111 protein-coding genes, 2 tRNA genes and 1 pseudogene (2 of these 114 running past the window's edge) are annotated in these 113300 nt (G+C 69.2%); 69 read left to right on the top strand and 45 right to left on the bottom strand.

Annotated features, from left to right (window positions below):
• Nucleotides 1-763, bottom strand: the 5' portion of a protein-coding gene (locus ABT294_RS20970) for a potassium/proton antiporter (RefSeq protein WP_350807729.1). The gene continues 743 nt to the left of window position 1, outside the view; 763 of the gene's 1506 nt are visible here — the first part of the coding sequence; the start codon lies at nucleotides 761-763; the stop codon falls past the left edge of the window.
• 23 nt (nucleotides 764-786) lie between these two features.
• Nucleotides 787-1356 carry a 5-formyltetrahydrofolate cyclo-ligase gene (locus ABT294_RS20965; RefSeq protein ID WP_350807728.1) on the bottom strand — a complete coding sequence of 190 codons (570 nt, stop codon included), beginning with the start codon at nucleotides 1354-1356 and terminating at the stop codon, nucleotides 787-789.
• A gap of 24 nt (nucleotides 1357-1380) precedes the next feature.
• On the opposite strand from ABT294_RS20965, the gene galU reads away from it, so the two are divergent.
• The 12 genes from galU (at nucleotide 1381) to ABT294_RS20905 (ending at nucleotide 11018) form a co-directional block, all read left to right on the top strand.
• Complete coding sequence (galU, locus tag ABT294_RS20960) at nucleotides 1381-2283, top strand: UTP--glucose-1-phosphate uridylyltransferase GalU (RefSeq protein ID WP_350807726.1); 903 nt, start codon at nucleotides 1381-1383, stop codon at nucleotides 2281-2283.
• The gene (gene glp / locus ABT294_RS20955; RefSeq protein ID WP_350807725.1) at nucleotides 2270-3457 is read left to right on the top strand and encodes a molybdotransferase-like divisome protein Glp; all 1188 of its coding nucleotides are present in this window, start codon (nucleotides 2270-2272) and stop codon (nucleotides 3455-3457) included. Before galU ends, glp begins: the two co-directional genes overlap by 14 nt.
• Nucleotides 3454-3927, top strand: a complete 474-nt coding sequence (moaC, locus tag ABT294_RS20950) for a cyclic pyranopterin monophosphate synthase MoaC (RefSeq protein ID WP_350807724.1) — start codon at nucleotides 3454-3456, stop codon at nucleotides 3925-3927. The genes glp and moaC overlap by 4 nt, the downstream gene beginning before the upstream one ends.
• Nucleotides 3928-3954: 27 nt before the next feature.
• Nucleotides 3955-4431, top strand: coding sequence for a MogA/MoaB family molybdenum cofactor biosynthesis protein (locus tag ABT294_RS20945; RefSeq protein ID WP_350807723.1), 477 nt, complete (start codon nucleotides 3955-3957; stop codon nucleotides 4429-4431).
• 48 nt (nucleotides 4432-4479) lie between these two features.
• Nucleotides 4480-5133, top strand: a complete 654-nt coding sequence (locus ABT294_RS20940) for a GNAT family N-acetyltransferase (protein WP_350807807.1) — start codon at nucleotides 4480-4482, stop codon at nucleotides 5131-5133.
• A gap of 124 nt (nucleotides 5134-5257) precedes the next feature.
• On the top strand, nucleotides 5258-5866 hold the full coding sequence (gene sepX, locus ABT294_RS20935) for a divisome protein SepX/GlpR (protein ID WP_350807722.1): 609 nt from the start codon (nucleotides 5258-5260) through the stop codon (nucleotides 5864-5866).
• Nucleotides 5867-5915: 49 nt separating this feature from the next.
• Nucleotides 5916-5989, top strand: a tRNA-Ala gene (locus tag ABT294_RS20930).
• Nucleotides 5990-6620: 631 nt separating this feature from the next.
• The gene (locus ABT294_RS20925; protein ID WP_350807721.1) at nucleotides 6621-7160 is read left to right on the top strand and encodes an RNA polymerase sigma factor; all 540 of its coding nucleotides are present in this window, start codon (nucleotides 6621-6623) and stop codon (nucleotides 7158-7160) included.
• A complete protein-coding gene (locus tag ABT294_RS20920; RefSeq protein ID WP_350807720.1) occupies nucleotides 7157-8254 on the top strand; it encodes a CU044_5270 family protein in 1098 nt (365 codons plus the stop codon). Before ABT294_RS20925 ends, ABT294_RS20920 begins: the two co-directional genes overlap by 4 nt.
• A gap of 371 nt (nucleotides 8255-8625) precedes the next feature.
• The gene (locus ABT294_RS20915) at nucleotides 8626-9132 is read left to right on the top strand and encodes an RNA polymerase sigma factor (protein ID WP_350807718.1); all 507 of its coding nucleotides are present in this window, start codon (nucleotides 8626-8628) and stop codon (nucleotides 9130-9132) included.
• Complete coding sequence (locus tag ABT294_RS20910) at nucleotides 9129-10094, top strand: CU044_5270 family protein (protein ID WP_350807717.1); 966 nt, start codon at nucleotides 9129-9131, stop codon at nucleotides 10092-10094. Before ABT294_RS20915 ends, ABT294_RS20910 begins: the two co-directional genes overlap by 4 nt.
• A gap of 339 nt (nucleotides 10095-10433) precedes the next feature.
• Nucleotides 10434-11018 (top strand): recombinase family protein, encoded by a 585-nt coding sequence (locus ABT294_RS20905; protein ID WP_350807716.1) that lies wholly within the window; start codon nucleotides 10434-10436, stop codon nucleotides 11016-11018.
• A 104-nt stretch (nucleotides 11019-11122) separates the two neighbouring features.
• Here the strand turns inward: ABT294_RS20905 and ABT294_RS20900 are convergent, their stop codons facing one another.
• Nucleotides 11123-12166: a hypothetical protein gene (locus ABT294_RS20900; RefSeq protein WP_350807715.1), complete on the bottom strand. Its 1044-nt coding sequence runs from the start codon at nucleotides 12164-12166 to the stop codon at nucleotides 11123-11125.
• A gap of 769 nt (nucleotides 12167-12935) precedes the next feature.
• Between ABT294_RS20900 and ABT294_RS20895 the strand changes: the two genes are divergently transcribed.
• Nucleotides 12936-13205 carry a hypothetical protein gene (locus ABT294_RS20895; protein WP_350807713.1) on the top strand — a complete coding sequence of 90 codons (270 nt, stop codon included), beginning with the start codon at nucleotides 12936-12938 and terminating at the stop codon, nucleotides 13203-13205.
• Between the two features lie 136 nt (nucleotides 13206-13341).
• Here ABT294_RS20895 and ABT294_RS20890 read toward each other — a convergent pair whose 3' ends face one another.
• From ABT294_RS20890 to ABT294_RS20880, 3 genes are all read right to left on the bottom strand, one after another.
• Nucleotides 13342-14364 (bottom strand): hypothetical protein, encoded by a 1023-nt coding sequence (locus ABT294_RS20890; protein ID WP_350807711.1) that lies wholly within the window; start codon nucleotides 14362-14364, stop codon nucleotides 13342-13344.
• A gap of 27 nt (nucleotides 14365-14391) precedes the next feature.
• A complete protein-coding gene (locus ABT294_RS20885; protein WP_350807709.1) occupies nucleotides 14392-15045 on the bottom strand; it encodes a hypothetical protein in 654 nt (217 codons plus the stop codon).
• Nucleotides 15046-15539: 494 nt separating this feature from the next.
• Complete coding sequence (locus ABT294_RS20880; protein WP_350807708.1) at nucleotides 15540-15791, bottom strand: hypothetical protein; 252 nt, start codon at nucleotides 15789-15791, stop codon at nucleotides 15540-15542.
• Here ABT294_RS20880 and ABT294_RS20875 point away from each other — a divergent pair.
• Nucleotides 15772-16089 (top strand): hypothetical protein, encoded by a 318-nt coding sequence (locus ABT294_RS20875; RefSeq protein WP_350807707.1) that lies wholly within the window; start codon nucleotides 15772-15774, stop codon nucleotides 16087-16089. The genes ABT294_RS20880 and ABT294_RS20875 overlap by 20 nt on opposite strands.
• A gap of 734 nt (nucleotides 16090-16823) precedes the next feature.
• Nucleotides 16824-17741 carry an alpha/beta fold hydrolase gene (locus tag ABT294_RS20870; protein ID WP_350807706.1) on the top strand — a complete coding sequence of 306 codons (918 nt, stop codon included), beginning with the start codon at nucleotides 16824-16826 and terminating at the stop codon, nucleotides 17739-17741.
• Nucleotides 17742-17802: 61 nt separating this feature from the next.
• On the opposite strand, the gene ABT294_RS20865 is transcribed toward ABT294_RS20870, so the two are convergent.
• A complete protein-coding gene (locus tag ABT294_RS20865; protein ID WP_350807704.1) occupies nucleotides 17803-18495 on the bottom strand; it encodes a hypothetical protein in 693 nt (230 codons plus the stop codon).
• Nucleotides 18496-18720: 225 nt separating this feature from the next.
• Nucleotides 18721-20355, bottom strand: a complete 1635-nt coding sequence (locus tag ABT294_RS20860) for a carboxylesterase/lipase family protein (RefSeq protein WP_350807703.1) — start codon at nucleotides 20353-20355, stop codon at nucleotides 18721-18723.
• A gap of 180 nt (nucleotides 20356-20535) precedes the next feature.
• On the opposite strand from ABT294_RS20860, the pseudogene ABT294_RS20855 reads away from it, so the two are divergent.
• The 3 genes and pseudogenes from ABT294_RS20855 to ABT294_RS20845 form a co-directional block, all read left to right on the top strand.
• Nucleotides 20536-20730, top strand: a pseudogene (locus ABT294_RS20855) (transposase); the annotation flags it as partial.
• A gap of 319 nt (nucleotides 20731-21049) precedes the next feature.
• Entirely contained in the window at nucleotides 21050-21556 is a 507-nt protein-coding gene (locus ABT294_RS20850; protein WP_350807701.1) for a VOC family protein, read from the top strand.
• A gap of 38 nt (nucleotides 21557-21594) precedes the next feature.
• Nucleotides 21595-22413 carry a MerR family transcriptional regulator gene (locus tag ABT294_RS20845; RefSeq protein ID WP_350807699.1) on the top strand — a complete coding sequence of 273 codons (819 nt, stop codon included), beginning with the start codon at nucleotides 21595-21597 and terminating at the stop codon, nucleotides 22411-22413.
• 166 nt (nucleotides 22414-22579) lie between these two features.
• On the opposite strand, the gene ABT294_RS20840 is transcribed toward ABT294_RS20845, so the two are convergent.
• On the bottom strand, nucleotides 22580-23008 hold the full coding sequence (locus ABT294_RS20840) for a non-structural maintenance of chromosomes element 1 family protein (RefSeq protein WP_350807698.1): 429 nt from the start codon (nucleotides 23006-23008) through the stop codon (nucleotides 22580-22582).
• A 266-nt stretch (nucleotides 23009-23274) separates the two neighbouring features.
• Nucleotides 23275-23682: a MerR family transcriptional regulator gene (locus ABT294_RS20835; protein ID WP_350807697.1), complete on the bottom strand. Its 408-nt coding sequence runs from the start codon at nucleotides 23680-23682 to the stop codon at nucleotides 23275-23277.
• Between the two features lie 49 nt (nucleotides 23683-23731).
• On the opposite strand from ABT294_RS20835, the gene ABT294_RS20830 reads away from it, so the two are divergent.
• Nucleotides 23732-24616 (top strand): NAD(P)-dependent oxidoreductase, encoded by an 885-nt coding sequence (locus ABT294_RS20830; RefSeq protein WP_350807696.1) that lies wholly within the window; start codon nucleotides 23732-23734, stop codon nucleotides 24614-24616.
• Nucleotides 24617-25183: 567 nt separating this feature from the next.
• On the opposite strand, the gene ABT294_RS20825 is transcribed toward ABT294_RS20830, so the two are convergent.
• The 3 genes from ABT294_RS20825 to ABT294_RS20815 form a co-directional block, all read right to left on the bottom strand.
• Nucleotides 25184-26590 (bottom strand): polysaccharide lyase 6 family protein, encoded by a 1407-nt coding sequence (locus ABT294_RS20825; RefSeq protein ID WP_350807695.1) that lies wholly within the window; start codon nucleotides 26588-26590, stop codon nucleotides 25184-25186.
• 67 nt (nucleotides 26591-26657) lie between these two features.
• Complete coding sequence (locus tag ABT294_RS20820; RefSeq protein WP_350807694.1) at nucleotides 26658-27470, bottom strand: helix-turn-helix transcriptional regulator; 813 nt, start codon at nucleotides 27468-27470, stop codon at nucleotides 26658-26660.
• A 4-nt stretch (nucleotides 27471-27474) separates the two neighbouring features.
• Nucleotides 27475-28455: a hydroxyacid dehydrogenase gene (locus tag ABT294_RS20815; protein ID WP_350807692.1), complete on the bottom strand. Its 981-nt coding sequence runs from the start codon at nucleotides 28453-28455 to the stop codon at nucleotides 27475-27477.
• 154 nt (nucleotides 28456-28609) lie between these two features.
• On the opposite strand from ABT294_RS20815, the gene ABT294_RS20810 reads away from it, so the two are divergent.
• The 10 genes from ABT294_RS20810 to ABT294_RS20765 all read left to right on the top strand — a co-directional run bounded on the left by ABT294_RS20810 (nucleotide 28610) and on the right by ABT294_RS20765 (nucleotide 38028).
• The gene (locus ABT294_RS20810) at nucleotides 28610-29944 is read left to right on the top strand and encodes a sugar ABC transporter substrate-binding protein (RefSeq protein ID WP_350807691.1); all 1335 of its coding nucleotides are present in this window, start codon (nucleotides 28610-28612) and stop codon (nucleotides 29942-29944) included.
• Complete coding sequence (locus ABT294_RS20805; RefSeq protein ID WP_350807690.1) at nucleotides 29941-30876, top strand: carbohydrate ABC transporter permease; 936 nt, start codon at nucleotides 29941-29943, stop codon at nucleotides 30874-30876. The genes ABT294_RS20810 and ABT294_RS20805 overlap by 4 nt, the downstream gene beginning before the upstream one ends.
• Nucleotides 30873-31739, top strand: a complete 867-nt coding sequence (locus ABT294_RS20800) for a carbohydrate ABC transporter permease (RefSeq protein ID WP_350807689.1) — start codon at nucleotides 30873-30875, stop codon at nucleotides 31737-31739. The genes ABT294_RS20805 and ABT294_RS20800 overlap by 4 nt, the downstream gene beginning before the upstream one ends.
• 6 nt (nucleotides 31740-31745) lie before the next feature.
• Nucleotides 31746-32990, top strand: a complete 1245-nt coding sequence (locus ABT294_RS20795; RefSeq protein WP_350807688.1) for an alpha-L-fucosidase — start codon at nucleotides 31746-31748, stop codon at nucleotides 32988-32990.
• A gap of 230 nt (nucleotides 32991-33220) precedes the next feature.
• The gene (locus ABT294_RS20790; RefSeq protein WP_350807687.1) at nucleotides 33221-34393 is read left to right on the top strand and encodes a sensor histidine kinase; all 1173 of its coding nucleotides are present in this window, start codon (nucleotides 33221-33223) and stop codon (nucleotides 34391-34393) included.
• Entirely contained in the window at nucleotides 34390-35085 is a 696-nt protein-coding gene (locus ABT294_RS20785) for a response regulator (RefSeq protein ID WP_350807686.1), read from the top strand. Before ABT294_RS20790 ends, ABT294_RS20785 begins: the two co-directional genes overlap by 4 nt.
• 42 nt (nucleotides 35086-35127) lie before the next feature.
• Complete coding sequence (locus ABT294_RS20780; RefSeq protein ID WP_350807685.1) at nucleotides 35128-35838, top strand: FkbM family methyltransferase; 711 nt, start codon at nucleotides 35128-35130, stop codon at nucleotides 35836-35838.
• Between the two features lie 776 nt (nucleotides 35839-36614).
• Nucleotides 36615-36872, top strand: a complete 258-nt coding sequence (locus ABT294_RS20775) for a GntR family transcriptional regulator (protein WP_350807684.1) — start codon at nucleotides 36615-36617, stop codon at nucleotides 36870-36872.
• Nucleotides 36873-37148: 276 nt separating this feature from the next.
• Complete coding sequence (locus tag ABT294_RS20770) at nucleotides 37149-37553, top strand: hypothetical protein (protein WP_350807683.1); 405 nt, start codon at nucleotides 37149-37151, stop codon at nucleotides 37551-37553.
• Between the two features lie 25 nt (nucleotides 37554-37578).
• The gene (locus ABT294_RS20765) at nucleotides 37579-38028 is read left to right on the top strand and encodes a hypothetical protein (protein WP_350807682.1); all 450 of its coding nucleotides are present in this window, start codon (nucleotides 37579-37581) and stop codon (nucleotides 38026-38028) included.
• Between the two features lie 268 nt (nucleotides 38029-38296).
• Here ABT294_RS20765 and ABT294_RS20760 read toward each other — a convergent pair whose 3' ends face one another.
• Nucleotides 38297-39382, bottom strand: a complete 1086-nt coding sequence (locus ABT294_RS20760) for an aminoglycoside phosphotransferase family protein (protein WP_350807681.1) — start codon at nucleotides 39380-39382, stop codon at nucleotides 38297-38299.
• A gap of 169 nt (nucleotides 39383-39551) precedes the next feature.
• Entirely contained in the window at nucleotides 39552-40496 is a 945-nt protein-coding gene (locus tag ABT294_RS20755) for an aminoglycoside phosphotransferase family protein (protein ID WP_350807680.1), read from the bottom strand.
• Between the two features lie 248 nt (nucleotides 40497-40744).
• Between ABT294_RS20755 and ABT294_RS20750 the strand changes: the two genes are divergently transcribed.
• Nucleotides 40745-42250, top strand: a complete 1506-nt coding sequence (locus tag ABT294_RS20750) for a serine/threonine-protein kinase (protein ID WP_350807679.1) — start codon at nucleotides 40745-40747, stop codon at nucleotides 42248-42250.
• A 109-nt stretch (nucleotides 42251-42359) separates the two neighbouring features.
• Nucleotides 42360-43562, top strand: coding sequence for an SMI1/KNR4 family protein (locus ABT294_RS20745; RefSeq protein WP_350807678.1), 1203 nt, complete (start codon nucleotides 42360-42362; stop codon nucleotides 43560-43562).
• Nucleotides 43563-43681: 119 nt separating this feature from the next.
• Here ABT294_RS20745 and ABT294_RS20740 read toward each other — a convergent pair whose 3' ends face one another.
• Nucleotides 43682-45031, bottom strand: a complete 1350-nt coding sequence (locus tag ABT294_RS20740) for an erythromycin esterase family protein (RefSeq protein WP_350807676.1) — start codon at nucleotides 45029-45031, stop codon at nucleotides 43682-43684.
• Nucleotides 45032-45332: 301 nt separating this feature from the next.
• Between ABT294_RS20740 and ABT294_RS20735 the strand changes: the two genes are divergently transcribed.
• From ABT294_RS20735 to ABT294_RS20725, 3 genes are all read left to right on the top strand, one after another.
• Nucleotides 45333-45908, top strand: a complete 576-nt coding sequence (locus ABT294_RS20735) for a TetR/AcrR family transcriptional regulator (RefSeq protein ID WP_350807675.1) — start codon at nucleotides 45333-45335, stop codon at nucleotides 45906-45908.
• Between the two features lie 39 nt (nucleotides 45909-45947).
• The gene (locus ABT294_RS20730; RefSeq protein WP_350807674.1) at nucleotides 45948-46415 is read left to right on the top strand and encodes a hypothetical protein; all 468 of its coding nucleotides are present in this window, start codon (nucleotides 45948-45950) and stop codon (nucleotides 46413-46415) included.
• Between the two features lie 89 nt (nucleotides 46416-46504).
• Nucleotides 46505-46918, top strand: a complete 414-nt coding sequence (locus tag ABT294_RS20725) for a hypothetical protein (RefSeq protein WP_350807672.1) — start codon at nucleotides 46505-46507, stop codon at nucleotides 46916-46918.
• Here ABT294_RS20725 and ABT294_RS20720 read toward each other — a convergent pair.
• The gene (locus ABT294_RS20720) at nucleotides 46884-47747 is read right to left on the bottom strand and encodes a pentapeptide repeat-containing protein (RefSeq protein WP_350807671.1); all 864 of its coding nucleotides are present in this window, start codon (nucleotides 47745-47747) and stop codon (nucleotides 46884-46886) included. The two genes, ABT294_RS20725 and ABT294_RS20720, sit on opposite strands and share 35 nt — an antisense overlap.
• 120 nt (nucleotides 47748-47867) lie before the next feature.
• Between ABT294_RS20720 and ABT294_RS20715 the strand changes: the two genes are divergently transcribed.
• A complete protein-coding gene (locus tag ABT294_RS20715) occupies nucleotides 47868-48392 on the top strand; it encodes an ATP-binding protein (protein ID WP_350807670.1) in 525 nt (174 codons plus the stop codon).
• A 157-nt stretch (nucleotides 48393-48549) separates the two neighbouring features.
• Here the strand turns inward: ABT294_RS20715 and ABT294_RS20710 are convergent, their stop codons facing one another.
• From ABT294_RS20710 to ABT294_RS20685, 6 genes are all read right to left on the bottom strand, one after another.
• Nucleotides 48550-49605, bottom strand: a complete 1056-nt coding sequence (locus tag ABT294_RS20710) for a TolB-like translocation protein (RefSeq protein WP_350807669.1) — start codon at nucleotides 49603-49605, stop codon at nucleotides 48550-48552.
• A 95-nt stretch (nucleotides 49606-49700) separates the two neighbouring features.
• Nucleotides 49701-50291, bottom strand: a complete 591-nt coding sequence (locus ABT294_RS20705) for a DinB family protein (protein WP_350807668.1) — start codon at nucleotides 50289-50291, stop codon at nucleotides 49701-49703.
• A gap of 108 nt (nucleotides 50292-50399) precedes the next feature.
• Nucleotides 50400-50807, bottom strand: a complete 408-nt coding sequence (locus ABT294_RS20700) for an Imm7 family immunity protein (protein WP_350807666.1) — start codon at nucleotides 50805-50807, stop codon at nucleotides 50400-50402.
• Nucleotides 50808-50813: 6 nt separating this feature from the next.
• A complete protein-coding gene (locus tag ABT294_RS20695) occupies nucleotides 50814-51236 on the bottom strand; it encodes a hypothetical protein (protein ID WP_350807665.1) in 423 nt (140 codons plus the stop codon).
• A gap of 78 nt (nucleotides 51237-51314) precedes the next feature.
• Nucleotides 51315-51938, bottom strand: a complete 624-nt coding sequence (locus ABT294_RS20690) for a TetR/AcrR family transcriptional regulator (RefSeq protein WP_350807664.1) — start codon at nucleotides 51936-51938, stop codon at nucleotides 51315-51317.
• A complete protein-coding gene (locus tag ABT294_RS20685) occupies nucleotides 51935-52996 on the bottom strand; it encodes a saccharopine dehydrogenase family protein (protein ID WP_350807662.1) in 1062 nt (353 codons plus the stop codon). The genes ABT294_RS20690 and ABT294_RS20685 overlap by 4 nt, the downstream gene beginning before the upstream one ends.
• Before the next feature lie 151 nt (nucleotides 52997-53147).
• Here ABT294_RS20685 and ABT294_RS20680 point away from each other — a divergent pair, with 151 nt between their 5' ends.
• From ABT294_RS20680 to ABT294_RS20665, 4 genes are all read left to right on the top strand, one after another.
• The gene (locus tag ABT294_RS20680) at nucleotides 53148-53474 is read left to right on the top strand and encodes a hypothetical protein (protein WP_350807660.1); all 327 of its coding nucleotides are present in this window, start codon (nucleotides 53148-53150) and stop codon (nucleotides 53472-53474) included.
• On the top strand, nucleotides 53465-54289 hold the full coding sequence (locus tag ABT294_RS20675) for a hypothetical protein (RefSeq protein ID WP_350807659.1): 825 nt from the start codon (nucleotides 53465-53467) through the stop codon (nucleotides 54287-54289). The genes ABT294_RS20680 and ABT294_RS20675 overlap by 10 nt, the downstream gene beginning before the upstream one ends.
• Nucleotides 54290-54463: 174 nt before the next feature.
• Nucleotides 54464-54913 (top strand): group II truncated hemoglobin, encoded by a 450-nt coding sequence (locus ABT294_RS20670; RefSeq protein ID WP_350807658.1) that lies wholly within the window; start codon nucleotides 54464-54466, stop codon nucleotides 54911-54913.
• 62 nt (nucleotides 54914-54975) lie between these two features.
• Entirely contained in the window at nucleotides 54976-55701 is a 726-nt protein-coding gene (locus ABT294_RS20665) for an SGNH/GDSL hydrolase family protein (protein ID WP_350807656.1), read from the top strand.
• Between the two features lie 9 nt (nucleotides 55702-55710).
• Here ABT294_RS20665 and ABT294_RS20660 read toward each other — a convergent pair whose 3' ends face one another.
• Nucleotides 55711-56502, bottom strand: a complete 792-nt coding sequence (locus ABT294_RS20660; RefSeq protein WP_350807655.1) for an MBL fold metallo-hydrolase — start codon at nucleotides 56500-56502, stop codon at nucleotides 55711-55713.
• Between the two features lie 48 nt (nucleotides 56503-56550).
• Between ABT294_RS20660 and ABT294_RS20655 the strand changes: the two genes are divergently transcribed.
• Entirely contained in the window at nucleotides 56551-56940 is a 390-nt protein-coding gene (locus ABT294_RS20655; protein WP_350807653.1) for a MerR family transcriptional regulator, read from the top strand.
• Between the two features lie 72 nt (nucleotides 56941-57012).
• Here ABT294_RS20655 and ABT294_RS20650 read toward each other — a convergent pair whose 3' ends face one another.
• A complete protein-coding gene (locus ABT294_RS20650; protein ID WP_350807651.1) occupies nucleotides 57013-58197 on the bottom strand; it encodes a hypothetical protein in 1185 nt (394 codons plus the stop codon).
• Between the two features lie 111 nt (nucleotides 58198-58308).
• Nucleotides 58309-59943 carry a dolichyl-phosphate-mannose--protein mannosyltransferase gene (locus ABT294_RS20645; protein ID WP_350807649.1) on the bottom strand — a complete coding sequence of 545 codons (1635 nt, stop codon included), beginning with the start codon at nucleotides 59941-59943 and terminating at the stop codon, nucleotides 58309-58311.
• A gap of 56 nt (nucleotides 59944-59999) precedes the next feature.
• On the opposite strand from ABT294_RS20645, the gene rsmI reads away from it, so the two are divergent.
• A complete protein-coding gene (gene rsmI, locus ABT294_RS20640; RefSeq protein WP_502912086.1) occupies nucleotides 60000-60869 on the top strand; it encodes a 16S rRNA (cytidine(1402)-2'-O)-methyltransferase in 870 nt (289 codons plus the stop codon).
• A 52-nt stretch (nucleotides 60870-60921) separates the two neighbouring features.
• Nucleotides 60922-62466 (top strand): dolichyl-phosphate-mannose--protein mannosyltransferase, encoded by a 1545-nt coding sequence (locus ABT294_RS20635; RefSeq protein ID WP_350807647.1) that lies wholly within the window; start codon nucleotides 60922-60924, stop codon nucleotides 62464-62466.
• On the opposite strand, the gene ABT294_RS20630 is transcribed toward ABT294_RS20635, so the two are convergent.
• Complete coding sequence (locus ABT294_RS20630; RefSeq protein WP_350807645.1) at nucleotides 62402-63946, bottom strand: hypothetical protein; 1545 nt, start codon at nucleotides 63944-63946, stop codon at nucleotides 62402-62404. The two genes, ABT294_RS20635 and ABT294_RS20630, sit on opposite strands and share 65 nt — an antisense overlap.
• Nucleotides 63947-64045: 99 nt before the next feature.
• Here ABT294_RS20630 and ABT294_RS20625 point away from each other — a divergent pair, with 99 nt between their 5' ends.
• The 3 genes from ABT294_RS20625 to ABT294_RS20615 all read left to right on the top strand — a co-directional run bounded on the left by ABT294_RS20625 (nucleotide 64046) and on the right by ABT294_RS20615 (nucleotide 67995).
• Nucleotides 64046-65281, top strand: coding sequence for a glycosyltransferase family 2 protein (locus ABT294_RS20625; protein ID WP_350807643.1), 1236 nt, complete (start codon nucleotides 64046-64048; stop codon nucleotides 65279-65281).
• A 72-nt stretch (nucleotides 65282-65353) separates the two neighbouring features.
• Nucleotides 65354-67135 carry a methionine--tRNA ligase gene (gene metG, locus ABT294_RS20620; RefSeq protein ID WP_350807642.1) on the top strand — a complete coding sequence of 594 codons (1782 nt, stop codon included), beginning with the start codon at nucleotides 65354-65356 and terminating at the stop codon, nucleotides 67133-67135.
• Between the two features lie 5 nt (nucleotides 67136-67140).
• Entirely contained in the window at nucleotides 67141-67995 is an 855-nt protein-coding gene (locus ABT294_RS20615; RefSeq protein ID WP_350807641.1) for a TatD family hydrolase, read from the top strand.
• Between the two features lie 40 nt (nucleotides 67996-68035).
• Here ABT294_RS20615 and ABT294_RS20610 read toward each other — a convergent pair whose 3' ends face one another.
• Nucleotides 68036-69238: a hypothetical protein gene (locus tag ABT294_RS20610; protein WP_350807640.1), complete on the bottom strand. Its 1203-nt coding sequence runs from the start codon at nucleotides 69236-69238 to the stop codon at nucleotides 68036-68038.
• Nucleotides 69235-70908 (bottom strand): serine/threonine-protein kinase, encoded by a 1674-nt coding sequence (locus ABT294_RS20605; protein ID WP_502912085.1) that lies wholly within the window; start codon nucleotides 70906-70908, stop codon nucleotides 69235-69237. Before ABT294_RS20605 ends, ABT294_RS20610 begins: the two co-directional genes overlap by 4 nt.
• A 67-nt stretch (nucleotides 70909-70975) precedes the next feature.
• Between ABT294_RS20605 and rsmA the strand changes: the two genes are divergently transcribed.
• Complete coding sequence (gene rsmA, locus ABT294_RS20600; protein ID WP_350807804.1) at nucleotides 70976-71815, top strand: 16S rRNA (adenine(1518)-N(6)/adenine(1519)-N(6))-dimethyltransferase RsmA; 840 nt, start codon at nucleotides 70976-70978, stop codon at nucleotides 71813-71815.
• A gap of 3 nt (nucleotides 71816-71818) precedes the next feature.
• Here the strand turns inward: rsmA and ABT294_RS20595 are convergent, their stop codons facing one another.
• On the bottom strand, nucleotides 71819-73018 hold the full coding sequence (locus tag ABT294_RS20595) for an amidohydrolase family protein (RefSeq protein ID WP_350807638.1): 1200 nt from the start codon (nucleotides 73016-73018) through the stop codon (nucleotides 71819-71821).
• A gap of 981 nt (nucleotides 73019-73999) precedes the next feature.
• Between ABT294_RS20595 and ABT294_RS20590 the strand changes: the two genes are divergently transcribed.
• On the top strand, nucleotides 74000-74398 hold the full coding sequence (locus tag ABT294_RS20590) for an NlpC/P60 family protein (protein WP_350807636.1): 399 nt from the start codon (nucleotides 74000-74002) through the stop codon (nucleotides 74396-74398).
• A 297-nt stretch (nucleotides 74399-74695) separates the two neighbouring features.
• Here ABT294_RS20590 and ABT294_RS20585 read toward each other — a convergent pair whose 3' ends face one another.
• The gene (locus ABT294_RS20585) at nucleotides 74696-75493 is read right to left on the bottom strand and encodes an arginase family protein (protein ID WP_350807635.1); all 798 of its coding nucleotides are present in this window, start codon (nucleotides 75491-75493) and stop codon (nucleotides 74696-74698) included.
• A 604-nt stretch (nucleotides 75494-76097) separates the two neighbouring features.
• On the opposite strand from ABT294_RS20585, the gene ABT294_RS20580 reads away from it, so the two are divergent.
• Together ABT294_RS20580 and ABT294_RS20575 are read left to right on the top strand one after the other, a co-directional pair.
• Nucleotides 76098-77000 carry a 4-(cytidine 5'-diphospho)-2-C-methyl-D-erythritol kinase gene (locus ABT294_RS20580; protein ID WP_350807634.1) on the top strand — a complete coding sequence of 301 codons (903 nt, stop codon included), beginning with the start codon at nucleotides 76098-76100 and terminating at the stop codon, nucleotides 76998-77000.
• 513 nt (nucleotides 77001-77513) lie between these two features.
• Entirely contained in the window at nucleotides 77514-79322 is a 1809-nt protein-coding gene (locus ABT294_RS20575) for an ABC-F family ATP-binding cassette domain-containing protein (protein ID WP_350807633.1), read from the top strand.
• Between the two features lie 347 nt (nucleotides 79323-79669).
• Here ABT294_RS20575 and ABT294_RS20570 read toward each other — a convergent pair whose 3' ends face one another.
• Complete coding sequence (locus ABT294_RS20570) at nucleotides 79670-80170, bottom strand: MarR family winged helix-turn-helix transcriptional regulator (protein ID WP_350807632.1); 501 nt, start codon at nucleotides 80168-80170, stop codon at nucleotides 79670-79672.
• 56 nt (nucleotides 80171-80226) lie between these two features.
• On the opposite strand from ABT294_RS20570, the gene ABT294_RS20565 reads away from it, so the two are divergent.
• From ABT294_RS20565 to ABT294_RS20550, 4 genes are read left to right on the top strand one after another with little or no spacing between them, the layout of a single operon-like run.
• Nucleotides 80227-81015 (top strand): trans-aconitate 2-methyltransferase, encoded by a 789-nt coding sequence (locus ABT294_RS20565; protein ID WP_350807631.1) that lies wholly within the window; start codon nucleotides 80227-80229, stop codon nucleotides 81013-81015.
• Nucleotides 81016-81032: 17 nt separating this feature from the next.
• Nucleotides 81033-81380 carry a VOC family protein gene (locus ABT294_RS20560; protein ID WP_350807629.1) on the top strand — a complete coding sequence of 116 codons (348 nt, stop codon included), beginning with the start codon at nucleotides 81033-81035 and terminating at the stop codon, nucleotides 81378-81380.
• 54 nt (nucleotides 81381-81434) lie between these two features.
• Nucleotides 81435-82910, top strand: a complete 1476-nt coding sequence (locus tag ABT294_RS20555; RefSeq protein ID WP_350807628.1) for a CYTH and CHAD domain-containing protein — start codon at nucleotides 81435-81437, stop codon at nucleotides 82908-82910.
• On the top strand, nucleotides 82907-84097 hold the full coding sequence (locus ABT294_RS20550) for a cytochrome P450 (protein WP_350807626.1): 1191 nt from the start codon (nucleotides 82907-82909) through the stop codon (nucleotides 84095-84097). The genes ABT294_RS20555 and ABT294_RS20550 overlap by 4 nt, the downstream gene beginning before the upstream one ends.
• On the opposite strand, the gene ABT294_RS20545 is transcribed toward ABT294_RS20550, so the two are convergent.
• The 4 genes from ABT294_RS20545 to ABT294_RS20530 form a co-directional block, all read right to left on the bottom strand.
• A complete protein-coding gene (locus tag ABT294_RS20545) occupies nucleotides 84072-84902 on the bottom strand; it encodes an NUDIX hydrolase (protein ID WP_350807625.1) in 831 nt (276 codons plus the stop codon). The genes ABT294_RS20550 and ABT294_RS20545 overlap by 26 nt on opposite strands.
• A complete protein-coding gene (locus ABT294_RS20540) occupies nucleotides 84895-86955 on the bottom strand; it encodes an RNA degradosome polyphosphate kinase (protein ID WP_350807623.1) in 2061 nt (686 codons plus the stop codon). The genes ABT294_RS20545 and ABT294_RS20540 overlap by 8 nt, the downstream gene beginning before the upstream one ends.
• A 137-nt stretch (nucleotides 86956-87092) precedes the next feature.
• On the bottom strand, nucleotides 87093-87959 hold the full coding sequence (locus ABT294_RS20535; protein ID WP_350807622.1) for a TetR/AcrR family transcriptional regulator: 867 nt from the start codon (nucleotides 87957-87959) through the stop codon (nucleotides 87093-87095).
• Between the two features lie 79 nt (nucleotides 87960-88038).
• Nucleotides 88039-88977 (bottom strand): acyl-CoA desaturase, encoded by a 939-nt coding sequence (locus ABT294_RS20530; RefSeq protein WP_350807621.1) that lies wholly within the window; start codon nucleotides 88975-88977, stop codon nucleotides 88039-88041.
• 232 nt (nucleotides 88978-89209) lie between these two features.
• On the opposite strand from ABT294_RS20530, the gene ABT294_RS20525 reads away from it, so the two are divergent.
• The 13 genes from ABT294_RS20525 to ABT294_RS20465 all read left to right on the top strand — a co-directional run bounded on the left by ABT294_RS20525 (nucleotide 89210) and on the right by ABT294_RS20465 (nucleotide 101460).
• Nucleotides 89210-89281: transfer RNA gene (locus ABT294_RS20525), tRNA-Gln, on the top strand.
• A gap of 121 nt (nucleotides 89282-89402) precedes the next feature.
• A complete protein-coding gene (glmU, locus tag ABT294_RS20520) occupies nucleotides 89403-90854 on the top strand; it encodes a bifunctional UDP-N-acetylglucosamine diphosphorylase/glucosamine-1-phosphate N-acetyltransferase GlmU (protein WP_350807620.1) in 1452 nt (483 codons plus the stop codon).
• Nucleotides 90851-91828, top strand: a complete 978-nt coding sequence (locus ABT294_RS20515; protein WP_350807619.1) for a ribose-phosphate diphosphokinase — start codon at nucleotides 90851-90853, stop codon at nucleotides 91826-91828. Before glmU ends, ABT294_RS20515 begins: the two co-directional genes overlap by 4 nt.
• A gap of 210 nt (nucleotides 91829-92038) precedes the next feature.
• Complete coding sequence (locus ABT294_RS20510; protein WP_350807618.1) at nucleotides 92039-92659, top strand: 50S ribosomal protein L25/general stress protein Ctc; 621 nt, start codon at nucleotides 92039-92041, stop codon at nucleotides 92657-92659.
• 61 nt (nucleotides 92660-92720) lie between these two features.
• A complete protein-coding gene (gene pth, locus ABT294_RS20505; protein WP_350807617.1) occupies nucleotides 92721-93305 on the top strand; it encodes an aminoacyl-tRNA hydrolase in 585 nt (194 codons plus the stop codon).
• 162 nt (nucleotides 93306-93467) lie between these two features.
• Entirely contained in the window at nucleotides 93468-94856 is a 1389-nt protein-coding gene (locus ABT294_RS20500; RefSeq protein ID WP_350807615.1) for a sugar transferase, read from the top strand.
• Entirely contained in the window at nucleotides 94856-95620 is a 765-nt protein-coding gene (locus ABT294_RS20495; protein ID WP_350807613.1) for a 3'(2'),5'-bisphosphate nucleotidase CysQ, read from the top strand. Before ABT294_RS20500 ends, ABT294_RS20495 begins: the two co-directional genes overlap by 1 nt.
• 19 nt (nucleotides 95621-95639) lie before the next feature.
• Complete coding sequence (gene cysD, locus ABT294_RS20490) at nucleotides 95640-96554, top strand: sulfate adenylyltransferase subunit CysD (protein WP_350807611.1); 915 nt, start codon at nucleotides 95640-95642, stop codon at nucleotides 96552-96554.
• A gap of 2 nt (nucleotides 96555-96556) precedes the next feature.
• Nucleotides 96557-97819, top strand: a complete 1263-nt coding sequence (gene cysN, locus ABT294_RS20485; RefSeq protein WP_350807610.1) for a sulfate adenylyltransferase subunit CysN — start codon at nucleotides 96557-96559, stop codon at nucleotides 97817-97819.
• Between the two features lie 83 nt (nucleotides 97820-97902).
• The gene (locus tag ABT294_RS20480) at nucleotides 97903-98790 is read left to right on the top strand and encodes a sulfotransferase (RefSeq protein WP_350807609.1); all 888 of its coding nucleotides are present in this window, start codon (nucleotides 97903-97905) and stop codon (nucleotides 98788-98790) included.
• Nucleotides 98787-99713: a glycosyltransferase family 2 protein gene (locus ABT294_RS20475; RefSeq protein WP_350807608.1), complete on the top strand. Its 927-nt coding sequence runs from the start codon at nucleotides 98787-98789 to the stop codon at nucleotides 99711-99713. Before ABT294_RS20480 ends, ABT294_RS20475 begins: the two co-directional genes overlap by 4 nt.
• A gap of 176 nt (nucleotides 99714-99889) precedes the next feature.
• Nucleotides 99890-100663: a WecB/TagA/CpsF family glycosyltransferase gene (locus ABT294_RS20470; protein WP_350807607.1), complete on the top strand. Its 774-nt coding sequence runs from the start codon at nucleotides 99890-99892 to the stop codon at nucleotides 100661-100663.
• 137 nt (nucleotides 100664-100800) lie between these two features.
• Nucleotides 100801-101460 (top strand): hypothetical protein, encoded by a 660-nt coding sequence (locus ABT294_RS20465; protein ID WP_350807606.1) that lies wholly within the window; start codon nucleotides 100801-100803, stop codon nucleotides 101458-101460.
• Here the strand turns inward: ABT294_RS20465 and ABT294_RS20460 are convergent.
• Genes ABT294_RS20460 through ABT294_RS20435 form a run of 6 tightly spaced genes read right to left on the bottom strand, consistent with a single transcriptional unit; the run spans nucleotide 101405 to nucleotide 108113 of the window.
• Nucleotides 101405-102301, bottom strand: a complete 897-nt coding sequence (locus ABT294_RS20460) for a sulfotransferase (RefSeq protein WP_350807604.1) — start codon at nucleotides 102299-102301, stop codon at nucleotides 101405-101407. The genes ABT294_RS20465 and ABT294_RS20460 overlap by 56 nt on opposite strands.
• Nucleotides 102298-103635, bottom strand: coding sequence for a lipopolysaccharide biosynthesis protein (locus tag ABT294_RS20455; protein WP_350807603.1), 1338 nt, complete (start codon nucleotides 103633-103635; stop codon nucleotides 102298-102300). Before ABT294_RS20455 ends, ABT294_RS20460 begins: the two co-directional genes overlap by 4 nt.
• Nucleotides 103636-103688: 53 nt before the next feature.
• Nucleotides 103689-104543 carry a sulfotransferase family protein gene (locus ABT294_RS20450; protein ID WP_350807602.1) on the bottom strand — a complete coding sequence of 285 codons (855 nt, stop codon included), beginning with the start codon at nucleotides 104541-104543 and terminating at the stop codon, nucleotides 103689-103691.
• Nucleotides 104540-105487 carry a hypothetical protein gene (locus ABT294_RS20445; protein ID WP_350807601.1) on the bottom strand — a complete coding sequence of 316 codons (948 nt, stop codon included), beginning with the start codon at nucleotides 105485-105487 and terminating at the stop codon, nucleotides 104540-104542. Before ABT294_RS20445 ends, ABT294_RS20450 begins: the two co-directional genes overlap by 4 nt.
• Nucleotides 105484-106800 carry a hypothetical protein gene (locus tag ABT294_RS20440; RefSeq protein ID WP_350807600.1) on the bottom strand — a complete coding sequence of 439 codons (1317 nt, stop codon included), beginning with the start codon at nucleotides 106798-106800 and terminating at the stop codon, nucleotides 105484-105486. The genes ABT294_RS20445 and ABT294_RS20440 overlap by 4 nt, the downstream gene beginning before the upstream one ends.
• Nucleotides 106797-108113 (bottom strand): Wzz/FepE/Etk N-terminal domain-containing protein, encoded by a 1317-nt coding sequence (locus tag ABT294_RS20435; RefSeq protein WP_350807599.1) that lies wholly within the window; start codon nucleotides 108111-108113, stop codon nucleotides 106797-106799. The genes ABT294_RS20440 and ABT294_RS20435 overlap by 4 nt, the downstream gene beginning before the upstream one ends.
• Nucleotides 108114-108434: 321 nt before the next feature.
• Here ABT294_RS20435 and ABT294_RS20430 point away from each other — a divergent pair, with 321 nt between their 5' ends.
• Nucleotides 108435-109490, top strand: coding sequence for a glycoside hydrolase family 26 protein (locus tag ABT294_RS20430; RefSeq protein WP_350807598.1), 1056 nt, complete (start codon nucleotides 108435-108437; stop codon nucleotides 109488-109490).
• Here ABT294_RS20430 and ABT294_RS20425 read toward each other — a convergent pair.
• The 3 genes from ABT294_RS20425 to ABT294_RS20415 all read right to left on the bottom strand — a co-directional run bounded on the left by ABT294_RS20425 (nucleotide 109435) and on the right by ABT294_RS20415 (nucleotide 112354).
• Entirely contained in the window at nucleotides 109435-110358 is a 924-nt protein-coding gene (locus ABT294_RS20425) for a sulfite exporter TauE/SafE family protein (protein ID WP_350807597.1), read from the bottom strand. The two genes, ABT294_RS20430 and ABT294_RS20425, sit on opposite strands and share 56 nt — an antisense overlap.
• On the bottom strand, nucleotides 110355-111569 hold the full coding sequence (cysC, locus tag ABT294_RS20420; RefSeq protein ID WP_350807596.1) for an adenylyl-sulfate kinase: 1215 nt from the start codon (nucleotides 111567-111569) through the stop codon (nucleotides 110355-110357). The genes ABT294_RS20425 and cysC overlap by 4 nt, the downstream gene beginning before the upstream one ends.
• A gap of 68 nt (nucleotides 111570-111637) precedes the next feature.
• Entirely contained in the window at nucleotides 111638-112354 is a 717-nt protein-coding gene (locus tag ABT294_RS20415; RefSeq protein WP_350807595.1) for a class I SAM-dependent methyltransferase, read from the bottom strand.
• A gap of 62 nt (nucleotides 112355-112416) precedes the next feature.
• On the opposite strand from ABT294_RS20415, the gene ABT294_RS20410 reads away from it, so the two are divergent.
• Nucleotides 112417-112785, top strand: a complete 369-nt coding sequence (locus tag ABT294_RS20410; RefSeq protein ID WP_350807594.1) for a cupin domain-containing protein — start codon at nucleotides 112417-112419, stop codon at nucleotides 112783-112785.
• Between the two features lie 136 nt (nucleotides 112786-112921).
• Nucleotides 112922-113300, top strand: the start of a protein-coding gene (gene mfd / locus ABT294_RS20405) for a transcription-repair coupling factor (protein ID WP_350807593.1). 3110 nt of this gene lie beyond the right edge of the window; the window shows 379 of its 3489 coding nt (coding positions 1-379); its start codon is at nucleotides 112922-112924; its stop codon lies off the right edge, out of view.

The following is a 113300-nucleotide window of genomic DNA, read 5'->3' as shown; positions in this document are numbered from 1 at the left end:
GCGAGTTGCCCAGGATCAACGCCGTCAGGTAGACGGCCAGGAAGCCGGATCCGTGCAGCCACACCGCTCCGCCGTACGAGACGAACGTCAGCGCGAGCACCGCGATCGGGTACAGACCGGACGCGGGCAGGGCCACGCGGCGCAGCGCGTACGCCCCGGCGGGGCCGATGGCCAGGCCGACCGCGGCGCCGATGATCAGCTCTTTCCCGGTGCGCAGGAAGAACGTGCCAAGATCGGGCGTCATCTGGGAGAAGCCGCTGAGCAGCACCACCGCGATGACCGTCGGCGCGTCGTTGAAGCCCGACTCCGCCTCCAGGATGCCCGCCAGGCGCGGTGGCAGCGGCAGCCGTCTGAGTACCGAGAAGACCGCGGCGGCGTCCGTGGAGGCGAGGACCGCTCCAAGGATCAGCGCGGAGTTCCGGTCGATGCCCAGCAGCCCCTCGACGGCCAGCGCCGTCACCAGGATGCTCACCGCCACACCGACGGTGGCGAGGATCGCCGCCAGGGGCACGGAGCCGCGCACGTGGTTCCAGTTGGTCGTCAGACCGCCCTCGGCCAGGATCAGGGCCAGCGCGGTCAGCCCGATCTGGTGAGCCAGGTCCGGGTTGCCGAACGGGATGCCGAGCCCGGACTCGCCCAGCACCAGACCGAAACCGAGGAACAGCAGGAGGCTGGGCAGGCCACTGCGGTGCGCGACCCGCACGCACGCGATCGCCACGATGACGATCGCGGCACCAATAAGAAGCCAGACATCAAGTGGCATCTGGCTCCCTCCTGCACGATAGTTCACATAAGCCTAGTGAGTCCCGCAGGGGTAACGGCAAAACGGACGTGTCGGTCGTGCGGTTCCGAGGGGACGTCGTCCCGAAGCTCCCCTTCGTGAAGCAGCGCGACCGTGGGGACGTTCGGCCCGACCCTGTCCAGCGCGCGGTCGTAGGAGCCGCCGCCGCGGCCGAGCCGCACGCCCGTCCGCCTGTCGACGGCGAGAGCCGGGACGATCACCAGCGCGGCGGTGCGGACGGCGTCGACGCCGCGCCGCGCGTCGATCGGCTCCATGATCCCGAACCGCCCGGGAGCCAGCGTGTCGGGACCGTCGTACACCGCCCAGTCCAGGTCGTTGTCGGCCTGCAGGACGGGCAGGATCACGGTCGCGCCGTGCTTCCACAGCGCGAACACCAGCCCGTGCGTCTCCGGCTCCGTGCCCACCGACCAGTAGCAGGCCACCAGTCCGGCCATCTGCACCCACGGCTGGTCCAGCAGCGTCTCCCTGACCTTGGTGGCGTTCGCGCGCAGCTGCTCCGGGGTGAGGGAGGCACGCGCGGCGTTCAGCTCGCGACGCAGGTTCGACTTGTCCACAGGTACCTCCACTAGGGTCTACTCATGGCTGACTTCGACCCTGTGACGAAAGCCGTGGTGCCCGCCGCGGGTCTGGGCACCCGGTTCCTTCCGGCGACCAAGGCGACACCCAAAGAGATGCTGCCCATCGTCGATAAGCCCGCGATCCAGTATGTCGTCGAGGAGGCGGCCTCCGCCGGGCTGCTCGACGTCCTCATGGTCACGGGCAAGAACAAGCGGTCGATCGAGGACCATTTCGACCGCGCGTTCGAGCTGGAGGAGGTGCTCGAAGCCAAGGGTGACGAGCATCGGCTGTCCCAGGTTCGCGAGCCCGCCTCGCTCGCCACGCTGCACTACGTGCGGCAGGGCGAGCCGAAGGGGCTCGGGCACGCCGTTCTCTGCGCCAAGCAGCACGTGGGCGACAACCCGTTCGCCTGCCTGCTCGGCGACGACCTCATCGACCACCGCGACGCGCTGCTCAAGCGCATGATCGAGGTCCGCGACCAGTTCGGGGGCAGCGTCATCGCGCTGATGGAGGTGCCCAAGGAGCAGGTCTCGCTGTACGGCGTGGCCACGATCGAGGGCACCGCCGAGGACGACGTGGTGCGGGTGACCGACCTGGTGGAGAAGCCGCCGGTCGACGAGGCGCCGTCCAACTGGGCGATCATCGGGCGCTACGTGATCGACCCGGCCGTGTTCGAGGTGCTGGAGAACACCCCGCCGGGGCGCGGCGGCGAGATCCAGCTCACCGACGCGCTGCGCACGCTGGCCGGACGCGGGTCCGAGCAGGGCGGCCCGGTGCACGGCGTGCTCTTCCGCGGACGCCGCTACGACACCGGCGACAAGCTCGACTACCTGCGCACCGTGGTGAGGTTCGCGGTCGACCGGCCCGACCTGGCGCCGGAGTTCGTGCCGTGGCTACGACGGTTCCTCGATGAAATCGGTTGACGCGCACCTGGCCGAGATCCTGGCCACGGTGCGCCCGCTGGCCCCGCTGGAGCTGGAGCTTGAGCAGGCGCTGGGCACGACGCTGGCCGAGGAGGTCTCCTCGCCGGTCCCCCTGCCGCCCTTCGACAACTCCGCCATGGACGGATATGCCGTACGGGCTGCCGACATCTCGGACGTGCCGGTCACGTTGCCGGTGATCGACGACGTGGCCGCCGGGTCCGACGAGCTGCGTGCCGTCGGGCCCGGGCACGCCGTCCGGATCATGACCGGTGCCCCCCTGCCTGCCGGCGCCGACACCGTCGTGCCCGTGGAGTGGACCGACGGCGGCACCGTCTCCGTCACGATCAACCGGTCCGCCGGCGAGGGCAACGCGATCCGGCGGGCGGGCGAGGACGTCAAGTTGGGGCAGACCGTCCTCGAACCGGGCACGGTGATCCGTCCCGCCCAGCTCGGGATCATCGCCGGAGTGGGCCGCCGCCGCGTCTGGGTGCGTCCGCGCCCCCGGATCCTGGTCCTGTCCACCGGCGCGGAGCTGGTCGAGCCGGGGCTCCCGCTGGGGCCGGGCCAGATCTGGGACTCCAACAGCTTCACGCTCACCGCCGCCGTCCGCGAGGCGGGCGGTGAGGGGTTCCGGGCCGGCACGGTGGGCGACGATCCGGCCGTCTTCCTCGAACAGCTCGACTCCCACCTGGTGCGCGCCGACGCGATCATCACCAGCGGCGGCGTCTCGATGGGCGCGTACGAGCCGGTCAAGGAGGCGCTCACGCCGCTCGGCACCGTCCGGTTCGACAAGGTCGCGATGCAGCCGGGCATGCCGCAGGGGTTCGGGGTCGTGGGCGAGGATCAGGTGCCGATCTTCGCGTTGCCCGGCAACCCGGTCTCGTCGTTCGTGTCGTTCATGCTCTTCGTCCGTCCCGCGCTCGACAAGATGCGCGGGCTGCCCGCCGGGCCTCCCGCGACGGAGACCGCGCACGTCACCACGCCCGTGCGCTCGCCCGCGGGGCGGCGCTCGTACCTGCGCGGGATGCTCGCCGCCGACGGCACGGTCGCGCCCGTACGGGGGCAGGGCTCCCACCAACTGGCCGCCCTGGCCTCGGCGAACGCGCTGGTCACGGTGCCGGAGGACGTCACGGAGCTGCCCGCAGGGAGCGCTGTGGAGGTGATCAGACTGTGAGCGAGTTCACCCATCTGGACGAGACCGGCGCCGCACGCATGGTGGACGTCTCGGCCAAGGAGGTCGGCGTCCGCACGGCCGTCGCCACCGGGCGGGTGCTGCTGTCGTCCGAGGTGGTGTCGCTGCTGCGGTCCGGCGAGGTGCCCAAGGGGGACGCGCTCGGAGTGGCGCGGATCGCCGGGATCATGGGGGCGAAACGGACTCCCGACCTGATTCCGCTCTGCCATCCGATCGCCTTGCACGGGGTGAAGGTGACCCTGGAGGTGGCCGACTGGGGGGTCGGGATCACGTGCAGGGTGAAGACCGCCGATCGCACGGGCGTCGAGATGGAGGCGTTGACGGCGGTCTCGGTGGCCGGGCTGGCCCTGATCGACATGGTCAAGGCGGTCGATCCGGCGGCGGTGATCACCGATGTGCGGGTGGAGGAGAAGACGGGTGGCAAGACCGGGGTGTGGACTCGTCCGTCGTAGGTTTCGTACGCCGTGGGAGGTCGGCTGGTGATCCGTGCGCTTGTGGTGACCGTGTCGAACCGGGCTTCTACCGGGGTTTATGCCGACAAGTCGGGGCCGCTCCTCGCGTCGCTGCTGGGTGAGGCCGGGTGCGTCGTGGAGGGGCCCGTGGTGGTGCCCGACGGGGAGGCGGTCGAGGTGGCGCTGCGCGACGGGGTCGCCGGCGGATACGACCTGATCGTCACGACCGGCGGGACGGGGCTGACACCGACCGACCGGACCCCGGAGATGACCGCCCGGGTGCTCTCTCGCGAGATCCCCGGCATCGCGGAGGCGATCAGGCAGGCGAACCGGGAGAAAGTGCCCACCTCGATCCTGTCCCGTGGGCTCGCAGGCCAGGCCGGGAACACGCTGATCGTGAACCTGCCCGGGTCCAGCGGAGGCGTCCGCGACGGTATGGCCGTCCTGGCGCCCGTACTGCGGCATGCGGTGGACCAGGTCCGCGGCGGCGACCACCCGCGCTGACAGGTCCCCGGAGCGATCCGTGGCGACATCCCGCCCGATAGGGGGATGATGAGAGGCGTGGATCGACTTCGTGGCTGGCCCGCGACCCTGAGCGAAGGTCCGGTAGGCCTGCGGCCGCTGCGGCTGGGCGACGTGCGGGTGTGGCGCGACACCAGGGTGCGCAACGCCGACTGGCTGCGTCCCTGGGAACCGAGCAACCCCGAGACGCCGCTGTTCCGCACCGGGCTCGGGCCGTACGTCTCCATGGTCGCGACGCTGCGGCGCGAAGCCCGGCAGGGGCTCGCGCTGCCGTGGGTGATCACTTACGGTGGTCGCTTCGCCGGGCAACTGACCATCGGCGCCATCGTCTGGGGCTCGGCCCGCACGGCCCAGGTGGGCTACTGGATCGACGGCGCCCTCGCCGGACGCGGCATCACCCCCACCGCCCTCGCCATGGCCGTCGACCACTGCTTCTTCACCACCGGGCTGCACCGGCTCGAAGCGAACATCCGTCCCGAGAATCAGGCCAGCCGCAGGGTGGTTGAGAAGCTCGGATTCAGGGAAGAAGGCATTCGGCGTCGTCAACTTCACATCGATGGAGCCTGGCGCGACCACCTCTGCTACGCACTGACCGTCGAGGACGTCCCCGGCGGGCTGCTCGTGCAGTGGCGTCGCGCTCGTGAGTCGGCCGCTCACGGTGGGTCTCCAGTAGAAGAGGTTTGACGATCTCGCGACACACCGCACCGAATGCTCGTCAATTAGTGACACGCGGTCTTACGGTGCGTGACGTGAGCACATCGAAGACGCCAAGAGCACCTCGGCGTTTTTGTGCTGCCCGGAGGTGGTCGTGAGCAGCGTCCTCCTCTATCTGGCCATCGTCGTCATGTGGCTCTGCGTCCTCATCCCGATGTGGTTGCGGCGCGACAAGAGCACCTTGATCGAACTGCACGAGCTCGAGGAACACTACACCGGCGAGCACCAGCTCCCCGACCTCGACCAGGTGCCCGTCGAGCTCTCCGACTCCGACGAGACCCTCGACGAGGAGGGCGTGCCTTCGCTCGCGGAGGTCGAGAAGGTCGACGTCCGGCAGTTCCGGGTCAGGCGCCGCGCCATCATCGTGGCCCGCCGCCGGCGCCTGCTGTTCTTCACCGGCCTGCTCGTCCTCGCCTCGGTGATCACCGCCGCGGTGGAGATGATCCCGTGGTGGGGGGTCGCGCCGTCGGTCGTCATCATGGCCGCCTACCTGGCGTTTCTCCGCATCGCCGTCCAGGTCGACCGGGAACGCCGCCAGCGCGCCGCCCAGGCCCGCGCTGCCAGACGCCACCACGAACAGCGGCGGGCGGCCCAGCTCGCGGCCGAACAGGCACAGGCGGAGATCATCGAACTCGCGTCCAGGCAGGGGGACGTCCTGTTCGATCAGTACGCCGATCCACCGAAGCGCGCGGTCGGCGACTGATCGGTGGCGCGAGAACCCCCAGGAGTTTGCTAACCTAGTCGAGGTCCTTGGGGATGTAGCGCAGTCCGGTAGCGCACTTCGTTCGCATCGAAGGGGTCAGGGGTTCGAATCCCCTCATCTCCACAAGGGGCCGTTCTTGAAACGGCTGGACTGAAGTTGACGGGATCCCGTCTGATCATCGAGATCAGGCGGGATCTTGTCGTTTCAGGAGTTTCCGAATTGGGTTCGTCCTGGTTTGGTAGCAGCGGAGTAGGTGTCCGGGGAGGCCCGGGTGGTGGCCTGCTCCGGCCCGCGAGCGGCGTGCGGTCGATGTGCCCTGCGGGGATGTCGGGGATGTCGTCGTTCCTCGACTGCGGCCAGTTGCGCCCGCAAGTCCTCGGCCTGCCGTAGCGCGGCCGTCTCGGCCTGGGGCGCGCGTTCCCACAGTGACGTCACCATCGCCTCCCATAGGAGAAGCAGCCGTACCCGCCTGCCGCATTCACGCCATGCAGCCCAACAGCTCCACAATGTAAACGGCGAAACACTGGCAGTCACTACGCGGTTGAAGATCCTTTCAGGCCACGCATCTCAATGGTGGAACAGTCGAAGGCCGGTGCGGGCGAGCGTGATCTGGTGCCCCCGGCAGGCGTCGTGCACCTCCGCGGACCGGCTCGAACCACCCGGCTCGCAGAAGGGCGAAATTGAGATGTAAGAAAGCCTTCGTCCGGACCACATGCTCCATGGACAACGTGCCTCCCCGACCGAAGGAACCGGCTTGCCCAACCCCCACGAGCGCTTCACCACGCTCTACAACACCTACCAAGCGCGGGTGTACGGCTATGCGGTGAGTCGAGCCGGACATCAACTCGCGGAGGAAGTGGTCAGCGAGACCTTCCTCGTCGCCTGGCGACGACTCGACGACATCCCCGACCACGCGCAGTTGCAATGGCTCTTCCGCGTCGCCCGGAACATCCTTCGTGACAACTTCCGGCAGGCCGCCCGTCGTGAATCTCTGGAGGCCGACCTGCGCACGTGGATGGAGCAGGCCGTCACCGACGTGGGCGAACACACCACCGAACGACTCACCGTACTTCGCGCCCTGGCCACCCTTTCCGAAGACGACAAAGAGATCTTGACTCTCACCACGTGGCACGGCCTGTCCGCTGCGGAAGCGGCCGAGGTGCTGAGCTGTACGAAGGCCACCTTCTTCGTCCGGCTGCATCGCGCACGCCGTCGGCTGCAATCGGCGATCGACACCGCAGGTACCGCCCCGTCTCCCAAGCCCGTGATCATCCCCGGAGGGAAACTTCGATGAGCGGTAAGCCCGACACCATGCGACTACTCGCCATGGCTCGTCCGGACTCGTTGGATCGCGGATCCCGCCTTTCCGCCGACGACCTGTTGATCAAGGCCGGCGACGAGCCACACCAAAGACCAGCCGGTAGGCCGTCACGGCCGAGATCGAACATCATGACCGCCATTCGCATCGCCGCCGTCGCGATGGCCGTCACGGTCGCGACAGTTGTACAGGTACGGAGCACAGGCACTGGGTCCTCAACGTCATATCCCATATCCGCCCGTACCGTCCTGCTTGCCGCCGCGGATCGGATCGAGACCACCAGCGCGGCGACCGGCCGCTACTGGCACAGCGCCGGCCAGAGCGTGGCAACGGGACAGGAAGGACGCGCACCCACCGGCATGACACCCAAGATGCTCAGCTATCAGGTGAGATGCACTCATGAAACCTGGATGGCCAAGTCGGAGCGGGAGCCGAGCTGGCTCTTGGTCACCGCTCAGTCAGGCAAACCGCTTGCCCAGGCCGATGAGGCGATCTGGCGCCAACAGGGAGCGTACCGGCTCGGCGCCTGCGAAGGACCCGGCGTTCCTGGCATCGGGGGCGTGGTGCCGCCGCCGCCGTTCGCCCTGCGACTCGACGACCAGCACAATCGCGAAGTTTCCTATCCCCAGGTCGGACCCATACACGTCACGACAAAACAAGTCATGGCCTTGCCGGCGGACCCGATGCGGCTCAAGGAAATTCTCCAGGAATGGGCCCGGCGAGGTGGTTACCCGGCCGATGAGGAGTTTCTGTACACCCAGGCCACCAGCCTGCTCTCCCAACTGCCGACCACTCCTCAAGTACGCGCCGCGCTCTACCGCATGCTCGCGAGTTTCCCGAGCGTCAAGGACATCGGGGCCATCACTGATCCCCTAGGACGGGTCGGAAGAGGGATCGAACTCTCTGGGGCAAGGCAGCTCATCATCCAGGAATCCTCAGGCCAGCTGCTGGCCGTGCAAGAACAATCCTCCGACCGTACGGGAACACTGACCTCGTGGACCGCTGTGACCGCATCCGGCTGGACGGACGCAAGCCCGAGGCTGCCCAGCACGATCGTGCCCGGCAACTGATGTGAGCGGCGGGTCTCTGCGACGTTCGGCGTGACGTCATCGTGGAGGCTGGAAGTCGAACCGGTAGACGCCCTCGGCTGGGAAACGATCACGTCGATCTCGGGAAGCGATCTTCTTCGTCCCTCTTCCGTTCGAGGCCGAGCCCATTCGTGAACACTCCTGGCCATGGTGGCGGGTCTTGGCGTGGGCGCCTTTGGTCTTCACCCAAGCCTTCCGGGCGGTCGGCAGCGTCTCGTGAACTCAATTCCTGACTCGTGTGAAAGACAGGCGACACTCCTTCCTCGAAAAGGCCCACCCACATGCCGTTCAGTACGACCCTGTCTGACGCCGACCTAATCGAACGGTCGTGGCGAGATCCCGAGGATTTCGCCTTGCTGTTCGACAGGCACGCAGGACACATCCACCGCTATGTGGCCCGCCGGCTCGGCGACGACACGGCCGACGACATCGTCTCCGAGACGTTCCTCGCCGCGTTCAGGCAGCGCCACGACTACGACACCGCCCGTCCGCAGGCCCTGCCCTGGTTGTACGGCTTCGCGACCAACTTCATCCGCCGGCATCAGCGCGCCGAGACACACCGCTACAAGGCGTACTCGAAAGTGGGCGTGCTTCCCGGAACCGACGACGCCGCGGAACAAGCTCTCGAGCGGGCGAGCGCGCATGCCGTACGCCGCCCTCTCGCCCAGGCGCTCGCCTCGCTGAAGGGCCGTGACCGTGACGTTCTCTTACTCGTGGCCTGGGCCGACCTCACCTACGAGGAGGTCGCCAACGCCCTGTCCATCCCGATCGGGACAGTCCGTTCCCGCCTCAACCGTGCGCGGGCCATCGTCCGCGACGCCCTCGGCAGCACCGACCCCACGACGGAGCAGACCTCATGAACGAGCCGACTGACCTGACCGATCTGAACGCGCTGCGCGACCTGTTCGCCGACAAGGCGCACCCCACGGCGGACCGCCTCGCCCCCGCCCGTACCGCCCTCCTGGCCGAAGCCCGCACGAAGCGCCGGCCCCGGGCCCGGGTGGCCGGCCTGCGGCGCCTGATGCTGGCAGGCGGCCTGGTCGCGGCGATGACCGCAGGAGTGATCGCCGTCCAGACGTTCAAGCCTGCCGCGCCCGCGAGCGCCGCCGAGGTGCTGAGGCTGGCGGCCGAGGCCGCGATCGCCACCCCGTGGCCGGAACCCCGCGACGACCAGTACCTCCACTACGAGCAGATCGCGGAGTCGCGCCCCGAGAAGGGGGTTCCCGATCCCGGTCCACGCCGCATCACGGGCGAGTTCTGGGATTCCGTCGACGGCTCCCGCCCAAGACTTAGCTGGGGCAAGCCGTCGAAGTCCCGCCCCCATCGCGGCCGCGGCGAGTACAAGGAACTCGGGCCCTGGTGCCCCGGCCACGGCCGCCCCACCTACGCCGACCTGCGTGGGTGGCCGACCGACCAGGAGCAGCTCCGGCACAAACTGGCCGAATACGGCAAGGAGATGGTCCTCAAAAAGGACACCGCGACCCAGATCTGGCGCGCCCTCGGCGTCCTCGCCCACCCGATGCCGCCCAAGCTGCAGGCGGCCATCTTCCAGATCGCCGCGACCCTGCCGGGCATCGAAACGGAAGAGCTCAAGGACGCCACCGGCAAAACGGGCATCGCCGTGACCCGGGTGGACAACCTGGGCCCCGGGGGCGCCATCTCCCGCGAATCCTTCATCTTCGACAAGACCTCCTACGTCTTCCTGGGCGGCCAGGAGCTCGTGCCGGGACAAGGGCGTGAAGTCTGGTCCGTCACCCGTCCGCAGATCACCGATGAACTTCCGGCCTGGTCCAAGTCCGTAAAGCGGAGAGGCTGCGTCTGAGCCTGCTTCCCCCGGACGACAGGCGGGTCGCGCCGGCCGCTTGGCTGCCTGCCAAAATCCAACAACCGAGCGGCTGGCGCCACGTCCCAGCACCACCCCCGAGTCGAACGCCTCGTGCAAGATCAGCGACAGAATCGGCACCATGGCCCTGTGTCCGCTGATGCAAAGGCACCGCTCGGGTATCTCCAGGCCGACGGCCGCATGATCGTGGTGATGTTCCTTTAGGGGATCCCCCACCGGAACACCAGCCGCCCGGGCAACCGCCCAGGTCAGATTGTTCCGTATAGGTGTTCCGCAAACTGTTCCGGTGGAGGCCCCCTATCCGGAACACTTGAGCGCGTGAACGGAACCCGCGTCGGCTACGCCCGCTGCTCCACCGACGAACAAGACGTCGTGATCCAGACCGAGCAACTCCTGACCCTCGGCGTCCCCGAAGACCGCATCTACATCGACCGCGGCTTCTCCGGCACCACCCGCCGCAACCGGAACGGGCTCGACCAGGCCCTCGCCGCCGTCTGGAACGGGTCGGTGTTCACCGTCACCAAGTTCGACCGGTTCGCCCGTAACATGGCCGAGGCCAACGAGATCCTCACCGACCTGTCCGGCCGCGGCGTCCTGTTCGCCCTGGGCGGCTCGGTCTACGACTGGAACGACCCGTTCGGGCGGCTGTTCTTGCAGACCCTCGCCATGGTCGCCGAGTTCGAGGCCAACCTCGGGAACCTGCGCACCCGCGAGGGCATGGCACTGGCCAAGAAGAACGGCAAGCTCAAGGGCAAGCAACCCAAACTGCCCGAACCCGCCCGACGCTCCATCCGCCGCCGCTACGCCGAAGGCGAGGTGTCCCTGGCCGACCTGGCCACCGAGTACAGCGTCGGACGCTCCACCATCCACCGCATCATCCACGGGCCAGACATCGCCAGGTAAACAGATCACACACCGAAGCCGGATGTCACGTTTCGTCCAAGATCATTCTCGGCGCCAACGGCTGTTCCTGGGTTCCTCACCCCCGTGATCGGCGCGTGGGCGGCTCATTGCATGGTGAAGCGCAGCGGATGGTCGAACGAGTCAGGACAGATGAACACATAAAGCGCGTAGCCGCGACTGATGACGATCTCCGTGGGCATGTTCGGTTTAGCCAGGGACTCGAACTCGCCGCTGGGGTAGTCCGGCTCCTCGACGGGCCGCCAGTACGGGCTCTCCCATTCGCAGGTGTCGATCGTGAGCAGCGGCTTCATGTCTCGGCCACACTCGCAGATCATCGGTTGCGGGCCGGAGAGGCTCCAGGAGGCGAAACCGCCGACTCTCCACCCGGTGGTGAGCGACAATTCTTTCTGGTAGTCATGCCCGGCGGCCTGCTCCCAGTCTTCGATCCGCTTTCGCAGATCCTGGGGGAGCAGTTCAACATCTTGATATTCGGTGACCACTTCGGGATGGAGCATGCACGGCTCCGGTACGTAATCGTCGTACTCCACGACCGCCGGCTCTGGCTGGTCGGCCAGGACGGCGGTCACGTCGGACGCGCGGCGCCAGCGCAGGTGCACGGCGGGCAAGTACAGATCGTGTTCGTCGTGATCGTGAGGACACCACAGGACCTGCAACAGGTCCATCCGCTCCGGACAGGTCAGCCCTGGGACGTCGCGAGCGTACAGCTGTGCCAGCGCCATCAATGGCATGGGATTGGCCTTCGCGTCATCCTCGTCCGTCGGCGTGGCGTCGGCGCGTTCCAGATCGGCTTGTTCCTGCTCGCTGAGTACCAGGCTCTCACCCCGTCTGGTACGGCCCCAGGCCTGCGCGAGGATGCGGCGCCTCAGCCGGACACCTTCGGTCGTCACCTCCCCTTTGTGAAACGTCTCGCAGGTCGGCCAGGGCTCATCTGCCGGCCACAGCAGCGGCCCGCCCACCGAACTGTCCCCAGGCCCCGGGTCCCCTGGCCGTGGATGCAGGCGCGTCGCCGTACGACGGTAGGCGGCCAGCTCTGGGAACGCCGCGGCGATGTCGACGGGCCGGGGTGGTGTGGTCCGGGAGGGCGTCATCCAGACAACATACTGATGGCAGGTGACCCAGTTCTGCACCGCCTGAGCGTCCGGACTGGGACTACCCGCCCCGACACGGGCGGGAAACGATCACTTGTCATACGGGAAAGCGATCTTCCACGTCCCTGGTTCGCCCAGGTCACACACACTCGTGAACCCCCACAAGGTCAAAAGGCTCGGTTCCGACACTGGAATCGGGCCTTTTTGCTGGTCAGGGCACGTGCGACCGGCTGGTGATCCTAGTTGATCAGTGGGGTGTCCGTTGGCGATTCCGAGGCCGGAGTCAGCGAAATGTCAGCGAACACCGCGCGCACTCCGCCGTTGCGGTCACGTTAGGCGTGTGTGGCGGTGAATGTGGTCGAGATCTGCTCATGGCCGATCGGGTGCGGCGACGTAGTTCAGTTGCAGACCACTCGCACGCCGTAGCGGTAGATGCCGATCCGGCAACGATGATCTGCACCGCCCGAACAACATCGGCATCCGACACGTCTCTTCTCGAAGCCCATGCCAACAGAGGGAGAGGCCTGATGCCGCCATTGATCGAACGGTGCAACCAGTGAGAACGCGTACAGAGCGATGCCCGATTTGGCAGAGCCTCGCCTTCCTCATGCTGGCTACGGCGACTGGGTGTATCCCTACCAGCCCGGCTCCCGGAGGAGCGACCGGGATTACGGTCAACGCCCAGGGAAGACTGACCGTAGTTGCCGCTTGGTGCCAACAGCCCCCCGATGGTGTGGTCATCTATCGGAGGGCCAACGATCAGCTCGTGCACCAGGCCGACATTAGAGCGCCGACGTTGACTGGGCCGATGGCCTCGCTGGACCTGGAGAAGATCTCCTCCGGATGGTCTCTGGCCAAGGGCGATCTCAACCTCCGGGAAGGGCAGAAGTACGTTGCCGGCGCGTACAACGCCAAGACGCACGTGAGAATGGCCGATGTCACCTTTACGAAGGAGTCCACGAAGCAGATAACGACGGGTCGCATACTCGTGCAGGATTACGACGGACAACGACCGGATGGCGTCGATGTCCTGCTCTCCGCAACGGAGTTCAGCGCTAGGGCGCAGCGTTACTGCTGACACTCTTCCGCGCTGCGGACCGTCGAGATACCCCGGCGGGTTCGCAGTGCACCAACGTCCTGAGACCCACGAGATCACGGCCCGGTTCTGGAGCCGGGCCGTGTTGCTGGTGGAGCTACGTGCGGGGGGTTAGCGTCTACGAGAACGGATCCATGTACGGGCGGTCTTTCACCGAGTCATAGATGCGGCGCAACCACGGCTGCCGAACCGCCGCCAGCCGCTCCAGCGTGCTGATGAACACTCGTCCATCGGGACGGAAAAGAGTGTGCGGCAGCAGCGGGGGCGGATCATCACGGCGAACGACGGCAGGCATCCCGTACGCCGCCGGCATGAGCCGGCGATCATCGTTGAAGGCCATGTACGTCCACACGTCCGCAGCCAGCGGCACCACCGTTCCTGCGTCACACGGCCATACCTCACCGGTCTGCGGATGCCTCGGCGCCAGTGCGATGTCCGTGATCGCGGCGGACAGGCCGGGCCCGGCCAGGGCGAGGTGTCGTTCCGGTGGCCCCGGAGGGAGCAGACTGTCGATCGTCCGGCGCAACGCCTGTGCGACAGGCCCCTCAGGGAGGGACACCCGCCTACCACCCGAAACCGCCAGCAGGTGCGCCAGTGCCACCGCGACCGCGGCCTCCCACACTGGGCTCCAGAAACCACGCGGATCAACGGGCGACGTGCTCGGCAGCTCCGCCCAGTCAATCACCCGCTGGACGGGGCCATCGACGGCGACAGGACGCACGGCGTCCGGCTCCAGCCACACCACCTGCCAGAACCCGCAGTCGTCGACGCGGGTCGCCACCGGACAGCCGCACCCCGCGCACGCCAGGTTGGGACCATACTGGCCGTCCCAGCCACAACAGCAGCCGCCCAACCGCTCCGGGATGATGACGGTTCCGCGGACGTCGCCCGGCGCGATCCCGATCCTGTTCGGGGGTCCCGAGATGCAGTACGTCTGGAGTCGGACGCCATGCTCTTCCGGCTCGGGCTTCAATGGTTCCCAAGGCCGGCCGTTTCCAGGGTCCACCACGTACGTTCCTGGCTCCAGAAGACCGGGGAGCAGGCCATGGCCGTCCTTCTGGCCAGAGTGGTCGGGAAGCGCCACCCGCGCCACCCTCGCGGTCATCACGGCGCCGCACCCCGCACAGGAGAAAACGACCAAGCAGCCTCCTTCGTCGTAACGAGGCGATCATGGTGGCACAACATCCCGCCTCGTGTGGAAGCGTTCAGAATCACCACGATGAAAGGCCTCAGTGATCATGAAGTATTGGTCGAGGGCTGAGATGAGCCGGTCGGCCAGCCCTGGGGTAGTGATCGCCGCCCATTGCTGGGCGAGGTCGAGGAACCCGGAGAAATGCTGTTGGGCTGTGGTGAGCAGGCTGGAGAGTTCGCGGCGAGTAATCTCGATGGACGGAGAGTCCTCATCGTTCTGCCGGAGCTGGATGACGTGACCCACATGTGTGATGTGTGGCGTGGGGTCGTGCCCGAGCCAAGATTCTTGCCCGCGAGCCACGTCCCGCCAGTCCCGCCAGTTCTCCAAGCCGAAACAGCAACCGGGCGAGACGTTGACGTTGGTGGTGGTGTCGCGGAAGCGCAGACCGCCCGGAGCGATCAGGCCTTCCGTTTCGGCGAGATGTTGTTGCAGATGCGCCTCGGTCAGGTCGGCGGCGTGCGTGACGGGGATGTTGTTGTAGCTGAAGATGACGGCCATGGCCGTCCCGACGTCGGCGGGAGACATCCGGTCGGACAGGGCGAGAAGGCGGTCGTTCGACGGCTCCGCGATCGGCCAGGCCGTGAAGTCCACCGCGTCGTAGGTCTCCAGGACGACTTCGACGATGACCATAGCTGGCAGTATCCAGGCATTGCGCGTGCGTGTAGTCACTGGAGGTGCGAGGAGGGCTCGCCGGAAGGTTGGAAGGTCGAGGGAGTCAGCGAAAAGTCAGCGGACTTGCTGACACGGGAGCGCAGCCGAGATCAACGGATGCCATCCTCTCGGCACTTGACGGCACCGGATGGCATTCGGTGAGCAGGCACGGTACGTCCCACCGGGGTTCGCATCGAAGGGGTCAGGGGTTCGAATCCCCTCATCTCCACCAGGAGCCGTTCTTGAGACGGCTGGACTGAAGTTGACGGGATCCCGTCCGATCATCTGAATCGGACGGGATTTCGCGTTTTCCGAGGTCTTCGGATCGTTGAACGGGTCGGTTCCGGCCCGTATGGCGTTCGAGGCGAGGGGCGCTGGTGGTGTTGAGCCGCTGGAAGCGCGTGGAGGGCTGGCGGCCGGGCCTGCGGGACCGGTCGGTCGGGGTAGTGCTGTCTGATTTTCAACCCAGCGAATCAAGCGCCCGGTGGTGGCCTGCCAGATGCTGTCGGCGGGTCCAGATCTGGATCTTGTGCAGCGGATGCGTAGGTGTCCTCGGGCGGAGGCTCGCGGTGCTCGTGGGCTTGCCGCCAGGCGAGCAGGATGAGTTCGTTGGCGACGGCGACCATGAGCGCGGCGAGCAGGGTCTGGGCGACGCGGCCGTGGGCGAGGCGGTTCTTGGGGTCGCCGAGGTCGATGTGGTGGCCCTTGAGGCGGCCGTTCGGCACCCGCGGGCAGCGGATCGACGGGCGCTTCACCCTGATCCCGACCGCGCCGCTCGCCTACAACGCCGAGTGGCAGGGCTTGGTGGCCACCTTGGAGAACGCGCTCCGCCTGCATGCACACCGCCCCGGCACCCTCACTTCCCTGGACCGCTACCTGCACCAGCGCACCGGCGGCATGATCGGTTCGCTGTCCCACCTGATTCGCGGCGCGGCCCTGGACGCGCTCCTGACCGGCAACGAGAAGATCACAAAGAAGAGCCTGGAGGCGATCCCGCTCGACCACAGCTCCGAATCCAACTGACCCGCCAGCTCTCGGAAAGGCTCCGGCATGCCGCCTGGCAGCCCGGACGACCACCGCCTACCGCCCGTCAACGTCCGCCCCCGCCAGGGGGAGACCGTCGTCTCCTACGTAAAGCGTCTGGCCGGTGCCAACCACCTTGCACCGAATCTCCTGCGCTCGCATCTGCAGGGATCGTCCGATTTCCGAGGACGCCCGCGGCTGGACCGACTCGCGGCCGCAAGCGGCCGCACTCAGGACGTGCTGCGGCGCACCCTTGCCGGATTCCTCTGCGAGAGATGCTCCGCCCCGCTCCGCCTTGGAGCTCAGGGAGCCGCTCGCTGGTGTTCGGCCACTTGCCGCCAGATGGCATACCGCCAGCGCCATCTCGAACCTTTCCGGCCAGTGCCTCAACCGCCGGTCGTGAACTCATGCGAGTCATGCGGAACTTCCTTCACCTCGCCTGCTCCGTCCCGCTGGTGCTCTCGCGATTGCCGTCGAGCCGGCCAGCCGCCGCGCCGACGATGCGGTCGATGCGATGCTGTGCTGCCTCGTGATGACCCTCGTGGTTTGCCTCGGCTCTGGTGCTCGGACGCATGCCGAGTATGGGCTTATCGAGAACGTCGGAAGCAACGCCAGAAGGCAGCTGAGAGCACAGCGGCCGTGCCTGATTCTGCCGATGAGCACGGGAGCCAGATGTCGGCGAGAATGAGTTTTGACGCCGGTACCCGGACCCCGGCTGTCTTACGCTCATGTCCATGACCGCGGCCATGATCGAGTTGGATGACGGTACGCAGGTACGCACTTGGACCACGGGCTCCGTGATCCCGCAGAGATTTCCCGTGGTCATGGTGCACGGCGGTCCAGGAGTCCCCGACTATCTCGCCCCAGTCGCCGGCATCATCGACGACCTGTGCCTGGTCCACCGCTACGACCAGCGCGGCACCGGCGGATCGTCCTGGGAGGGAGAGCACACGATCGCTCGCCACGTTGACGACTTGGCGTTGTTGCTTGATGCGTGGGGACACGACCGGGTTGTTCTGGTGGGGCATTCGTTCGGAACCAATATGGCCAGCTACTTCTTGCTGGCCCATCCCGAGCGCGTGGCCGGACTGATCCAGATCGCCGGGCCCTTCCTCGATCCCTGGCGGGAAGCCGACCGAGCAGCACAGCGAGCACGACGCACTGACGAGCAGCAGATCAGGCTCGACGAACTCGATGCGATCGAATCGCGCACAGACTCCGAGGAGATCGAGTACCTCACGCTGTCGTGGCTTACCGACCACGCCGACCAAGCTCGGGCATGGGATTGGGCGCTGACATCGGCCCGCACGCTGCGGCCCATCAACTACGCGATGAACGCCCAGCTCAACGCAGCGAAGAAAGCCGACCCGCTCGAATCACACGTGGATGAACTTCGCGAGCACCTGCCGCCCGGCGCGATAATCATCGGTGGAGCCGGCGATAGCCGCCCCGCCGATGCCCTGCGACGTCTCGGAACACGTCTCAACTGCGAGGTCGTCATCGTCCCGAACGCGGGACACCATCCATGGCTGGAAGCACCAGACCAGTTCGGTGCGGCGTTCCGCGCAGCAGTGGAGGGGCAGACATCCATCGTGTCACCCCAACCCCGGAGATGGAGTCAAACTCATCGACATCACTTCTCGGCTACATGAGGTGGCGCCACAGCTGACCAACATCTGGCACCCGAAGTCACGACAGACTCACGAGCCGCAATCACTCAAGCTTCGATGAGACTCGCTTAATCTTCGCTGCGACAGAACATTTCAGGGGATTCCGAATCGGGTTCGTCCTGGTTCGGGGTTCGTGGGGAGGTGCCTGGGGAGGCCCGGGTGGTGTCAGGCCGCTGGTCGAGGTCCACGTTCGCGTCGCTGGGCATGGCGAAGCCGACGCCGGGCTGGATGTTGCGAGCTTGTCTGGGGGCTGGTGGGTGTGGCGCCATTGGTCGAGGAAGTGGTCGTTGGTGACGGTGACGAGCAGGGCGACCAGGATGGTCTGGGCGACGCGGCCGTGGGCGAGCCGGCTCTTCGGATCACTCAGATCGAGGTCGTGGCCCTTGAGACGGCCGTTCAGCCCCTCCGTCATCGCTCCAGAGGTGGAGTACGTCCCTCGCCACGAGGAGCTGAGGTAGGGCAGATCCTGGCGGAACTTGTCGAGGTGGCCGAGGTCGCCGGGGTGCAGGGTGATGGTGCGCTGGTGGCAGATCTTCGGCAGTGCGCCGATCTTGTGGGTCGGGGCAGGACGCGGGGTTTGGCCGCTGGGTTGGCGGCTCGCTGCCGGGCGTCGGTCAGGTCGACCGCGGTGGGTCGGGTTCAGCCGGGCTCGTCGAGGAGCCCGGCCTGGTGGTGAGCAAGGCGGCCTGCGTGCGATCGCGGCGATGCCGTCCACACCCGGCATGCGCAGATCCATGAGCACCGCGTCGGGCTGGTTGCACAGGACCTCCTCGACCGCTTCCGCCCCGTCTCGTGCCTCGCCGACGACCTCGATCTCCGTGCTGGGAGCCGAAAATCGCCGTCAGATGCCGGCGCACTATCGGGTCGTCGTCGGCCAGCAGAACCCTGATCACGTCTGCACAGTCTGTCATCCGTCATCGCCCGCGATGGCGCCCGGCCCGGGCCCGGGCCGGGCCGGTGGTCAGCCGTCGAGCCCGCGCCAGAAGGCGCATCGGTGCTCACCGCTGACATCGGCCGGACCGATGCCGCCCTGGCTTGCGGGCTTCAGGCTGAGGACGGTCTGACCGGACGGCGTGAACGCGCGCCAGGCGGGTGCGCCGGCGGCCTGGGGCTTGCCGGTGTGGGCGAAGGACGTCCAGTAGCCGATCATCTGCTCCGCCAGGCGCCACTGCTCGGGCGTGAGCCCGTCCCATGGTTTGCCGTCCAGGTCGAACAGGTAGGGCAGGTCGCTGGCGTGCTGGGCGCCCAGCGGGAATTCCGACGGGGTCCCGAAGATGTTCGGGGCCTTGGCGTCGGCGAACTCGTAGGCGTACACCGTGGTGCGGGCGGCCATCGCCTCATCGCCCTCCAAGGTCGGGCAGGACCATCCGCGGTCACTGCTCACCGTCGCCCAGGCCAGGCCGGGGGAGGAGAAGTCAGTCAGCGGATATTCCTTCAGCACCTTGTCGGCATGCTCGCCGAACGCGTTCTTCATCAACGTCGGGTAGTTCTCGGCGGTCACCGGGAATCCGGCCTGCGCGGTGCCGGCGACGTAACCGGTGCTCTCGCTCTTGGTGGCGCCGGAGATCACCGGCACACGCAGGAACTTGCCCGCGCGCAGCGCCTGCGCCGGCTCCAGCGGCAGCAGCGGCGTGCCGTAGGCGAGGTTGTTGCCGAAACTCTTGTTGACCTTCATCAGCTCGGCGACCGGCTTGGCGCGCAGGCACTCCAGCTCCTTGCCCGCCGCGCAGCCGAGCTGCTTGGCCGCGGCCAAGCTGAAGTCCTGGCTGGTCTTCAGCGAAGGGTACGGCGCAATCGGCGGCATGTCCGGAACGGGGATGTAGGTGCCGGTCGGCCAGTTGAGCGTGCACGTCCCCGACTGCATGACGGCCTTGTCGATCAGGCCGCGCGCGGCCGGAGAGGTCAGCAGCCCGCAGGTGCTCTCCCCGCCGGCGGACTGGCCGATCAGCGTCACGTTGTCCTTGTCGCCGCCGAAGGCCGCGGCGTTGCGCTGCACCCATCTCAGGGCTTCGAGCTGGTCGGCCAGCCCGAACGTGCCCGAGCCCGGCAGCCCCGGAAGCGCGAGGTAACCGAGCGCCCCGAGCCGATAGTTGGGCGTCACCACGATCACCTCGCCCTGGTCGGCCATCCGCCGGGCGTTGTACATGCTGCCGGAGCCTTCGAGGAAGCCGCCCCCGTACAGCCACACCATCACCGGCAGCCGCTTGCGCGACGACTTGGCCGGCGCGGTGACATCGAGGAACAGGCAGTCCTCCCCGCCGACCAGCTTGCCCTCCGCCATCTGCGTGCACTGCCGACCGGGTTTGGTGGCGTCGGCCACCCCCTGCCATGGGACGACCCGCACCGGATCCTTCCACCGCAGCCTTCCCACCGGCGGCTGCGCGAAGGGAATCCCCGAGTATGTTCTGACCGTGCCGTCGTTCAAGCCCTGGATCCGGCCAGAGTCCAGCTTCACGATCGACGGTCGCGGCGTCGACGCCGCTTGTGGCTGCGCGGCGGCCTGCGTGACGCACGCGGTCATGGCGAGACAGCCGCCGCCGACCAGGGCGACCAGCCGCCGCATCGACGGCCCCGCCAGTGACATTCTTCCAATCATGCGGCCAGCATCGTGTCAGCCCCAGGCCCGCCGCGACGTTCGCACGTTGTGGCTTCGCGGCCGGTTGTTGCACATCGGCGTGACCAAAGTTACGGAATCCAGCCGAAAGATGGGCGTTACCCCTGAAGTGTGGACACCTTGAGCACCGGATGATGGAGATCCGGAGACAAGGAGTTCCACGTGGCGATGAAGTCGTATCCGCCGGAGTTCAAGGCGGATGCCGTCGCGTTGTACCTGTCTGACCCGGCGCGGACGCTGGCGTCGGTCGCGCAGGACCTGGGCATCAGCAGGGAGACCCTGCGTAACTGGGTGCGTCAGGCCCAGGCGGACGGCACGGCCGGGGCGAAGCAGGCAGGCCCGGCGAAGTCGCCGGCGCGTGGCTCGACTCGGCGGCCTTGAGCACTGCCTCTGCCTGTTGCCGGGTGAGTGCCTTGCTGACAGGGGAGGGGGACCTCGTCGTTTCAGAGGCTTCCAGGCTACCTTTGGGCGTCTTTGGGCCCTGTGTGGTGGGGTGTCGCGGAAGGGTCACTGTAGGCGGCGATGGCATTGCTGACCCCAAAGACTGCAAGATCCGTTTCCATCGCAAGAGGAAGGCCCTGCCACCTGCATGGCCTGCAACGCGTGTCGGTATGACTTGGTACACGTGCTGATCCGGATTTGACCCTAACGTTGCGTCAGGCACCACGATGAACGCATGACCGACCACTTTGAGGCATTCGAAATCAGCCCTGTCCCTCCGCCCGGACCCGACGCGACGCCACCTGAGATTTTCCGGGGCATCTACGGCATGCCGATGTTCGTCACCGTGCCGACGCCGGACCTGGCCGCGTCCGTGGATTTCTGGACCCGCGGGCTCGGTTTCATCGACCTGTTCACGGTCCCGGGCCAGGTCACGCACCTTCGACGGTGGGCGTTCCAGGACGCTCTGCTCGTCCCGACCGGTGCCCTGCCGGCCCTTTCAACGGTGAGCATCGGCTTCAGTTGCGTGCTGAGCCAGGTCGACGAGATCGCGCAGGCGTGCACCGCGCTGGTGCCCGGATGCACGACGGGACCGCGACAGACTCCGTGGAACACCGTAGAACTGGAAGTCATCACGCCGGAGAACGCTCGCGTGATCATGACCGCTGCCCGTCCCCTCGACCTCGACAGCGCCGAGGCGCGCTACCTCGAAGCAAACGGCTTCACGCTTCCCAAGGGGTGAAACCGTGTAGGTCAGACGCGCATGTCAGACTCGACAGCGTGACCGACACCGCAATGGACGATGCCGCGGGACCCGACGGGCTGACCGTCGGGGCCGCGGCATCGCACGTGGAAGTCACCGTCCGCACCCTCCATCATTGGGACGCGATCGGGCTCGTCCGCCCGTCCGGGCGAACCACCGGCGGTTACCGGCTCTATTCGGCAGCTGACGTCGCACGCATCCACCGGGTGCTCATCTACCGCGAGCTTGGTCTGTCGCTCGACGACATCGGTGAACTTCTCGATGCTCCGACGGTCGATATGACCGTGCCGCTGAGACAACAGCGTGCCCAGCTCCTCGATCGCATCTCCCGCTTGCAGGCAATGGTCGACGCGGTCGATCGCATGATCGAAGCCGCACGCGCCGGCATCCTGCTCTCCGCGGAGGAACAAGTCGCGATCTTCGGGCAGCGCTGGAAGCCGTCACTGGCCGCGGGCGCACGTGACCGGTGGGGCGACACAGCTCAGTGGGCACAGTACGCCGAGCGCGCCGCGAGCATGACCCCCGAGGACTGGCAGCAGATCGCCGACAACATCACAACGCTCGAGCACGACCTGGCAGCAGCCAAGCGCGCCGGCGTCAGGCCAGGCAGCGCCGAAGCCAACGCTCTGGCGGAACGACACAGGGCCTCCATGGACGCGTACTTCGACTGCACCCTTTCGATGCAGGTCTGCCTGGGAAGGAAGTACGCCGCCGATCCTGGCTTCACGGCCTACTACGACGAAATCGAGCCAGGCCTGACCATCTGGCTCCGTGACATCATCGACGCCAACGCCCGCGATCGAGGCATCGACCCGGATTCGGCGACTTGGACCTGACGCACCCGCGCCCGCGTCACCAAGTGCGCTCCCGGTAGCCTTATCGAAGCAATCCCCGGATAGGCCGATAACGTGCCTGCGTCGCGCGCTGCCATCGCGCTTGGAGGCGCAGGTCAGAGTTCTCGGACGTGCGGAGACCTCCCCAGGCCAGGCACTGGGTGGACTGCTACGCGATCGGGACAATCATGATCGAGACAGCCAGCGGACGCTGCCGGCCCGGAGTTCGCGGCATGTACGAGCTCAAACACCGCAGAGATGGCTGATCGGCCTCCCGTTTCGGCGCATGTCCGTTGACGTCGGAAGCGATCGCGTAAAGACCGTCCTCTTCGCGTCGCAACCACCCGTCGGCCACCAGCCGCTGAAGGCGGGACCGCATTCCTTCCACCTGCGAGCGGGTGTCCGGCTTGCCCCGCGCCTGCACGATCTCCCTCGTCCGCATCGGTTGCCGCGCCGTGGCCTGCAACGCCACCGCCTGCTCCCGCCCGCCGCGCAAGACAGGCAACGGCGATGTCGCATCTGGATCGTGAGGGTCAAGGCCGGGCTGCTCCCCGGCGTGATCGGCGAGCAATGTCAGGGTCTCCCGGGTGATGGACAACCGCCGGACCTGCTCTTCGGGTCAGCCGCGTTCGCAGCTCATCCACCTGCTGTAGTGCGGACCTCAGCCTGGGCCGAGCGTTCCAGTGGCGACGTCACCACCGTCTCCCTGGAGACAAGTAGTCACGCTCACGCATTCACGCCATGCAGTCAGGCAACTCCACACTGTGAATAGCAAAGCGCTGGCAGTCACTGCCGCCTGGAAGGTCCGTGCGAACGGGGCAAGACGGGGACCCTGGGTTCCATGCCGAAAGGCCGACAGATCGCTCAGGCGGGCACGGGCTCCTGGTCAGCATCGTCAAAGGGCGGATAGCTCTCGCTGGCCATTCGATCGGCCGCATCAATGTAGTCGGCAAGAGCGTCGCGGGATTGAGCGAGCCTGGCAAGCTGATCGTCCAGTCGCTGCAGCCGTGACCGCATCGCGGCCAGCAACTCGGGACATCCGAGCAGCTCCGGGGCCTCTCCGACCGCGCAGGGCAGCAGGTACGCGATGTCCTCGGAGGACAAACCGGCACCAAGCAGGTGCCGGATCTGCTTCACCCGCAGCACGGCGTTCTCGTCGTACTCGCGGTAACCGTTCGCGCCCCGGTCTGCTTCCAGCAGGCCCTGGGCTTCGTAGTAGCGCAGCTGATGGGCGTTCACGCCCGTCCGACGACTCAATTCCCCGATCAGCATCGAAACCTCACTTGACCTTCACACCGGTATCAACGTTGACGATGCTGCCATGAACAGCAAAACCGATACACCCGTGACAGTCATCGGACTCGGACTGATGGGTCGGGCACTCGCCGGCGCGTTCCTGAAAGCCGGGCATCCCACAACCGTGTGGAACCGTACAACCTTCAAGGCCGACCAGCTGGTGGCCGAGGGTGCACGGCTGGCGCCAACGGTTGGCGACGCGCTCAAGGCAGGTTCCCTGACGATCATCTGCGTCACCGATTACCAGGCCATGCACGAGCTGCTCGGCGCGAACGATAGCGAGCTGGACGGCAAGATGTTGATCAACCTGACCTCGGGCGACTCAGCCCAGGCCCGGGAAGCCGCCCAATGGGCCGAGCGGCGCGGCGCCCATTACCTGGACGGCGCCATCATGGCCATCCCATCGGCGATCGGGACCGCCGAGGCGGTGATTCTGCACAGCGGGCCGCAGCCGGACTTCGAGGCGCACAAGTCAACGCTCGACGCGCTCGGCACCGTCACCTACCTTGGTGCGGACCATGGGCTGGCGTCTCTGTACGACGTGGCCGGCCTCGCCATGATGTGGAGCGTCCTGAACGCCTGGCTGCAGGGCACGGCCATGCTCAGGACGGCCGGTGTTGACGCCGCAACGTATGCGCCGTTTGCGCAGCAGATCGCTGCCGGTGTGGCCGAATGGCTGCCTGGGTATGCCGAGCAGATCGACAGCGGCTCCTTCCCGGCCGAGGTGTCGGCCCTGGAGACCGACGCGCGGGCGATGGCACACCTGATCGAGGAGAGCGAGGCGGTGGGTGTCAACGCCGAACTGCCGAAGTTGATCAAGGCGATGGCCGACCGCTCGATCGCCGCCGGACACGGTGGGGAGCAGTATCCCGTGCTGATCGAAGAATTCAGCAAACCCGGCAACGACTGACCGATCCCGATACCGGGATCTAAGCGGTCTCTGCGAAGAGAACTCCGTGCAGGTTTCCTGGGAAACGATCATCTAAATCCTGGGAAGCGATCTTCTAGAGCTCCGACCCACCCCAGCTCGCACCCACTGCGATGGGGTGGCAGGATCTGCGGCTTCTGGGGTGGGTGGTGGCCTGCTCTGGCCTGCGGGTGGCGCGTACCGTCGAAGGGCCCGACTGGAGCCTGCGGGGTGTCGGCGGGTGTGACGGGCTCGTCTTGGGGCTGGCGGGTGTGATGGGCTCGTCTTGGGCTGGTGGGTGTGGCGCCACTGGTCGAAGAAGTGGTCGTTGGCGACCGTGACAGGCCGTGGAAGAGCACGTCGCCCGTCCCGTGTTCAGCGTCCCGGCCGCGCCCGCGCAGACCGCCACCGCCGCCCCGGCACCCTGTTCTGCGAGATCAAGTCCGGCAGCCGGTACCGAAGCCGCGTACGGATCTCATCCAGCTTTGACACCGAGGCTAGGTTGGCGGTGGCGGTGCGGTTCGTCTGTTCCCACCACGAGTAGCGCGCCGGTTCGTGGGGTCGGCCAGGTCAGCCGGTCTGCCAGCTGGGGCCGGTTTGCCCGGTCTGGTCGGCTGGGGGAGGGGCCTTGCGGGCGGGCAGGACGACGATGCCCTTGGCACTGTTGGGCGCGTGGATGTCGAGGGTCCCGCCGTACACGACGTCGCCGTGGAAGGTGTTGGGCTGGAAGGTGAACTTGTCCAGCGGCGGCGCGGTCTCCTGCGCCGACGTGACCACGGACACCCCGCCCTTCGGCCGGTACGTGAGGTTGCCGTTGAACGTGTTGCGCTCGGGCAGCAGGACCATCTGGTAGCCGGGCCAGTGGTTCTTGTAGAACCAGCCGAGGTGCATGTCGCTCTTGGCGTTGTCGACGAACACGTTGCCGGTGAACGTGCTGTCGGTCACCTGTCCGTAGTGGAAGAGATAGCCGTACGGCGAGAGCGGGTTCGGCTGCGGCGCGAAGTCGGGCGTCAGGTAGTCGGGCCGGTGGTCGGCGTCGAACATGTGCTCGCCGCTGGTGACCTTGAGCCCGTAGCCGGACACCCCGGCCACGTAGTTGCCACGGACGGTGTGGTGGTCGCCGCTGACCCGGATGCCCTCGCTGGCCGGGTAGCGCTCGCCCAGGATGACGTTGTTCTCCACCGTGTTGTAGTTGCCGTAGCGCAGCACCAGGCCGCCGCTCGACGCCTTGATCGTGTTGAAGCGAACGGTGTTGTGGTTGGACTTCAGCGAGATGATCTCGTCGTCGCCGTCGACGTGCTCGAAGAGGTTGTGCTCGATGGTGAAGTACGCGCCTTCTTCGGTGCCGAGGTCGCCCCACTGCCCGTAGCCCCAGATCCGCAGCGCTTCCATGCCGTTGCGGCCGACGTTGGGGACGTCCGCGAAGCGGGTGTGGTCGACCGCGTTGTACGTGGCCGCCGCTCCCCTGTCGTTGCCGACCAGCGGCTCCTGGTGGTTCTTGCCCTTCAGCAGGGCGTGGTCGAGCCGGTTGTGCCCGCCCTTGAAGAAGACCCAGTAGTAGGCGGTCTGTGCCTCGGCGGGGTTGAAGTCGACCACGGCGGTGTCGGTGACCCTGCCGTAGTCGCTGTTGAAGGTGATCACCGAGAGGGCGCCGTCGGGCGCCTGGCCGCCGGTGAAGGTCAGGCCGTTCACCGTCAGGTTGGGGCTGTTCAGCGACAGCGCTGACTTACCGGTCAGCAGCACCTTGCCGGGGGTCTGCGCCCGCAGTGTGAGCGGGCCCGGGGCGGTGAGGGCGATGACGGTGTCCTGCCAGGTGCCGTCGGCCATCACGATGGTGTCGCCCGCCGCGGCCGAGCCGATCGCCTGCGCCAGCTCGGCCGGATTCGAGACGAGCACCTCACGGTCCGCGGCCGCGAAGGCGGGGCCGGCGGGAAGCGCCAGGACGGCTGCGGCGACAAGGGCTGCTAAACGCTTCATACCGGCAAGGTAGAGAAGGTGCATTCCATTGGGCATGGCCAAAACTCGGGCACTCCTAGGACGATCCTCAGGAGGCCCGGTGCAAGGCCCGGTACTGCGTCGGTGTCAGTGAGGTCGCCTGCCGGAACACCCGCGACAGGTATGCGGCCTCCCACCCGACCGTTCCCGCGATCTCCTCGATCCGCTGCTCCGAGTGGATCAGCGCCTGCTTGACCCGCTCGACCCGCAATCGCCGGATGTACTGGTTGGGGGAGATCCCGAAGAGCTGGGCGAAGTAGGTGATGAAGTACGTCGGGTTGTAGTGGAAGGCCTCCGCCAGCCGCCCGACTGTGATCACCTCGCCCAGGTGCGCGTCGATGTACTCGAGGATCCGCCCCGGCCCTTCGCTGAGCGGCTTCAGCGAGCCGATCGGAGCGTGTTCCACCAGGTAGGCCATCAGTTCCATGAGGATCGCGCGCTGCCGGAGCGGCCCTGTCACCTGTGCCGTCCCCTTGCCCGCCGCCAGCAACCGCACGAACAAGTCCTGTACGGCGGGCGGATCCTCCACCTCGAGGACGCGGGGAAGCGCGACGAGCGAGGCCAGGTCGTGGTCGCCCACGGTCGCCGTGAAGTTCGCCCAGTACTTTCGCAGCGGACGCTCCCGTGAGGAGGAGAAGCCCAGGGCGGACCCGGCGGGCAGGAAGTAGAGCTGGCCGGGCCTCGGCTGGTATTCGACCCCGTCGAGCATGATCGTCGCCTCACCGTCGAGGATCAGGTAGAGGCGGTTGTAGCCGTAACTCCGTACCGGACGTGCCCAGTCATCGGGGACAGGATCGGCGTGCCCCGCCATGAGCAGGTCGAGGTCGAGCCGCTTGAGATGCTCCCTGAGCGCCGGGTCCACGCCGTCACGCCCGCAGGCTCGCCAGGGCGGGGTCCACGGCGTGGCGGAGCGGTTCCCCCGCGAGCAGCCGGCGGGCCTCGTCCAGCACCAGCTCCCCCATCCGGGCCCGCTCGGCGCCCATCGCCCCGGCCAGATGCGGTGTCAAGACGACGTTGGGCAGGCCGTACAGCGGTGATCCTGGCGGCGGCGGCTCCGGCCAGGTGACGTCGAGCACTGCGGTGAGGTCGGGTCTGCGGCTGAGGACCTCGACGACGGAGGGCTCGTCGACCACGGCGCCACGAGCGGTGTTGATCAGTGTGGCCCCGGTGCGGAGCCGGGCGACGAGGTCGCCGTCGACCAGGCCCTCGGTCTGCGGCAGGAGCGGAGCGTGCAGGCTGACGACCTCACACGTGTCGAAGAGCTCTGCGAGCGGGACGAGGGCGATGCCCAGGTCAGCGGGGGCGAAGGGGTCGGACGCGACCACCTCCAGGTCGAAGTTCCGCAGGTGCGCGGCGACCAGGCGGCCGATCGCGCCGAGCCCGAGCAACCCCACCCTCGACCCGTACGCCCCGGCGACGGACGTCTCGCCCGGGTAGCGCCCCAGCTCCTTGATCTCGCGGGAGATCCGGTGGAACTGCTTGAGCGCCAGCAGGACCTGGGCGAGCGTGAACTCCGCCACCGGGATCGCGTTGGCCGACGCGGCGGAGACGATCGGGATGCCCCGCGCCCAGAACTCCGGCGTGGTCAGCGGGCGCACGGAGCCCGCCGCCACCAGCACGGCGCGCAATCGCGGGGCGTGGCTCAGCAGCCCGGCGTCGAGCACCGGCGCGCCCCACCCTGAGAACAGGATCTCCACCTCGTCCAGCACGCCCGGCCGGGCCGCCAGTTGCTCCCGCGTCAGCGCGGGACCCTGCCAAACGACCAGGTCATCCAGCCCGTTGAGCACGCTCTCCGGATAGACGTCCGCCCGGCGCCGTTCCTCCATGACCAGCAGTGCGGTAGCCATCTCTCCCTCATTTCGTCCGATGTATGAGGGGACATCCTGCCGCACAACCGAACGGTTTCGTTCGTGATGTTTCAGTCATCGGAGCATTGACCTGTGAACGTGAGCACCATTACCGTCCGGGAAAACGCATCCAAGTAGAGGGAGCCATTCACATATGCGAACGTCCTCCACACACGGAACGCGATGGATCCTGGCTTCCCTGGTGGTGGCGCTGGCCGGGTGTTCGTCAGGAGCCGCAGGAACCAACGTCGACCAGGACGCCAAGGCCACGTTGGAGCTGTGGACCAGGACCACGCCGGGCGGGCCCGGCGAGCAGGGCACGCAGAGGCTGGTCGCCGCCTTCGAGAAGGCGACAGGCTACAAGGTCAAGGTAACGGCCATCTTCGACGACTTCGAGACGAAGCTGCAGCAGCGGGCCGCCCAGAAGGACCTTCCGGACATCGTCATGAACGACGTCACCCAGCTCGGCACCATGCAGAGCCAGGGCCTGCTGCGGGAGATCGACCTCGGCAAGCTGGCCAGTGGCAAGGATCTCGCCGACCGCGCGCTCGCCTCCGGCAAGGGCGTCGACGGCAAGCAGTACGGCGTGCCGTACTCCGCCCAGGCCAGCGCCCTGCTCATCCGCAGGGACTGGCGGGAGAAGCTGGGGCTGAAGGCGCCGAAGAGCTGGGCCGAGCTCGCGGTGATGGCCAAGGCGTTCACCGAGAAGGACCCCGACGGGAACGGCCAGAACGACACCTACGGGCTGGCGGCGCCGCTGTCGACCAAGCGCGGCTACGCCTCCTGGTACTTCTCCAACTTCCTCTGGGCGGCGGGCGGCGACTTCGTCACCGACGCGGGCGGGGGCAAGTTCAAGCCGGCCATGTCCAGTGCCGAGTCCGCTGCGGCGGTGCAGTGGTTCCGCGACCTCGGCTGCAAGGACAAGGTCATCCAGCCGGGCGCCGTCACGATGGACACCCCGCCGACCAACGAGACGTTCGAGGCGGGCAGGGCCGGCATGTACGTCGTCGGGCCGTACCTCATGCCCCGCTTCGACAAGTCACTCGGCAAGGACAAGTACGAGGTCGTGCCCATGCCCAAGGGTGCCAAGAACGCCGACGTGCTCGCCGAGGGCGGCGCGATCTACCTGATGGCGGGCTCGCCGAACAACGCCGGGCAGGACGCCTTCGCCTCGTTCGCGACCTCGGCGGAGGGCCAGAAGGTCGGCATGGAGGGCGACGTCGCCTACATCGTCCAGCTCCCCGTCAACAAGACCGTCGACATCGGCCAGGTGCGCCCCGACCCGCGCTGGAAGACCTTCGCCGAGATCTACCAGACCTCCGGCCACTACGCCCCGTCGCTGCCCAACTGGACCCCGGTGCGGCAGACCGCGGCCGAAACCGTCAACGCCCTGGTCGCGGACTGCGGCCTGGACCTGAAGGGAGAGCTGCAGAAGCTCGATACGAAGCTCGCCGCGATCCTGGCGGAGCAGGGCGTCGCCGCGTCATGAGTGTCGACCACGCGGAGCCGGTCGCCGTCGAAAGGGTCGCCGCGCCTTCCCGGCGAAGGGGCGGCGGCCGGGGCGGCCGGTGGTGGATCCCGTGGCTGTTCCTGGCCCCCGCGCTCGTCCTGTTCCTGTACTTCAAGTTCGTCCCCATGGCCGACGCCCTGGTGATGTCGTTCCAGAACGTGCGGCCGTTCCTGGGCAACCAGTGGGTGGGTGCGGACAACTACGCCAAGGTCGTCACCTCCGACGGCTTCCAGCAGGCCGCCTGGCACACCGTGCTCCTCGCACTGTTCCAGACGGTCGGTTCGATGCTGCTCGGTCTGATCCTGGCGCTGCTCATGGAGGGGCAGAGCCGCAAGCTGAGCTTCATCCGTTCTGCCGCTTTCCTGCCGGTCGTCGTGCCGATGGCGGTCGTCGCCGAGCTGTGGCGGATCATCTATCACCCGACCGGCGACGGCATGCTGAACTCCCTGATCGGAATCGTGGGGCTGGGGCCGTCCGGGTTCATCAACGACCCGCACACCTCGATGGCCTCGGTCATCGTGACCGGGGTCTGGCGCGGCGCGCCGTACGACATGATGATCTTCTTGGCTGGGCTGGCGGGGGTGAACAGGGACCTGTACGAGGCCGCGATCGTCGATGGCGCGTCGCGGATGCGCAGGCTGCTGCACGTGACGCTGCCGGGGCTGCGGTCGGTCTTCACGATCCTTTTCATCCTGGCGGCGATCCGCGGGCTGCGGGTCTTCACCGAGGTGTTCCTGCTGACGAACGGCGGGCCGAACGGCTCCACGGAAGTCGTCATGACCTTGATCACCAAGCTGGGCCTGGAGCAGAACCGGCTGGGCGTCGCGTCGGCCGGAGCGGTCCTGCTGTTCCTCGCCACGCTCCTGCTGACCGTTCTCGTGTCCATCCTCCGGAGTAGGAAGAGCCAATGAGCGTCGCCAGCGAGACCGCACTCGGGCTCAAGGAAAGCAAGACGCCCGCAGGGCGGCTGCTCAAACTCGTGATCTACGCGCTGGTGCTGGTGGTGTTCGCAGGGCCGTTGCTGGCGCTGCTGGTCAGCGCCTTCAATCATGTGTCCGACCCGACGCAGCTGAGCGTCGTGCCCTCCAAGCCGACACTGGACAACTTCACTGTCGCCGTCGACCAGGGGGTGCTGAAATACCTGGCGAACTCGTTCTTCGTGGTGGGGTTCGGGCTGCTCCTGCAGGTGGTGGTCTCGACGCTGGCCTCCTACGCGCTGGCGCGCAAGCGGTTCCGCTTCATGACGCTGGTGTTCGTCGCCATTCTGGCCACGCTCATGCTGCCGGAGGAGATCCTGGCGATCCCGCTGTCACTGATCCTGTCGGACCTGCCCGTTCTGCACATCAACCTCATCGGGACGCTCGCGGGCATGATCGTGCCGGTGGGCGCCTGGGCGTTCTCCATTCTGGTGATGACGGAGTTCATGAAGGACGTGCCACGCGAGCTCGAAGAGGCGGCGCGCATGGACGGGGCCGGCGAGTTCCGGATCTTCGCGCAGATCATCCTGCCGATGTGCAGGCCTGCCCTCGGGGTCATCGGGGTCTTCGGCTTCACCATGATCTGGGACCAGTATCTGCTGCCGATGCTGGTGGCCAGCGACTCCTCGACGTACACCCTGCCGCTGGCGTTGCGGACCCTGCGGATCGACCCGATCGTCACGCCCGGCGTGGTCATGGCGGCGTCGCTGCTCGCGCTGCTGCCCTCCGTGATCGTCTTCCTGTTCTTCCAGCGTTCGTTCGTGCACGGGCTGTCATCCGGCGCCCTCAAGGGGTGATTTTTCATGACGTGGTTTATTAGAGATCGTTTTGGGATGTTCGTGCATTGGGGGCCGTATTCGCTGGCCGCCCGACACGAGTGGGTCAAGACGCGCGAGCGGATGACCGACGCGGAGTACCAGCCGTATGTCGACCACTTCGACCCCGACAGGTACGACCCCGTCGCCTGGGCCAGGACCGCCAGGGCGGCGGGCATGCGCTACGTCGTGCTGACCACCAAGCACCATGACGGCTTCTGTCTGTGGGACAGCGACCTGACCGACTACAAGGCGAGGTCCGACCTGGTCAGGCCATTCGTGGAGGCGTGCGGCGCCGAGGGGCTCAAGGTCGGGTTCTACCACTCGCTGATCGACTGGCATCACCCCGACTTCCCCGTGGACGGGACTCACCCGCTGCGCGACTCCGCGCCCGACCGGCCCGGTGACATCGCCGAATACCGGCGCTACCTGCACGGGCAGGTCCGGGAACTGCTCACTCGTTATGGAACGATCGATTACCTCTTCTTCGACTTCTCCTACTCCACGCGCACTGAGTGGTGGGGCGGCAAGGGCCCCGCGGACTGGGGTTCCACGGAACTGCTGGCGATGGTCCGGGAACTGCAGCCGGGCATCCTGGTGAACGACAGGCTCGGCATTCCCGGCGACTTCATCACGCCCGAGCAGTACCAGCCGTCCGCGCCCCTAGACGGGCTCTGGGAGGCGTGCCAGACACTGAACGGCAGCTGGGGCTACGACCGGGACAACCTCGACTACAAGAGCGCGGACCTGCTCATCAAGATGCTCGTCGACGGGGTGTCCAAGGGCGGCAATCTGCTGCTCAACGTCGGTCCCACCGGTCGCGGGGACATCGACCCGCGCGCCTTGGCCGTGCTGGCGGAGATCGGCCTGTGGATGGACCTGCACGAGCGCTCGATCCGCGGGTGCGGGCCATCGGAGTTCACGGCCCCGCCCGACTGCCGGCTCACCCAGAACGGTGACCGGCTCTACCTGCACCTGTTCAGCTGGCCGCTGCGCCACGTGCACCTGCCCGGGCTGGCGGGCAAGGTCCGCTATGCCCAACTGCTCAACGACGCCTCGGAGATCAGGCGGGTCACGACGGACCCGGATCAAGTAGCCCACAACACCCGGATGAGCGGTCAGCCACCCGGCACGCTCACCCTGGAGGTCCCGGTACAACGCCCCGACACACCGGTGCCGGTCATCGAGCTCTTCCTGTCCGTTGCCGAAATCGATGATCCGCCATCGCTCTGAGGACGAATTTCTCTCCGATGACCAGGTCGCCCGGTACGGCATGGGGTCCCCTCCGCCACGGCTCGCGCACCGCGGACTTCGGCTGCCGCGCCTGGTGACAGGGCGGCCGAGACCTCGTTGAGCACCTGTTGCTCGGCGAGGTCCTCATGGCGTGACCTGCGGGAGCGGAGCAGGTCGGCGGCGCGCCCATGAGGGGGATCCGTGTTCTCTGAGCACGTAGAGTTGGACGAGTGTTGAGCTTCGTCCGCAGCGCTCATCGTGCTCGGATGCCTGGTTCGCCGGCCGATCCGGAGCGGCCCTTGGTGCCGCGACGCCTGTACTTCGTCGCCGCGGGGTTGGTCGCCTTGCTCAATGGATGGACGTTCGCGGTCGCTCTCGGGATGGGCGTTCCCGGGTTGCTGATCGGGGCGTTATACGCGCTGCCGGTCACCGTGTCCTGGTACCGGCCGATGGCCGCGTGGTGGATCATGCTGGGGCTGCTTCTCCTGGCGATGGTGCTCAACGTCGACGACTGGGGGCCCTGGCTTCTGAGTGAACTGATAGCGCAGGCACCGGTGGTGTTCACCCTGGCGCTGGTATCCACGCGGCGGGTTGCGGCCGTGGTGTTCCTGATCACGCTGGCGGCCGGGGTGTTGTCAGAGCTCTGGGTACGGACCGGGCAGCCGCATGTGGTGCAGGCCATGGTGAACTGGGGTCTGGGCCTGCTGGCCGTGATGATGATCGGGCACAATCTCAAGACGCGGCGGCTGAGCACGCTGCGCGTCGCGGAAGAGCACGGCAAGCGGCGACTGCTGGAGGAGCGCGCACGGATCGCCCGTGAGCTGCACGATCTGGTGGCGCATCACATGTCCGTCATCGCGGTGCAAGCTGCGACCGCCGAGTACCGGCTCAAGGGCGGGGTGTCGGGGGAGGTGCTGCAGGAGTTCCGCGACATCAACGGCGCGGCGAGCGCCTCACTGGCCGAGATGCGGCAACTCCTCGACGCTCTGCGGGATGGTCGGGATGACTCGCCTTCGGCATCGCAACCGAGGCTGGAGGGCCTGGCTGAGCTGGCGGAGTCGGCGCGCCGGGCGGGTACGCCGGTCCGGCTGGAACTGCCGGAGCGGACCTTGGAGGTCAGCGCCGCGACGTCGCTCACGGTGTATCGGATCGTTCAGGAGGCGCTGAGCAACGTGATCAAGCACGCCAACGGTGCCGCGACCCTGGTCACGATCGGTCTGGACGGCGGGAACCTCGTGGTCGAGGTGGTCAATGAGGCAGGTGTGAAGTCAGTGCCCGGGTCCGGGTACGGGCTGGTGGGCATGCGCGAGCGGGTGACCCTGGCGGGCGGTGAACTGTTCGCGGGGGCGCTGACTGACGGGCGTTACGCCGTGCGGGCCGTACTGCCGCAGGAGGCAAAATGATCTCTGTTCTGATCACTGACGATCACGCGATGGTCAGGGGAGGGTTCGCGGCGCTGCTGTCGGCGCAGCCCGACATCCAGGTCGTGGGCGACGCCGCAGATGGCCTCGAGGCGGTGGCCATGGCCAAGAGGACGCGACCGGACGTGGCTCTCATGGATGTCCGCATGCCGAATCTCGACGGGCTGGAGGCCACCCGGCGCATGATCGCGAGCGTTCCGGGCACCAGAGTGGTGATCTTGACCACGTTCGACGTCGACGACTACGTCTACACGGCGCTGCGCGCCGGGGCCAGCGGCTTCCTGTTGAAGGACGCGCCGCCGGCCGATCTGATCAACGCCGTGCGCGTGGTGGCCGGCGGAGAGGCGTTGCTGGCGCCGTCGGTGACCCGGCGGCTCATCGAGGAGTTCGCGGGCAGGCAGTCGATCGACGAGCGCGAGGCGTTGCGGCTGAACGCGCTCACCCCTCGTGAGATCGACGTGCTCAGGCTCATCGCCGACGGTCAGTCCAACGCCGACATCGCGCGCAGCCTGACCATCGCGGAGGAGACCGTCAAGTCCCACGTGGGGCGGATCCTCGGCAAGCTCCACCTGCGCGACAGGGCGCAGGCAGTGGTGCTGGCCTATGAGAGCGGACTGGTGGTGGCCGGGCGTCCCTCCGCAGAGGTAAGGCGGAGCAGGCGGTTGCGCTCCTGAGGGGGATTCGCCCGCGCCGATCTTCCTTCTACCGTCCTCGGCATGATCAGATTGTCGACGGCGAGCATGGTGGCCCGCACGCTCTCCCGGGAGTCCGAACTACGCGGGCTGTCGCAGCTTGTGGGGCGTGGCGACGTGTGCTTGGACATCGGCGCCGCCTACGGGATGTACACCTTTCCCCTCGCTCGCCTGGTAGGGCGTACCGGGCAGGTGCACAGCTTCGAGCCGCTGCGCCTGCCGTACCAGATCTTGGAGTCGGTACGGCAGGCCACGGGGGCCAACCACGTGATCGCCACCAATGCCGCACTCGGCCCCTCCAACGGACGACAGAAGCTCCGCTTGCCGTACCGGTTCGGACTGCTGCCCAACCACGGCTGGGCGCACCTCCAGACGGGGTTGAAAGGTCCGGGTAAGTCCGCCGGCAAGACCCTGGAAGTGCCCGTGTACACGATCGACCACGTCTGTGAGACCCGCAAGATCCCGTGGGTGAACTTCATGAAGGTGGACGTGGAAGGATTCGAGTCGGCGGTCCTGAAAGGCGGGCTCAACACGATCGAGCGCCACCGGCCCAGTCTCCTGCTGGAAATCGAGGACCGTCATCTCGAGAAGTACGGCATGGTCGCGGGCGACGTGACGGAGCCGCTGCTGACGATGGGATACCGGATGTATATCTGGGGGCTCGGCCGATGGCGGGAGACCAACGTGATCAGTCCCCGGCGACGCAATTACCTGTTCAGCAGCCGCCTCCTCTGAGGATTTTTTGCGGGGGTTGGACAGGGTTGCGGGCTTCCGACGTGAATGCCCAACCCTTATCAAGAAGTGGGGGTGCCCGTCGTGATTCGCCGCCCCAGTTGGAGGTCCAGGTCCTCTCCTTCCACGCAGCTCTCCTCCTCGACAATGCGGCCAAGGTGATAGGCGGCGGCCAGAACGGCAAGAGCCTCGTCCCCGGAGAACCCAATGGGGGATCTCCATATGAGCGGAGTCTCCGGGATAGTCGAGCTGAAAAACGCCGCGAGGCCCCTCGTAGCGCAGAACGGGGGCCTGACAGGTACTCCTCCGTTGACCTCGGTCGGTGTCAGTGGCACCAGAGCAGTTGGTCCGTCTCAAAGCAGACGGTCATCGTGTGGCACTCGTCTATCGGGCGGCTCCGGACAGCAGGTCTGCCCAGAGTGCCCAGGTTTCCTTCATTGACGACGGGCTCGTCTCGTGGATCTGGTGGCCGTCGTCGAGTTGGATGGTGCGGCGGATGAAGGCTTGGCCGCCGCCGGCGCATAGCTCGTACATCGTGGCGCGGCAGTCGCACGTCCAGGCGATCGTGCGTGTCCTATTGAGGCGTAGGTCCGACGGGTGCCACTCCAGTCGTAGATGGTCGCGCTGTGGCATTGCCACGTGTGGACTTATGCACCGGTCAAGGGCGATGGGGAACGTCTCCCAGGTAACCATGAACGCATCTTAGGCCGGGAAAGCTATGGCGCGCTATAGCGCGCTGTCCATCGCCATGGCACGCAACAGCTTCCTACTGTGCTCAGGTGGTGGAGTTGAAGGCGAATCAGCCCAGGTGGCGGCAAGTCCACGCGATCATCGCGGAGCGCATCCGCACGGGTGAATACAAGCCAGGCGAGCGCATCCCCTCGCTTGTCACGCTCATCGAGGAGTTCGGCATCGCCAACGCCACCGGCCAGAAGGTGATGCGTGCGCTACGAGCGGACGGCTTGATCCGTACCGAGCCAGGCATGGGCAGCTTCGTGACCACACCTGAAGAACGTCAGGAGAGCCGGGTCGAGTGACCAGACGGCTCGGATACGGCCTGACCAACAGCCTGACACCGTCCGCCTGCCTCATGCCAGACGTCGCGGCTTTCTATGTCACTCAAAGCGGCTTTCCGCTGCAGACGGGCTGGCCGCGCTCTATGCCGACTGATCCGGCCAGGCGGGGGCTCGCAAGCACTGTCCGGGGTCTCATGATCCATCGGTGGGAGGGCGACCGCTTCCAGTACGCCATCCCGAGGGATCGGCTCCGCAACGCCGCCGAGACGCAAGTCGGGTGGAACAAAGGTCCGCACAGTGACCTCTGACCAAGGACGGCCGGATCTGGTCACTTGCGTGCTGCGCCTCGCTGAAACGCTGGTGATGCTTGCCGCAACTGCTGATGAGCAGGTCGCGTGGTGTCGGCGGCATCGATGGAGCGAGGATGAACTGGCACTCGACTTCGACTGGGCCAAAGGGTGGGCGGTATGGAGCGTTGACGAGCAGGCGCCGGGACTCTTGTCGCCGTCGCTGCACGAGTTGTTGCAGCGCATCGACGACCGCTTGGATGGGATGAGCGGTGAGGTCAACGCCGACAAGTGGACCCCAGAAGGGCTCGCCGCTGATCCAGGATGGGCCGAGGTCCGATGTCTCGCCGGTCAAGCGCTCGCAGAAGTGACCAAGCCGGGATTGGTGCACATCCCCGCACCCGAGGATCTGTAATCGATGGTGCCCCAGGAGACCTGTGATGATGAACGTCTCGTTGCTGGCGATGCTCCGGTCAGGACGCTTTGGTCCCGTCGAGTTGGGAGCACCGCGAGAGTTCATCAGGGACGTGTTTGGCGAGCCTGACGATTACGCGGTCATGTCGAAGAGACGGCCGCACTTCCAGGACATTTGGGTGTTCGGCGACATCGAGTTCCACTTCGACGAGTCGACTGATCAGGTCTGGCTGATCTATACGGATACTTTCGAGATTCCGGCTGGAGGCGGGGCCTTCACGCTCGATCCGTGGGTTCTCCGCTGGAACCGACCTCTTGAAGATGTGTGCGCGGCTCTCAGTGACGCGAATGTCGACTGGGAGCCTGACCCCAAGCCGCCGCCGGACGTTGTCGGTGTGCTGACCAGCGGGGGAGTGCAGTTGGGGTTTCCGCGTAACGAGGGTCTGCAGGTCATCAGCCTGTCTCAGCGGCCATAGAGGTACCCGCCAGACCAGGTCGAACACATCGACCCTGAGATCGTTCGCGTCGCCCTGCGGCAGATTGACATCTCCTGTGCATCGGCCATGCGGGCCTCCCGAGCGGGGTGAACGGTTGCGTCACCATCGCCTCCCGACAGGAGAGGCAGCCATTCACGCCATGCAGCCCAAGAACTCCATACTGTAAACGGCGTGGCACTAACAGTCGCTACACACGGTCAAGATCGTCGCACATGAACGTGCTCGCACCAGGAAACGACCCTGCCCATCACCCAAGGCGCGGCGTATAGGGCGCCAGAGCGGCGGTGTCGACGTCTGCATCGGGCCAGCGGCGGCGTAGCGCCTCGGCCAGGCGCTGACACAGGCCCATCAGCTGCGGCAGAGCATGATGTTCCCGGGCGGTAGAAGCGGCAGCCTCCAAGATCGAGACGAGCTGGGCACGGCTGTCGTCACCTGCTGTACGCCTATCCAACACCTGCAGACGCCAGAGGCGGGCCAACGCGAACGCCACACACGCCGCCGCCAAGGCCATCCCATAGAGCCGCTCGTCCTCGGCCTGCGGCACCCCGACTGCCAGAGCACGCCGGTAGACCTCGCCAACCTGCGGCAGAGGTGCGGAACCGGCAGCCTGCGCCGTCGTACTCACCCGCATCCAGGCCGGACCGGGGACATGCAGGCAGACGGCATCGTGCAGAGCATGAGTGAAGCCGGCGAACTCGAAGTCGATCAGACGCGCATCGGGCGGCCCGTCCGCGCAGACCAGGACATTGTTGGTCTCCGGATCGCCGTTGCTCAGCGTCAGGAACGGCCCCGGATCGGCTAGCTCCGCCAGCGCGAGGGCGAACTCGCGCTCCACCGCCCCGGTGATCGGCACTCCCAGCACCTCGGCCTGCGACAGCCCCTCTCGGCGCAGTCGGGCGACGCGCCCAAGCCGGTCGGCCTCTGGATCGACCTGCCCCAGCCGCTCTCGCCGCCGGTAGTACAGCTCCGCCTGCCCGGCAGTGAACGCGCCAAGCTCGCCACGGGCACGAGCGAAAGCCTCCAGGCGTACTGCATGCGCGAAGACACCGTCCCCGCGTAACAGTCCGTCCAGCGCAACCCGCGGCGCTAGATCCTCGAGAATGATGCGCCCCGCGAGAAGATCCTCCGCCAGCACGCGTGGCGCTAGATCGACTCTGAGATCCTCTGTCAGAAACCGCAGCGCGCCTACCTCTGTGCGTAACCGCCACGCCTCGGTGTGCCTGCCGTCAGGATGAGGGCCCGCCCACTTGACGATCACGAACTCGCCGCGGTCGGTGCGCGCACGGGCGACCCGCCACGGCTCCAGCCTGGTCCACTCCACCAAGTTGATCATCGGTACAGCCTAGAACGGCACAGGCGAACACCTGCGGCGCACGACTCCCCGCTGCAGCCGTACCCGGACCAACTGCTCGACGAGCACCCCGGCCCCGACGCGACGGTCGTCGGCCGCGAGACGATCTCTCTGGCGTTCCTCGCCGCTATCCAGCTGCTGGGGACCGAGGTCAGCAGACGCTGGCCGAGGGTTCCGTGAGCAGCTCCGCCAGGCGGTCTGCGAATTGGGTGCGCCAGTCCAGTCGTGGTCCGCTGCGGGCGATGCGGAATCCGTGGCGGCGGCCCCAGAACGCAGCCTGGACGGCGTGGAACTGAGCCCATCGCTGGGCGCGTTCGCGATCGAGTTCCGCGGCGTCGACGAAGACGTCCAGGGTGCGGTGGAGGGCCTTGCGCAGGTCGTCCGCTTCGAGGAGCGTCAGCGCGCGCGACTTGAGCAGCGTGCCGCCGTCGTAGGCGGGGTCTCCCGCGTACCCCTTGGGGTCGACGGCGAGCCAGGGCTCACGGTCGGCGCGCAGGACGTTCCCGGCGTGGAGGTCGCCGTGGATGAGGACGTCCGGCTGGACGCGGCCCAACTCGCGGACGGTCGCAACGGCGGCGTCCACGACGTAAGGCGCCAGCGTATGGGTCAGCTCCTTGGCGTCCTTGCGTAGCTGCTCCTCCCAGGCGTCGGCCTGCTCGCGCAGCCGCGGCAGGCCAGGCGGCGCGGGGATGGCCAGCCGGCGGTTGATCCGCCCGGCGACCGCCACAACCTCGTCGCCGTCTTCGACCTCCGCCAGTCTCGATACCTGGACCCGCTCGAGCAGCATGGCGAACCGCTCATCGTCGCGCTCGTGCAGCAGAACGGCTCCGCGTCCGCCCCATGCTGCGAACGCGTCCGGCTCATGGATGTTGCCGGGATGCGGAAACGACACCTTCAGGACCGCGGTCCCTTCGGCCCGCCATCGCACCGGGACGACGAGCCCGACACCCCCGTGCATGACCTCGCCGTCCGGCACGCACTCCCAGCGCTCCAGCAGCTCCTCCACGATCCCAGGCAGTTCGGCGAGCCACGCCGCTCCGGGCTCTCCTTCACGCTCCACAGTGCTCCGCGCGAACGCCCTTGGTGTCTCGATCATTCGGGCACTCTAGGTGCCAGGCCGACGGCCGGCCATCAAGAGCGCGCGGCAGCACCTCTGCCGCAGAGGGAACCGGCGCCCCGGCCGAAGCTTCTTCACCGCCCGATGCGATAGCGCGCAGATACCTTTTGATCACGATTCACTCACCTCTCGCCGCGTTGGCCCCTACTATCGACTTGCCCGGCCGGCCGTGAGATCGACAGGAGGCGACGGATGGTCGCAGTGCCTCAGGCGCCCGTTGGGACACGGTGGCGCTGCTAGCGGGCCGCTATCGGCTGCTGTCGCAACTCGGCCAGGGCGGCATGGGCACGGTCTGGCGGGCGATGGACGAGCTCCTGCAGCAGGAGGTGGCCGTCAAGGAGGTCAGGCTCCCACCGGACCTCGACGAGGCCTCGCGGACCGAACTGACCGAACGCACGCTCCGCGAGGCGCGCGCAGCCGCGACCCTGCGCTCGAACCCGTCCATCGTCACCGTGCATGACGTGGTCCTCGATGGCGAACGGCCGTGGATCGTCATGGAGTTGGTCCGCGGCCGCTCCCTTGACCAGGTCGTACGCGACGACGGACCGCTGCCGCCGCAACGGGTCGCCGCGATCGGCGTGCGGATGCTCGACGCCCTCGCGGCCGCGCACGCGTCCGGAATCCTGCACAGGGACGTCAAACCCGGCAACGTCCTGCTCACCGACGACGGGCGGGTGCTGCTGACCGACTTCGGCATCGCGACCATCGCCGGTGACTCCGCGCTCACCCAGACGGGGCTGCTGGCTGGGTCGCCGGGCTACATCGCCCCGGAGCGCCTGCGCGGTGAGGTCGACGGCCCGCTCGCCGACCTGTGGTCGCTGGGCGCCACGCTTTTCACGGCGGTGGAGGGCGGCCCGCCGTTCGCCCGCACGAACGAGGCCGCGGTGCTGGCGGCCGTGCTGATGCAGGAGCCCGCCCCCTTCCGGCTGGCCGGCCCGCTCGCACCGGTGCTGGCCGCGGTCCTGGAGAAGGACCCGGCGCGCCGCTGCTCTCCCGAAGAGGTGGCCGGCTGGCTGGAAGCCATCGCACGAGGGGCCCCCACGACCGGCCCGGCCCTCAGACAGGAGCGGACCCAGCCGAGGCGCCTGCCTCGACGCCGTCGCACCCAGGTCGTCCTGGGCGCGGTGCTCGCGGTGGTGCTGATCGTGGCGGCGGGGGTGGCGGTCGTGCCGTATCTGTTCCCGAACGTCGTCCGCCTCATCGGGTACGCACTCGTGCCTCCTCCCACCTACACCGTCAAGCCTCCGACGTTGCACATCCCCTCGCCCTCGGCCACGCCGTTGATCGGGGATGACTTCGAGGCGTGCGACCTGCTGACCAGCGCCCAGACGCGCTCGTTGTTCGGTACCTCGATGAAGCGCCAGTTCTTCCTGGCTCAGTCCTGCTCCTGGAACGGGGCGGACGCCACCTCGCTGCACGTCTCGGTGACTCGCATGCCGGCTGACTCGTACGCCACCCAGTTCTACGACAGCATGGTCGACTTCATGAAGGACGAGCCGAGGCGCACCCCGGGGACCAAGGTCCGCAAGGGGCCGGACGTCGGCGACGAGGCGTTCAGCTACACCCGACGAATGCGCTTTATGACGTACCTCTACCAAACGAAGATCGTCTACCGGTACTTGAACGTCTCGGTGGTCATCGACGTCACAGCCCGGAAGCCCGGCTACGCGATCGCAGATCGGGCGGCCAAGCTCGTTGCGGCGGCCCTCAACAAGTATCGCCGGCCCAGGTGATGCCTCTACGGTGGGCGCCGACCTCTCCTGAGCTCGGAACAGAGGCGCCAGCGCCCGCCGGGTGGGGTTTTGATCTCTGTGCAGAGCTATTCCAGGTACTCTGCCGGACGTGCGGCGATTGATCACCTCCCGCGGCGTATGGCTCGCGCTTGGGGCAGCCATTGCGGCAGCGACCATCGTCGTGTTCATGCGCTCTCGCCGACGCCCGACGGGACGCCGTCCAGCCCAGCAGGACGACGCGGCTTCCCCAACCGAGGTGGAGAGCGGACCCGGATCCCGCTGGCCCCCGGTCCCGATCCTCGGCACTCCCACCGCCGAGGATCTCAAGCGCTACGATGCCAAGCCCTCCTTCGACCGCCGCCCGTTCGCGAGAACCGTCAAAGGCGGCGAGCCGCTGGACGAAGCCGCCCGACGTCGCCTGACCCGTTGGGGCATGGCCGGACTCGCGCTTCTCCTGCTCGCCGTCAGTACTCAAGCCCTTGAGTCTGCGGTCTTCTCCAAGGAAACGAGCGTAGAGGTTCTCGCAGAGTACGCAGATGCGCTCCAGGACGGGCCGTGCGCCAACACCCCCTCGAATGAACGTGTCAGCTGCCGCGTCATCGAAGTTCAGACGGAGTCCGCTCCAGACGGCGATCACGTCCCTCAGCCGACCGAGGATGAGGAGCCAGTTCCGGTCGATGAGCCGAGTCCCGACGCGGACTGCCGGCCCAAGACCGCCACCCCGCGCGTACGGAAGCTCAACGCGAAGGTGACCCGGGCAGTGGACCGGCAGTGGCAGCGGATCGAGGCGTGGCTGAAGACCAACGCCCCAAGGAGTTATCGCGCGCTCGGCAAGCCCGGAAAGGCTGAGACCATCGCGGCGGCGGAGGCGCAGATGGGCTTGCTGTTCCCCGACGACCTGCGGGCCTCGCTCCTACGGCACGACGGGGCCGTGTCCGTGAAGGACACCTGGGGCTTCGGCTTCCTGGGCCAGGAGAACCTGAGTGTCCTGACGATCCGTGACACGTGGCAGAGCCTGTGCGAGATCGAGGCCGAGGACGAGGGCGGCGATCCGCGAACAGACTGGTGGGACGGGCGCATGCTCCCTATCGGCGCCGACGGCATGGGCGACCACCTCGTGATCGACTCGGTGCGGCGTGACGTCGGCCGCACCGATCATGAGGGCGGTATGAGCTTCACGCCTGGAGGGCGCCGGATCCGTTCGTACTACGCCCTGCTCAAGGCCACCGCCGACGCCATGGAGAACGGCGGCTCCGTCGGCTACTGGAAGCCCCAGGCGGTCGCCGGCGGGCTCGACTGGAAGGTCCTCTGAGCCGGTGGGGTTGGCGATCAGCACCGCCATCGCGCTGACCGCCATCCACCGTGCCGGGATCCTGCTCCGCGCGCCGTCGCACGGTGGACCGGGCGGGAGAGGCGGGTCACGCCGGGTCGTCACGGCTTCAGCCTGTCGGCCTCCCGGACGTCGTGGAGGTGGATGAGGACGTCGAAGGAGCGGGCGATCGCGACGTCGGCGAGCGGGTAGGGGTACTGGGTGCCGAAGTTGCGCGTGGGGCGGGCGACGTCCAGCCAGGCGCGCGCGGCGGCCGGGGCGTTGCGGATGTCGAGGTAGTAGTCCTGGTATCGGACCTGGTCGAGGGTGTACTCGTTCATACCGGGCTCGGCCGCGCCCACGGTGAACTTCTTCCAGTCGCCGCCGAGAGCGGCGTCCTTCGACAGGAAGGAGCCCTGGTCGAAGGTGAAGCCGATGGGGACGTACTTCTTCCCCAGCGTGTCGCGCAGGTACGACCCCTGCGTCCTGGGGTACAGCGCGGGCTCGCCGGCCACGTATCCGACGTGGTCGTTCTGCGCCGACAGCAGAATCTTGTCGCCGGTGCGCCGCTGCCACCAGGCGGTGTTCTGGGCCATCACCTGGTCGCGGAAGCGCTGCGCGACGGGCAGCGAGGCCTTGTCGGTGAGGTCGAAGGCGAGGAACGTGGCCGTCTGGGAGATGGACCGGGCGTTCTGGACCGCAAGCTCGAACTCGTCTTCGTCCGTGCCCTGCTGGCCGCTGACCAGATCCAGGGCCTGCTGGGCCTTGGCGGCGAGCTGCTGCCGTTCCGTGAGGGGCTTGCCCAGGTAGGCGAACACGTCGTCGATCGGGCGCAGGCCGGTGTAGAGCTCGTTGAGCCGCGGCAGCGACTCCGGGTGGGTCCGCTGCACGTAGCCGGTCACCCGGTTGAAGAAGTCGTCGCTCAGCTTGGGGGCGCCGATGTCGTCGCCCATGAAGTGGACCGTGCGGCCGGGGTGGCGGCGGTTGTAGTCCCGCATCCACTCGATGAGGCTCAGGAACTCCTCCCGGTCCCACGGCGAGTTGGCCAGCGCCTCTTTAGCGATCTTGCGGGCGTCGCCCTTGCCGGTCTGGAGGTAGTCGTCGATCTGGAGTCCCGCGGACCAGCTCAGTTCCAGGGCGAAGGTGGTGAAGCCCTTCTTCTCGACGAGGTAGCGGAAGACCCGCTCCTTCATGGTGAAGAACTCGTGGGAGCCGTGGGTGGCCTCGCCGAGGCCGACCACCTCGGCGTCGTCGACCATCGCGCCCAGGGCGCGCAGGTCGGCCGTACCCCTCCCGGGCTCGGTCGAGCGCAGCGGGTGCGCCGCCTGCTCCAGTGCGCGGACCGGGTCCTGCTTCCCGCCGACCGTGTCGGCCAGCGCCGCCTGGGCCGCCACGGGGACGAGGACCGCTCCCATCGCGATCACCGCCGCCGCCAGCCCCCGCCGGCTGATGCGCTTCCGGTCCCTAGCCATGCTGTTTACCTCTCTCACGTGGAGAATCAGATCTCACGGTGAGATCCGTACGTCGACGAGAGTAGGGGCCGCGCAAGCGCCGCTCCCATGCCGCTGACCAGCGTCTTTGGGGTGAGGCGAGCTGGTTCGTCAGGGTAGGGCGGGCCCTACCCTAGGGGCCTGGGCGGCGACGAGGTCCCTGACGAAGACGTGCGTTCGGCGAGTTCGACCGGATCCGCCGGCGACTTGACCAGGAATGACCGGCTCGGCCACCTCCTATGTTAGTCGGCATAGAATATGAGTGCTAGCACAAGGAGGTGGCGTGACAACGCGACGAGAGCAGACGAGTCAGGAGAGCCGCGAGCTGATCCTCTCGGCGGCGGCGGAGCTGTTCGCGGAGAAGGGGTACAGGCAGACCACGTTCGCCGACGTGGCGGAGCGGTCACGGATCAGCAGGGGCTCGATCCCGTGGCACTTCGGCAGCAAGGAGGGGCTGCTGCTCGCGGTGCTCGAGCGCTCGCTGGACGTGATCCGCAGCGGGCTGCCCGAGGAGGCGGCGAGCTTCGACAACATGAGGCAACGCGCCGACGTGCTCATGCGGCTGCCCACCTCGAAGCTCTTCGTCACGCTCCTGGTGGAGGCGCTGGAGCCCGGCTCGCCGATCCACGACCGCTATGTCGAGATCCACAACACGTTGCGCGACCTCTGCAGGAGGTGGCTGGAGCGCGTCCCGCTGCCCCCGGGCACCTCCGCGGAGGCGCTGGCCGTCACCGTGGTGGGCGCCGTGATCGGCATCCACCAGCAGTGGCTCCTCGCGCCCGACCGCATCGACCTGGAGGAGGCGTTCGCTCCCCTGGGTCTGCTGGTGGCCGGCCCGCCGCAGCAGCCGTCCCCCTAGGTGAACAGGACCTGTTTGAGGTCGGGGAGCGTCGCGGAGATGACCGCCATGTCGAGGATCGAGTTCGCCTACGCAGCGCCGGAGCACGGCTGGGCCGTGGTCAGCATCGGCCACGAGGGCCGCGAAGCCCGGATGGACGTGTCCTATCTGACCGATGCGCTCCAGGAGCTCCTGTACAGCCTGGTGCGTGTCACCCAGGGCGACGACATGCGCTTTTCCTGGGACGGAGAGCCCACTGAGTACCGATGGATCCTCACGCACGAGGACGGCGGGGTACGGCTCCGCATCTTCACCTTCCCGTACCGGACGAGGCCCGAGCCGGACGAGATGGGCCTGGAACTGTTCACGCTCCAGGCCGAGGTGTGGTCGCTCGTGAGGGCGGTGGTCCGGTCGGTCAGGCGGCTGCTCTTCGAGATGGGGGAGGAGGAGTACTCCCGGCAGTGGGGAGGCCGAGCCTTCCCACTGCGCGAGCTGAACGTCCTGGAAGCCTGGCTCAAGGGGCGTTGACCCGGGGCCCGCTGGGCCTCCGCTACCGGATCCGGGTCGTACAGGACTGGGCTGTTTGATCCGTGCCCGGAATCTGTGCGGGTGTGGGCATGATCGATAGAGTGCCCGCCATGGGCGTTCTCGTCGACTATTTCACCGCGGACTCCGAGCAGTCCGCCCGGCTGGCCCTGTCGGGTGGGCCGGAGGCCGCGAACCTGCCGTACGTCGACTGCAAGGGGTGGCTCGTCGAGCTCGACACGCTGGCGGCCGAGCTCAGCGGACGCGACCTCAGCGAGTTCGGTGACAGCCAGGTCCTCATCGACGACGGCGAGGCGGCGGGCGTGGACCGGGCGGCGCCCGAGACCGTCGCCGCGCTCGCCGCCGTCGACGACGCGCGGCTGCGCGCGTACGCGGATGAGGAGCTGCTCGACGAGTTCGAGGTCGAACGCATGACGTCCCTGCGGGACCTGGCCCGCGAGGCCGTCCGGCTCAGCCAGGGGATGTATCGCTGGACATGCGTCTGAACGCGTCGAACAACTCCTGACGGAGTGCGGGCGGAAGCTTCCGGCCCATGTTCGACGGGCTCACCAGCGCCTGGTTGTCGTTGCGCGCCAGGGCCCCGTCCGCGAGGAACTCCAGGCTGAGGCCGGCCTCCTGCCGGTGACGTGCGTCCGGCCAGCGCTCCACCAGGGGCAGCACCGCCTCCACTCGCTCGCTGATCCGGTCGAGAAGTGCGTAACCAGGCAGGCCGGGCAGGCGCTGGGCCTGGAGGTCGATGTGATGGAAGGCGACGTCGTCGAGCTCCGCGCCGGTGAAGTCGTTGCCGGTGAAGTCGTTGTGGTCTCTGCCCAGCGCGGCCTCGTGGTCGCCCGGACGGCCCCAGAAGTTGACGTTCCGCACGCGGCCGAGGAAGACGCAGTCGACGAACTCGGCTTCGAAGGTGGACGTCTGGTCCGTCAGCCGAGACCGGTCGAACACGCACCTCTCGAACCGGACGTTGCCGAAGAAGGTGGACTGGGCGAAGCGAGTGCGCCGGAACACGCAGTCACGGAAGACCGACTGCGGCCAGTCGGCGAGGTTCCACGGCCCTCGCATGGCGGTGCGGCCCAACGACAGTTGTTCGAAGCCAGCGCCGGAGAAGTCGCATCGTTCGAACTCGCTGCCGTGGGCGCCGAAGTCGGCGAACCGCGTTCCGGAGAAGTCCACGTTCACCAGCCGTGCCCGGTCGAAGGTCACGCCGGACACTCCGGCGGGCAGGTCGAACCGCTGGTCGCGAAGCTCTCCGCGAGCGATCCACGCAGATCGCCACTCGTCCGGGCTCGCCTGGAGGCTGAACTGCTCGGACGTGCTCACACCGGCCGCCCGCCGTGGCTGGGAACAGGACGCGTGCCCGGTGAGCGCCTCACCGCGGCGGCGATCGCGGGTACGAAAGCATGCATGCGCGGAGTCTCGCAGCCCGCTCCGACAAATCGCGTGAACGTCTATGCGAACTCCATCGGGTCAACCGGTCGCCGCGTCTACCCTTTCCCCATGCCGAAAATCTTGGTCACCGGAATGTCGGGCACCGGCAAATCGACTTCCCTGCAGATCCTGGGCACGCGCGGGCATCGAACCGTCGATACCGACTACGGCCGGTGGAGCCACTGGGTGACCCTGCCGGACGGCTCGTCCGACTGGATCTGGCACGAAGAGGCGATGACCGACCTTCTCGCCGGCCACAAGGAAGGCAGCCTGTTCGTAGCCGGTTGCAAGAGCAACCAGGGCAAGTTCTACCCGCAGTTCGACCACGTCGTGTTGCTGAGCGCGCCCGCTGACGTGCTGCTTGCCCGCGTCGCCGAACGAACCAACAACCCCTACGGCAAGCGGCCCGAAGAGCGGGACGCCATCCTGCATCACCTGGCCGTCGTCGAGCCGCTGCTCCGAGCCACCGCGACCGTCGAGATCGACGCCTCCGCGCCGATCGACAGAGTCGTACAGCAGCTTGAGGGACTCGCCTGACCGCTACGCCCGCTCACCTCACGTCCGGAAATACGCTGCTCGATGCCGTGAAACCAGTTCACCGGGCCCAGGGAGGACCACGGGTCGACCTGATCGTTCTTGTCGGTCGAGCCGTCGGCGTTCAGGTGAACGCCTCTGGGGGCTCCAGGTTACTCAGCTAGTTCGGGCGGACGAAGTCGACCCGCTCCAGATGCGGCTCGTAGTCGGCGGGGCCGACGGTGAGCCTCTCCTTGACCAGGTCGAGGTCGGCGCTGCCCGAGAGGTTGACGCGCTGGTAGAGCTGGGTGAGGCCGTGCACCCGCTTCACGATGATGTGCTCGTCGTCGTACCAGCCGGCGAAGGCGCGGACGTCCTTGCCGGTCCGGTGGAGGATCTTCCCGGTCGACGCCTCAACGATGCCGATCTGGGCGTTGTTGTCGTCCTTGCGGAGCAACGTGGCGAACAACCGCCCCGAAGGTGAGAAGACCGTTATGGCGGACCATTCGTCGAAGACGCCGACGCCTGTGTAGAACCTGCGCAGCTTTCCGCGCAGGTCGTAGACGGCGATGCGGCTCTTGGACGAAGGGAAGTTCGCGTCGTCGTGCGCGGCCAGCACCCGGCCGGACTCGCCGGCGAAGTAGAAGCGGAAGGCGCGTCCGATGGACCAGTCGGAGACCCGGTGCCGGGGCCCCGCCTTGACCAGGTGGGGGACGCGGTCGGCCACGTTCAGGGTGATGAAGCCGATGATGGTCAGGCTGCCGTCACGGTGCTCCTTGTACGCCGTGAGCAGGAGGGTGCGGCCGTCCGGTGACCACTCGGGGGACGTCACGGGCGCGGGCAGGGAGATCGTGTACTTCCGGCGGCTCTGACGATCGATCAGGTCGATCTTCTTCATGGCCAGCCACAGCCGGTGGTCCGGAATTCCGGCCACCCACCTCTGCCCGGGCGCCACCAGCGCCTCCCGGTAAGGCGTCTTGCCGAACCTGTCGCCCTCGCGCAGGTAGCCGTAGTAGCCCTGGCCGGCGTCGAAGACCAGGGAGTACGAGGCCAGACGGACCGCTCCCGGCTCGTCGTTGAGCTTGCCTGACGTGCCCGCGAGCTTGATCCATGGTCTCGATTCGACGGACTGGACGCCCGCGGTGCGCGTGCTCGGCTCCTGCGCGCTCGCTGACTGGACGCCGGCCATGGTCAGCGCCACGGCCATGAACGTGGTGGCAACCTGCCTGAAGTACATGCGAACCTCCTCGCTCTACTGGTCAGACAGGCAGCCCCGGCATTTGGTTCAGTGCGGGACGGGCCTCCGACAGTGCGAGAAGGAAGGGGCAGGGCCTAGTCGGAGCCGGCTTCCTGTGCCACGCGCTCCAGCCGACCCCGGTAGGCCTCCCACCACGCCTCGTCAACCGGCGCCATGTTGTCGTTGCCTGCTCGCATCCCGACGACCCCGTCGATCAGCTCCCGGACGATGTCGGCATGCCCGGCGTGCCGGCTGGTCTCGGCGATCACGTGCACCAGGATCCGGTGCAACGTCACCGGGTTCCGGTCGTCCGTCCACCACGGCACGTGGCCGGTCGCGTCCAGCGCCAGCGCGTTGATCGTCGCGTCGGCGTGCGCCCATGCCCGGTGGTACAGGCCGACGATCTGCTCGCGCGACTCGTCGGCGGTCGCCCACATGTCGGCGTTGGGTTCCGCGTCGTCCGCGAACCAGGGCACCGGCTCGCCGGACGGCCGGCCGAAGGTTCCGCCGAAGTACTCCAACTCGAGGCTGGCCACGTGCTTGATCAGCCCCAGCAGGTTGGTGCCGGTCGGTGTCAGCGGCCGCCGGATGTCGTACTCCGAAAGCCCCTCGAGCTTCCACACCAGGGCCTCGCGGGCGGACTGCAGGTAACGATGAAGATCCGCTTTCGGATCCGATCCGGTCATGCCGGGCATTCTGCCACCTTGCGCCTCCCCATCTCGCGGTTCCGCCCTCGGCAGTCACGGGACTTCTTGAGGCGCGTCATCATGGCGTACGAGGCTGACGATTCCGGGTCAGCGCAGCTCCGGCCAGGGATCCTCGAGAGTCGGCACCGCCGGGGACAGCAGCGCGTCGGCGTGCTCGCTCACCTCACCGCGCACCAGCCGGAAAACCCGGAACGCGTTCGGATGGACCCCCTCGTCGTCCCACACGTGGAGCAGCCCGTAGGAGCCGGGCGCGATCCGTCCCACCCGTTCGAACAGGCCGAGGAGGACGCCGCGCCAGCCGCCGTCGTGGTTGGGCGCACCGGCCAGGTGCAGGAACGGCGTGCCGTTCATGACGCGCAGGTCGACGAGGCCGTAGTCGCCGAGCTCGGCCAGGCAGGCGCGGATCTCGCCCAACTGCTGTTCCAGCAGTCCGTCAGGGGCGTCCTCGACGCCGGCCGTCTCGCGGATGGTCACCCACCCGTGGTACTCGAACATCTCCTCTCAGTCCGGTTCCCAGTACTTCTCCATGGCCTTCTCCAGGTCCCGCACCACCGGGCTCCAGGAAGAGGGCAGCGTGTAGCGGCTGACGCGGGTCCCCCGGTAGGCGATCGTGTACTTGATGAAGTCGGCGCCCTGCGGCTGGGGCTCCGAACGCCCGAGGCGCAGGTTCTTCAGATGGGCGCGCAGCGTCCGCATCTCCGTCTCGGTCAGGCACTCGTCCACGGTCGGCCCCGTGCGGCGGCTCAGCCGGACACATCCGTTGGTGTACACGATCACTTGATCGTTGAGCCCCGCGAACCCCCCTTCCTTGTGGAGCGTGACCAGCGTCCTCGTCTTCTCGGTGACCGCCTGGGCCGGCTCCGCCGCGCCCATGCCGAGCGCGAGGAGGAGCGCAGGTAGGAGCGTGATTCTCCAACTCTTCATGCCTCTTTCACGTACCAGAACGACGAACGGCTCAAACGTCCCGCCGACTTCCACGCGGCGCGACCGCGTTCGGGCGGCTCAGCCGCGCAGCAGTTCGGCCGCGAACTGGACGAGTTGGGCGTCCATCGCGGCCGAGCGGCTGCCCGCGATGCCTGAGCGCATCAGGGAGGCGCCCTCGACCAGCGCGACGAAGGTCTCGGCTCTGGCCCGGCAGGTCTCGGCCGGCCAGCCGGGCCGCTGCCGCTGGACGAACGCCTCGACGTGGCCGACGTACCTGCCGTAGAACTCCCGGACCACGGCGTTGATGTCCTCGTCCCGTGCGGCCAGCGCCCACACCTCGACGAAGAGCCGGACGAGCTGCGGATCCTCCTGCTCGGCGAGGAGCACGGTCACGACCGCGGCCGGGTCGGCGGTGATCGCCGGGAGGGACTGCGGGCCGGTGGCCTCGGCCAGCCGCCCCAGCGAGCGGTCGAGTGCCCGTTCCAGCACGGCCTTGACCAGGTCGGCGCGGGTCGCGAAGTAGTGCTGCAGATGGCCCATGCGCATCCCGGCCTCGGCCGCGATCGCCCGCAGCGACGCGTCCGCGTTCCCCTTGGCGACCAGCACCCGTTCGGCCGCGTCGAGGACGCTCGCCCGCCGGATGCTGCCCCGACGGCTCAGCCGCGGCTCGCCGGAGCCGGTCGGCGCAGGCTGGTCGCTCATGACACGTCCACCGTGACGCGCAGCTCCTCCAGCGCGGGGATGACGTCCTGCGGGACCGGCGTCATCTCGGGGAAGGCGACCCCGCGCGGCGGAGGAGCGCCGTCCTCGCCGAGCACCCGGCGCAGCCCCAGCAGCCCGCCCACCGCGGTGAGGTGCGCCTGGCCGGCGGTGTCGGTGACCGTGGCCGTTCGGACGGCCCCGCCCGCGTCGCGGACGTCGATCCGCAGCAGGGCGCTGCCGCCCTCGCCCGGCGAGTACAGCATCGAGCGCCGCATCGACCGGAAGCGGTCGCCGCGGCCCCAGCGGAAGAATCCGGTGCGTTTGACGGCGAGCAGCGTGGACGTCGAGGAGTTGGCGCTGAAGCCGATGCGGGTGACGGCCGTGCCGACTCCGAGCGTGAGCGGCAGGGTGAACTGCTCGGGGGTGTCGATCCTGGCGACCTTCGTCCGGTGCTCGCCGATGGTGACGTAGCCGGCGTCGCTGAGCGGCATGACGAGGCGCTGCCTGCCTGCCTCCGTCACCTCGTAGTCGAGCCCGAGGCGGTCCATGAACTCCACGGAGTCGGCGCCCGCGCGGTCCTTGAGGTCGTAGCGGATCGCGATCCCGACCGCGGACGCCCCGCCGAGCCGGTCGGCCAGAGCCGCGGTGACCAGGCTGGTCACCCCGCCCATCCACCCGGACGAGAACAGGACCGGGGCGGTGGACGGTGTCACGGCGGCGACGGCCGTGGCCCGCTGGAGCCGCGCCGTCCACCGCGTGATGTCCACGTAGGGGACGCCGCCGCGGATCGCGGCGTGCAGCACCCGGTCGCCGGGGTCGTTCACCGTGCTGATCACGGCGCGGACCTCGGCGGCGAAGGGGGCGGGGTCGGCGAGGTCCCAGCGGCGCACCGACGCGCCGACCTCGTCGGCGAGCGCGCTGCCACGCTCCGGGTTGCGCCCGGTGAGCAGCAGGGGCCAGGAGGAAGCGGCGAGCCGGGTCAGGTCGCCGCCGACGGTTCCGTAGCCGCCGACCACGAGGACCGGGCCTGCGGGATCGAGTTTGAGGTCATCGTCCACAGCCGACGAGACTAGGTCATCTGACCTAGAAAATCCAACGCGCGCCCGTGGAGCTGCTCGGGGTTGAGAGTGCGGGCTGACGCCATGGACGGAGCGGAACGGCCGAGACCGGCGCGCGTGCCCGGGCAAGGGGCTGGCTAGGGTCGGCCGTATGAGTAGCGGATTCGAGATCGACCGGACGTGGGTGGGGCAAGAGGCGCCGAGGCGGATGCGCACTCACGGCGAGGAGTACGAGGCGGCGGTACAGCGGCTGACGGAGCACGGGCTCGGCGCCACATGGGGCGACACCGAGCTGATCGCCGACCTGCGCGCCGCGATCGACGAGTGCTTCCCGGTCATGGAGGGGGTTCTGGGCAGCCTCGGCTCGGGGCTCGTCCAGACCGGTGACGGCATGAGCGCCGGAGACAGGAACATCGGCCACGCCGAGACCGCCGGCTTGGCGGAGATCGAGGGGCTGGGGGGCGAAGCATGGAAGTGATGCTGCCGGAGGGAGCGCGCGCGGCCCTCGAGATCATGTATGGATATCCGGACATCCGCACGGACGAGATGCACAAGGACGCCGACGCGATACGAACCGTGCTCGCCGGCGCCGATGCGTCCGGGGGCGAAGCCGAGGCGACGATGCGGCGGACCCAGCAGGTCTACCAGGGCGACGCCGCGACCGCCCTGGCCGATCACTGGAGCCGGACCGGAAACAGCGGCGGGCAGATGAGCCAGGCCACCGCCGCCGCCAGGCACGCTCCGATGGCCATCGATCTCACCGCCGGGGTGGTGAAGGCCGTTCAGGTGGCGTTGATCTCCCAGGCGGCGTACGCCAGCTGGAAGATCGGCAGGGCGTTGCTGCTCGGGGGGCCGTTGGCCGCCGTTAGGGCCAATGCCGAGATGCTCGCCGCCCGGCAGATGTCGATGAAGATCCGGCGTGAGGCAAGTGAAGGCGCGACCAGAGTGCTGGCTCCCATCGTCAGACGCCGGGTCATCGAGGCGCTGCAGCGCATCGCCGAGAAGATGCGCGGCCCGAGAGGTGGCGGGGGGCCGATGCTCGCCGGCGCCGGGGGCCACCGGATCCCGTTCGGCGGCGCCGGCCCCGCGGGCCGGGGGTGGGAGAAGGACGGGAATGTGGCGCAGATGGGCTGGGGGAAAGGCTGGACCGGCGGAGCCTCTGACGACGCGAAAAAAGCCGCTGAAGAGCAGGTGGAAAAAGACGTGGCCATGGAGGATTGGCGGGCGGACGTTCTCGATGAACAGGGGAACGCGGCCGAGGCAGAACAGCGGAGAAGCGGGCGAATGAACTGAGCCCGTCGAACGCGCGCGACGTCGGGGAGGGGTGAAACGCGGATCGCGCTATTGCGGGATTTGTCCGGATGGGCTCATTCTGTGCGATCCGGTGTTTGCCGACGATTTCATGCAGGTGGCCGCCTTGCCGGAGAATTCCTGGCCCGCCGCAGAAGTGCGTGTAATGATGTAATCATGGAAACCCTTTTCGAGCATGCCGGCGGAGAGGAAGGTCTCCGCCGGTTCATCGAGATTTTCTACCGTAGCCTCCTGGCGGATCCGGTGCTGCAGCCGCTGTTCGGCGCCGGACGTCCTCGGCATATCGACAACCTGACGGCCTTCACCGCCGAGACCTTCGGCGGCCCGGCCACCTTCTCCGCGGACATGGGCGGCTTTCCGCTGTTGATCAGAGCACATCGAGGGCTGAAGATCACCGAACCGCAGCGCCGGCGATTCGTCGAGCTGTACATGGCGGCGGCCGACCGGGCGGGGTTGCCCGACGACGAGCCGTTCCGGGAGGCGCTCCGCTCCCACGTGGAGTTCGGGACGCAGGTGGCCATGCAGAACTCCCACGCCGAGACGGACGACCAGCTGCACCCCCTGCGCGAGGTCCCGCTCTGGGACTGGGCGGCGCCGTCCGGTTGACAGGTGGGTGAGTGCTCACTCACCCTTGAGGTGAGTGAGCACCCACTGACTGGAGAAGTGAAGTGACAGAGCGCATCGTCTGCGTGGGTGACAGCATCACCCGAGGCCAGGTCAGCGTGGACTACGTCGAGTTACTGCGCGGACGCTTCCGGGACCGGCCGTACGCCTTCGTCAACCACGGCGTGAACTACGACCTCGCCTACAACGTCTCCAGGCGCCTGGACCGGATCGTCGCCGAGGACCCCCACCACGTGATCGTCCTCGTGGGCACCAACGACGCGAACGCCACCCTGGGCGAGGCCAACAGGCGGCTCCTGACGCTGATCAGGCGGCTGCCGGTCAGGCCGTCCGCCCAGTGGTACGCCGACAACCTGGCGGCGATCCTCCAGGGCCTCGAACGGCGCACGTACGCGCGGGTCGCCGTGCTGTCGCTGCCGGTCATCGGTGAGGACCTGGAGTCGGTCCCGCTGCGCAGGGCCGGCGAGTACAGCGCCATCGCCCAGGAGGTCGCGGCGGCGCACAACGCCGACTACCTGCCGCTCCACGAACGCCAGGTCGAGGACCTGCGCACTTCGGGTCACCGGCCGGGCACGCGCTACCGGCCCGGGATGATGCTGTCCTCGACGGCCTCGACGCAGCACTTCGTGCTCCGGCGCAGCCTTGACGAGATCGCCGAACGACGCGGCCTGCGCCTGACCACCGACACCGTGCACCAGAACAGCCGCGGCGCGGGAATGATCGCCGACCTGATCGAGCAGCACCTGATGGTCCGATCCGGACACGCCTAGCGGAACGGCTCAGGTGCGCGAGGGGAGCCGCTGAGCCAGCTCCCACGGATCGTGGGCGGAGACGACCGTCACCTCGTCGGGCAGCTCGCGCAGCCGCGCCTGGTTGGCGAGGCGCAGCTCCGCGTCCACCTGGGACCTGAGCTGGACGAAGTCGAAGAGCGGGTGCGACTCCGGGGCCGTGCGTGACAGCTCGCGGTGGTAGAAGTAGGCGTCACCGGCGTGCAGCAGCCAGCGGTCGCCGTCCCGCACCGCCACGCCCGCGTGGCCGCGCGAGTGCCCGCCGAGCGGCACCAGCAGGATGTCCTGCAACCCTGTCAGTTCGTGCGCGCCGTCGAAGCCGAACCACGGCGATCCGCCGTCCGCGTAGGTGACCCAGCGAGGCCCGTGCGCCCAGTGGCCGGTGCGGTAGCGGAGGCTGGGGCCCTCGGTCAGGGCGGCGTCCAGCTCGGCCGCCATGAGGTGGACCTGGGCCTGGGGGAAGTCGGGCAGGCCGCCGCTGTGGTCGACGTCCAGGTGCGTCAGGGCGATGTGACGGACGTCGGCGGGGTCGTGACCGAGCGCCGCGATCTGCCGCACGGCGGTCTCGGCGGGCGTGAGCGACGGTTCGACCAGCGCCACCCAGTCGGGGTCGAGCAGCTCGCCGGGGCGTGCCACGTCGTCGGTGCCCAGGCCGGTCTCGACGAGCACCAGCGAGTCGGCGGTCTCGACGAGCAGGGCGTGGCAGACGGCGTTGGCCGGAGCGAGGTCGTACGTGGACTCGATCTCGCGCATCGAGCCCAGGTTGAGGTGGTGAATTCGCATGCGGTCTAGACTGCAACTTGAAGCGCGATTCAAGTCAAGGGAGTGCGGATGCTGCTCGACATCGCAGAGGTGGCGCAACGCTCCGGCCTGGCGCCGTCGGCGCTGCGGTTCTACGAGCGCAAGGGCCTCATCACGGCCGACGGGCGCAACGGCCTGCGTCGCGCGTACACCCCGGAGACGCTGGAACGGCTGATGCTGATCGCCTGCGCCCGCGACGCCGGGTTCGCGCTGGCCGAGATCGCCACCTTCCTGGGGGCCAGGCCGTCCGATACGGAGTTGCGCGAGCGGATGGCGGCCAAGGAGCGCGAGGTGAGCCAGCGCGTCGACCAGCTCACCCGGCTGCGTGACAGCCTGCGGCACGCCGCCGTCTGCACGCACGACCCGATCGTGGACTGCCCGGAGTTCAAGCAGGCGATAGGTCGAGTTCCCAACGGCTGAAACGCCCGTACGGCCGGACGCCTCGCGGGCGCCTGGATTCGACGGCTGCCGCCGGTGAGGCGCCGCGGGGCCTCAGCCGGCGTTGACGTACTGCCGGGGACGCAGCGCGTGGGCGCGCAGCGCGGCCATGGCCGCGAACTGGCCCGGCCGCGTGAGGCGTACCGCCAGCTCGTCGCCGAAGGCCAGGTCGAGCGCGGTGAGCTGCCCCACCAGGTCGCTCACGGGCGCGGCCACGTCGTCGAGCCCGGTCGTCGGGTGCCAGCCCTCGCCGCCGACCACCTCGGCGACCTTCTCCCGCAGCTCGGTGGGCGACATCAGGACGCCGTCGGCGAGCAGCATGAGCGCGGCCTCGCGCGCCGACGCCTCGAACTCGTGCTCTCCCTTGGCGAGCAGCAGCCTGGTGACCGTCTCCCACATGGCCTCGGGCGAGTCGAGCAGCGCCCGGCCCCGCTCGGTGATCGTCAGCCTGGCGCCGCGCCGGGTGAGCGCGCCCAGCTCGTGCTCGGCCAGCTCGCGCAGCCTGAGCGCGGCGGGAGACGGGGCCAGCCGCAGCGGCAGGCTCTCCTCGGACGCGGCCAGTGACAGCAGGCCCTGGAGGGCGGGCAGCGGCTGCGGCGTGACCGGCGCGTGCAGTCGGACCTCGAACGGCTGGGCCAGCTCCCGCCTGGCCGGGCCGCGTCCGAGGACCCAGCGGTTCAGCCGCTCGCCGTGCACGCGATGCAGCCAGTTGTCGCCGCCCAGCTCGGTGCGGGGTTCGGTGAGCCAGCGCGTGGTCAGCGCCCTGCGGTCGATCGGGTCGCCGGCGACGATCGCCAGCTCCAGCGCCGCCGAGCAGGCCACGTGGGCGCCCAGCTCCTCAGGCCCCATGATCATGCTCCACTGCAGGTCGGCCACGTCGGGCGGGAGGACGCCCGTGGCCTCCAGCGCCTCCTGGTAGGCGGCGGTGCCGGCGTCCTCGCCGTCGCGCTGGTAGGTGCGCAGGATCTGCGTGGTGGTCGGGGACGCGCACAGCGCGGCGTAGCGTTCGAGCCCGCCCAGCTGGAGCAGCCGGCCGAGGGCGCGGGCCAGCCGCTCGTGGTCGCCGCCCACCTTGAGCGGCAGCGTGTACCAGAGAAACTCGCAGACGTCGAGCTGGGTGACCGTCTCCAGCGGCTCCCCGCCCGCCAACCACTCGACGGCCGTTCTGGCGTCGTCGGCCAGATCCGGCTCGGATCGCTCCAACTCGGCCAGGAGCGCGGTGACGTCCGGTGCACTCATGCCTCGAAGTTTGCCGTATCGACCCCGAGCCTGACGATGACCGAATCCGGTGCGTATTGGGTCTTGCACAGCGACTACCCTACGAAAGCTCTATTGAGCGGACATGACCGGTTAGATCCACCGTTTGTCGAAGAGCATTCTCGCCTTCCACTCTGTGTAAGGAATCAGCTCCGCCGACAGGATCGGGTGCAGCCACCAGAAGTTGATCAATGCTAGCAGGGCGAAGGCTCCGACGGTGGCGGCCCCCAGAGTTCGGCGCATGGGCAGCGTGCCCGTCGCCGTCTGCGTCGCCGGGCCGATGATCAGCCCGGCGCAGAGCGTGATGGCCAGCACCATGAACGGGACCATCGGCACCGCGTAGAACAGGAACATCGTCCGGTTCTGCGCGATGGCGAAGTAGAACCACGGCAGCCAGCCCATCGCGTACGCCAGCAGCACCGCGCCCGCCCGCCAGTCGCGGGAGGAGACGTACCAGGCGATCAGCGCCACCAGCGCGGCCAGCGCGCCGAACCAGATCACCGGCGTGCCCACGCCTAGCACGGCCTCGGAGCAGTCCTTGGCCGCGCCGCAGCCGCCCTGCTTGCCCTCGTAGTAGAAGGCGACGGGACGCAGCAGCAGCGGCCACTGCCACGGATCCGACATGTAGGGATGCGAGGTCGCCAGCCCGCTGTGGAAGCTGAAGACCTGCCACTGGTACTGCACCCACGACCGCGCCGAGTCGATGACGAAGTAGAACGGCCCCGACGAGGTGGCCTGGTCCCAGTGGCGGCCGTAGCCGGTGGCGGTGGCGAACCAGCCCGTCCAGGTGGCCATGTACGTGACGAACGGCACAGCGGCGAACGCGATCGCGCCGTTGGGCACGTCCTTGGAGAGCGCGCCCAGGTACGGATGGCGGACGCCCGCCGCCCTGCGCGCGCCGAAGTCCCACAGCAGCGACATGATCGCGAAGGCGACGGCGAACGCCAGCCCCGACCACTTGACCGCCATCGACGCCCCGAGGCAGGCGCCGGCCGCGATCCGCCACCACCGCACGCCCAGCGACGGCCCATGCGCCGACACCGGGGAGTTCTCGTACCAGTCGGCCAGCCGCCGCCTGGCCTGGTCGCGGTCGACGACCAGGCAGGCGAACGCCGCGAGCACCCAGAACATCAGGAAGATGTCGAGCAGCGCGGTACGGGACAGCACGAAGTGCAGGCCGTCGAGCGCCAGCAGCAGTCCTGCGAAGCAGCCGAGCAGGGTCGAGCGGGTCATCCTGCGCGCCAGCCGGGCCAGGATCAGGATCGACAGCGTGCCCACCACGGCCGCCGCGAACCGCCAGCCGAACGGGTTCATCCCGAACAGCTGCTCCCCGACCCCGATCATCCACTTGCCCAGCGGCGGATGGACCACGTAGGAGGCGCACTTGTCGAGCGTCTGCGCCGTGCACTTCTCCCAGATGTCGGTGCTACCGGCGATCAGCGCCTTGTCGGCGTCCTTGATGGCGACGCGCTCGACCAGCCAGGTGATCAGCGAGTACGCGTCCTTGGCGTAGTAGGTCTCGTCGAAGACGACGGCCTTGGGATGGCCCAGGTTCACGAAGCGGAGGATGCCTCCGAAGACGGTGACCAGCAGCGGACCGATCCACCCCCACAGCACGCTGCCGCCCATCGGCGGGACCAGCCGGTCACGCACCGATGATGTTCGGGGACTGCTCTCGTTGGCCTCGGGATCGCCGAAGGCCTTGTACGGGAAATCGGTCACCGCCATTCGGACATCGTACGGGCCCCAAGCAGGTGCTTACCCAGGAAACACCGCCAATTCGGATGCCCTGCCACAATGGTTCAGTGACGGGAAACGGCAGGTTGGTGCTGGCAGGAGCCCCGATAGGACAGGCGGGGGACGTGTCGCCGCGGCTGCGTGAGGTGCTCGGGAGCGCCGACGTGGTGGCCGCCGAGGACACCAGGAGGCTGCGCAGGCTGGCCACCGAACTCGGGGTGGAGATCACCGGGCGCGTGGTCTCGTACTACGACGCCAACGAGGCCGGACGGGCGCGGGAACTGCTCGAGACGCTCAAGGAGGGCCGGACGGTGGTGGTCATCACCGACGCCGGCATGCCGGGCGTCTCCGACCCCGGCTACCGGTTGACGAGCCTGGCTGTGGAGGAAGGCGTCAAGGTCACGGCGCTGCCGGGGCCGAGCGCCGTCACCACCGCGCTGGCCGTCTCGGGCCTGGCCAGCGACCGGTTCTGCTTCGAGGGCTTCCCGCCGCGCAAGCAGGGCGAACGCGCCCGCCGCCTGGCGTCCCTGGCGGAGGAGGAGCGCACGATGGTGTTCTTCGAGTCGCCGCACCGGCTGCACGACTCGCTGGAGGCGATGGCCGAGGCGTTCGGCCCCGACCGCCGCGCGGCCGTCTGCCGCGAGCTGACCAAAACCTATGAGGAGGTTCGGCGGGGCGGCCTGGCCGAGCTGGCCGAGTGGGCGGCGCCGGGCGTCAAGGGCGAGATCACCGTCGTGGTGGCCGGTCACGTCGCCGCGGCGGGCGAGCTCGACGTCGACGATCTCGTCGCCGAGGTCGAGCGCCGGGTGGCCGAGGGCGAGCAGCGCAAGGCGGCCATCGCGGACGTCGCCAAACGCGCCGGGCTGCCGAAGCGCGAGCTGTACGACGCGGTTCACAGGAGATCCGACACCCCATAGGGTGCGCATCGTGAAGAACTGGGGGGTTTCATCGCAAAGGTTGGTCCCGCCGATGCAGGGAACCGCCCTGTGGGGGTGGCTCGGCCCCATCCTGGTCACGATCTTCGGGGGCATCCTCCGCTTCGTCCGGTTACAGGACCCCAGGGCGATCGTCTTCGACGAGACGTACTACATCAAGGACGCGTACTCGCTGATCAGGTTCGGCGTCGAGCGGATCACCCTCGGCACCGAGAAGAACCCCATCGCCGACAAGCGCCTGCTCGCCGACAACCTGGACATCTTCAAACAGTGCCCGCAGTTCGCCGACTGCGGGTCCTACGTGGCCCATCCGCCGCTGGGCAAGTGGATGATCGGGGTCGGGGAGCAGCTGTTCGGGATGAACCCGTTCGGCTGGCGGTTCGCGGCGGCCGTGGTGGGCACGCTGTCGATCCTGATCCTGGCCCGGCTGGCGCGCAGGATGACCCGCTCGACCCTGCTCGGCTGCCTGGCGGGGCTGCTGCTGGCGCTCGACGGCCTGCACCTGGTGCTGTCCCGTACCGCGCTGCTCGACATCTTCCTGATGTTCTGGGTGCTGGCCGGGTTCGCGTGCCTGGTCGTGGACCGCGACCAGGCCAGGCGGCGGCTGGCCGACTGGCGCGACAGCTCGCCGCTGTCGGACCTCGGGCCGCGGCTCGGCGCGCGGTGGTGGCGGCTGGGCGCGGGCGCCTGCCTGGGCGCGGCCTGCGCGGTCAAGTGGTCCGGCGTGTTCTTCCTGATCGCGTTCGCGGTGCTGTCGCTGATGTGGGACGCGGGCGCCAGGCGCGCGGTCGGGCTGCGGCAGCCGTACCGGGGGATGTTCGCGCGCGACCTGTCCGGTGCGCTCGGCGCGCTGGTCGCCGTGCCGGCCGTGACGTACGTGCTGACGTGGACGGGCTGGTTCGTCACCGCCGGAGGCTGGGGACGCAACTGGGAGCAGGCGACGTCCTCAGGGCCGCTGTTCTTCGTGGTGGACTCGGCGCGGTCCTGGCTGCAGTACCAGTGGCAGGTGCTCGGCTACCACACCGGCCTGCGCCTCTACCACCCGTACATGTCGGACCCCTGGACGTGGCCGGTGCTGTACAGGCCGGTCTCGTTCTACTACCCGTCGGACCTGCCGCCGTCGGCGTGCGGGGCCGACAAGTGCTCACAGGCCGTGCTCGGCGTCGGCACGCCCGCCCTCTGGTACGGCGCCCTGCTGGCCCTGCTCGGGCTGATCGCCTGGTACGTCCGCTCCCGCGACTGGCGGGCGGGCGCGGTGCTGCTGGCGTACGCCGCGGGCTGGCTGCCCTGGTTCTACTACGCCGTCGCCGACAAGCGCACGATGTACCTCTTCTACATGATCCCGCTGGTGCCGTTCATGGTGCTCGCCCTGGTGCTGGTGGCCGGGCTGGCGCTGGGCAAGCAGAACGCGCCCCCGGCTCGCCGGGCGGCGGGCGCCGCGGCCGTGGGCGCGTTCGCGCTCATCGTGCTGATCAACTTCTGGTGGCTGTACCCGGTGCTGGCCGCCGAGACGATCACGCAGGGACAGTGGTGGGCTCGGATGCTGACGAGCTCCTGGGTGACCCTCGCCCCCAAATGAGACCGTGCCGCAGCGTGATCGCCGCCGCCATGCAGGCCAGGGGGACGGCGGGCAGCAGGTAGCGGTAGTCGAACTCGGCCGTCGCCGCGGGCGCCAGGATCAGGCCGAACGCGCCCAGCCAGGGCAGCACCACCGGGCCGCCGACCTTCCGCCAGCGCACCACGACCCCGTACAGGCCGATCAGCAGGATCCCGCCCAGCATGATGCCGCGCAGGTAGAAGACCTTCTGGTAGGCGCTCATGATGTCGGCCCAGGGGTGCGCGATCCGCGTCTCCGGGGGGCCCTGCTCGTAGGCGAACGCGTCGGTGTCGGTGCGTCCCCCGATCGACGGCCACTTCGGCAGCCGCTTGGGCTGGCCGTTCTCGTCGAGGTCGTAGTACGGCTTGAACTCGTACATGTTGTACGTGGACGGGTCGGGGAAGATCGGCCGGTTCCAGTGGAAGGCGCGGAAGAAGTCGCGGGCGACCACGGCCAGGTAGTCGCCGGGTTGCGAGGTGATCGCCCGGCTGGCGAACGCGCTCGCGGCCTCGTTGGTGAACTCGGTGAACTTCTTGTTGGCCCCCCAGCGGTGCAGGACCTCGCCGGTGCCCTTGCCGTCGCCGCTGCCCTGGCCCCACAGGTACCACTGGGCGTAGTCCTTGCGCTCGTCGACGGGGTCGTTGATGCACAGCAGCGCGAGCTGGAGCTCCTTATAGGTGTCGATGTGCATCTTGTTGCAGTCAGCGAAGATCGCTGTGCGCATGTAGAGGATGAGTCCGTCGCTGTTGGTCATGGCGAATTTCCCGAAGTTTGTGGCAAACCACCCCATATAAGCCACCACCGGGATCGCGCAGGCCGTGAGCACGGCCACGATCGGCTTCCAGCCGGTCCTCTTGATCAGCAGATAGGTCGCCACCAGCGCCAGGATCGGCAGCCCGATCGAGCGCGTAAGCCAGGTGAGCGCGAGCAACAGCCCGACCACCGCGCCGATCTTCCACGACATCCGCCGGTTCCACAGCACCAGCGTGATCACGCCCATCACCAGCAGAATGAACATGGTGTCGGACATGACCATCTGTTCGAGCTGGATCTGGTAGGCGTCGAACAGCACCGGCGCGGCGGCCAGCGTGGCGCCCCACTTCGGCAGCGCGAACTTCCTACGCAGCAGCGCGTACATCAGCGCCGCCGTGGCCATGCCCATCAGATGCTGGGTGAAGACCACCAGCGTGAAACTGTGGAACGGCTTCAGCAGCAGCAACCAGAACCCGTAGCCGTCGGGCCGGATCGGGTGCGGCCTGGGGTGCAACGCCACCGAGACGTACTCGTAGGAGTCGTTGAACCACATCGCCGGCCCGTATCCGAGCATCGTCACGAGCCGCAGCACCCCGCCCACGGCGAATGCTGCGGCGAACACCCGATGACGGCGCAGGAATGCCAGCGCACGAGCCGTCCTGCCAGGGGCGGAGTGGTCCACAGGGGTAATCTCCGCGACGCTCACCATGCTGTAAAGAATGCCAGTCGTTTTTTGGTCTTGACCCGACCAGCTCTGGGCACAGGGCATGATGGTGTGCTCGAAGAGCCTTAACTGAAGGGTTGAGACGTGGAACTGACGGTGGTCATGCCCTGCCTCAACGAGGCGGAGACCGTGGAAGTCTGTGTGCGCAAGGCAGTGGCGTGCATGGAGGAGCACGGTATCGACGGCGAGGTCCTCATCGCCGACAACGGCAGCACGGACGGCTCGCAACAGCTCGCCCGCGATGCGGGAGCCCGGGTGGTCCACGTTGACGAGAAGGGCTACGGCAACGCGCTCATGGGCGGCATCAGGGCCGCCCGCGGCAAGTACGTCATCATGGGCGACGCCGACGACTCCTATGACTTCACCGGGCTGCTGCCCTTCGTCGAACAGTTGCGCGACGGCGCCGACCTGGTGATGGGCAACCGCTTCAAGGGCGGCATCGCGCCAGGCGCCATGCCGCCGCTGCACCGCTACCTCGGCAACCCGGTGCTGTCGTTCATCGGCCGGCTGTTCTTCCCGTCGGCCATCGGCGACTTCCACTGCGGCCTGCGCGGTTTCCGCCGCGACTCGATCCTGCGGCTCGGCCTGCAGACCGGCGGCATGGAGTTCGCCAGCGAGATGGTCGTCCGCTCCACCCTGTCGGGTCTGGACGTCCGCGAGGTGCCCACCACGCTGTCGCCCGACGGCCGCTCCCGCCCGCCGCACCTGCGCTCCTGGCGCGACGGCTGGCGCCACCTGCGCTTCCTGCTGCTCTACAGCCCGAAGTGGCTGTTCTTCTACCCCGGCATCTTCCTGATGATCCTCGGCCTGGTCGTCGGCACCGCGCTGACGTTCGGCCCGGTCGTGATCGGCGAGCTGGCCTTCGACGTCGACACCCTGGTCGGCGCGTCGGCGGCGGTGGTGATCGGCTTCCAGGCGGCGCTGTTCGCGTTGTTCACCAAGGTGTACGCGGCGGAGGAGGGCTTTCTACCCGAGTCGCAACGGGTCCGGAAACTCATCGACATCGTGAGTCTGGAGAAGGGCCTCGTGGTCGGCGGCCTGCTGGCCGTCGCCGGTCTGGTCGGCCTGGTCATGTCGCTGGCTCACTGGCAGGGCCGCAGCTTCGGCGAGCTCGACCCGCGCGAGGCGCTCCGCATCGTCGTCCCCTCGGCGACAGCGCTCATCATGAGCTTCCAGACGATCTTCGCGGCGCTGTTCATCAGCATCCTCGGCATCCGCCGCACCAAGGAGACCTCGGTCGACGTGGCTGCCAAGGCCGCGGAGGAGGCCGCGGAGGCGGTCTCGCGCGAGGAGTCCACCGCCCCCGCCGACACCCGCTGAACCACCCCCGCGCCGTGCCGGAAGTGGCCAACCGGTTCGAGGCGGGGGGCGCAGAGCCGTAGGCTTGGGGCTATGTCCCAGCACATCTTGACCGCCGTCGCGTGGCCGTACGCCAACGGCCCACGCCACATCGGGCACGTCTCCGGGTTCGGCGTGCCGTCCGACGTCTTCAGCCGCTACCAGCGGATGGCGGGCAACAAGGTGCTGATGGTGTCAGGCACCGACGAGCACGGCACGCCCATCCAGGTGCAGGCCGACAAGGAGGGCGTCACCGCCCGCGAGCTGGCCGACCGCTACAACCGGGTGATCGCCGAAGACCTGACAGGGCTGGGGCTGTCGTACGACCTGTTCACCCGGACGACCACGAACAACCACTACGCCGTCACCCAGCAGATCTTCAAGGGCCTGTACGACAACGGCTACATCTTCCCGAAGACCACGATGGGGGCGATCTCGCCGTCCACCGGCCGCACCCTGCCCGACCGCTACATCGAGGGCACCTGCCCCATCTGCGGCTACGACGGGGCGCGCGGCGACCAGTGCGACAACTGCGGCAACCAGCTCGACCCGATCCAGCTGATCAACCCGCGCAGCCGCATCAACGGCGAGACCCCGGTGTTCGTCGAGACCGAGCACTTCATGCTCGACCTGCCCGCCTTCGCCGAGGTGCTCGGCTCCTACCTGCAGTCCAAGCAGGGCGAGTGGCGGCCCAACGTGCTGAAGTTCGCGCTCAACCTGCTCGGCGACCTCCAGCCGCGGGCGATCAGCCGCGACCTCGACTGGGGCGTGCCGATCCCGCTCGACGGGTGGCGCGACCAGCCGAACAAGCGGCTGTACGTGTGGTTCGACGCGGTGATCGGCTACCTCAGCGCGTCCATCGAGTGGGCGAAGCGGTCCGGCGACCCCGACGCGTGGCGCCAGTGGTGGCAGAACCCCGACGCCAAGAGCTACTACTTCATGGGCAAGGACAACATCGTCTTCCACGCCGAGATCTGGCCGGCGATGCTGTTCGGCTACAACGGGCAGGGCGCGCGAGACGGCCGGTCCGGCGAGCTCGGCGCGCTGAACGTGCCGTCCGAGGTGGTCTCCAGCGAGTTCCTGACCATGGAGGGCAGGAAGTTCTCCTCCTCCAGGCAGGTCGTCATCTACGTCCGCGACTTCCTGGCGCGCTACGACGCCGACGCGCTGCGCTACTACATCGCGGTCGCCGGCCCCGAGAACCAGGACACCGACTTCACCTGGCAGGAGTTCGTCAACCGCAACAACGGCGAACTCGTCGCGGCCTGGGGCAACCTGGTCAACCGGTCGATCTCGATGGCGGCCAAGAACTTCGGCGCGGTGCCCGAGCCGGGCGATCTGACCGACGCCGACCGCCGGCTCCTCGAACGCTCGCGCAACGCGTTCGCGTCCGTGGGGGCCGAGCTGGGCCGTTCCCGGTTCAAGAACGCCATCACCGAGGCGTTCGACGTGGTCCGCGAGGCCAACAAGTACCTCGCCGAGCAGGAGCCGTGGAAGCTCAAGGACGACGCCGAGCGGCAGAAGTCGATCCTGCACGTCGCGCTGCAGGTGGTCGACGACGCGAAGACCATGCTCACGCCGTTCCTGCCCAGCTCGTCCAACAAGGTGCACGCCATGCTCGGCGGCGAGGGCGTCTGGTCGGGCATGCCGGAGATCCGCGAGGTCGACGAGGACGGCGGCGGGTCGTATCCGGTGATCACCGGCGAGTACGACGGCGGGGCCCGCTGGGAGCACCGGGCGATCACGCCGGGCACCCCGCTCGCGCCGCCCGTGCCGCTGTTCAAGAAGCTCGACCCGAAGGTCGTCGACGAGGAGCTGGCCCGGCTGGGCGAGTGACATCCATGAGCAAGGTTCCCGCCGCGCCCGAGCCGCTCTCCGCGCCGGTGTTCGACAGCCACTGCCATCTCGACATCATGGTGGGCAACCGCCAGGCGTCCTCGGGAGACCCGGTGGCGCAGGCCGCGCAGGCGGCGTCCGCCACCGTTCGCGGCATCCTCGACGACGCGCGCGCGGTGGGCGTGACCCGGCTCGTCACGATCGGCTACGACCTGCCGTCGTCCCGGTGGAACGCCGAGACGGCGGCCGGGCAGGAGGGCGTCTACGCCGGGGTGGCGATCCACCCGAACGAGGCGCACGCCGCCACGCCCGAGGTGCTGGCCGAGATCGAGGCGCTGGCCGGGCAGGCGGGTGTCAGGGCGGTGGGCGAGACCGGGCTCGACTACTTCCGCGACTGGGCCGCCAAGGACGACCAGCACGCCTCCTTCCGGGCGCACATCGAGATCGCCAAGCGCACCGGCAAGGCGCTGGTCATCCACGACCGCGACGCGCACGACGACGTCCTGAAGGTGCTCGCCGCCGAGGGCGCTCCCGACGTGGTGGTCTTCCACAGCTTCTCCGGTGACGCCGAAATGGCGAAAAAGTGCGTTGAAGCCGGATATTTCATGTCATTTTCCGGGCCTGTCACGTACAAGAACGCCGGGTACCTGCGCGAGGCCGCCCAGGTCGCGCCCGTCGAGCTCATGCTGGTCGAGACCGACGCCCCGTACCTGCCACCCGTGCCGCACCGGGGCAAGCCCAACGCCCCCTACCTCATCCCGCTGACCCTGCGCTGCCTGGCGGAGGTCAAGGGGGTCTCCGCCGACCGGCTCTGCGAGGCGATCAGCGACAACGGCGTCACCGTGTTCGGCGAGTGGTGACGTCCTGATCGTCACCCGCTACCTGCGGTGACGGCCCGGGTCAGCTGCCGCCCGCCAGCGCCGCGCCGAAGTCGGCCCCCTGGGGCGGGGCGAGCGGCCGCAGGTCGCCTGCGTTGCGACCGGCCGACGAGACCCTGCCGTACGGCGGCGCGTCGGGCTGCCCCACGTACAGCCTGTTGCCGCCGAAGGCCACCGACCAGCCGAACAGCCCCTCGCCGGAGGGCAGCTTCCTGTCGTCGTCCGGGTTCCGCAGCGACACCACTCTGACGCCCCCGCCGTACGGCGAGCCGATCGCGAGCCTGCCGTCGGAGGAGGTGGCCAGCGAGAAGCCGAACGCCTCCTTGGCGTCCGGCCTGATCGTCCTGCCGGGCCGCAGATTCTGGTCGAGCAGCTGGACGTAGCCCGCACCGGGCGCGCTCGCCGCCACCGTGCCGTTGGCGTAGGCGACGGCGTAGCCGTACCTGTCGCCGCCGGACCTGCTCGGGGAGTCGGCCTTCACGGCGGTGAGCCGGGGCGCCAGGACGTCCCGGATGAGGGTGATCGAACCCGAGTCGACCTTGCCCACCCCGACCTGGCGCCCGGCGCCGTCGTCGTTCTCGTACGGGACGCCGACGACCAGCCCGTTGCCCTCCGCCAGGGCCAGCGACCAGCCGAACTGGTCGCCGACCTCGCCGTTGCCGGGAACGTCCGCCGAGTCCTGGCTGATCCTGCGCAGCCGCCCGTCGCCCTTGCGGACGTAGACCGAGCCGGCGTCGGCCAGCTGGGCCTCGTCCTCGTAGGGAGCGCCGATCGCGAGCAGGTCTCCCCGGGCGGCCAGTGACCAGCCGAAATGCGCGTCACGCTGCGGCTCTGGGGCGGTGAGGCGCTGCGGGGGCGCCGTGCCCCCGCCGTACAGGACGTAGACGGCTCCCGCGTCCGTGACGCCGTTGACGTCGGTGTAGGGCGCGCCGACGACCAGGTCCGCGCAGGCGTCGCCGTTGACGCGGGTCAGCGCCACGGACCAGCCGAACGCGTCGCCCGCCGCCAGATCGGGGCCGGCGACCGGGACGACCTTGTCGCCGGAGAGGACGTGGACCGCGCCCCTCTGCCCGTTCCCGAACGGGTCGCCGACGGCCACGTCGTCCACTCCGTCGCCGTCGAAGTCGCTCGTGCCCGAGCACGCGGCGGCCACCGCTGGGGTTGCGAGGCTGAGAGTGGCGGGCAGAGTCAGCAGGAGGGCCGCGAGCGCTGGTCGGATCCTCATAGCCTGACCTCGATCTGCCTGCCACGGTCGAGCATGGTCGCCGACAGCCGTGCCGGTCTGCGGTAGAGCGGCACGTCGAAGACGAACTCGCCGTCGATGCGGCCACCGGGGACGATCACGTCGGGTAACGCGACGGGGGCCGGGTCGTGGCGTCCGCCCTGGTCGTCCACCAGCGAGACCGTGGGGTTGCCGAGCTGCCTGCGTTCGCCGCCGGGGTTCAGCATGGTCCAGCGGACCACGCAGAGCTGGCCCTGGGTCTGCTGCCTGCCCTGGTACTCCTTCAGACCGCACTGAGGGGCGTCGGCCACGATCACCTGCGGGTCGTCGAAGGACTCGCCGAGCGCGAACCTGTGGCCGAGGTCGTTCGGCTGCGCGGCGGTTGTGGGCTGCGGCCGGGCGGGAGCGGCGTTGTTGCGTCCGACCGAGAGGATCAGAAGGCCCGCGGTGACCGAGATGGCGAGCACGGCCGCGGCGGCGGCGATCAGCCAGCGGCTGCTGAGCGAGCGCTGGGGGACAGGTCCGGCGGCATGCTCGTCGGGGGCGAGCCGCTCCCGGCGTGCGCGTTCGTCCCGGAGCGCCTGGTCGGCGCGGGCGAGTTCGTGCCGCGCGGCCTGCTCCTCGCGCCGCGCCGGCTCGGACGCGCTCTGCCCGTGGGGCGCCGGGTCCGTCGCGGGCGTCTCCGGGATCATGGTGTCGCTCGGCGGCGGGGTGGCGAAGGTGGCGGTGATGTCGGGTTCGTCCACTACGTTCTGCGGCGGCTCCCACTCGGTGAGCAGCCCGGTCGCGACCAGGGTGGGCGGGTCGGCCTGCTTCGCGACCGGCGTGCCGCCGCCGACCAGGGCGAGCAGCAGGTCCTGGGCGCTGGGGCGGCGGGCGGGCTCCATCGCCGTGGCCCGCCGTACCAGCTCGTTCAGTGGCGCGGGCAGCGCGCCCAGGTCGGGGGCGGTTTGCAGCACCCGCGTGGCCAGCGTGATGGGGTCGCCGCGGCCGAACGGATGGCGTCCGTTGCCCGCGTACGCGATCAGGCAGCCCCAGGCGAAGATGTCGGCGGCGGGCGTGACGGTCTGGCCGCGCACCTGCTCGGGGGCCCACCAGCCGGGGCTGCCGAGCAACTCGCCGGAGAGTGTGAACCCGGTCTCCCTGTCGAGCGCCCTGGCGATGCCGAAGTCGATCACGCGCGGGCCCGACAGCGAGAGGATCACGTTGGCGGGCTTGAGGTCCCGGTGGACGAGCCCGGCCACGTGGATGGCGGCCAGCGCGGCCGCCACGCCGAGGGCGACGCCGTGCAGCGGCCCCGGCTCCAACGCGCCATATTTCGCGATTTGTGCGGATAACGGGGTGCCCGCGATGTACTCGGTCACCATGTACGGCCTGCCGTCGCCGGTGTTGCCGTTGTCGAGCACCTGGGCCGTGCAGAACGACGCCACCCGCCGCGCGTTGTCGACCTCGGCGTGGAAGCGCGCCGCGAAGCCCTCCTGGTTGGCGAACTCCGCCTTCACCACCTTGACCGCGACGAACCGTCCCGTGGGGGCCTTCGCCAGGAACACCGTGCCCATGCCGCCCTCGCCGAGCCGGCCGAGCAGCCGGTACGGGCCGATGTCCCGGGGATCCCGGGGGCGGAGCGGCGCGGCGCCCGTTGGCTCCATGAGCGACGTCCCTTCGTGTTCCACGCCATCCTCCCCTGTGATCCCCCCGCCCGCCATCGCAGGTTCTTCGATGCGGGAGACTTATTGGATGATGAGGCTGTTGGGCCCTGCGGAAATACGTACTTTGGCGGACAAGCTAGATCTTCGTCCGACCAAGAAGCTGGGGCAGAACTTCGTTATCGACGGGGGAACCGTCCGGCGGATCGTTCGCGTGGCCGACCTCACGCCCGATGACGTGGTGATCGAGGTCGGGCCGGGCCTCGGCTCGCTCACCCTCGCCCTGCTGCCCAGCGCCTCGCATGTGGTGGCCGTCGAGATCGACCCCGTACTGGCCGCGCAGCTTCCGATCACCGTGGGGGAGCGCGGGCTGTCCGACAGGCTTACGGTGGTCAGGGCCGACGCGATGAAGGTCACACCCGGCGACCTGCGCGGGCACACGCCCACCGCCCTGGTGGCCAACCTCCCGTACAACGTGGCGGTGCCGGTCGTGCTGCACCTGCTCGAAGCCCTGCCCTCGCTGCGTAAGGGGCTGGTCATGGTGCAGTCGGAGGTCGCCGACCGGCTCGCCGCGGGCCCCGGCTCCAAGGTGTACGGCGTGCCGTCCGTGAAGGCGGCCTGGTACGCGGACGTCCGCAGGGCGGGCCCCGTCGGGCGCACCGTCTTCTGGCCGGTGCCGAACGTCGACTCCGGCCTGGTCTCGCTCACCCGCCGCGAGCCCCCGGCGACGACCGCCTCCCGCAAGGAGGTGTTCGAGGTCATCGACGCCGCCTTCGCCCAGCGCAGGAAGACGCTGCGGGCGGCCTTGTCGACGTGGGCGGGCTCGGCGGCGGGGGCGGAGCAGGCGCTGCGCGCGGCGGGGGTCGAGCCGTCCACCCGCGGGGAGCAGCTGGACGTCGAGGCGTTCGCGCGGATCGCCGAGGCCAGACCCTAGCGGTCACGCGCGGGACTGCCGCACCCCGCGCCGCCAGACGTCGGCGATGGCGCGGGTGGCGGTGATGTCCCGGGTCGGGTCTCCGTCGACGAGCAGCAGGTCGGCGCGGAGCCCCGGAGCGATCCGGCCGCGGTCGGCGAGGCCGAAGCAGCGGGCGGTGACGCTGGTGGCCGCGGTGAGCGCCTCCTCTGCGGTCAGCCCGGCCTCGGTCAGGAGAAGCAGCTCGTGGTGCATGCTCGCGCCGTGCACCGGGCCGAAGGGGGTGGCGTCCGTGCCGACCAGCAGAGGGACCCCTGCCCGGAACAGCGCCAGAGCCGCGTGCGAGGCGTTCGTCACGCCCTCCGAATGCATGGGGATGTCGGTGAACTCCCGGTTGAAGGTGGCCTTCGCCTGCTCCGACATCCTCGGCCCGACGCGCTCGTCCCGCAGCAGCTCCACGCTGCCTGGATCGCCGGTGACCGCTTCGATGAAGGTGAGCGTGCTGACCACGAACGCGTCGTACGAGGCGATCCTGGCGGCCGTCTCCTCGGCGTCGTCGGGGCCGGCGTCGGAGTAGAGGTGCGCGAGCCCGTCGACGCCCGCGTCGAGCGCGATGATCGCCTCTCGCGCGGTGACCGTGTGCGCGATGGCCTTGAGCCCCGCGGCGTGCGCGGCCTCGACCAGCACGGCGGCGAGCTCCGGGCTGAGCGCCGGAAGCCGCATCCCGGACACCGCGCCGTCGTCGATCGCGATCTTCAGGTAGTCGACGCCCTCCGCCAGCCGGGCCTCGACGAACGCCTTGGCCTGGCCCGCGTCCGCGACCGTGTCGATGGTGGCGTCCGTGCCCAGGGCCTTCAGCAGGTCGGGGGTCATGATCTGGGTCGGGTGCCCGTTGGGTGCGGTGGCGATGAGGCTGGAACTGCGGATGTCGGCGACGTCGTCCCGCTCGGCGGCCTTGCGGCGCTGCGCGGCCAGGATGGGCGGCAGGTTGTTCATGTCGAGCTCGGTGGTGACACCGAACTTCAGCGCCTCGGCGAGATCGCCGTCGAAGGCGTGCGCATGGGCGTCGATCAGGCCGGGCAGCAGGGTCTTTCCGGTGCCGTCGATCTCGGCGTCCGCGGGGCCGCCGGGCTCGCCGATGCGGTCGCCGTCGATCAGGACGTCGGCGCTGGGGACGGTCCGCTCGCCATCGAAGACGCGGACGTTTCGGATCAGGGTACGCATGTCACTCCGAATCTAATTCGACGTCAAACTACTTTTAGACACAACGATGCGTCTGTCTGGAGATGATTCGACGTGAGATAGTACGACGCATAACTATCTGGCGTCTACCCTCGGGCTCATAGCGATCGGGGGCGCGGCGATCTACCCCGGTTGTGGATAACTCGATGTTTTCCACAGAACCTCGTTCGGTTCCGCGACCGCTCGCCCCGCTCAATGATCCTGGGCCTCCGTTCCCTTACGGCACAGGAGGCACCCATGACCCGGCTCTCTTCCATGAGCGTCACGATCGGCGGCGGGCTCCTCGCGGGGCTGACCGTGTTCTCGTACCCTGCGTCGGCGTCGGCTTCCGATGAGCGCATGTGCTTCGGTGTGATCGCACTCGACCGGATGTCGAGGTACTCGGAAGACCTCTTCGTCCTCCCCCAGAAGGGTTCCCGAAGAGGGGCGCTCGTCCGCATCGTCTTGGTTCTACCGCCGGAAGACTGCGCGAGCATTCCACAGAGCAGACCTGGCCGCGGCGACGCCTTCGGCCCGCCAGACCTCTCGACCTTCGCCGCCGCCCCAACATCCGCCACGCCACCGCCGCCAGAGGCCACCTCACCATCGGCCGGGGCCGCTCCGCCGTCGGCCGGGGCCGCTCCACCGTTGACCAGGTCGGCTCCGGCGCCGATCGCGGCCGTGCCACCGTCGATCATCATCACGGCCACTGCGCCACCGACCGCGGTAAGCAGTCCACCCGGGGCCAGTGCCGCAACCCAACCCACTTCACCGGCCACGGCGGCACCAAAGGCTCTGACGGCCACCTCAGAGAGCGCCGCCAACGAGGACAGCACGAATCTCCCCGGGAGTAGGCCCACCGCCGAGAGTTCCACCCCAGGGAGCACGTCCACCCAAGAGGGCGCGTCTACCTCAGAGAGCGCCGCCACTCAAGAGAGTGCGACCACCCCGGGCAGCGCGGCGTCCAGGCCCACAAGGGGTGAGGTGGCAGCCGCCGCGGCCCTCCGTCAGCTGGGAGTCCGCTTCTCCTGGGGCGGAGGCTCCCCCACAGGCCCCACCAAAGGCGTGGGCAGGGGAGCCGCCACAACAGGCTTCGACTGCAGTGGCCTGACCCTCTATGCATGGTCCAAGGCCGGGATGCGGCTCGGCCACTACACAGGCACCCAGTTCCGCCAGGGCCACAGGATCCCCTTGGGCGACCTTCGCAAGGGCGACCTCGTCTTCTTCGGCGGCGGCACAGGAGACCCCACCCACGTGGGCCTCTACCTGGGAGAAGGCGTGATGATCCACGCCCCCAGAACGGGCGACGTGGTCCGGCGAACCCGTTTCGTGGGCTCGCCCTACTACGGCCCGCTCTACCGAGGCGCCATCCGCCCAGCCTGACCCCGGCGCCATTGGCGCAGCCCGACCCCGAACGCCCGTTGGGGCGGCATCACAACGACACAACCTCTCCACCGCATCCAGACGCGACCCCGGTAGCGACGGCCCCCGTCCCCGCCAGACCGGGAGCGCTACCGGGGGCGCGGGAATCTGGTGGTGACGGGTCCTTCGCTGCCGGGTCCAGGCACGGATCTGGCGGTAATGGTGGCCGGGCCATCGGGGCCGGGTGCTGGCTCGGTGGTGTCGGTCCCCTCTGCTATCAGGTCCGGGTGCGGGCCTGATAGCCCCAACTCTGCGAGGTCAGTTCTTGGCGCAGACCGTGGCCAGCGTGTGCACCAGCGGAGTGAGCAGCTCCTGGTCCTCCGGCCTGGACGGCTCGTACTCCACGATCCCGAGCCCGGCCACCTCGAACCGGCCCGCGATAGCCGTCACCAGGGCGAGGAGCTGATCAGGTTGAAGCCCGCCAGGAGTGGGGCAACCGATGCTCGCGAAGACGTCCGGATCGAGCACATCGAGGTCGATGTGGACGTACACGGCCGCGCTCCGCGGATGGGGAGCGGCTTCGGCGATCGCGTCCGTGAGGGCCACTGGATCCACCAGGCCCAGGTGACGAACCCCGTTGGACTCGATGAACGCGGCCTCGCCTGGGTCGAGATCACGTACCCCCACCAGGACGACCTGGCGAGGATCCACCGGCTCATCAGGCACCAGCCCCGCAGGCCCTTCCCCGGTGAGGGCGCGCAGCACCATGCCATGAAAGGCACCAGAAGGCGATGAGGAGGGAGTGTTGAGATCACCATGAGCGTCGAACCAGACGACCACCAGCCGGTCCCCGAACCGTCGCCGAGCAGCCTTGACCGGCTCCAACTCGACGCCGCAGTCCCCACCCGTGGTGACCACCAGTCCGTCGGGCGCCTGGGAGAGCGCCGAACGAACCCGGGCAGCCGTCGCGGCGAGGTCGTCGTCCACCTCGACACGCGTCCGATGCTCGGCGTCGACCATCCCGGCCAGCAACCGAGCCCCTTCCCGCAACCGCTCAGCCGTACGCGATCCGGACCCCCGCCACTGCGGCACCTCGACCACCACAACCTCAGCCATGATCACTCCCTGCCCACGCAACCAACCGCCCCGGCCTCACGGGCGATCATCAGTCACGTCCGCGAATCTGCTGACCTGCTCTATAGCATGCGGGGCTGCTACTCCAATGCGTCGCGTCCCATTGACGTCGCCAGCGGTCGCGTGGGCGGAGCTTCCGGTCGCCTCGGGGGTGTCCGCTGTTGGACACCTGGTTCGTTGGGAAGGGGCGTTCTCGCAGACGGCCAACCGCCTACCGCCGCGTTGGCCAGCACCGCCGCCGTCACGCCGTCAAGCCGTCACGCCGTCACGTCGTCACGTCGTCACTTCCGCCGTTCGCCACCACTTCCACGGTCCGCTCGGGACTTCCGCAGGCCGCCTGCACTTCCGCGGGCCCGCCGGGCATTCCGTCGCCTCCGGTCCGCGCTTGTGGATCAAAGCTGTTGGCCGGGACGTTTTCTGCTGAGATCAAGCGTGTGGGTCTGGAGGTCTTTGCTGCAGGTCAAGGACCTGGTCCTGAAGGTCTTCTGCTTTCCCGTCGCTCGTGCAGGAAAAAGGCCAGGTAGGTGCGCGGGCCCCGATACGATTCAGAGTCCCTGATTCCAGGCTAGAGAGTGGCAGCAGATCGATGAGTTCGGTGACCGTACGGGTGCCCGCGAAGGTCAACGTGCAGCTTTCCGTCGGCCCGCTCAGGGAGGACGGCTACCACGACCTCGTGAACGTCTTCCACGCAGTGTCGATCTTCGACGAGGTGGTGGCCAAGGAGTCCGAGGGGATGACGGTGTCGGTGGTCGGCGAGTGGGCCGACCAGGTGCCGGTCGACGACGGGAACCTGGCGATCCAGGCCGCCCGGGCGCTCGCCAAGCACGCCGGGCGCACGTACGGAGCCGAGCTGGTCATCCACAAGGCCATCCCGGTGGCCGGGGGTATGGCCGGTGGTAGCGCTGACGCGGCCGGTGCGCTGGTGGCGTGCAACGAGCTGTGGGGTCTGGGCCTGCCGTTGGAGGACCTCATGGAGATCGCCGGCGATCTCGGCAGCGACGTGCCGTTCTCGTTGCTGGGGGGCACGGCGGTCGGCACCGGACGCGGTGAGCAGCTGAGCCAGCTGCCCACGGGCGGCCTCTTCCACTGGGTTTTCGCGGTTGCCGAAGGCGGCCTCTCCACGGCCAAGGTCTACGCCGAGTGCGACCGGTTGCGCGCCGAGACGGGTGCGGACGTCCCTTGGCCGGAGCTCGACGAAGCCCTCCTGGCGGCCCTCCGTGCCGGTGACGCCCCAGCCCTGGGTGCTCGTCTCGCCAACGATCTCCAGCTCGCCGCTCTCACGCTGCGTCCCGACCTGGCCGGCACTCTCGACGAGGGCCGCCGACACGGCGCGCTTGGCGCCCTCGTCTCCGGCTCCGGCCCCACCTGCGCGTTCCTCGCCACCGACGCCGACCACGCCCGCGACCTCGCCAGCACCCTGTCGCAGTTCGCGGGCTGCACCACCGCGGTCCCCGCCCACGGCCCCGTCCCGGGCGCGGCCCTGCTCTGAGTTCCCCTCGTCCACCATCGGGAGTGCTTGCGGCAGGCGATGATCCGCGCAGGCGGTGAAGGACGCCCTCCGGGTGCGGTCGGGTGTGTCGCTGGACCAGGCACCGTCGAGGTGGAGTTGGAACTCCCGACGGCGGCGGTTGCGCATGTCGGGTGTCGATCCGGGTGGCACGTCGGGCCTTCGAGGGATGGGCGGTGGCGGACGAGGCTCTTCCCACGTGGTGGCTTGTAGGCCCAGATCCTGGGTCAGGAGCCCTTCACGGGGAGGGGCGGCGATGGACAGGGACCTTCCCGCGTGATCTCACTTTGGGCGCCGAGTCGGGCGGCGGTGGGCCGCCGCCGTCTGGGGAGGTCGGTGCCGGGCTTGGCGGGGTGTGTCGGTACCGCATGGGTGGTCGGCGCTGGGCTGGGCGGGACCCGTGGAGGGCGGCTGCCCCCTGAGGGTCGGTCCCGCCAAGGTGGGGAGAGCTGGGCTGGGCGGGAGGTGGCTGGGAGCCGATACCCTGGGAGGGCCATGAATCTGGTCAATCTCGAATCCGTCTCCCACGCATACGGGCCCAAGCCGCTGCTCAGTGATCTCTCCCTCGGCGTCGGGGCCGGTGAACGCATCGGCGTCGTCGGCCGCAACGGTGGCGGGAAGACCACGCTGCTGTCGGTGATCGCGGGGGACGTGCGTCCCGACAGCGGGCGCGTCACGCATACCCGCGGGTTGAGGGTCGGGTTCCTCTCCCAGCAGGACGTGCTCGATCCGGCCGTGACCGTGAAGGAAGCCGTGCTAGGCGGACGTGCCGAGCACGAGTGGGCGGGTGATCAGGGCGTCCGCGAGATCCTGTCGAGCCTCATCGGCGACCTCGAACTCGACGCGCAGGCCGGTGACTTGTCCGGCGGCGAGCGGCGGCGTACGGCGCTCGCCAAGCTGCTCATCGACGAGCACGATCTGATCATGCTCGACGAGCCCACCAACCATCTCGACATCGAGGCCATCGCCTGGCTCGCCGCGCACCTTTCGGGCAGGAAGAGCGCCCTGGTGGTGGTCACACACGACCGGTGGTTCCTGGACGCCGTGTCCACCAGGACGTGGGAGGTCGTCGACGGACGGGTCGAGCGGTACGAGGGGGGATACGCCGCTTACGTCCTGGCCAAGGCGGAGCGCGCCCGCATCGCCCAGGCCGCCGAGGAACGTCGCCAGAACCTCATGCGCAAAGAGATCGCCTGGCTCCGCCGCGGCCCGCCCGCGCGCACGTCCAAGCCCAAGTTCCGGATCGAGGCCGCCCAGGCCCTGATCGCGAACGAACCGCCGCCCCGCGAGAACGTGGAGCTGATGCGGTTCGCGGCCGCGCGCCTCGGCAAGACCGTGTACGACCTGGAGGACGTCACCCTCCACGCCGGAGGCCCCGAGAGCGGCCCGCTGGTGCTCGACCGGACGACGTGGCAGTTCGGCCCCGGCGACCGCATCGGACTGATCGGCGTCAACGGCTCCGGCAAGTCGTCGGTGCTCAGGCTGCTCGCCGACACGGTCAAGCCCGACGCCGGGCGCGTCGTCAGGGGCAAGACGGTGCGGTTGGCGCACCTGTCGCAGGAACTGGCCGAACTCGACCCCACGCGCAGGGTGCTGGAGACGGTCGAGGAGGTGCGCAAGTACATCCAGGTCGGCAAGAAGGAGTGGTCGGCCTCGCAGCTGCTTGAGCGGCTCGGATTCAAGGGCGACGCCCAGTGGAAGGTCGTCGGCGACCTGTCGGGCGGCGAGCGCAGGCGGCTGCAGCTCCTCAGGCTCCTCATGGACGACCCCAACGTCCTGCTGCTCGACGAGCCGACCAACGACCTGGACATCGAGACGCTCAACGAGCTCGAGGACCTCCTGGACGGCTGGCCCGGCACGCTCGTCCTGGTCAGCCACGACCGCTACTTCCTCGAGCGCGTGACGGACCGTGCGGTGGCCCTGCTCGGCGACGGCACCCTGTCGTTCCTCCCGGGGGGCGTCGACGAGTACCTGGAGCGCCGTGCCGCGGGCACCGCCCTCACGGCCCGCGTCGGCGTGGGCGCCGCCCAGCCGTCGTCTGCGGCGTCGGACGCGCCCGCAGCCTCCCAGCCGGCGGCTCTGTCGGCCAAGGAGGAGCGCGAGCTGCGCAAGGACCTCAACCGCCTGGAGCGCCAGCTCGACCGGCTCAGCAGCGAGGAGGCCAAGCTCCACACCGCCATGGCCTCCGCGGCCAGCGACTACGCCAAACTCGGCACCCTGGACGCCCAACTGAGGGAGATCCACGCCCAGAAGGACGCCGTCGAGGCCGAGTGGCTGGAGGTAGCCGACCGCCTCGGCGAATAACCCACCCGCGCAACGAGGACGCCACCAGCCCAGCACCCTGGGCCGGTGGCGTCCTCGTTGTGTGACCGATGAACACGGGCGTGACGAACATCTCAGCACCTTGGGCCCGGTGGTGCTGCGGCTTGGTGGCTGGGGTGGGCGCGGGAGTCGGTACTGGTGGCGGTCGAGGAGGACGAGCTGGAGGCGGACGTCGACTCAGCGAAGCAGACGGTAAAGAACGCGTCGTAACGGCGAGAACCCCGTGAGCCTTCACGACCGGCGCTCGACGGTCGCCCACCGACGACGGCGGCGCGGGCAATGTGGCCGTGCCGTAAAAGAAAGTGCCCTTAAAAAGAGTCCGAAAGGGGTCAGGTGTCGAAGGGGGCGAGGAGGGTGCGGAGGAGGGATGAGAGGGTGCGCTGGTCGGTGGGGCCGAGGCCGGCGAGGAGGGCGTGCTCGCGGCGGAGGAGGTCGGCGAAGGCGGCGTCGACGCGTGCCAGGCCGGTGTCCGTGAGGGAGACGAGGACGCCGCGGCGGTCCTCGGGGTCGGGACGGCGGCGGACGAGGCCGGCCTGGGCGAGGCGGTCGATGCGGTTGGTCATCGTGCCGGAGGTGACTAGGGTGGCTTTGAGCAGGGCTCCGGGGCTGAGCTCGTAGGGCTTGCCGGCTCGGCGCAGAGCGGTGAGGACGTCGAACTCCCAGGGCTCCAGGTTGTGCTCGGCGAACGAGGCTCGCCTGGCACGGTCGAGGTGTTTGGCCAGTCGCGAGACGCGCGACAGCACCTGTAGGGGTTCGACGTCCAGGTCGGGGCGTTCCGACCGCCAGGCCGCGATCAGTCTGTCGACCTCGTCCTTCGGGTCTTCTGTCATGGCACAGAGTGTACTGTCTTGACATCGAGATATCTCTCTCGATATCAATTATCTTTATGTCGAGAGATATCTGGGACCCAGCGACCTACTCCCGGTACGCCGACGAGCGCTCCAGGCCGTTCTTCGACCTGGTCTCGAGGGTGCGAGCCGACGATCCCGATTATGTCGTGGACGCGGGTTGCGGCACCGGAGAACTGACCGTTACGCTGGCCAACCGCTGGCCGAAGGCGACCGTGGACGGCTTCGACAGTTCCCCGGCGATGATCGGGAAGGCCCGAGAACTCGACGTGTCTCCCCGGTTCACGGTCGCGGACGTCACCACGTGGCGTCCCGACAGGCCGGTGGACGTGCTGGTGTCCAATGCCGTGCTGCAGTGGGTGCCGTCACACCGGGACGTGATCGGGCACTGGGTCGAGGCGCTCGCGCCGGGCGGGTGGCTGGCCTTCCAGGTGCCGGGGAACTTCGACGCGCCCAGCCATCTGGCGATCCGGCAGCTCTGCGCCTCGAAGGAGTGGTCCGACCGGCTCGGCGACTTCGACAGGGGGCGGCCGGTCGGGGACCCGGTCGAGTACCTGGACCTGCTGAGCGGCTACCGCTGCCAGGTCGACGCCTGGGAGACGACGTACGTGCACGTGCTGCAGGGGGACGATCCGGTGCTCACCTGGATCTCCGGGACGGCGCTGCGGCCCATCTTCGACAGGCTGGCCCGGGACGAGCAGAAGCGGTTCACCGCGCAGCTCGCCGACCTGCTGGCCGCCGCCTATCCCGCGAGGGCCTACGGCACGCCCTTCCCGTTCCGGCGCGTCTTCGTGGTGGCCCGCAAGGAGAGCGAGGGCGAAGGCTGAGGAAGGCTGGTCTGGAGATGATCAAGGCGTTGCATCATGTGCAGTTGGCCGCGCCGGCCGGGAGCGAGCCGTCGCTGCGGGAGTTCTACGTGGGCGTCCTCGGCCTGCGGGAGGTGCCCAAACCGCCCGAGCTGGCCGCCCGGGGTGGCGCCTGGTTCAGGGTCGAGGGGGTCGAGGTCCATCTCGGCATAGAGGACGATTTCCGCCCCGCGCGCAAGGCGCACCCGGCCTTCCTGGTCGATGACCTGGACGCGTTCGCCGCCAGGTTGCCCGACGCGGTGCCCGACGACCTCTTCCCGGGCTTCCGCCGGATCTACGTCACCGACCCCGTCGGGAACAGGATCGAGCTCCTGCAACCCGTGTGATGTTCGCTCATCGGTGGCATGATTGTCCCGAAATCGAACTCTTTGTGAGGTGCTGTGAGCATAGAGATCGAGGACAAATTCGACGTCCAAGCCGACTACTCGGTGCCGGACCTGACCAAGCTGGGCGACGTCGCGGGGCCGAAGACCTATCAACTGGTCGCCCTCTACTACGACACGCCCGATCTGCGGCTGGCTGCCCGGGGGATCACGCTGCGGCGCAGGCGGGGCGGCACCGATCCCGGCTGGCATCTGAAGCTCCCCAAGGCGAAGGGCGTCCGCCAGGAGATCACCCACCCGCTCACCCGGAGCACCAAGGTCGTCCCCGAGGAGCTGTCCGAGCTGGTGCGCGCCTTCACGCGCGGTGCGGAGCTGGTGGCGGTCGCCGAGCTCGAGACGCGCCGCAGCGTCACGCTCCTGCAGGAGGGCGGGACGGCGCTGGTCGAGATCGCGGACGACAGGGTCAAGGGCACCGTCTTCGGCGACGAGCCCAAGATCGAGCGCTGGCGTGAGGTCGAGGCCGAGCTGCTAAGCGGCGACCAGGCCCTCCTCGCCAAGGTCGGCAAGCGCCTGAGGAAGGCGGGCGCGACCCCGTCGGACTCGTCCAGCAAGCTCGGCAGGCTGCTCGACCGGCCGCCCGTGCCCAGGGCGGGCACGGAACCGGGAACGGCCGGGCACACGGTCGTCGACTACCTGGAGAGCCAGGTCGTCGCCCTGCTCGCCCAGGACCCCCGGGTGCGGCGGGCCGAGGAGGACGCCGTGCACCAGATGCGGGTCGCCTCGCGCAGGCTCCGCAGCGCGCTCAAGGCGTTCAGGAAGATCGTGACCGACACCGTCCAGCTCCAGGACGAGCTGCGCTGGCTGGGCACCGTGCTGGCCGAGGCGCGCGACCTGGAGGTCATCAGGGCCAGGTTCGCGGGCGAGCTGGCGCAGCTGGCCCCCGAGCTGGTTACGGGCCCGATCCAGACCAGGCTCGGGGACGATCTGCACAGGCGGGAGCTGGAGGCGTACGAGCGGATCAAGGAGACGCTGAGCGGCGAGCGCTACTACGCGCTGCTCGACGCGCTCGACCGCCTGGTCACGGAGCCGGAGCTGGGCAAGGCCGCGTCGGCGCCCGCGAAGGAGATGCTGAGCGGCGTGGCGTCCGCCAACTGGAACCGGGTGACCAGGGCCTACGACACCGCGCAGGCGATCGACGACTACGAGCGGCGCCAGATCGCCATGCACGACGTCCGCAAGGCCGCGAAGCGGGCCCGTTACACGGCGGAGGCGTTGCAGCCGACGCTCGGCAAGCCGATGGCCAAGCTGGCCAAGCACGCCGAGGCGGTGCAGGAGGTCCTCGGCGCCCACCAGGACGGCGTCGTCGCCCAGGAGACGCTGACCAAGGAGGCGGAGAGCGCCCGCCAGGCGGGCGAGGACACGTTCACGTACGGTCTGCTGATCGGCCTCGAACGCGGCACGGCCGAACGCGCCGAGGCCGAGTTCCCCCATGTCTGGGCGGAGACCGTCGAAGCTGTTAGGAAGGTGATATGAGAGACCTTCCTGTTATCCCCTTCGACCGGCGTGACCCGCTGGACGTGCCCGAGGCCTACCGGGACCTGCGAGCCAAGGAGGGCATCGCCAAGGTGCGCACCCGCACGGGCGACGAGGTCTGGCTGGTCAGCGGCTACGAGGACGCGCGCAAGCTGTTCGCCGACCCCCGGCTGGGCCGCTCGCACCCGGAACCGGACAAGGCCCCCCGGCTGTCGAACTCGGCGCTGCTCGGCGGCCCGCAGGGCGAGGCTGCCACCGAGAAGGCCGACCACACGCGGATGCGCAAGCTGTTCATGCCGTCCTTCTCCGCCCGCCGGATGAAGGCGCTCAGCGACCACGTGGGCGCGCTCGTGGACGAGCGGCTGGACCATCTGGCCACCCTCACGCCCCCGGCCGACCTGCACGCCGAGCTCTCCTTCCCGCTGCCGGTGCTGGTCATCTGCCAGCTGCTCGGCGTCCCGTTCGAGGACAGGGAGTACTTCAGCGGTGTCTCCGCGGCCATGGCGGACCTCGGCGACGAGGCCAAGGGCATCGCCGCCCGCGAGGAGCTGGGCGCGTACATGGCCGGGCTGATCGAGCGCAAGCGCCACGAACCGGGCGAGGACGTCCTGTCGGACCTGGCGGACGAGCTGGACGACGACGGCACGATCGCGCAGCTCGCCGGCGGGCTGCTGTTCGCCGGGCACGAGACCACGGTCAACCGCATCAACTACGGCGTGCTGCTCCTGCTGGCCAACCCCGACCAGCTGGCCCTGCTCAAGGCCGATCCGGGGCTCGCGCCGGCGGCGGTCGAGGAGATCCTGCGGCTGGCCGTGCCCAGCCTGCACGGCCTGCCGCGCTACGCGCACGAGGACATCCCGTTCGGGGACGTGACGATCCGCAGGGGCGAGGCCGTCGTGATCACGACGGGCGCCGCCAACAGGGACGAGCGGATCTTCCCCGACGCCGACACGTTCGACCTGCGCAGGCCGCCGGGCGACCCGCATCTGGCGTTCGGCTACGGGCCGCGCTTCTGCATCGGGGCCAGTCTGGCGCGGGTCGAGCTGGAGGCGGTGTTCAGCCGCCTGTTCCAGCGCTTCCCCGACCTGAGCCTGGCGGTGCCGTTCGAGGAGCTGCGGACCAACGACGGCAAACTCACAGGGGGCTTCGCCGAGCTGCCCGTCACGTGGAGTGGCGCTCCACGCTGACCACCCGGCGGCCCAGCCGGTGCAGGACGGCGAACGCGCCCTTGCGCAGGTGCACCTCCTCGCCGCTGAGTGCGTGGATCAGTTCGGGCAGCACCTTGCGGTGGCTGCACACGGCCGTGGGCGCCCGGAGGTCCCTGAGCAGGGCCGGGGTCTTCCTGGGGTCCTGGCTCTCCTCGCTGAGCAGCGGTTCGAGCCTGATGCTGGAACTGAAAGGCTCCAGGGTCTGGACGCACCTGCGGCTGGGGGAGCTGATCAGCAGCTCGGGCTGGTAGGCGGGCAGGACCTGGGCGATGGTCGCCGCCTGGGCCTGCCCCTCGGCGTCGAGCGGGCGCAGGCCGTCGTCCCCCTGCCACTCCTGTCGCGACCCGGCGGCCGCGTGCCGGACCAGCACGAGGGGGACGGTGGCGAGCGGGGCCCCGGCCAGCGCGTGCAGCAGTCCCGCGTCCCACTCGTAGGTGAGCCGTTCGCGAGCTCGGTCGAGGGGGAGCCAGTGCAGCTCGTCCACCTCGACGCCGGGGACGAATCCGTCATCCTGCACGATCTGCGCGGCCCAGTAGTCGACGCGTTTGAGCCGGTTCTTGTGCAGGTAGTGGATGGGCGGCAGGGAGCGGCCGAGCACGGGGGTCAGCCCGGTCTCCTCGCGGACCTCGCGCAGCGCGGCGGCGATCAGGTGCTCGCCGGGCTTGAGCTTGCCCTTGGGGAAGGTCCAGTCGTCGTACTGCGGGCGGTGGATGACCGCCACCTCGGGGCGCGACGTGTGACCGCGCCAGACGACGGCTCCGGCGGCGCGGAGCGGGTCAGTCATCAACAGTCCTCCAGCGACGGGTGCCGATGAGATGGCTCTGCAGGTCCTCGCCGGGGTGGCGAACCCAGGTGCCGTCGGAGTTCAGCCACCAGGCGTTCGTCGTGTCGGCCATGGCCAGGTCCATCAGCTCGATGAGGTACGCCTTGTGCTGCTGCGCCGTCACCTTGACCAACGATTCCACCCGGCGGTCCAGGTTCCTGCGCATCAGGTCCGCGCTGCCGATCCACACCTCGGGCCGTCTGCCCAGGCCGAACTCGTACACGCGCGAGTGCTCCAGGAACCGTCCGAGGATCGAGCGCACCCGGATGTTCTCCGACAGGTCCGGAATGCCGGGACGCAGGATGCAGATGCCCCGCACCCACAGGTCCACCTGGACGCCCGCGCGCGACGCCCGGTAGAGCGCGTCGATGATCGGCTCGTCCACCAGCGAGTTCGTCTTGATCCTGATGCGCGCGGGCCGGCCCGCCTGCTGGTGGGCGATCTCCCGCTCGATCCTGGCCAGCAGCCCGCCGCGGAGCGAGTGCGGCGCCACCAGCAGCCTGCGGTAGGCGGAGTGGTTGGAGTAGCCGGTCAGGTGGATGAACAGGTCCGTGACGTCCTCGCCGACCAGCGGGTCAGCAGTGAGCAGGCCGAAGTCCTCGTACTGCCTGGCGGTCTTGGGGTTGTAGTTGCCGGTGCCGATGTGGCAGTAGCGGCGCAGCTCGCCCGAGGGCTCCTGCCGGACGACGAGCGCGAGTTTGCAGTGCGTCTTGAGGCCCACCACGCCGTAGACCACGTGGCATCCGGCGCGCTCCAGCTTGCGGGCCCAGGAGATGTTGGCGTGCTCGTCGAAGCGGGCCTTGATCTCCACGACGACCACGACCTGCTTGCCCGCCTCGGCCGCGTCGATCAGCGCGTCCACGATCGGCGACTCGCCGCTGGTGCGGTAGAGGGTCTGCTTGATCGCCAGCACCCTGGGGTCGGTCGCGGCGGCCTCGATGAAGTGCTGGACGCTGGTGGCGAAGGAGTCGTAGGGGTGGTGCAGCAGGACGTCGCGCTCGCGCAGCATGGAGAAGATGTCGTCCTCGGCGTTCACGGCCTCGGCGGGGACGAACGGGCGGTAGCTGAGCTCGCCCCGGTCGAGATCGGCGATCGCGTGCAGGCCGGTCAGGTCGAGCGGGCCGGCGATGCGGTAGATCTCGTGGGGGGCCACACCCAGCTCCTCCACCAGCAGGTCCAGCACCTCCGGGGTGATCGTGTCCTCGACCTCCAGCCGGACGGGCGGGCCGAAGCGGCGCTTGAGCAGCTCCTTCTCGAGGGCCTGCATGAGGTTCTCGGTGACGTCCTCGTCGACGTCCAGGTCCTCGTTCCTGGTGACGCGGAAGACGTGGTGCTGGACGATCTCCATGCCCTTGAAGAGCTGGCCGAGATGCGCCGCGATGACGTCCTCCAGCGGGACGAACCGGTCCTTTGACGCGGTGACGAACCGGGGGAGCTGCGACGGGACCTTGACCCGGGCGAAGACCGTGTGGTCATCCTCCGGGTTTCTCACCACAACCGCGAGATTGAGGCTGAGCCCTGAAATATACGGAAATGGGTGGGCGGGGTCGACGGCGAGCGGCGTCAGGACCGGCCTGATCCGCTCCCTGAACAGTTTGCGCAGCTCCGTGCGCTCCTCGCGACCCAGATCCTCCCACCTGACGATCTCGATGCCCTCGGCCTTGAGCTGAGGGCTGATCTGCTCGTGGAAGGCGGCGGCATGCCGGATGGCCAGCGCGTCGGCGATGGTCGCGATCCTGGCCAGCTCCTCGCGCGGCTTCAGGCCGCTCTTGGTCCGCAGCAGCAGGCCGGTCGCCATCCGGCGTTTCAGACCCGCCACCCGGACCCGGAAGAACTCGTCCAGGTTGCTCGCGAAGATGGCCAGGAACCGCACCCGTTCGAGCAGCGGGAGCGCGTCGTCCTCGGCCAGTTCCAGCACCCGCTCGTTGAACTGCAGCCAGCTCTCCTCGCGGTTGAGGAACCTCTCCTGGGGCAGTGGCAGATCGTTTCCAGAGGACAGTGGTTCCGCGGACATATGAGAAATATGCCCCATTTGGTTGAACGGAACGTTAACTTAGCCGCAACGACTTGTTCTAGGAGGCGGGTCTACCCCAAGAAAACCCCTCGTTCCGAGGGGCGACGAACCCAGCCGGGACCGCGTCAGCCGGGCTGTCAGTCGGGCTGGTCGCCCTGCCCCAGGCGGGCGGCGCGCTCGGCGAGCCTGGCCTCACGCTGGCGCAGCTTCTCCTCGCGCTCGTGAGCCTTCTCCGCCTCCTTCAGCACCCGCTCGCGCTCCTTCAGCTCCCGCACCCTGGCCTTCTCCGCCTCGCGCAGCTCCCGCTGCCGGGCCTTCTCGGCCTCCTTGAGCTCCTTCTCGCGGGCCTTCTCCAGCTCGCGCAGCTCCTTGTCGCTGCTGCGCGGGATCGCCATGCTCGGGTGGGACCGGGTGACCGCGGTGATCTCGGGCTGCGGGTTGAGCCCGGTCAGGCCGTTCCAGGCGAGGTTCACCAGATGGGCGGCGACCTCCTCGCGGCCCGGCTTGCGCACGTCCAGCCACCACTGGCCGGTCAGCGCCACCATGCCCACCAGCATCTGCGCGTACATCGGCGCGAGCTTGGGATCGTAGCCACGGGACGCGAACTCGTCGGCGAGCACGTCCTCGACCTGGCTGGCGATCTCGCTGATCAGGCTGGCGAAGGTGCCGGTTCCGGATGCGGCGTGCGAGTCGCGTACCAGGATGCGGAAGCCCTCGCTGCTCTCCTCGATGTAACGCAGCAGCGCCAGCGCGGCCCGCTCCAGTTTGATCAGCGAATGGGCGGCGGACAGCGCCTCGGTGATCATGCCGAGCAGCTTCTGCATCTCGCGGTCGACCACGACCGCGTAGACGCCCTCCTTGCCGCCGAAATGCTCGTACACCACCGGCTTCGACACCTGCGCCGTCGCCGCGATCTCTTCGATGGAGGTCCCGTCGAACCCTTTCTCCGCGAAGAGTGTGCGGCTGATGGTGATCAGCTGCTCTCTTCGCTCTCTACCGGTCATGCGCCTGCGAGATCGGGGTTCAGTCACGGTTTCCATAATGGCGGTGCCGGACGAATGACCGGTCGCCAAGGGGTTGGCATCAGCCAATGCGCTTCGCCGCCAGCCGTTCCGGAGTCGGCCAGCGCACGTCGTGGACCCAGCCCAGCTTCTCGAAGATCCGGATCAGCCCGGCACTCAGGTCGATCTGCCCCTTGAGCGCGCCGTGCCTGGCACAGGTCGGGTCAGAGTGGTGCAGGTTGTGCCACGACTCGCCGAAGGACGGGATGGCCAGCCACCAGACGTTGCGCGACTTGTCGCGGACCTGGAACTCCTCCTCGCCGAACACGTGGCAGATCGAGTTGATCGACCAGGTCACGTGGTGCAGCAGCCCGATGCGTACCAGTGAGCCCCAGAACAGCGCGGTCAGCGCGCCGTACCAGGACCAGGTGAGCAGCCCGCCGAGCAGGCCGGGGAGCACGATCGAGGTGAGGGCCAGTGCGGGGAACCACTTGTGCAGCTTGATGACGTCCGGGTCGGTGGCCAGGTCGGGGGCGTACTTCTCCCTGTTGGTGCGCTCGCTCTCGAACAGCCACCCCATGTGGGCGTAGAGCAGGCCCTTGGACAGCGACTTGAAGCCGGGGCCGAAGCGCCACGGCGAGTGCGGGTCGCCCTCCTTGTCGGAGAACTTGTGGTGCTTGCGGTGGGTTGCCACCCAGTCCAGGACGGACATCTCCAGCGACAGGCTCCCCGCGATGCCCAGCGCGATCTTCAGCGGACGGCTGGCCTTGAACGAGCCGTGCGTGAAGTAGCGGTGCAGCCCGACGGTCACGCCGAGCCCGGAGACGGCGTAGAAGACGAACATGATCGCCAGGTCGGTCCAGCCGAGCCCCCACCCCCACGCGAACGGCACGGCGGCCGCGATCGCGATCAGGGGCAGCCCCACGACCAGTGCGAAGACGACGAGTTCGGCCTTGGTGCGCGCTTCAGGGTCGACATCGGGCTTCGGTCCAGGCGTCGGACGCTCGGCGAGAACGGTCATGGACTACCTCTCACGACATGTATGAGGATGATTGTCTGGCTACGCCACCGTAACCTACGCCATCGTAAGTAAGGAAGCCCTAAGCTGCGTATGGTCGGAAGGTTACGTTCTGGCGGGCGACGTGAGTGGATTCTGCGGCTTGCAGGTTTTCGGATGCTCTGTTATGCGGGCGCGCACGCGGGCTGGGGATCGGTATCGTAGGGATGTGTCGGACCCAGCCGTGTCCGATTGGTCCCGGATCGTCTAATCGGCAGGACAAGTGGTTTTGGTCCACTTTGTAGGGGTTCGAGTCCTCTTCCGGGAGCTTTTCGGTCGTCCCCCCGAGCGACGACGTTGAAGCTGGGCAGGTATCCTCACGGTGTCGGGAGGGTGGCGGTGCGGTAGCCGACCACCCTGAACCGTCCAGTCACAGGGAGCCTCAGTCCGTGAGTGTGCCGCGCCCGGCCGCCGTCATCGTCCTCGCCGCGGGCGAGGGCACCCGGATGAAGAGCCAGACCCCCAAAGTCCTGCACGAGCTGTGCGGCCACGCGCTGGTCGACCACATGCTCGCAGCCGCCAGAGACCTCGGTCCCGAGCAGCTGATCGTCGTCATCGGCCACGCGCGCGAACGGGTCGCCGCGCACCTGGCCCAGACCAGCCCCGACGCGCGGGCCGTCGTCCAGCGGGAGCAGCGTGGCACCGGACACGCCGTCCGCACCGTGCTGGAGGAGGTCGGCGAGATCGCCGGCACCGTCCTCGTCACGTACGGCGACGTGCCGCTGATGCGCGCCGAAACCCTCGCCGCGCTGCTTGAGCAGCACGGCGCCGACGGCAACGCGGTCACCGTGCTCACGGCCCACGTGCCCGATCCGACCGGCTACGGGCGGATCATCCGCGACCCCTCCGGCGCCGTCCTGGAGATCGTCGAGGAGAAGGACGCCAGCGCCGAGCAGAAGGCCATCAAGGAGATGAACTCCGGCATCTACGCCTTCGACGGCTCGCTGCTCGCCGACGCCGTCAAGCGGGTGTCGACCGACAACGCCCAGGGCGAGGAGTACCTGACCGACGTCCTGTCGATCCTGCGCCAGGACGGCCACCGCGTCGGCGCGCACGTCGCGGCCGACTTCGCCGAGGTCGAGGGCGTCAACGACCGGGTGCAGCTCGCCTGGGCCCGCAAGGTGCTCAACCAGCGGCTGCTGGAGAGCCACATGCGCGCCGGAGTCACCGTCATCGACCCGGCCAGCACCTGGATCGACGTGGGCGTCGAGATCGAGCCCGACGTGGTCGTGCATCCCGGCACCCAGTTGCACGGCAGCACCGTCATCGAGGCCGGCGCCGAGGTCGGCCCGGCCACCACGCTCACCGACACCAGGGTCGGCGCGGGGGCGGTCGTCCGCAACGCCGTCTGCGACAGCGCCGAGATCGGCCCCGAGGCCAGCGTCGGGCCGTACGCCTACCTGCGGCCCGGCACCGTGCTCGGCCGCAAGTCGAAGGCCGGCACGTTCGTCGAGATGAAGAACACGCAGGTCGGCGAGCGCTCCAAGGTGCCGCACCTGAGTTACGCCGGCGACGCGACGATCGGCGACGACGTCAACATCGGCGCCGCCGTGATCTTCGTCAACTACGACGGCGTCAACAAGCACCGCAGCACCGTGCGCGACGGCGCGTTCGTGGGCTGCGACTCCATGCTCGTCGCCCCCGTGACGATCGGCGACGGCGCCTACACGGCGGCCGGGTCCGTCATCGACGGCGACGTCCCGCCGGGCGCGATCGGCGTGGCGCGGGCGAAGCAGCGCAACATCGAGAAATGGGTCTTGCGCAGGCGCGCGGGCACGAAGTCGGCTGCGGCCGCCGAAAGGGCGCTGGCCGAGCAAGAGCAGCAGGAGAGTGGCAAGTGACCAGCATCAAACAGCCCGGCGAGAAGAACCTCATGCTCTTCTCCGGCCGCGCCTACCCAGAGCTGGCCGAGGAGGTGGCTGACCACGTCGGCGTCTCCCTCACCCCGACCAGGCTGATCGACTTCGCCAACGGCGAGATCTACGCCCGCTACCTCGAGTCCGTACGTGGTTGCGACGCCTTCGTGATCCAGAGCCACACCGGCCCCATCAACCAGTGGATCATGGAACAGCTCATCATGGTCGACGCGCTCAAGCGGGCCTCCGCCAAGCGCATCACCGTGGTCATGCCGTTCTTCGGTTACGCGCGACAGGACAAGAAGGGCCGCGGCCGCGAGCCGATCACCGCCCGGCTGATGGCCGACCTGTTCAAGACCGCGGGCGCCGACCGGCTCATGTCCATCGACCTGCACACCTCGCAGATCCAGGGCTTCTTCGACGGCCCCGTCGACCACCTGTTCGCCATGCCGGTGCTCGAGAACTACCTCAAGAACAAGCTCGACCTGGCCAACACCACGATCGTCTCGCCCGACACCGGCCGGGTGCGGCTGTCGGAGCGCTGGGCCGACACGCTCGGCACGCCGCTGGCGTTCATCCACAAGCGTCGCGACCTCGACGTCGCCAACCAGGTGAAGGTCAGCGAGGTCGTCGGCAAGGTCCGCGGCCGCACCTGCGTGCTGATCGACGACATGATCGACACCGCCGGCACCATCTGCAAGGCCGCCGACGCCCTCTACGAGCAGGGCGCCACCAACGTGATCACGGCCGCCACGCACGCCGTGTTCTCCGACCCGGCCGTCGACCGGCTGAAGAACTCCCGCATCTCCGAGGTCATCGTGACCAACACGCTGCCGCTGTCGGAGGAGAAGAGGTTCGACAAGCTCACCGTCCTGTCGATCGCGCCGCTCATCGCGCGCGCGATCACCGAGGTCTTCACCGACGGCTCCGTCACGAGCCTGTTCGAGGGCGACACCTGAGCCGCTGCGGGGCACCTGAGCAGGCGTCCCGCGACACCTGAGCTGTCGCGGGGCGACGCCTGAGCAGGCGTCCCGCGACGGCGGTTCGGCTCGGGCGGCTGCGTACGTCGCCCGAGCCGGTAGACTTGACGGGTTGCGCTCGTAACGCCTTCCGCTAGGGCGGGTGAGGGAGAGCGCTCAACCATCCGATTCGCATCCCTAGGAGATGTCGTGTCTGAAGTTCGTATCGCCGCCGAGCCGCGCACGGTGTTCGGCAAGGGCGCCGCTCGCAAGATCCGCCGCGCCGACAAGGTCCCCGCCGTCCTGTACGGCCACGGCATCGACCCCAAGCACCTGACCCTGCCGGGTCACGAGGTCCTCCTCGCGCTCCGTACGCCCAACGTGCTGATCCGCCTCCAGGGCGACGGCGTCGACGAGCTGGCCCTGCCCAAGGGCGTCCAGCGCGACCCGATCAAGGGCTTCGTCGAGCACGTCGACCTGATCCTGGTCAAGCGCGGTGAGAAGGTCACGGTCGAGATCCCGGTCACCACCGTCGGCGACGTCAACTCCGAGGGCCTGCTCGACCAGCAGCTCGTCCAGGTCGCCGTGGAGGCCGAGGCCACCCACATCCCGACCGGCGTCGAGGTCGACGTCGAGGGCCTCACGGTCGGCACCTCGATCACCGCCGGTGAGCTGAAGCTGCCGCAGGGCGCCACCCTGGCCGCCGACGCCGACGTCGTGGTCCTGCACGTCATCGCCAAGCCGGTCGAGGCTCCGGCCGAGGCGGAAGAGGCTGAGGGCGAGGTCGCGGCTGCCGCCGAGGGCGAGGCCGCCGAGGCCGCCGCCGAGTAACGCACCGCTGTTCACCGAACGGGGCAGCCATGGGCTGCCCCGTTCGTGTCGAGGGGAACGCATGGACCGCTGGCTGATCGTCGGGCTCGGCAATCCGGGGCCCGAGTACGCGGGCAACAGGCACAACGCCGGCTTCATGACGCTCGACGAGCTGGCCGCCAGGGCCGGTGGGCGGTTCAAGGCGCACAAGAGCCGGGCCGAGGTGCTGGAGACGCGCGCCGCGGTGCTGGCCAAGCCGCTCACGTACATGAACCTGTCGGGCGGGCCCGTCAAGGCGCTGGCCGACTTCTACAAGATCGGGCCTGACCGGCTGATCGTCGTCCACGACGAGCTGGACGTCCCGTACGGCGCGCTCCGCGCCAAGTTCGCCGGCGGCGACAACGGGCACAACGGACTGAAGTCCATCACCAAGGTGCTCGGCACCCGCGACTACCTGCGGGTCCGCTTCGGTATCGGCCGCCCGCCCGGCCGCATGGACCCCGCCGCCTTCGTCCTGAAGGACTTCGGCACCGCCGAGCGCAAGGACCTGCCCTTCCTTGTCGACCGGGCGGCCGACGTGGTCGAGTCGCTCATGGAGCGCGGCCTCGAAGCCACCCAGAACGAATATCACCGGGCGGACCTCAAGATTTCCGGCCCTCCTCGCTGACCATCGCATAGAGCCGTTCGCGCGCGACGGCGGCTCCGTACCGCTACCATCTGGTGACTGTCCGTTGTCCCATGGTCACGTGGAGGGTGCGTGCGCCACGGCGAGGCGTTGTTGACCGTCGTCACATCCGGCATTCCCGCTGGCCGGCGGGTCAGCCCTCGCATGCCTCACTGGGTGCGGTCGTACCGGGTCCATGCTCTGCTCGCCGATCTCGCGAGCGCGGGGCTCGGCGCGGCTCTCGCCTTCTTCCTCAGGTTCCGGGAGCTGACCGCGTACGCGCTGCCGTACGTGCTGCTCAGCGCGGCCCTGCCGGTCGTGTGGGTGTGCGCGGTCGCGCTCAACCGCGCCTACGAGGCGCGCATGATCGGCATCGGGTCGGAAGAGTTCCGCCGCGTCGTGCAGTGCGGTGTGGCTCTGACCGCCGCCATGGCCATCGGCTCCTACCTGACCAAGGCCGACGTCGCCCGCGGCTACGTGGTGCTCGCACTGCCGCTGGTCACGCTGCTGACCCTGACGTTCAGGTACGCCCTGCGCCGCGCGCTGCACCGCCGCAGGGCCGGGGGCGCGTGCATGCGCAGGGTGGTCGCGGTGGGCCACGCGGCCTCCGTCGCGGAACTGGTGCAGCTCTTCCGCAGGGAGCGCTACCACGGCATGGACGTCGTGGCCGCCTGCCTGCCCGAGGACGCGCCCGGTGAGAGCGTGGGCGACGTGCCCGTCGCCGGTGACTTCAGCGACATCCCGCTGGTGGTCGACCAGTTCGCGGCCGACACCGTGGCCGTGCTCGCCTGCCCCGAGATGGACGGCCTGGCGCTGCGGCGGCTGGCCTGGCGGCTGGAGCGCACCCAGACCGAGCTGGTGGTCGCGCCCGCGCTGATGGAGGTGGCCGGGCCGCGCACGACGATCAGGCCCGCCGCCGGGCTGCCGCTGCTGCACGTCGAGCACCCCGAGTTGACCGGGGCCAGGCAGCTCGTCAAGAACGTCTTCGACCGGGTGGTGGCGGCCGGGCTGCTGGTGCTGCTGGCGCCGCTGCTGGTCGGGCTGGCGCTGGCCGTCCGGATGACCAGCCCGGGGCCCGCGCTGTTCAGGCAGACCAGGGTCGGCCGCGACGGCGAGCTGTTCACGATGGTGAAGTTCCGCACCATGCGCCGCAACGCCGAGCACCAGAAGATCACCCTGGTCAGCGACGGCGACGGCATGCTGTTCAAGGTCCGCAACGACCCCCGCGTGACCCCGCTCGGCACGCTGATGCGGCGGCACTCTCTCGACGAGCTGCCCCAGCTCATCAACGTGGTGCGCGGCCACATGTCGCTGGTCGGGCCGCGCCCGCCGCTGCCGGAAGAGGTCGCCCGCTACGGCGACGACGTGCGCCGCAGGCTGCTCGTGCGGCCGGGTCTGACCGGGCTGTGGCAGGTGAGTGGCAGATCCGATCTGTCGTGGGAGGAATCCGTCCGGCTCGACCTGCGTTACGTGGAGAACTGGTCCCTCACCCTCGACCTCCAGATCTTGTGGAAAACCTGGTCGGCCGTCGCCCGCGGGCAAGGAGCTTACTGATGACGATTCGCGACGACCATGCGCTCGCGGCGGATTTGGCGACGGAGGCAGGTGAGCGGCTGCTGAAAGTCCGCACCCGCCTGGGGTTCGGCGATCCGGCCGCGTTGCGGGCCGAGGGCGATCGCAGTTCCCATCTGTTCCTGATGGAGTCCCTGGCCCGGCTGCGGCCGAGCGACTGCGTGCTGTCGGAGGAGGCCACCCGCGAGGAGCGGCTCGACCCGCGCAGGCAGAGCGCCACACGGGTGTGGATCGTCGACCCGCTCGACGGCACCCGCGAGTTCGCCGAGGAGGGGCGCGCCGACTGGGCCGTGCACGTGGCGCTGTGGGAACGCGGCGCGCTGAGCGCGGGCGCGGTGGCGCTGCCCGCGCAGGGGCGCACGCTGACCACCGCCGAACCGCCCACGCTGCCCGCCTACGACAAGGGCAGGTTCCGCATCGCGGTCAGCCGCAGCAGGCCGCCCGAGTTCGTGCAGAAGCTGGCCTACCTCGTCGGCGCCGACCTGGTGCCCATCGGGTCGGCCGGGGCCAAGATCTCGGCCGTGCTCACCGGCGAGGTCGAGGCGTACGTGCACGCGGGCGGCCAGTTCGAATGGGATTCCGCCGCGCCCGTCGCGGTGGCGCAGGCCGCTGGAGCGCACGCCAGCCGCATAGACGGCTCGCCACTGGCCTATAACCAAGTCGACCCGTCACTACCAGATATCCTGGTTTCCCTACCGGAACTGGCGTCATCCCTGCTCGCCGGTATTCGGGACCTGCACCGCTAACCGCCGGAGGAAGCGTCTCATGCTCCAGCGCGACTACACGACGTCGCAGCTCGACGTACTCGAAGCCGAAGCCATTCACATCATGCGCGAAGTGGCGGCGGAATTCGAGCGTCCGTGTCTGCTCTTCTCCGGCGGCAAGGACTCCATCGTCATGCTCCGCATCGCGGAGAAGGCGTTCTGGCCGGCGCCGATCCCGTTGCCGCTGATGCATGTCGACACCGGGCACAACTTCGACGAGGTCATCGAGTTCCGCGACCGCCGCTCCCAGGAACTCGGCGCGCGGCTGATCGTGGCCAGCGTCCAGGCGTCCATCGACGCGGGGCGGGTGGTCGAGGAGACCGGCCGCAGGGCCTCGCGCAACCGGCTGCAGACCACCACGCTGCTCGACGCGATCGAGGAGCACGAGTTCGACTCCGTCTTCGGCGGCGCCCGCCGCGACGAGGAGAAGGCGCGGGCCAAGGAGCGGGTGTTCTCCTTCCGCGACGACTTCGGCCAGTGGGATCCGAAGAACCAGCGGCCGGAGCTGTGGAACCTCTACAACGCGCGCATCCGCAAGGGCGAGCACATCCGGGTCTTCCCGCTGTCGAACTGGACCGAGCTCGACATCTGGGATTACATCCGGCGCGAGGGCATCGAGATCCCGTCGATCTACTTCTCCCACACGCGCAAGGTCTTCGAGCGCGACGGGATGCTGCTTCCCGACTCCGACGTCGTCCGGCGCGCCGACGACGAGCCGCTGTTCGAGGCCGTCGTCCGCTACCGCACCGTCGGGGACATGACCTGCACGGGCGCGGTGACGTCCACGGCCGCCACCGTGGAGGAGATCATCGAGGAGATCGCGGCCACCCGGATCACCGAGCGGGGGGCCACCAGGGCCGACGACCGCGCCTCTGAGGCCGCCATGGAGGACCGCAAGCGGGAGGGCTACTTCTAACGATGGACATTCTGCGATTCGCCACGGCAGGAAGCGTCGACGACGGCAAGTCCACCCTGATCGGGCGCCTGCTCTTCGACTCCAAGGCGATCTTCGAGGACCAACTGGAGGCCGTCGAGCGCACCTCGCGCGACCGCGGCACCGAGTACACCGACCTGTCGCTGCTCACCGACGGGCTGCGGGCCGAGCGCGAGCAGGGCATCACGATCGACGTGGCCTACCGCTACTTCGCCACCCCGCGCCGGAAGTTCATCATCGCCGACACCCCCGGGCACATCCAGTACACCCGCAACATGGTCACCGGTGCCTCCACGGCCGACCTGGCGATCATCCTGATCGACGCCCGCAAGGGCGTGCTGGAGCAGTCGCGGCGGCACGCCTTCCTGACCTCGCTGCTCCGGGTGCCGCACCTGGTGCTCGCCGTCAACAAGATGGACCTGGTCGACTACTCCGAGGAGCGCTTCGAGGAGATCCGCGAGGAGTTCACCGCCTTCGCCTCGAAGCTGAACGTGGCCGACCTGACCTTCGTCCCGATCTCCGCGCTGAACGGCGACAACGTGGTGTCGCGTTCCGAGAACATGCCCTGGTACAACGGCTCGTCGCTGCTGCACCACCTGGAGAACGTGCACATCGCGTCCGACCGCAACCTGGTCGACGTGCGCTTCCCCGTGCAGTACGTGATCCGCCCCCAGCGGGCCACCGACCACGCCTTCCACGACTACCGCGGCTACGCGGGCCAGGTCGCCGGCGGCGTGCTCAAGCCCGGCGACGAGGTCGTGCACCTGCCGTCGGGGCTCGCCACCAGGATCGCCGCGATCGACACGTTCGACGGGCCGGTGGAGGAGGCGTTCCCGCCCATGTCGGTCACCCTCCGCTTCGAGGACGATCTCGACATCTCCCGTGGCGACATGATCGCCCGTCCGAACAACCAGCCGCAGGTGACCCAGGAACTCGACGCCATGGTCTGCTGGATGTCCGACACCCTCAAGCTGACGCCGCGCACCAAGCTGACGATCAAGCACACCACCCGCACGGCCCGCGCCCTCGTCCGCGACCTGCACTACCGGCTGGACGTCAACACCCTGCACAGGGACGAGGCCGCCACGGCGCTGGGGCTCAACGAGATCGGCCGCGTGTCACTCAGGGTCACCCAGCCGCTGTTCGTCGACGACTACGCGCGTAACAGGCTGACCGGCGGCTTCATCCTCGTGGACGAGGCCACCAACGGCACCGTGGGCGCCGGGATGATCACCGAGGCGCGGTAGATCCTTTGTCGATTCCGTGACCGTCTGATTACTCTCCGCGCTAAAGTCTCCACGTTCCGTATTCGCGACGTGAGGGCTCTGCCGTGACCGATCGTTCGCCCGCCACCAGGGTCGTCTTCCTGGGCGGCCTCGGCCGCAGCGGCACCACGCTGCTGGAGAGGCTGCTCGGGCAGCTGCCCGGGGTGGCGCCCCTCGGTGAGGTGGTCCACCTGTGGGCCAGAGGAGTCCTGGCAGGCGAGCCGTGCGGGTGCGGCCGCCCGTTCCCCGGCTGCCCGTTCTGGCGGGGGGTCGGCGAGCGGGCCTTCGGCGGCTGGCCGCCGGCCCTGGCCGAGCGGATGCTGTCGCTGCGGCACCGGGTCGACCGCACCCGCCGGATTCCCCGCATCGGCCATCCCGACCTGGGGGAGTACGTCCGGGCCTTCCGCCGCGTCTATGAGGCGGCGGGCGCGCCGGTGGTGATCGACTCGAGCAAGCACGCGTCGCTCGCGTACTGCCTGGCGGAGTCGGGGGTGCGCGTCCACGTCGTGCACGTGGTCAGGGCGCCGCAGGCCGTCGCGCACTCCTGGCGCAAGGCCGTGGCGCGGCCCGAGGACGGCCGCCCGATGACCCGCTGGGGCGCGGCCCGCACGGCGCTCCACTGGACCGCCCAGAACCTCGCCTTCGACCGCCTCCCGGCCCCGGTGACGCGCGTCCGTTACGAGGACCTGCTGGCCGCGCCGCGTGCCACGCTGACGGCGCTGGCCACCACCCTCGGCCTCGAACCCGACCTGTCGTTCCTCGACGGCACCACGGCCCACCTCACCACCGCCCACACCGCGTCGGGCAACCCGATGCGATTCACGGTCGGCCCGGTGGAACTGGCTCGCGACGACGCCTGGCAGTCCGCGCTGCCCGGCCGCCACCGGCGCCTGGTCACCGCCCTCACCTGGCCCCTCAGCACCCGTTACGGCTACGGAGGAGCGGCGGCATGAACGATGGCCGCGGTGCCCCGCGGGATGCTGCGCCGTCCGTGGGCGTGGTGATCCCGACCAGGGGAAACCGTCCCGAGCAGCTCCGGGCGGCCGTCCTGGCCGCGCTGGGGCAGCGGTATCCGGGCCGGATCCTCGTGGTGGTCGTCGCCGACGGTGCCGACCCCGAGACGGTCGCGGAGCAGGTGGCCGGCGTGGTGCGTGCGGACATATGGGTGCTGCCGAACCGGTTGAGCCCCGGCCTGCCGGGCGCGCGCAACACCGGCATCGCCGCCTGCGACACCGACCTGGTGGCCTTCTGCGACGACGACGACCTGTGGCTGCCCGGAAAGCTCGCCGCGCAGACCCGCGTCCTCGACGGCGGCGGCGAGTTCGCGAGCTGCGGCATCGAGGTCGAGCACGGGGCGCGTCGGGTGCCGAGGCTGGCGGGCACTGACGCGGTGACCGTGGCCCATCTGGTGCGCTCCCGCATGGTGATGGTGCACTCCTCGACGTTCCTGTTCAGGCGCGGCGCGCTCTGGGTCGACGAGAGCGCCCCACGCGGCCAGAACGAGGACTGGGATCTCGCCCTGCGCGCCGCCAAGCGCCGGCCCATCGCCAACGTCGACGAGCCGCTGGTACGCGTCCGCTGGGGGGCGTCGCACTACGTCACCTGCTGGGCCGACCGCATCGCGGGGCTCGAATGGATGCTCGCGCGTCACCCCGAACTGTCCACGGATCCGCGGGGGGCGGCGCGCGTCTACGGCCAGCTCGCCTTCCACCACGCCGCCCTCGGCCACCGTCGCGAGTCGGCCCGCTGGGCGGCCCGCGCCCTGACCGCTCGCCTCGGTGAGCCCCGCGCCCCCATCGCCCTCGCCGTGGCGGCGGGCCTCGTCTCCGCGCCCAGAGTTCTCACCCTGCTCCACGACCGGGGGCACGGCATTTGACCCCGCCACGCCCCCGAAGCACCCCGACGGCCCTCAAGGAGCCGCCGCCGGGGCCAGAGGCGATCTCCAGCCCGGCCCCGACCGAAGCACCCAGGGCGGCGGGCAGTTCACAGGCCACCGGTGGGTCAGGGGTGGCTCGCAAGGTTGAGGGCGCCTGTCGAGGGCGGGGTGCGAGGGTGGTCGTCGGAGGGGTCGGCGTCGATCCGCTCACCGAGTGGCAGGTGGTCGAGTGGGTGCGCGGGGAGCTGGACGCCGGTCGGGGCGGGCGGATCGTCACCCCCAACGTGGACATCTGCCGGGCCGCCGCGCGTGACGTCGCCCTGCGGGAGCTGGTGAACTCCGGAGACCTCGTGGTCGCCGACGGGATGCCGCTGGTCTGGGCGTCGCGGCTGCTCGGCACGCCGCTTCCCCAGAGGGTGACCGGGGCCGACCTGATCTGGACGTTGAGCGCGATGGCCGCGAGCCGGGGCTGGCCGGTGTACCTGCTGGGCGGGGCGCCGGGAGCGGCGGTGGCCGCCGCCCGCGAGCTCGCGAGCCGGTGTCCCGGGTTGGGGGTGTGCGGGGTAGAGGCTCCGCCGTACCGGTTCGACGAGAGCCGTGCGGGGCTGGAGCGGGTGCGGCGGCGGGTGGCCGCGGCGCGTCCGAGGCTGGTGTTCGTGGGGCTCGGCTTCCCGCGCCAGGAGCGGCTGATCGAGGAGTTGCGGCGCGAGCTGCCCGGCGCGTGGTTCGTGGGCTGCGGGGCGGCGATCGCGTTCGCCGCCGGGCAGGTGGCGAGGGCGCCCCTGTGGATGCGGCGGGCCGGGCTGGAGTGGCTGTTCCGGCTGCTCAGCGAGCCCGGACGGCTGGCCAGGCGCTACCTCGTCGACGACCTCCCGTTCGCGCTGCGCCTGCTCGGTGGATGCCTGCTGCGCCGGGCGGTGACGCGGATTTGGGTCTTCTCGGGGCGTTGACGGGCTCGTAGGGTGCCGCAGTGACATCCTCCCCACGGTCGCCCGTGAGGGTTCCCGACGGACCGCCGAGGAGGTCTCCTCTTGAGACCTGACACCACAGGCGGGTCGCCGCTCCGCCCCGCACGCGGGGAGTTCCGGTGACCACGCTCACGCGGGCCGGCTTCGTCAGCCTGCTGGCCGCCGCCTACTGCGTCCTGCTGCTGGCCCTCGCCCTCGCCGCCGTGCTGGACCGGACGGGCGACGGGATCTTCGAGGAGCTGCTGACGATCCTCGCCTTCCCGGCGGGCCTGGTGACCAAGGCGCTGTCCATCGACGTCCGGTCGTTCGGCGAGGCCCTGGTGGCGCTGACCCTCTGCGGCCTGCTGCAGGCCGGACTGCTGTGGTGGTACGGACGAGGCAGGCCCCGCACCCCCGGAAGCCACGCCTGGGCCTCGGACGAGACCATCGCCGAGCTCATGGACCGCTACCCGCGCGGCCGGATGGCGTTCTGGCTGACCACCGGCTACGGGCTGTTCGCCCTGGGAGCCATCGCCGCCGGGGTGGTGGACATGGCCGGCGACGTGACGGACAGCCTCAGCCCGGTGTTCATCTACGCGCTGCTCCCGCTGTCGGTGCCGGCGCTGATCCTGGCCAACTACTTCCTGTATGTCTACGCGTTCGTGATCGCGGCGATCGTCCAGACGAAGCTGCTCTGGTTCCTGCTGCGCGGACGGGGCGTGCCGGTGGACCTGCCGGCCCACCTCAGGCCGTGGAATCGGCCGTCAACCGGCGGACGCGAGCGACCTCCGCGGGCGTGAGGCCGCGCGAGGCCGCCTCCAGGGCCCGCCGCGAGTCCATCGGCCGGAAGGCCGTGCGCGACCAGCCGGACCAGGCGAAAGCGTGCCCCTTGTCGCCGGAGGCGGTGCAGGCATGGGTGATCCGCTGCTCGGCGCGGGACGTCCACGGCAACCCCGCGTAGTCGTACAGCCGGCGGAAGCCGGGCACGGGGCCGGCGGCCAGCTCCTCGTAGGACGTGACCAGGATGCCGGGGGTGCGGGAGAGGATCCGCGAGGTCGCCTGCCACAGCGCCGCCGCCTTGGCGACGCGGTCCTGGGAGCCGACCAGGGCGCGCAGCTCCAGCAGCTCCGGGTGGTCGCGGACGAGCAAGGGCTGTTCGAGCAGCTCGTGGAAGTACACCGTCCAGCCGAGCCGTTGCCAGCTGGCCACGAACGACACCGGGTCGCGGACCAGGGCGATCACCTTGCAGCCCAGCCGGGTCGCGAACCAGCCCGCCGACAGCACCGCGAAGGGGTCGTCGAGCAGCGCCCGCTGTCGCGTCAGCCGTCCCAGGGTGAACGCGGTGCCGTACCTGAGCATGCGGGCGAGGTCGTACGGCGAGCGGTTGGCGCGCAGTTCGGGCAGGAAGCGGTAGCGCAGGGCGGCGGTGTCGCGGAAGGCGGGCAGCCAGTCGGCGGAGTTGTCCTCGCAGATGTACTGGAACCGGTGCGTCACGTCGGCACGTAGGACTCCGGGGCAGCGTCCGGGCGGGTGTTGCGGGTTGAGGGGCTCGTTGACGTAGACCAGGCCGCCGCCCGCCGCCAGCATCTTGCCCGTCCAGCTCGTGCCGCTCCTGGGCAGGCCCGTCACCAGGATCGTCACGCCGCCGCCCGGGTCCGCAGGCGGAGTGCGGGCAGGCTGTGACGTCCGAAGGGGAGCAGGCCGTAGCGCTGGTGGAGCTGCCAGAGCGGCAGCAGGTTCTTCACGAGCACGCCGCCGGACCAGCCGAGGACGGCTCCGAGCGCGCCCTGCGCGGGGATCAGCACCGCGTCCAGCGTGACCGTGACGATGATCGCGGCGATCAGGTTCAGCAGGCTGAGCGTGGTGTGCCCGGCGGCGGTGAGCACGACGTCCACCATGCCGCAGGCCGTGGCCACCATCATCGTGGCGGCCAGCACCAGCGCCACCGGCACGGCCGAGCCGTACGCCGGGCCGAAGACCCCCAGCAGCCAGGGCGCCAGCGCGGCGTAGCCGAGCCAGACCGGCCAGGTCAGCAGCACCAGCCAGATCGTGGTGGCCTGGTACAGCTGGCAGGCCAGCGTCAGCTCGCCGTTGGCCAGCGCCCTGACCAGGCGCGGCTGCGCGGCCTGTGCCAGCCCCTGGTTGGCGAGCTGCCCGACGACCTTGAACCGGGTCGCGGCGGTGTAGACGGCCGCGGGGACGGGCCCGCCGAGCAGGGCGACGATCACCACGTCCAGCCGCTGGAACACGGCCTGGATCGCGCCCGCCGCCGAGCGGGGGGCGGTGTAGCGCCACAGGTCGCGTCCGGTTCCCGTCAGGTACGGGGTGCGCGGCAGCCGCGCGCGCAGGCAGGCCACGGCCAGGGCGAGCACCGGAAGGTACGGCAGCGCCCAGCCGAGCGGCAGCCAGCGCGGCGACGCGGCGAGGGCGGCGGCGGCCACCAGCACGAGCTGGGCGACCGGCAGCAGCACGCCGTCGAGGAGCACGGTGGGACGCATCGAGCCGAAGCCCCGCGTGGCGGCGAGCAGGATGTCGGCCGCGACCATCACGGGGAGCACCAGGGCGAGCGGGCCGAGCCGTGGGTGGAGCGCCGCGGCGGCGCCGACGGCGAGGGTCACGCTCGGCACCAGTGCCGCCCGGATATATCCGGAAATGCCGCGATAGCCGTAGGTTCTGGCGCGGGCGATGAAGTAGATGAGGCCGTTGCCCGCGTCCAGTCTGGCGACGCCGGCGGCCATCAGGGCGAGGGCGGTCGCTGTGAAGAAGACGCCCGCCTGCTCGGCGGTGAAGCCCCGGGTCACCACTACGACCAGGAGGAACTGCGCCACAGCGCTGGCGGCGGCGCCCGTGATCCCCGCGATCCCGCCCCTGGCGACCTGTCCCAGCCCGCTGGACGTCAGCGCCGTCGCGATCCGGCGAGGGCCGGGACCCGGCGCCGCCACGAGTCGGCGGAGGCCCGCACCGGGCGGCCTCACGACTCGGTGGAGGCGCGCACCGAGTGCCGCCACGAGTCGGTGGAGGCCGGGAGTCAGCGTCGCCATGACGGTTCGCCGTCCAGCCACGGAATGAGCTGCGTGTCGTACACCTCGAAGTGGTCGCGCAGCGCCTGCCTGACCGAGTCCGGCAGCGGCCTCGGCAGCGACCGTCCGTTGTGCCGCTCGAACGCCGGGTAGCCCAGTCGCGGCACGCCGAGGAAGTCCAGCACCCGGTCGTAGGTCCGCTCCGGCTCGGCGAAGAAGCGGTGGCTGTCGATCACCAGGATCCGGTCGCGGCCGAACAGCGGCTCCAGCCGGTCGAGCTGCGCGGCGTAGCGGCCGCGCGCCAGGTAGGCGTGGTGGCGGTGCGACTGGTGCGTCGAGTACGGACGCGCCCGCAGGCCCTCCTCGGCCCCCGCCAACCGCCGCGCCTCCAGCTCGACCGCGTACTCGAAGTTGGACTCGGTCTCGAACCCCCTGGCCAGCTCGTGCGCGTGGGCCGAGCAGGCCCGCTCGACGGGGTCGCGCACCAGGACGATCAGCTTCACCCCCGGCAGGTCGGCGGCGATGCGCTCCCCGGCCAGCGGATGGAACAGGTAGTACGGCGACGACTCGAACGCCAGCGGGCGCGCGCCGTACCGGCCCCCGAGCAGCGCGGCCTGCATCCGGAGCGGGAAGTGGCCCTGGTACCACGGCAGCCCGCGCGAGTAGCCGACGTCGAAGTAGTGCACGCCCTTGTGCAGGACCGGCTTGAGCAGCAGCGGATGCTGGGTCAGCGCCCGGTAGAGCGAGGTGGTGCCGCACCGCTGCGCCCCCACGATCAGGAACGACGGGAGAAGCCGGACACTGGACGTGAACCTCCCGGCGGTGCGCGACACGGACAGCACCGGCTGCTTCATGACCTTCATGCGAGCAACTCCTGATGATCGACGAGCGGGTTGAGCCAGGTATCGGGCGGGCCGAGCGGCTCCCAACCGTCGGCGGCGTGCCTGTCGGCCAGCGCGATGAGGTAGCGCAGCGTGGTCAGCCTCGCCTGCGCCGCCGACAGCCCGAGGGGCGCGAGCACCGGCACGGCCTGCGCCAGGCAGGACCGGGCGGCCGTCGGCGGGTCCATCCGGCGCAGCGCCCGCTGGAAGAAGTGGTGGACGGCGTCGAACCCGTACGGGACGCCCACCTGGTAGCGCTCCCAATCCCACACGAGCAACCGCCCGTCGCCGGAGGGCGCGATGTTCCAGGACGACAGGTCGCCATGCCAGGCCGCGCCCGCCGTGTCGCCCACCGCGTCGCCCGCCGTCCCGCGAGCAGTGCCATCAGCCGGGCCGCCCGTTGCGGCGATCTCCTTGACGGCCCTGGTGAGCAGTTCGGCGGAGACCCGCCCGCGCCGGACCGGCAGCGGCGACAGGGCCAGCACCGACAGCTCCCGCCAGACCCCGTGATGGAGCACGACAGGCGGGACGACGGTCTCCAGCGGAACGTCGGCCAGCCTGCCCAGCGTGGCGGCCTCGTTGGCGACCAGCGCGCGGGCCTGCTCGGTGTCGCCGACCTTCACGAACGCCAGCAACTCAGCACCGGAGTACGCCTCCAGGACCGGCTTGCGGTTGGCCCGCCGCGCCGGCCGCACCCGCACCACGCACTCGACGGGGACGCCGAACACCTCGCTCAGGTACGCGTCGATCGACCCCTCGACAGGCAGCGTCACCACCGGCGAGGGATGCCACCAGCGCCGCGGCGCCAGGCGGCGCGGCACGACCGGATGCGGCAGCACGCTGTACGCCCGCGGCGACCCCGGGCCCGGGTAGAGCAGGCGTACGGTGTCGCGCAGGTAGCGCAGCCGGATCCGGGCGTCGCTCATGCGCTGTTCCTCAGGCTGTTCCTCCACAGGAGGGCGAAGGAGATGAGGTAGAGGCTGAGCGGCGTCACCAGGCCGTCGTAGACGAACATGTAGAGCAGCACGAGCCCCATCACCAGCACCCCGGCGAGCCCGATCGGGCTGCGGTCGGCCCAGTGGCGGCGGATCGCGCCGGCGAAGAACGCGACGTACAGCGCCGCTCCCACGAACCCCTGGGTGATGAGCAGCAGCCAGAGCTGACCGTCGCTGCCGAGCGGCGGATGGGCGCAGCCCGGGCACCACTCGCTCCTGCCGGTGGTGATCGTGCTCTGGTTGCCCAGCGCGTTGCGGGTGTTGCCGTAGCCGATGACGGGCGAGTGGGCGGCGGCGGCGATCGTGGCCGACACCGTGAAGGCCCTGATGTCGTTGGAGTGCGGGTTGTCGAGCCGCTGCCCGACCAGCGAGGCCAGCGGACTGAGCGCGAACACCAGCGCCCCCGCCGCCGCGGCCACCACCAGTGCCACCCTGGCCCGCCCGCCCAGCCGGACGACCAGGTAGAGCGCGCCCAGCCCGAGGCCGATCCACAGACCCCTGTTGAGGGAGTACACGATCGGCACGGCGGCCGCGGCGAGCAGCAGGACCGAGGCGCCCTTGCGCCGCCGCCCTCCGTACACCCACCAGCCGACCACGAACCAGATCAGCAGCACCGACACGTTGCTGCCCCAGGCGTTGGCCCATTCGAACGGCGCCTCGGGCCTGGGCGAGGCGTAGCCGAGCACCTTCTGTGTCTGCGCGGCGGTCGGGTGGATCAGGTTCTCGACGAACGGGTTCCCGCTGATCCACTCCGGCAGAACCCGTTCCAGCGGGGACGTGAACTCGAACCCGGGGAAGAAGACGCCGAGCAGCCCGCCCGCGACGGTGGTGACGAACAGCACGCCGAGCATCCGCACGAGCCGCAGCTGCGGCAGCTCCCGCTCGGTCAGGTTGCCCAGGTAGAGGACCATGATCAGGAGGGCGACGTAGAGGGCGAGGCGCATGCCGTACCCGATGACGCGGCCCGTGCTCAGCTCCCCGTACGTGCCGGGCGGTGTCTCCGCCAGCGTCAGCGCGCTCAGCAGGTATCCGGCGAGCAGGAGCAGCCACAGCCCGAATCCGCGCGGCACCCTGATCGGCCGGCGCCGCCACAGGATGGCCGCCATGGGCACGGCCAGCACGATCACTGCGAGGCCGCCGAAGCCCAGCGCCCACCACACCGGGTAGCCGATGAGCAGCGCGCCGATCGGCCACGTGGCGCCTCTCCCTGCGACGGCGCCGATCGGCCACGCGGCGCCTCTCACTGCGGCGCGCCCGGCGGCCGTGTGAGCGCTTGCATCGGCGTGGTCTCAGGCGGCAGGCCGCGGTCGGGCTCGGGGCCCGCGACGAGCTTGCCGAGCGAGGCGTGCGGGCGCGGCTCCGGCGCCGGGACGGCCGTGGAGACGGCGGGCGGCGTCGTGGTGACCGCGCCGATGATCGGCATGTTGTGCCTGGCCAGATGGCGGACGGCGGCGGCCACGTGCTCCGCGCGGGCCCGGCCGAGGCCGATGACCAGCAGCGCCGCGTCGGCTCTGGCCAGGTCGGCAACCTCGCACCCGGTCATGACCGACAGCGGCGTGGTGGCGGCGAGCGCCGCGGCCACGGGCGTGGCGCCCAGCTCGACGGGGACCGGCCTGACCAGCAGCCGCGTGCCAGGGCAGGCGGCGACCACGGTGGAGGCCATGTCGTGCAGCACAGCGCGGTCGTTCGGGTCGGACAGGTCGGCGATGACGGCCATCCCGGTGAGCCGTTCGACGTCGGCGGGCGTGCGCAGCCGGGTGTCGAGCCGGTCGCGGACGTGCGCCGCCGCCGCGCCGAGCAGCAGGCCCGCCATGAGCCCGGTGCCGAGGTACAGCGGCAGGCTGGGCGAGCTGGGCTCCGTGGGCGGGGCGGCCGGGCTGATGACCGAGCCGGGCGTGATCGCGACCGTCTTCAACGCGTCGTAGCGCAGCGTGAGGCTGTACGCCTGCCGGTTGAGGACGCTCTGCTTGTGTGTGGCCAGTTGGTGCTCGGTGCTGCCCTTGCGCAGGGTGGTGAGCTCGGTGAGCACCTTGGCGAGGCCGGTGTTGACCTGCTTGAGCTTGGCCAGCGTGGCCTTCTGCTGCGCGGCCAGCGCCGCCTGCGCGGTCTCGGTGCGGTTGGCGAGGTACGCCTCGGCGTACGCCCGTGACTGGGCCGCCGCGCGGGCGGGGTCGTCGGCGGTGACCGAGAGCCACAGGACGGCCGAGTTGGGCGGCACCGAGACGGTGACGGGTTCGACAGCGGACGCCCGCGCCAGGGCAGCGGCCTTGGCGGCCACCACGGAGGAGCGCGCGACCTGCGCCTCGGTGTCGAGGTTGAGGCTCTCACGCTGGCGGTTGGTCACCTGGTTGCTCTGCTCCTGCACGCCGACGGGCGAGACCAGGACCTGGCTGGTCGCCGTGTAGGAGGGCGGGGTGAGCCGCGCGAGCGCCAGCGCCGCCGTGCCGCCGGCCAGGGTGAACCCGAGGAGGAGCAGCCAGCGCCTGCGTAGCAGTGAGAGGTGCTCTCCCAGGTCGGAGCCGGAGCGGCGGGCCGGAGAGTCCGGCGGCAGGCTCATGGAGCGATCTCCCTGGAGTGTGTGCGCCACGTCGCCGTATGGCGACACAGCGTCACGTCGAGGTGTCCGCCCACTATAGGGGCGTCGGACATTTCCTCGGTCGATTACTGAAGATTTTCTCCGGCGTGGTCGCAATTTCGCCCCATTCAAACGCCATTTATACGGACATTTCTGGGTGGCCTTGTCGCTGCGACAGCCTGCGCGAACGTCCGCTCCGGCTGACGTTCATGCAACGACATGGCAAGGTTCAGCTGTGAAAAGGCGGGGGTTCAGCGACAAGGGGGTCGGACGGTTTTGTGGCGACGGCGAATTCTTCCGAAAATGGCGGTGGTCGGCACCGCCCTGCTGATGCTGGCCGGTTGCTCGGGGGCGCAGGGCGCTCCCAGGCGGACGGAGACGTCCAGCCAGGCCGAGAACGGCAGGGCGGGCGTCAGCGGCTCGGCCGCCTGTGCGGTCACCGACAAGCTCATCCCGTCCTGCGGCGCCTGGTGGGGTATCGCGCCCGAGGTCTTCACCGGCGCCCCCGCGAGCCAGGCGGTGCGCGGCGCCGAGGCCCGCATGGACGGCACGGCCGACGTCCTGCACGTCTACCACCGGGGCAGTGAGCTCTTTCCCACCCAGCAGGAGATCGGCCTGGCGCGCGACCCCGGCAGGCCGAGGCTGCTGCTGATCAACTGGAAGCCGTCGTTCGATCACACCTGGGCGCAGATCGCCGCCGGCGCGATCGACCACAGGATCGACCGCCTGGCCGCCCACATCAGGCAGACCTTCCCCGAGCGGTTCTTCCTGACCATCCACCACGAGCCGGAGAACGACGTCGACGCGGGTCCCGGGTCGGGCATGCAGGCCGCCGACTACGCGGCCATGTACCGGCACGTCGTGCTGCGGCTGCGGGAGCAGGGGGTGCGGAACGCGGTCACGGTGATGACCTACATGGGGGCCCCGAACTGGGCGTCCGAGCCGTGGTTCGAGCAGCTCTACCCGGGCGACGACGTGGTCGACTGGGTGGCGATGGACCCGTACGCCGACTCCTGGGTGCGCGACTTCGACGGGCTGGTCAACAAGACCCGCAAGGAGTTCGGCCGCTGGCCGGGGTTCTACCGGTGGATGCAGTGGCGCTTTCCCGGCAAGCCGGTCATGGTCGCGGAGTGGGGTGTGTTCGAGCGACCGGGCGACCCCTCGTTCAAGCGCAGGTTCTTCGAGTCGGTGCGCGCGCAGATCAAGCAGTATCCGCAGATCAAGGCGCTGGTGTACTTCGACTCGCCGCACGCTCCCCGCGGCAACACCAGCTTCGACTCAGATCAGGGGGCCGACCGGGCGTTCAGTGAGCTCGCGCGAGATCCGTACTTCCACGCGACGCGCGTGCCGCGGCCCTGACCCGCCACCGCCAGCCCGCCACCGTGACCAGGACGGCCGCCGCGAGCGCCGACAGGGTGGCCGCGTTGCCGACGCCGAGCAGCTTGAGCGCCGAGGCGAGCAGGACGATCGCGAGCATCGCCCTGATCAGGCCGCCCGGTGCCCTGGACGAGATCCGGGCGCCGAGGTAGACGCCGGGGACCGAGCCGATGAGCAGCGAGACGGTGAGGTCGAGCTGGAAGTCGCCGAACAGCAGGTGGCCGAGCGCGGCCGAGGTGACCAGCGGCACGGCCTGCACCAGGTCGGTGCCGACGAGCTCGTTCGCCTTGATCGCCGGGTAGAGGGCGAGCAGCGCCACCACGATCAACGACCCGGATCCCACCGAGGAGACCCCGACCACCAGTCCGCCTACCGTACCGACCAGTACGGTCGGAATAGGTCGCACGACAAGACGGCCCGAGCCCGCCGCGGAGCCCTCCGTGGACGACGTGGACGACGTGGAGGACGTGGAGGCCCGGCGTCCGGCGAGCCAGGACTTGGCGGCCAGGCCCGCGACGGCCAGCAGCAGCGCCACGCCCAGCGCGTACTTGACGCCGTCGCCGACGGCGAAGGCGCGGGCCAGGAAGACGCCGCAGAACGCGGCGGGCACCGAGCCCAAGCAGAGCCAGCCGACCAGACGCAGGTCGACCGTCCCGCGGCGCAGGTGGACCACGCTGCCGACCGGCTTCATCACGGCCGACGCGACCAGGTCGCTGGAGACGGCGGCCAACGGCGGGACGTTGAAGAACAGCATCATCATCGGCGTCATCAGCGCGCCGCCGCCCATGCCGGTGAGCCCGACGACGATGGCGACCAGGAACGACCCGATGATCAGGGGGAGGTCGATCACCGGACCCACCCTCCGCTCCGGAGCGCGCCGAGCACCTGCCCGACCGCCGCTTCGACGGAGACGTCCGTGGTGTCGATGGTGAGGTCCGCGTCGTCGGGTTCCTCGTACGGGTCGGAGACGCCGGTGAACTCGGGGATCAGGCCGGCGCGGGCCTTGGCGTACAGGCCCTTGCGGTCGCGCCGCTCGCACTCCTCCAGCGGCGTGGCGATGTGGACGAGCAGGAAGTCGGCGCCGACCGACTCGACCAGCTCCCGGACCTCCTCGCGGGTCGCGGCGTACGGGGCGATGGGGGCGCAGATGGCCAGCCCGCCGTGGCGCGCGGCCTCGGCCGCGACGAAGCCGATGCGGCGGATGTTGAGGTCGCGGTCGGCCCTGGAGAACGTCAGCCCCTTGGACAGCAGGCTGCGCACCACGTCGCCGTCGAGGTAGGTGACGGTGCGGCTGCCGAGTTCGAGCAGCGCGTCGCGCAGCCCTCTGGCGATGGTCGACTTGCCGGAGCCGGACAGCCCGGTGAAGAACACCACGAGGCCGCGCCGGTGCGGCGGGCCGGGCAGCGTGATCGGCTCGGGCCCCGCCAGGTGCTCCGTGGCGCCGTAGGCGGTGGCGACGTGCTCACGCAGCTCCAGGTCGATCTCGGGCTCGTCGCGCGGCGCGAGCGGGACGGAGACGACGAGCGTGCTCTCGGGCAGCTGATCCTTGGCGCGCAGCGCGGCCCTGACCACGCCGGGCCCCGCCTCGCCGTAGGCCAGGGGGAGCAGCACGATGACCGCGTCCAGCTCCTTGGCGGTGGCGATGACCTCGGTGAGGTCGTCGAGCGGGCCGCGCATGGTGACGGCCAGCGCCGGACGCCCGCCCAGCTCGGCGCGGACCTCGGCCGGGGTGCGCCTGAGCCTGGCGAACGGGCCGTGCTCGGGGGCGCCGAGCCCCCTGACGGGGCCGGAGGTCAGGCCGTCGGGCTCCCGTTCGGACACGGTGAGCACGGCGAGCGGGACGCCTTCGGGGTCGAGCAGGCTGACCTCGTCACCGGCCGACACCTCCTCGGGCAGGTGGAGCGTGACCGGCGCGGGCCACGGGGTGCCGTCGGCGAGCGTGCCTCGTTCGTGCACCGCGTGCAGGTCGTCGTGGCCGAGGAATCCCGTCAGCGGCCGGAACGCCCCGGAGAGCAGCAGCTCGAGGTCGGCCAGCTCGCGCGGGTCGGGGGTCCACTCCACGTTCCGCCATCCCAACTATTCCGATTGAATTGGTAGGAAAGGAGTCTACCGGCCATATCGGTGTGTCGCTAGATGAGCCGGGCGAAGTGGTTCTGCGGCTTCCTGATGACCATGGTGATCTCGTCGTGCGCGGCGGTGAACCGGCCCCGGGTCAGCCTGGAGACGAGGGAAAGGGTAGCGGCGCCGATCCGGCCCATGGAGGGGCCGCTGGTGGTGGTCTCGTCGTCGGTGATCAGCAGGCCGCGGGTGAGGCAGAAGGCGTACATGCCGTCGCGGGAGGTCACCGGCTCGTAGACGGCCGGAAGCGGCTCCGCCGTACGGCCCGCAGCCGGACGGCGCCAGGCCAGCCGCTTCGCCCAGGCGGGGACGGCGCGGTCGAGCAGCCCGTAGGCGGACCGGCGGTCGCGCATGCGCAGCAGGACCAGCCCGCCGGGGCGCAGCGCCCGGAGCAGCCTGTCGAGGACGAGTTCGGCGTGGTGGATGCGTTCCAGCAGGAAGGAGAGCTGGATCACGTCGTACGCCCTGGGGGGCAGCGCCACCGAGCGCAGGTCGCCCAGCGACCAGGTGGCGAGGTCGGCCCGCTCCTCGATCGCGTACCTGATCGCGGGCAGGTCCTCGTCGACGCCGGTGCACCTGGTGTCGATCCGGTCCAGCGCCAGCGGCTCGCCGTGCGCGCACCCCGCGACCAGCACGTCGAGCCGCCGGTGGAGCTGGCCGGCCCACTGCTCGCGGATCCGTTGACCAAAGAGATCGCCCCTCGGGGCGACCGACCGAACATCAGACATGCCACCTACAGTAATCAACTCATAGCTCTTAGTAAGGTATTTCCCTGCTAGCGTCCTGGCCCGTGGATGAAGCCGTGTACGTGGGCAACGCCGATCTGGACGCGCCGGGCGAGCAGGGCTGGCTCCTGGGTCACTTCAAACCCCCGGGCGACCCACGACACAGCGAGGACGTCGAGATCAAGTGGGGCGTCCACCCGCCGGGCGACGAGCGCGCCGAATGGGTGCGCGGCGAGACGCGAACCGCCCTTCTCATCCTCATCAGCGGCAGGTTCAGGGTCGAGCTTCCCGGCCGGAGCGTGCTGCTGGCCGAGCGGGGCGACTACGTGGTCTGGGGCAAGGGCGTGGATCACTCCTGGTACGCGGAGGAGGAGTCGGTCGTCCTCACGGTCCGCTGGCCGTCCGTCCCGGGGTACAAGGCGTCCGGCCAGTGACTGCCCGCTCAGCCCCGAGCAGGGAAAAGGCGGTGCGGTGGGGAGGGGGCGGGTGGGTAGTCTTGACGGAAGAACCCCCGCGACCGAGTCCGACGGGGGTGGTCGTGTTGCCGTCGTGGGGCTGAGGGCGTGTCTGATGAGTCTTTCCGGGCTGCTTGAACTGGTCGCCGCCGACCCGAAGCTGGCCGCCGCTCTCGAAGAGGGCGGCGACGTCGCGCTGGTCGCGCCGTCGGCGCTGCGCCCGTTCGGCGTGGCCGCGCTGGCCGGGCACGACCAGCGGACCGTGCTGGCCGTCACCGCCACCGGGCGCGAGGCGGAAGATCTCGCCGCCGCGCTGACCAGCCTGATCGAGCCCAGCTCGGTGGCCGTCTTCCCGGCCTGGGAGACGCTGCCGCACGAGCGGCTCTCGCCGCGCAGCGACACCGTGGGTCAGCGGCTGGCCGTGCTCAGGCGGCTGGCGCACCCGGTCAAGGACGACTCTGCCGCCGGGCCGCTCAACGTGATCGTGGCGCCGG

This window comes from Nonomuraea sp. NPDC000554 (assembly GCF_040300065.1).
In the GTDB taxonomy this organism is placed as follows: domain Bacteria; phylum Actinomycetota; class Actinomycetes; order Streptosporangiales; family Streptosporangiaceae; genus Nonomuraea.
Note: the sequence above shows the minus strand (reverse complement) of the source record. Positions and strands in the feature narration are given on the sequence as shown.

Coding starts and splice junctions, on each gene's coding strand:
- ABT294_RS20615 (WP_350807641.1), top strand. CDS start 67,141: ATGAGCAAGGTTCCCGCCGCGCCCGAGCCGCTCTCCGCGCCGGTGTTC.
- ABT294_RS20895 (WP_350807713.1), top strand. CDS start 12,936: ATGGCCTCGCTGGACCTGGAGAAGATCTCCTCCGGATGGTCTCTGGCC.
- ABT294_RS20690 (WP_350807664.1), bottom strand. CDS start 51,938: ATGAGCGACCAGCCTGCGCCGACCGGCTCCGGCGAGCCGCGGCTGAGC.
- ABT294_RS20860 (WP_350807703.1), bottom strand. CDS start 20,355: ATGATTGGAAGAATGTCACTGGCGGGGCCGTCGATGCGGCGGCTGGTC.
- ABT294_RS20810 (WP_350807691.1), top strand. CDS start 28,610: ATGCGAACGTCCTCCACACACGGAACGCGATGGATCCTGGCTTCCCTG.
- ABT294_RS20765 (WP_350807682.1), top strand. CDS start 37,579: ATGATGAACGTCTCGTTGCTGGCGATGCTCCGGTCAGGACGCTTTGGT.
- rsmI (WP_502912086.1), top strand. CDS start 60,000: ATGCCCTGCCACAATGGTTCAGTGACGGGAAACGGCAGGTTGGTGCTG.
- ABT294_RS20785 (WP_350807686.1), top strand. CDS start 34,390: ATGATCTCTGTTCTGATCACTGACGATCACGCGATGGTCAGGGGAGGG.
- ABT294_RS20540 (WP_350807623.1), bottom strand. CDS start 86,955: ATGTCCGCGGAACCACTGTCCTCTGGAAACGATCTGCCACTGCCCCAG.
- metG (WP_350807642.1), top strand. CDS start 65,354: ATGTCCCAGCACATCTTGACCGCCGTCGCGTGGCCGTACGCCAACGGC.
- rsmA (WP_350807804.1), top strand. CDS start 70,976: ATGAGGCTGTTGGGCCCTGCGGAAATACGTACTTTGGCGGACAAGCTA.
- ABT294_RS20805 (WP_350807690.1), top strand. CDS start 29,941: ATGAGTGTCGACCACGCGGAGCCGGTCGCCGTCGAAAGGGTCGCCGCG.
- ABT294_RS20740 (WP_350807676.1), bottom strand. CDS start 45,031: ATGGCTAGGGACCGGAAGCGCATCAGCCGGCGGGGGCTGGCGGCGGCG.
- ABT294_RS20475 (WP_350807608.1), top strand. CDS start 98,787: ATGAACGATGGCCGCGGTGCCCCGCGGGATGCTGCGCCGTCCGTGGGC.
- ABT294_RS20920 (WP_350807720.1), top strand. CDS start 7,157: ATGAGCGGTAAGCCCGACACCATGCGACTACTCGCCATGGCTCGTCCG.
- ABT294_RS20650 (WP_350807651.1), bottom strand. CDS start 58,197: ATGAGTGCACCGGACGTCACCGCGCTCCTGGCCGAGTTGGAGCGATCC.
- ABT294_RS20835 (WP_350807697.1), bottom strand. CDS start 23,682: ATGCTGATCGGGGAATTGAGTCGTCGGACGGGCGTGAACGCCCATCAG.
- ABT294_RS20545 (WP_350807625.1), bottom strand. CDS start 84,902: ATGACTGACCCGCTCCGCGCCGCCGGAGCCGTCGTCTGGCGCGGTCAC.
- ABT294_RS20910 (WP_350807717.1), top strand. CDS start 9,129: ATGAACGAGCCGACTGACCTGACCGATCTGAACGCGCTGCGCGACCTG.
- cysN (WP_350807610.1), top strand. CDS start 96,557: ATGGACATTCTGCGATTCGCCACGGCAGGAAGCGTCGACGACGGCAAG.
- ABT294_RS20695 (WP_350807665.1), bottom strand. CDS start 51,236: ATGAAGAGTTGGAGAATCACGCTCCTACCTGCGCTCCTCCTCGCGCTC.
- ABT294_RS20755 (WP_350807680.1), bottom strand. CDS start 40,496: ATGATCGAGACACCAAGGGCGTTCGCGCGGAGCACTGTGGAGCGTGAA.
- ABT294_RS20830 (WP_350807696.1), top strand. CDS start 23,732: ATGAACAGCAAAACCGATACACCCGTGACAGTCATCGGACTCGGACTG.
- ABT294_RS20780 (WP_350807685.1), top strand. CDS start 35,128: ATGATCAGATTGTCGACGGCGAGCATGGTGGCCCGCACGCTCTCCCGG.
- ABT294_RS20580 (WP_350807634.1), top strand. CDS start 76,098: ATGAGTTCGGTGACCGTACGGGTGCCCGCGAAGGTCAACGTGCAGCTT.
- ABT294_RS20530 (WP_350807621.1), bottom strand. CDS start 88,977: ATGACCGTTCTCGCCGAGCGTCCGACGCCTGGACCGAAGCCCGATGTC.
- ABT294_RS20705 (WP_350807668.1), bottom strand. CDS start 50,291: ATGACCGGATCGGATCCGAAAGCGGATCTTCATCGTTACCTGCAGTCC.
- glp (WP_350807725.1), top strand. CDS start 2,270: ATGAAATCGGTTGACGCGCACCTGGCCGAGATCCTGGCCACGGTGCGC.
- ABT294_RS20710 (WP_350807669.1), bottom strand. CDS start 49,605: ATGTACTTCAGGCAGGTTGCCACCACGTTCATGGCCGTGGCGCTGACC.
- ABT294_RS20675 (WP_350807659.1), top strand. CDS start 53,465: ATGGAAGTGATGCTGCCGGAGGGAGCGCGCGCGGCCCTCGAGATCATG.
- ABT294_RS20585 (WP_350807635.1), bottom strand. CDS start 75,493: ATGGCTGAGGTTGTGGTGGTCGAGGTGCCGCAGTGGCGGGGGTCCGGA.
- ABT294_RS20610 (WP_350807640.1), bottom strand. CDS start 69,238: ATGAGGATCCGACCAGCGCTCGCGGCCCTCCTGCTGACTCTGCCCGCC.
- ABT294_RS20550 (WP_350807626.1), top strand. CDS start 82,907: ATGAGAGACCTTCCTGTTATCCCCTTCGACCGGCGTGACCCGCTGGAC.
- ABT294_RS20760 (WP_350807681.1), bottom strand. CDS start 39,382: ATGATCAACTTGGTGGAGTGGACCAGGCTGGAGCCGTGGCGGGTCGCC.
- ABT294_RS20870 (WP_350807706.1), top strand. CDS start 16,824: ATGACCGCGGCCATGATCGAGTTGGATGACGGTACGCAGGTACGCACT.
- ABT294_RS20800 (WP_350807689.1), top strand. CDS start 30,873: ATGAGCGTCGCCAGCGAGACCGCACTCGGGCTCAAGGAAAGCAAGACG.
- ABT294_RS20635 (WP_350807647.1), top strand. CDS start 60,922: ATGCAGGGAACCGCCCTGTGGGGGTGGCTCGGCCCCATCCTGGTCACG.
- pth (WP_350807617.1), top strand. CDS start 92,721: ATGGACCGCTGGCTGATCGTCGGGCTCGGCAATCCGGGGCCCGAGTAC.
- ABT294_RS20435 (WP_350807599.1), bottom strand. CDS start 108,113: ATGAGCCTGCCGCCGGACTCTCCGGCCCGCCGCTCCGGCTCCGACCTG.
- ABT294_RS20660 (WP_350807655.1), bottom strand. CDS start 56,502: ATGCGAATTCACCACCTCAACCTGGGCTCGATGCGCGAGATCGAGTCC.
- ABT294_RS20850 (WP_350807701.1), top strand. CDS start 21,050: ATGACCGACCACTTTGAGGCATTCGAAATCAGCCCTGTCCCTCCGCCC.
- ABT294_RS20865 (WP_350807704.1), bottom strand. CDS start 18,495: ATGGATCTGCGCATGCCGGGTGTGGACGGCATCGCCGCGATCGCACGC.
- ABT294_RS20795 (WP_350807688.1), top strand. CDS start 31,746: ATGACGTGGTTTATTAGAGATCGTTTTGGGATGTTCGTGCATTGGGGG.
- ABT294_RS20700 (WP_350807666.1), bottom strand. CDS start 50,807: ATGTTCGAGTACCACGGGTGGGTGACCATCCGCGAGACGGCCGGCGTC.
- ABT294_RS20430 (WP_350807598.1), top strand. CDS start 108,435: ATGGCGGTGGTCGGCACCGCCCTGCTGATGCTGGCCGGTTGCTCGGGG.
- ABT294_RS20570 (WP_350807632.1), bottom strand. CDS start 80,170: ATGACAGAAGACCCGAAGGACGAGGTCGACAGACTGATCGCGGCCTGG.
- ABT294_RS20825 (WP_350807695.1), bottom strand. CDS start 26,590: ATGAAGCGTTTAGCAGCCCTTGTCGCCGCAGCCGTCCTGGCGCTTCCC.
- ABT294_RS20500 (WP_350807615.1), top strand. CDS start 93,468: ATGCCTCACTGGGTGCGGTCGTACCGGGTCCATGCTCTGCTCGCCGAT.
- cysD (WP_350807611.1), top strand. CDS start 95,640: ATGCTCCAGCGCGACTACACGACGTCGCAGCTCGACGTACTCGAAGCC.
- ABT294_RS20630 (WP_350807645.1), bottom strand. CDS start 63,946: ATGGTGAGCGTCGCGGAGATTACCCCTGTGGACCACTCCGCCCCTGGC.
- ABT294_RS20655 (WP_350807653.1), top strand. CDS start 56,551: ATGCTGCTCGACATCGCAGAGGTGGCGCAACGCTCCGGCCTGGCGCCG.
- ABT294_RS20560 (WP_350807629.1), top strand. CDS start 81,033: ATGATCAAGGCGTTGCATCATGTGCAGTTGGCCGCGCCGGCCGGGAGC.
- ABT294_RS20535 (WP_350807622.1), bottom strand. CDS start 87,959: ATGACCGGTAGAGAGCGAAGAGAGCAGCTGATCACCATCAGCCGCACA.
- ABT294_RS20450 (WP_350807602.1), bottom strand. CDS start 104,543: ATGAAGGTCATGAAGCAGCCGGTGCTGTCCGTGTCGCGCACCGCCGGG.
- ABT294_RS20730 (WP_350807674.1), top strand. CDS start 45,948: ATGACCGCCATGTCGAGGATCGAGTTCGCCTACGCAGCGCCGGAGCAC.
- ABT294_RS20595 (WP_350807638.1), bottom strand. CDS start 73,018: ATGCGTACCCTGATCCGAAACGTCCGCGTCTTCGATGGCGAGCGGACC.
- ABT294_RS20885 (WP_350807709.1), bottom strand. CDS start 15,045: ATGGTCATCGTCGAAGTCGTCCTGGAGACCTACGACGCGGTGGACTTC.
- ABT294_RS20725 (WP_350807672.1), top strand. CDS start 46,505: ATGATCGATAGAGTGCCCGCCATGGGCGTTCTCGTCGACTATTTCACC.
- galU (WP_350807726.1), top strand. CDS start 1,381: ATGGCTGACTTCGACCCTGTGACGAAAGCCGTGGTGCCCGCCGCGGGT.
- ABT294_RS20815 (WP_350807692.1), bottom strand. CDS start 28,455: ATGGCTACCGCACTGCTGGTCATGGAGGAACGGCGCCGGGCGGACGTC.
- ABT294_RS20645 (WP_350807649.1), bottom strand. CDS start 59,943: ATGGCGGTGACCGATTTCCCGTACAAGGCCTTCGGCGATCCCGAGGCC.
- ABT294_RS20670 (WP_350807658.1), top strand. CDS start 54,464: ATGGAAACCCTTTTCGAGCATGCCGGCGGAGAGGAAGGTCTCCGCCGG.
- ABT294_RS20415 (WP_350807595.1), bottom strand. CDS start 112,354: ATGTCTGATGTTCGGTCGGTCGCCCCGAGGGGCGATCTCTTTGGTCAA.
- ABT294_RS20575 (WP_350807633.1), top strand. CDS start 77,514: ATGAATCTGGTCAATCTCGAATCCGTCTCCCACGCATACGGGCCCAAG.
- ABT294_RS20680 (WP_350807660.1), top strand. CDS start 53,148: ATGAGTAGCGGATTCGAGATCGACCGGACGTGGGTGGGGCAAGAGGCG.
- ABT294_RS20445 (WP_350807601.1), bottom strand. CDS start 105,487: ATGAGCGACGCCCGGATCCGGCTGCGCTACCTGCGCGACACCGTACGC.
- ABT294_RS20940 (WP_350807807.1), top strand. CDS start 4,480: ATGAGAGGCGTGGATCGACTTCGTGGCTGGCCCGCGACCCTGAGCGAA.
- ABT294_RS20495 (WP_350807613.1), top strand. CDS start 94,856: ATGACGATTCGCGACGACCATGCGCTCGCGGCGGATTTGGCGACGGAG.
- ABT294_RS20565 (WP_350807631.1), top strand. CDS start 80,227: ATGTCGAGAGATATCTGGGACCCAGCGACCTACTCCCGGTACGCCGAC.